Here is a 114,114-nt window from a genome sequence, read left to right on the forward strand (position 1 = left end):
CCAGCGTGGACCGCGACCGCATCACCGGGCCGCCGGGCTGCTCCCGGCTGGAGATCACGTCGTCGCTGGACGGCACCTTCGCCGAGTTCGTCGGCCTGACCCAGCTCTCCGGCGAGGATGCCGGTGAACCCCAACGCACCGGCTTCCCCGACCCCAACCTGCGGCCCGCCATCGTCGGTGTGTTCACCGACCTGACCGGTCCGGCGCCCGCCGGTATGCAGTTCGAGGCCAGCATCGACACCCGCTTCACCACGCACCCGACGGCGCTGAAGCTGATCGCGATGCTGCTGGCGGTGGTCTCGACCGTCGTCGCGCTGCTGGCCCTGTGGCGACTGGACCGGCTCGACGGGCGGCGGATGCGCCGCCTCATCCCGTCGCGGTGGCGGACCGCCGGACCTGTCGACGGGGTCGTGGTCGGCGGGTTCGCGCTCTGGTACGTCATCGGCGCCAACTCGTCGGACGACGGTTACATCCTCGGCATGGCCCGGGTGGCCGACCACGCCGGCTACATGTCGAACTACTTCCGCTGGTTCGGCAGCCCGGAGGACCCGTTCGGCTGGTACTACAACGTGCTGGCGCTGATGACCCGGGTCAGCGATGCCAGCATCTGGATCCGGCTGCCGGATCTGATCTGTGCGCTGGTGTGCTGGTTGCTGCTGTCGCGGGAGGTGCTGCCCCGGCTGGGACCCGCGGTCTCGGGAAGCAAGGCGGCGATGTGGGCCGCCGGGCTGGTGCTGCTTGCGGCGTGGATGCCGTTCAACAACGGGTTGCGGCCCGAGGGCCAGATCGCCACCGGAGCACTGGTCACCTACGTGCTGATCGAGCGGGCCATCAGCTCGGGCCGGCTGACGCCCGCGGCGCTGGCGATCACCACCGCCGCGTTCACGCTCGGCATCCAGCCGACCGGTCTGATCGCGGTGGCGGCGCTGGTGGCCGGCGGCAGGCCGATCCTGCGGATCCTGGTGCGACGCCGCCGATCCGTCGGCACCTGGCCGCTGGTGGCGCCGCTGCTGGCCGCCGGCACGATCGTGCTGAGCGTGGTGTTCGCCGACCAGACGCTGGCGACGGTGTTGGAAGCCACCAGGATTCGCACCGCGATCGGCCCCAGCCAGGAGTGGTTCACCGAGATCCTGCGGTATTACTACCTGATCCTGCCGACGACCGATGCCGCGATCTCCCGGCGGTTCGCGTTCCTGTTCACCGCGCTGTGTCTGTTCCCCGCACTGTTCATGATGTTGCGGCGCAAGCGCATTGCCGGGGTGGCACGCGGTCCGGCCTGGCGCTTGATGGGCGTCATCTTCGCCACGATCTTCTTCCTGATGTTCACCCCCACCAAGTGGATCCACCACTTCGGTCTGTTCGCCGCCGTCGGTGGCGCGATGGCGGCGCTGGCGACGGTGCTGGTGTCGCCGGTGGTGTTGCGCTCGGCGCGCAACCGGATGGCGTTCCTGTCGCTGGTGTTCTTCGTGTTGGCGTTGTGTTTCGCGTCGACGAACGGCTGGTGGTATGTCTCCAACTTCGGTGCCCCGTTCAACAACTCGGTGCCGCAACTCGGCGGGGTGACGGTCAGCACCATGTTCATGGTGCTGTTCGTGATCGCCGCACTGTGGGCGTTCTGGCTGCATCTGACGTCGCGGCACGAGTCGCGGGTCGTCGACAAGCTCACTGCCGCACCGATACCGATCGCCGCCGGTTTGATGGTGGTCGTGTTCGTGGCCTCGATGGTCATCGGCGTGGTCCGCCAGTACCCGACCTACTCCAACGGGTGGGCCAATGTGCGCGCCTTCGTCGGGGGCTGCGGCATGGCCGACGACGTGCTCGTCGAACCTGACTCCAACGACGGGTTCCTGCAGCCCGCCGCCGGCGACGCAGGCCGGCTCTCCTGGGGCCCGCTGGGCCCACTCGGCGGGACCGACCCGGAGGGCTTCTCGCCCAACGGCGTTCCCGACCGGATCATCGCCGAAGCGATCCGGCTCAACACTCCGCAGCCCGGCACCGATTACGACTGGAACCAGCCGTCGGAACTCTCCGAGCCCGGGGTCAACGGCTCGACCGTGCCGCTGCCCTACGGACTCGACCCCGAGCAGGTCCCGGTTGCGGGAACGTATTCCACTGGCGCCCAAGAGGAGAGCCGGCTGGCTTCGGCGTGGTACGACCTGCCCGCCGCCGACGACGCGCACCCACTCGTGGTGATCACCGCGGCCGGCACCATCTCCGGGCGCAGCGTCACCGAGGGTGTCAGCTCCGGTGAGACGGTGGAACTCGAGTACGCCCGGCGCGGACCCGACGGAACCCTCGAGCCGGCCGGCCGGGTCAGCCCGTTCGATATCGGCCCCACGCCGTCGTGGCGCAATCTGCGTTACCCGCGCGACCAGATCCCCGGCGACGCCGTCGCGGTCCGGGTTATCGCCGAGGATCTCTCGCTGAGCCAGGGCGACTGGGTGGCCGTCACGCCGCCACGGGTGCCAGAGGTGCGCTCGGTGCAGGAGTTCATCGGTTCCGAGCAGCCGGTCCTGCTGGACTGGGCGGTCGGCCTCGCGTTCCCCTGCCAGCAACCGATGCTGCACGCCAACGGCGTCACCGAGGTGCCGAAGTTCCGCATCTCGCCCGACTACCTCGCCAAGCTGCAGAGCACCGACACCTGGCAGGACGGCGTCAACGGTGGCCTGCTGGGGATCACCGACCTGCTGCTGCGAGCCTCGGTGATGTCGACCTACCTGTCGCAGGACTGGGGTCAGGACTGGGGGTCGCTGCGCCGGTTCGACACCATCGTCGACGCCGAACCCGCCGAGATCGCATTGGGTTCGACCACCCATTCGGGGCTGTGGTCTCCGGGGCCGATCCGGATCGGCCCCTGAGTTCAGGACGCGGCGTCGTTGGCGCCGGGGTCGGTGTTCTCCTGCAGGATGTCGTCGTGGCAGTCCACCTGGGTCTTGCCCGTCTGCTCCATGCACACCAGGACCGGCGCGGCGGTGCCGGGCGCACCGGTCGGGTGGGTGATCTCGCCGGGGTACAGCGACCAGAGCGGGGCGCCCGACGACGACAGGCGCGCGCAGTACGCCGGGTCGCCGGCCTCGGTGACCCCGGCGGCGCCCAGGGTCGCGCAGTCGGCGCCGACGACGATCACCGGTAGCGTCGTGCTGCCGGCGCCGGTCGGGGTTGCGGTGGGCGGCGCCGCGGTGGTCGCCGGGCGGCGCTCGTGACGCTCGTAGAGTGCCAGAAACGCCGCTGCGGCCACCGCGAGGGCCGACAACCCAAGGGCCAGCACCACCGGCGTCCGGCGGCGGGTCCGCGGCACGGCCGCGCTCTTGGCATGGCGAGGGCCTGTCGGAGCGACGGCGGCCAAGGTCGCGTCGGCGTCGGTTGCGCCGACCCCGGTCCGGTTGCCCAGCGCCCGGGCGAAGTCCACACAGCGCTCGAAGCGGTCGGCAGGCGACTTCGCCAACGCCTTCTCGAAAACGCCTCCCATGAATGACAGTTCGGGTCTGGACACCCCGATCTGCGGCGGCTTGGCGGTCAGATGCTGGCTGATGACGATCGCCGGGTTCGAGTGTTGGAACGGCGGCGATCCGGTCAACAGCTGGTACGCCGTGGCCGCCAGCGCGTACTGGTCGGCGCGACCGTCGATCCGCTTGTCGGCGGTGAGCTGCTCCGGCGCGGAGTACGCGACCGTCCCCACGGTCATGTTCGTGCCGGTGAGGTTGCTGATCTCACCGACCCTGCGGGCGATCCCGAAGTCCGCCAACATGATCCGCTCATCAGCGGTCCCGGGCTCGGCGATCAGGATGTTGGCCGGTTTCACATCGCGGTGCAGCAGGCCGCGCTGGTGGGCGTAGTCGAGCGCCTCCCCCACCGCGGTCACGATGCGCACCACCAGATCCGGCGGCATGCCCCGCGGGTACCGCTCGGTGAGCAGGCGCGCGGCGTCGGTGCCCTCGACATGATCCATCGAGATCCACAGCCGGCCCTCGTGGTCACCGCAGTCGTGCACCGCGACGATGTGCGGATGCCACAGCGTGGCCGCGATGTCGGCCTCCCGGTTGAACCGCTCCCGGTACTCGCTGTCGGCACAGACCGTCGCCGACAGCACCTTCAGCGCATCCTGACGCGGCAGCCTCGGGTGCTCGGCCAGGTACACCTCGCCCATGCCCCCGGAACCCAGCATCCGCAGGATCGTGTAACCCGCGATCACGTCGCCGTCGGTCAGCATGGGCGGACGCCGGCCTGATCACCGGTGGCGGTCACGGAATCCCTGCCTGCGGCCCCGCACCCGGCCGACGAATCCTGGATCCGGGACCTCCGCGGTCACCGTCTTGGTGGATTCGCGGATGATGGCTGGCAGATTCACCCCGTCGATCACCTCGTTGGCCAGGCCCACGAGATCGATACGGGCGATCACCGCGTCGATCGCCTCGGCGTGCAGGCGGTCACGCACGATGGCGGTGAGGTCGAGTTCGTCGATCGCGGCTGCCACGATGAGCGAGAGTACGGCTTGCGCCTCGTGTCTGCCGCGCGTGAACAACCCACCCACCACCGGCAACCCCTCACAGGTCCGGTAGGCCTCCAGCAACACAGACGACGGCGGCGGCTCAGTCACGGTGCATCCTCAGTGCGGCGCCCCGAGGTACGGGACCTCGGGCAGGATGTCGGTGTGCGGGCTCAGCCCCGGCGACGGCCTGGCCTTCTTGGTGAGGAACGCGATGCGGTACCCGGCGACGTCGTCGGTCAGGGTTCTGCCGTTCGGGTACTTCGCCGGCTGGTTCGGGTTGTAGGTGAGGACGTCGGGCAGCGTGCCCTCGGCGTTTATCGCCGAGATCGCCTCGTCCCTGGTGTAACCGCCGGTGCGGGCCATCAACTCGATGAGATGCCCGATCCAGCGTTCCCTGTCCCGGTTGGGCTCACCTGCGTTGTAGTCGTCTCTGGTGTCCGCGGTGGTGATCAGGTTGCCTATCCACGGATGGCCGATCCGGTCCGCGTGCACCCACTCGTCGTCGGAGAGCAGGCTGCAGCGCGCCCAGATCCGGACGTCGGGATCGGCGCTCAGGTAGCTGTTGGGCAGCTCGATCATCATCGCGATGACGTTGGCCTGCGCGCGGGAATCCCGGCCGCTGCCGTCGAGGTCGACGAATGCCGGGTCACTGCGCGCGCCCGCGAAGAAGGTGAACCCGCCCGATCCGACGGTCTTGGGCGGTGTCGCGTCGAACGACACCTCGATGTCGCCGAAGATCCTGGATCCGACCGCGGCGATCGCCGAGGCCTGGTTGCCGACGGCGAGGTAGACGTCCACCGTCTGGCGACCCTCCACCGGAGCGGAGAACACGAAGCTGAACGCGATGTCGTTGCGCAGGTCGCCGTTGTGGTCGATGGCCAGCCGGTAGACCGCGCCCGGGTGCAGCGCCTCGCCCTCGGGATTGGCTGTCAGGATGAGCGCGGTCCGGGACGGGTCGGCCGGCGACTGGAACACGTACAGGTCCAGCAGGTCCAGCCGGGGGTCGTCCATCGGGGCGCCGGGGCTCAGTCCCGGTATGTGATTCACAGCTCCATCCAACCGCACCCGATCCTCAGATCGGGGTCAGGCCGTGCTTTCGCTGCACCCGGTTGATCTGCTTGTCACGAAGCAGGTGCATGGATTTACGGAGCAGCAGCCGGGTCTGGTGCGGCTCGATGACACCGTCGATGAAGCCTCGCTCGGCAGCCACCCACGGCACCGCCATGGTGGCGTTGTAGCCCTCGATGAAGTCGGCCTTGATCTTCTGCACCTCAGGGGCGGTCGGGTCAGGGAACCGCTTCACCAGCAGTTGCGCGGCGCCCTCGGCGCCGATCACCGCGATGCGGGCCGTCGGCCAGGCGAAGTTCAGGTCGGCGGTCAGCTGCTTGGAACCCATCACCGCGTAGGCGCCGCCATAGGACTTGCGCACGGTGATGGTGACCTTCGGGACGTCGGCCTCCACCACGGCGTTGAGGAACCGGCCGCCGCGCTTGATGATGCCGCCCTTCTCCTGTTCGACGCCGGGCATGAAGCCGGGGGTGTCCACGACGAACACCAGGGGCGTGTTGAACGAGTCGCAGAACCGGACGAACCGGGTGGCCTTGTCGGACGCCTCGTTGTCGATCGCACCCGACATGTACATCGGCTGGTTGGCGATCACTCCGACGGGTCGCCCGTCCACTCGGGCGAACGCGGTGATGATCGCCGGGCCCGACTGCTCCCCGACCGAGAACACGTCACCGTCGTCGAAGATCCGCAGCAGGATCTCGTGCATGTCGTAGGCGGTGTTGTCCGCATCCGGCACGATCGAGTCCAGTTCGAGGTCGTGCGGGGTGATCTCCGGTTCCAGGCCCGGGTTGATGATCGGCGCGTCGTCGAAGGTGTTGGCGGGCAGGAAGCTCAGGTAGTCCCGCACGTACTGGAACGCCGCGGCCTCGGACTCCACGACCTGGTGGATGTTGCCGTAGCGGGCTTGGGCGTCGGCGCCGCCCAGTTCGTCGAGCGTGACGTCCTCTCCGGTGACGTCCTTGATCACGTCGGGGCCGGTGACGAACATGTAGCCCTGGTCGCGCACCGCGACCACCAGGTCGGTCTGGATCGGCGAGTACACCGCGCCGCCCGCGCACTTGCCGAAGATCAGCGAGATCTCCGGCACCAGCCCGCGCAGCAGCTCGTGCCGGCGGCCGAGTTCGGCGTACCAGGCCAGCGACGTCGCGGCGTCCTGGATGCGGGCGCCGCCGGAGTCGTTGATCCCGATGATCGGGCAGCCGACCATCGCCACCCACTCCATCAAGCGGGCGACCTTGCGGCCGAACATCTCCCCGACCGAACCCTGGAAGACGGTCTGGTCATGGCTGAAGACCCCGACGGGGCGGCCGTCGATGGTGCCGTGACCGGTGACGACGCCGTCCCCGAAGAGCGCGTCGGGATCCCCCGGCGTCTTGGCCAGCGCACCGATCTCCAGGAAGCTACCGGGATCCAGAAGGGAGTAGACGCGCGCCCGCGCGCTCGGGATCCCCTTCTTGTTCCGCTTGGCGACCGCCTTCTCGCCGCCTGGCTCCTTGGCGAGTTCGAGCTTCTCGCGCAGCTCGGCGAGCTTTTCCGCGGTCGTCGTCGGGGCTTTGGGGAGAGGTTCTGCCGTCACTTGGGTGTGTCCTCCTCGTCGGTTCCGGCCTCGACGCTGCCCTCGATCGCAGTGATCGCTTCGCTCATGTGGGCGCCGACCTTTGCAATGTACGGCTCGTCGATGGCCTGGATGTGCTCGCCCCCGATGGGCACCACCTCGAGGTCGGCGACGTATTCACCCCAGCCACCGTCGGGCTGGCGGATCGCGTAGCGGGGCTCGAAGAAGATCGCGTCATCGTGATAGCGGTCGGCCATGTACAGCGTGACGTGACCGTTGTAGGGCTGGATCTCTGCCGTTTCGAGCAGGCGGTTGTCCAGGTAGGACGTCCGCTGGTGCTCGATGATGCCGCCGGGGATGTCCACGCCGCTGTCCTTGACGGCGTCCAGGATGTACTGCACCTGGCCCGCGTCGTCGAGACCCTCGAGTTCCTCGTAGGGGATCGGCGGGACCTCGACGTTGAAGGTGCGCTGGGCGAACAGGGCGTAGCGGTCCCAGCGCGCCCGGGTCTCCTCCTTGGTCTGCGGCACCTCCTCGCCGGGCCGCACCATGTCGATCAGGCCGACGAAGCGGACGTCGGCGCCCTCGCGCTCGAGGCCGATCGCGCAGGCGTAGGCCAGCGCGCCGCCCAGCGACCAGCCGACCAGGATGTACGGGCCGTTGCCCTGGATCTCGCGCAGCTTCGGCAGGTACTCCGCCGCCCGCTCCTCGATGGATCCCTCGACCCGCTCGATGCCGTACATCGGAGTGCCCGCCGGCAGTCGCTTGAGCAACGGCTCGTAGACGACGGTGCTGCCGCCGGCCGGATGGAACACGAACACGGGCACCCGGTTCGACCCCTCCGGCCTGGCCCGGATGGTGCGCACGAACCCGTCGAGCTCGCCCGCGTCCATCTCGTCACGGACCACCGTGGACAGGTCCTGGATGGTGCGGGCCGCGGCGACCTGCTCGGCGGTGATGGTGCCCTCGGCACGTTCGGAGAGCCGCACGGCGATCTTCTCGGCGACGTCGTCGCCGATGGAGGGCAGCTCGTTGAACACGCCACCTGGGGACTTGCCGGTGACGATCGCCCAGGTGGCGAACGTGACGCGTTCGGCCGCGTCGCGCGGCGGGACGTCGGCACCGAGCGCCTCGGTGACCGCCTCCTGGGTGAGCACCTTCGCGGCCATGCCTGCGGCTGACGAGCGCTCGCGCGAGGAAACATCAGATCCTGACGAGCGCTCGCGCGAGGAACCATCAGACCCTGACGAAGGCTTTTCGGCTGCCGGTCCCTCGGGATTAGTGGGCGGCGCCGGGATCGACGGTCCGCTCGGGTCCGTCGGGGGAGCCGGGATGTCCGGCGACGCTTCGGTTTCCGCGGCGATCGGGTGGCCGGCTTCGGCGAGCTTGGCCTCCAGTTCGGCGACCGTGGTGGCGCCGCCCATCAGCTCGGCCTGCGCCGCGGCGATCTCCTCGGCGGTCTGGCCCTTCTGCTGTTCGGCGAGCTCGTCGACCTCGTCGCGGTGCTCGATCGCGTAGGCGATGAGCTTCTCCACGGCGTAGAGGTTGGCATCGCGCACCGCGGTCAGCTGAATCGGCGGCAGATCGAAGTCGTACTCGACCCGGTTCTTGATCCGCACCGCCATCAGCGAATCCAGACCCAGTTCGATCAGCGGCACCTCCCACGGCAGGTCCTCGGTTTCGTAACCCATCGCGGCGCCGACGATGGTCCCCAGCCGCTCACCGATGGTCTCACCGGAGTCCGGTGACCACTTCGCGAAGCCCGCCGCGATGCCTGCGCCGGCGGTGAGGTTGTCGTGGAGAATTTCGGCGTCGTCCTCGGGTGTCTCTTCTGTCGGGGTCGCGATGTTTTCGGCAACGGTGCCCACACCGACCGCGGTGGGCAGCGCCACCTGCGCATCGCCGCGAGCCACGATCGCGTCGTAGACCAGGGTGAACGATTCGTCGATCCTGGCGTGCACCTGCACACTCGCCCCGCCGGGGTGCCTGGTCAGCGTGGTGACCAGCCGCGCTCCGTCGGCCGGAACGGCGCGCTGCTCGGAGGCGACCAGCTTGGCGTCCGGAAGCACCGCAGCCGCAGCGGCTTTCACCAGCGCAGCCAGGTCGGTCTGGCCTCGCGAACTGTACTCGAAGACATGCCTGCCGTCGGGCGTCGCGACGTGGTTGCCCGGGATGACCGCCGAGCTGTCGCCGGTGAAGTGCGCGTCGAGCCAGTGCGGCTTGCGCCGGAACCTGGTCGGCGGGATGTCGGCGAAGTCCAGCGCGCCGGCCAGCCCGCGCGAGCGCCGCGGGAACAGCGTGCGGAAGTCGAGGTCATGGCCGTACACGAACAGGTGCGCCATCGCGGTGGTCATCGAGTCCACCTCGTCCTGCTTGCGCGCCAGCGTCGCGATCAGCTGGGCATCGTGCAACCCGGCCGACGCCGTCGTCAGCCCGACCTGCATGAGCGCCACCGGGTTCGGGGCCAGCTCGAGGAAGGTGGTGTGCCCGTTGTCGACCGCGTTGCGGACGCCGTGGGTGAAGTAGACGCTGTGCCGCAGCCCCTTCTTCCAGTAGTCCACGTCGTGGATCGGGTCGGCACCCGCGCGCATCAGGTTGCCCTCGTGCACTGTCGAGTAGTAAGGGATCTGCAGCGGATGCGCTTCGATGCCCTGCAACTCGGCGGCGAGCTCACCCAGCAGCGGGTCCATCTGGGAGGTGTGGCTGGCCCCCTTGGTCTGGAACTTGCGGGCGAACCTGCCCTCCGACTCCGCCCGGGCGATGATGGCGTCGACCTGGTCGGGCGGGCCACCGATGACGGTCTGGGTGGGCGCGGCGTACACGCACACCTCGAGGTCCTTGAAGTCGGAAAACACCGTCTCGATCTCCTCGGCGGAGTACTCCACCAGCGCCATCAGCCTGATGTACTCGCCGAACAGCATCGCCTCGCCCTCACCCATCAGATGCGAACGGGCGCAGATGGTCCGGGTGGCGTCGGCCAGCGACAGCCCGCCGGCGAAGTACGCCGCGGCCGCCTCCCCCAGCGACTGGCCCACCAGCGCACCGGGGGTCGCGCCGTGGGCCTTGAGCACCTCACCGAGGGCGATCTGGATCGCGAAGATGGTGACCTGCGTGGTCTCGATGCCGTAGTCCTGCGAGTCGTCGAGGATCAACTCGACGACGGAGTAACCGAGTTCGTCCTGGACCAGCGCATCGACCTTGTTGATCCACTCGGCGAACGTCTCGTCGCGCAGATACAGGCTCTTGCCCATCTTGCGGTGCTGGGCGCCGAAGCCGGCGAGCACCCACACGGGGCCGTTGGTGACCGGTCCGTCGGCGCTGAGCACGATCGGGTTCGGCTTGCCCTCGGCGAGCGCACGCAGTCCCTTGATCGCCTCGTCGTGGTCGTGGGCGAGCACCACCGCGCGTGAGCGGCCGTGGTTGCGCCTCGACAGCGAGCGCCCGATCGACTCCAGCGAAGATTCCCGGCCCGCCGGGCTGTCCATCCAGTCTGCGAGCTCACCGGCGGTGGCCCGCTTGCGCGACGTCAGGAATCCCGAAACTGCAAGGGGAACAAGCTTGGCTGTGGGCTCTGCCGCCTCAGCGGCCTCGAGCTCCTCACGGGCGATCTCCAGCAGCCGCAGCGCCTCGTCGGTCAGCCCGGGGAGCTCGGGTTCGTCCTCGATGACCGCGGCGGGGGCGTCCAGAGCATCGTCGTCATCATCGTCGGCGCCGCCCTGAGTGACGAACTCGCCGTACTCGTCCATCCGGACCCCGCCGACGTACACGGCCGTCGCGTCGTCGTTGGCCGGGGTGACGACCGCGACGTCGGGTTCGGGGATCGGTTCGACCAGGTCGCTGGGCAGCACCTCGCGCAACACCAGGTGCGCGTTGGCGCCGCCGAAGCCGAAGCCGGACACCCCGGCGATCGCCGTGCCGCCGTAGCGCGGCCAGTCGGTGACGGTCTCGGCGACCTTGAGGTGTTCCTTGTCGAAGTCGATGTACGGGTTGGGCCCGGTGTAGTTGATCGACGGCGGGATCTTGTCGTTGCGCAGCGCCAGCGCCACCTTCGCCAGGCTCGCCGCACCCGCAGCCGACTCAAGATGTCCCACATTGGATTTCACCGCACCGAGCAGTGCGGGACGGTCGGCGGCACGACCCCGGCCGATGACCCGGCCGAGCGCGTCGGCCTCGATCGGGTCACCGAGGATGGTGCCCGTGCCGTGCGCCTCGACGTAGTCGACCGTCCGCGGGTCGATACCTGCGTCCTTGTACGCCTTGCGCAGCACCGCCTCCTGCGCATCGGGATTGGGGGCGAGCAGACCGTTGGAGCGTCCGTCGTGGTTGACCGCACCGCCGGCGACAACCGCCAGGATGTCGTCACCGTCGCGGCGGGCGTCTTCGAGACGCTTGAACACCAGCATGCCGCCGCCCTCGGAGCGGGCGTAACCGTCGGCGTCGGCGGAGAACGACTTGATCCGGCCGTCCGGCGCGAGCACCCCGCCCACCTCGTCGAAACCGACGGTCACCATCGGGGTGACCAGAGCGTTGACGCCGCCGGCGACCACCACGTCGGCATCGCCGGAACGCAGCGCCTTGATGCCCTCGTGCACGGCGACCAGCGACGATGAACAGGCGGTGTCGATGGACATCGACGGCCCGCGGAAATCGAAGAAGTACGACACCCGGTTGGCGATGATCGCACTGGAGTTACCGGTGATCGCGTACGGGTGCGCGACGGACGGATCCGACAGCGCCATGATCATGTAGTCGTTGGTCGAGCTGCCGACGAACACGCCGACGTTCTCGCCACGCAGGCTGGACGCCGGAATCCTGGCGTACTCCAACGCTTCCCACGTCAGTTCCAGTGCCATCCGCTGTTGCGGATCGATGTTGTCGGCCTCCATCTTCGACAGCGCGAAGAACTCGGAGTCGAAGCCCTTGATGTCGGACAGGTAGCCGCCGCGGGTGTGCGCCTTGGCGACCCGCTCGGCGACCCGCGGCTCGGAGAGGAACTCCGACCACCGCCCCTCCGGCAGGTCGGTGATCGCGTCGCGGCCTTCCAGCAGCGCGGCCCACATCTCGTCGGGGGTGTTCATGTCGCCCGGGAAACGGGTGGCCACACCGACGATCGCGATGTTGGCCACGCCCTCGTCGACCTCGCGCGACCAGTCCTCGGTGTCGAGCGCGGACATGTCGATCTCGGGTTCGCCCTCGACGATCACCGTGGCCAGCGATTCGATGGTGGGATGGCGGAACGCGACCGTCGCGGTCAGCGTCACCCCGGTGAGATCCTCGATGTCGCTGGCCATCGCGACAGCGTCGCGGGACGACAAGCCCAGTTCGACCATCGGTGTCGACTCGTTGATCGAGTCGGGCGACTGCCCGGTGGCGTTGCCGATCCAGTTGCGCAGCCACTCGCGCATCTCGTTGACGGTCATGTCGGCGCCGTCGCCGGTAGCCGGCACGTTGCCCGAATCATCTTGTGGTTGCGCCATGTTCACATAACCTCACGATCGACACGCGGCCGTGGGCCGCCGTTGCCGTTGCTGTAGTTGAGCCTCAGTCCGACTCGTCGGGGAAAGCATTGGCGACCTTGCCGCTGCGCAGGCTGCCGTCCAGGTAGGCCGAGCGGCAGGCGCGTCGGCCGATCTTGCCGCTCGATGTCCTCGGGATCGCGCCGGCCGGGGTCAGCAGCACGTCACGCACCGTCACCCCGTGGCGCACCGCGATCGCCGCGCGGATGTCGTCGGCGATCGGGGCCATGTCCAGTTTGTGTGCACCCGGTGCCCGTTCCCCGACGATGACCAGTTGTTCGGAGGTGTCGTCGGGGTCGCGCTTGAGGCCGGCGTGGGAATTGTCGAAGACCTCGTCGGGAAGCTGGTTGGCCGGCACCGAGAACGCTGCCACGAATCCGGTCCGCAGCGCCTTGGTCGACTCCTGCGCCGAGTACTCCAGGTCCTGGGGGTAGTGGTTGCGGCCGTCGATGATGACCAGATCCTTCACCCGGCCGGTGATGTAGAGGTGGCCTTCGTGATAGGCGCCGTAGTCACCGGTGCGCACCCAAGTGGCGTCGTCGGTGGCGCCGGTGGCGTGCGACGGGTCGGTGCGCGACTTGAGGATGTTCTGGAAGGTCTCGCGGGTCTCCTCCGGCTTGTTCCAGTAGCCGGTGCCCATGTTCTGGCCGCTGATCCAGATCTCGCCGATCTGACCGTCGGGCAGTTCAGACGCCGACTCGGCGTCGACGATGACCGCCCACTCGGCGACCCCGACCTGACCGGCCGAGGCCTGCGAGACTGCGCTCGGTGAGTCCGGCGCCACCTCGACGAACCGGTGGTTGTTGAGCTGCTCGCGATCGACGGTGATGATCTTCGGCGACTCGTTGAAGTGCGTCGAGGACACGAACAGCGTCGCCTCCGCCAGACCGTAGGACGGCTTGATCGCCTGCGGGCGGAAACCGTACGGACCGAACGCCTCGTTGAAGTTGCGCACGGTGGCCGCCGAGATCGGCTCGCTGCCGTTGAGCAGCGCCTTGACGTTGGACAGGTCCAGCGGCGGCTCGCCCTCCTTGGGCAGACCGCGCGCCGCGGCGTGGTCGAACGCGAAGTTGGGGGCCACCGAGATGACACCGCCGGTGTCGTCGGGCTTGCGCGCCATCTCGCGGATCCAGCGGCCCGGCCGGCGGACGAACGCCGCAGGGGTCATGAACGAGATGTAGTGGCCGATCATCGGCGACAGCAGCACGGTGATCAGACCCATGTCGTGGAAGAACGGCAGCCACGACACCCCGCGGTCGCCTTCTTCCCCCTGCAGCGCCTCGATCACCTGCACGACGTTGGTCGCGAGGTTCAGGTGGGTGATCTGCACACCGGTCGGGATCCGGGTGGAGCCGGAGGTGTACTGCAGGTAGGCGACGGTGTCGTGCTTCACCTCGACCGGTTCCCAGGTGGCGCCGACCTCGTCGGGCACCGCATCCACGGCGATCACCCGTGGCCTCTCCTTGGCCGGACGGCTGCGGAAGAACTTGCGCACCCCCTCGGCGGCTTCCGTGGTGGTCAGGATCGCCGACGGGCTGCAGTCGTCGAGCACGGCGTGCAGGCGGCCCACATGGCCCGGCTCGGAGGGATCGAACAGCGGCACCGCGATGCGGCCCGAGTAGAGAGTGCCGAAGAACGCGATCAGGTACTCGAGGTTCTGGGGGCAGAGGATGGCCACCCGGTCGCCGGGCTGGGTGACCTGCTGCAGCCGGGCGCCGACCGCGCGGTTGCGCTTGCCGAACACCGCCCAGCTCAGATCACGCTCGACCCCGTCACGTTCGGTCGAGAAGTCCACGAAGCGGTAGGCCATCTTGTCGCCACGAACCTTCGCCCATCGTTCGACGTGCTTGACCAGGCTCCCGTTGTCGGGGAACTTGATCAATCCGTCCTTGATGAACGGGTTATGGAAGGCCATTTCACACTCCAATCGAACGGGATCGGTGACCCCACTACAGTTGTAACGGGATTGCACCAGCCCGGAGATCGTACCGGGGAGAAGCCTCCCCCAACCCTCAGCCGCCGGTCACGCTCTTAGATTTTCCTTAATGTTAGGCCATGTTAGGTCTACGCCCGCCATCAGGCCAAATCAACGCGGTCACGTGTCAGCCATGTTTTGGCTGCGGAGCGTTATCGATCAGCCCCTGTGCCCAGTTCAGTGTCCACTGCGTCGCCGACAGACCGTCGATGTTCCAGAACTCCGGCGTGGCGTACATCGCGTGCACGGGCTGACCCGCCCCGCCGCTGAGCACCTCCAGGGTCTTCGGCAGCGCGGTGATGTTGAACGCCGACTCCGGTGCCGCACAGATCAGGTCACCACGCGCACAGATCTCGTTGGTCCGGTTCTCCAGCATCCCGAAGCCGCCCGGCCGGGGCCCCGACATCGTCAGCCCGAGCGCCGAGAGCGTCGGCACCTCGTGCAGCGTGATCTCCGCGCCCTGCCCCTGGGCGTTGGGGCCGACGTCCTGCCCGACGCCGGCCTGCCGGCGGCCGTCGGCGATCAGCGTCACACCCAGCACCAGGTCCTCGGCAACGGGTCCGCGGCCGTTGCCGATATCGCTGGCGATATCGCCGGCGATCACCGCGCCCTGGGAGAAGCCGACGAGGACGTAGCTGGTCAGCGGGCAGCGGTTGTTCATGTCCGTCATCGCCTTCACCGTGGCGCGAGTGCCCTCGGCGCGGCTGTCGTTGTAGGACATCTGGCGGTCGGCCGACAACGGATTGTGGAACTGGGCGGTGTACGGAACGGTGAACACCTCGAGGCGGTCCGAGCTGAACTGGGCACGGATCGGGTTGGTGACGTTGAGCAGCAGCGCGGCCGGGAACTGCACCGGATTGAACGGGTCCATCTGCACCGATGACTCCCACGTGCCGGGGATCGAGATCAGCTGGACGTCCGGGCAGCTGGCGTCCTGGAACTCGGGGCGCGGGGCCGTGGTCGGAGGCACCGCCGTGGGCGGCACCGCGCTGGGCGGCACGGCGGTCGGTGGGGCGTCGGGCCGACGCAGCACGACCACCACGATCGCGACGATCAGCACCACGACAAGGCCCACCGCTCCGGCTGCGAACAGCGCGAGAAGGCGGTGGCGTTTCCGCCGGTTGGACTTGGCCATTGAGTTCTAAGCTCCTGCTAGCAGAGTCGTTCTGTCGCGATCCGGATGTAATCGGCGGTCACGGCGTTGATCTCGCCCGCCGAGGGCGCCATCGCCCTGACGCCGTCACCGTTGGAATCGGCGACCTCGTTGCGTACCAGCGGCGCCACGAAGTCCCATACCGCTTGGTCTGTGTGGTTTGCCGCGTGCGCCTGGCACACGTAGGAGCCGATGCTCAGCGCCGCCAGGTCGCTGGACGGGCTCACGCCGGCCTCCTGCAGCGCGTCGAGATAGGCCTGCTGCCTCGGGGTGACGACCAGGGCGTTCGATTGGGCGCCGGGCTGGCCGGGGCCGGGCTGGGCGCTGGACTGACCGTGCGGAGGCGCGGTCTGGATCTCCGACCCGAGGCCCGCCATCATGTCCTCGCTCAACGAACATCCCGTCAACCAGCAGGTCGAGGACGCGAGCAGCAACGACAACCCTGCCATTCCTGTCCTCACCGACCTCACAGCGTGTTGCACGACTCCAAGGTACCGGCTGCCCACCGACCGACCGGACCAGCACAACACGGCGGCGCGGCTACTTGATGGAGGCGACCAGTTCGCCCGACATGGCGGCCAGCTGCCCGCTCCAGGAACCCCAGTCGTGGTTGCCGGACGTTGGGAAGTCGAAGTGCGCGTTGCTGCCACCGATGGCGCGATAGTGCTGGTAGAAGGAGCGGTTGCTGCCCTGCGCAATAGCGCAGTAGTCGATCATGGCGGCCGGGTCACTGCAGGTGGTGGTGGCCGGGCTGAACACCCACAGCCGGGTGTTGTTGTTCACCAGCAACTGCGCGTGCACATCGGGGTCGTGCCATTTCCAGCGGCCCAACTGTGCCGCACCCCACATCGCTTGGGTGTTCACGCCGCCGAACCGTGCCATGCCTGCGGTGATGGCACCGTTCGTGTACGTGTTCGACGGGTTCAGAAAGCCCGACATCGATCCCGCGAACCGGTAGCGGTCCGGGTGGAAGGTCGCCATCGTCAGCGCACCGGTACCGCCTTGGGCGGCTCCGACGATCCCGTGCCCGCCGGGGGCAAGTCCCTTGTTGGCGGCCAGCCAGTTGGGCAGCTCGTCGGCGAGGAACGTCTCCCACTGCTTGCTGCCGTCCTGCTCCCAGTTGGTGTACATGCTCCATGCGCCACCGGCGGGGGCGGCCACGGAGATGCCCTGGCCGGCGAGGGTGTTCATGGCGTTGCCTGCGGTCACCCAGTTACTGACGTCGGGTGCGGCATTGAACGCGTCCAGGAGCACGACCGCGTGCGGGCCGCCGCCCTGGAATGCGACCGGGATGTCGCGGCCCATCGCCGGTGAGGGCACCATCAGGAACTCGACACCCTGGGCATGGGCGGTGGGCGACCCGGTGCCCCAGTGCGTCGGCAGCACCATGCTCACCGACATCGCCACCACGGCCAGCACCGCGACCGTGATCCTTCGCGTCAACGCCCGCATCTGCCCCACCTCATGTCTCGCATACCTGGCGACACCCGGCGCATCACCAGTCGGCCCTACCGCAAGGTAGTGAATCACACCACCGCGACGGGGCGGGGCCAAAGCGACTGACGGCAGTGACCCTCGGAGAGGATCACCGCCGTCATTCACGTGCTTGGCGTCGAAGTGCCTAGCCGCCCATCGCCGGGGCGTCTACCGGCGCTTCGACCGGCGCCGGGGGTGCCGACGGCTGCGGCACCGCACCGAGTGCCCGCTGGATGTCGGGCTTCATCTGCTGGAGCTGCTGGCCCCAGTAGCCCCAGCTGTGCGTTCCGTTGGACGGGAAGTTGAACACACCGTTGCGACCGCCCGCGGCCAGGTACTCCTCCTGGAAGGTCTTGTTGGTGCGCAGCGTGAAGCCCTCGAGGAACTTGGCGTTGAACAGGTTGCCCGAGCTGGAGCCGGCGTCGAGTTCGGACGGCTTGCCGTTGCCGCAGAACACCCAGAGGCGGGTGTTGTTGGCGACGAGCCTGTCGATGTTGACCATCGGATCGTTGCGCTTCCACGCCGGATCACTGGACGGCCCCCACATGTCCTCGGCTTCGTAGCCGCCCGCGTCACCCATCGAGATGCCGACCAGCATGGGCCACCAGCCCTCGGAGAGGTTCAGGAAGCCCGACAGCGAGCCCGCGTACTGGAACTGATTCGGGTGGTAGATCGCCAGCGTCATCGCCGCAGAACCGGCCATCGAGAGGCCCACTGCCGCGTTGCGGCCCGGATCGACACCCTTGTTGGCGGCCAGGTAGGCCGGCAGCTCGCTGGTGAGGAAGGTCTCCCACTTGTAGGTGCTGCAGCCGGAGTTGCCGCACGCCGGCTCGTACCAGTCGCTGTAGAAGCTGGACTGACCACCGACCGGCATGACGACCGCCAGACCGGAGTCGACGTACCACTCGAACGCCGCGGTGTTGATGTCCCACCCGTTGAAGTCGTCCTGCGCACGCAGACCGTCGAGCAGGTAGACGCCGGGGGCGTTGGGGCCACCGCTCTGGAACTGGATCTTGATGTCGCGGCCCATTCCGGCCGAGGGCACCATCAGGTACTCCACCGGCAGGCCGGGACGTGAAAAAGCTCCCGCCGTCGCCGTGCCGCCGACAGCGCTGATCAGGCCTGGCACCACGGCTGCCGCAAGGGCCGCCACCGTGAGCCTGCGCCCGAGGGTCTTCGCTGCGCCACGCAGCCCCGAAACGAGCTTCATCCTTGTGTTTTTCCAATCTGTCGTGAGCAGCGCTGGCGGGCTGGACTCGAAGTCCCCGCACCGGCCACGTCGCCCGTGTAGTCAACCACACCTTTGTGGCGTTCTCTCCTCACCGCGAAGCCGCTCACGGTGCCCTCACATGCCTTATCCGACCGACATGGCTGTCGCGTTACGAAAGCAGAAAACCTGCTCTGCCAGCAAATCGCCCTCCGTTCACGGACCTGTTGCGGGCAGCCCGGTGTAGGGCGGATTCACCGGCTCCGGTATCGGAATACCGCACCTCGCAAGCTCGTAGCGCGGCACCCTGTCGATGCGGTACGACGTCAACTCCGCGGCGTTGAGCAGGTTCGACAGGAATCGCCTCGGCCCCATCGGGGCGCGGATCGCGGCCAGGGCGGCCTCGGTGTCGGGGCACTTCAGCGCCGCTTCGGCCTGCCTGATCCAGTCCTCGTCGAGATAAACCGGGATGTACGGCGGCTCCTTGAGGAAAGGACCCTCGGCGACAGCCCAATCGGGGAACAGGTTCTTGTCGTGACCGATCCGGCCGTCCTCGATACGGGCGGTGCGCGCCGCCAGCGGGTTCGCCAGACCGATCTGATCGATCACCCGGACGTCGAGACCGACATTCATCCCCAGCATGCCGAGATTGGTGAAGAACACGGTGTGGGGCCCGGTTTGATCCGCCGACTCCGGTGGAGCGTCCGGCGGTGGCGGTATCGCCGGCACCACATCCCAGGTGTCGTAGCTGCCGGCGGGCAGCAGCAGTGCGCCGTCGGGGGTGTTCTCGATCGCGGTCAGCACGGCGCGCATCCGTGGGTAGTCGAGGTAGTCCGCGGCGGTCAACGGGTGCGGGTTGCCGGTCGCCTGCGCGTAGAAGCGACGCTCGTCGACGATTCCGGTATAGGTCACCCGGGTGGCGTCGGCTCCCATGCCCGGCGAGTTGGCCGCCCACAGCGCCCACCCCGCAACCGCCAGCCAGAGCACGCTGGTGGCGCCGGCATACAGATAGCCCGCCCCGCGGGCCATCCGCGAGCGGTCGGGCAGCATCAACGGAATCACGGCGACGGGCGCCAACAGGCAGAACAACGGTGTCAGCAGCACCCGGCCATGCATGAAGTCGCCGCCTTGGCGGATCCAGTAGACCGCCTGCAGGAGTCCGCTGACCACCATGAAGATCACCACCGCCTGTGGGGTCTGCACCGTGCGCGCCAGCCAGCGGGCGCCCGCAGGCGCCCGGCGGTTCACCCACGACGGCCGGCCGCGCAGCAGCATCACCATCAACGCCAGCCCCACCAGCAGCACCGCGGGCGCCCACAACAGGTAGGGCTGGTTGAAGTTGGCGAGGTAGACGAAACCCTGCTGCCACTTCGCCCCGGTGGCGTCCTTGGCCACCGCGGTGCCGGGGACCAGCAGCCCGTAGTACCCCATCCGGAAGATCTGATAGGCCACCGGTAGCAGCCCGCCCGCGGCGACGATCAGCGCGCGTCGCCGCCAGTCGGGTGCCGCGATCAGCATCATGATCAGTGCGACGCCGCCGATGAGAGCGAGTTCGGGACGCACCAGCACGCTGAGCCCGGCCACGAACGCCAGCGAACCGTCGAACACGGGCGAGGTCTGTGAGGTCTGTGAGGTCCGTGAGGCCTGAAGCCCGCGCAGTGCCTGCGACCAGCAGACCATCATCCACCACAGCAGCCCCAGATAGGCCAGCACCAAACCGTTCTCGAGCCCGGAGGTGGCGAAGTCACGGGCCGGCGGCACCGCGATGTAGACCAGTGCGCCCGCCGGTAGCAGCAGTGCGCGCCGCCCCCGTAGGCTCGGCGCATACAACCTGGCGGTGCCCAGCATGACCAGTACCATCCCGAGCACGCTGAACACCAGCGCCAGCGTCAGCGCCACGTACTCCAGCCGCGCCGGCCCGGAGACCAGCCCACCCGCGTACATCAGATACGACCACACCGTCGAGGTGTTGGCCTCCACCCGCTCCCCGGCGTTGAAGACGGGACCGTTGCCCGCCAACAGGTTTCGCACGGTGCGCAGCACGATCAGCCCGTCGTCGGCGATCCACCGGCGCTGCCAGGCGCCCCAGCCGAACAGCGCGGCCACCACCGTCACGCTGACCCAGAGACTGATGCGGACCGAGACGTCGTAAGGATAGGCCGGCCAGCGGGTCAACCGGCCCGCCATCGCTGCGGTCAGCGGATCAGCTGAGGAAGATTGCGCCACCGATGGTTCCGATCCAGGCCAGCGCCAACACCTGAAGCACTCGGTCCTTGAGCGCGATCTCCTCCGGCTCGCCTGCCATCCCGCCGTCGACGTCGACGGCGTACCGCAGGATCGCGACCGTGAACGGGACCATCGAGACCACGAACCAGGAGGTGTCTCCCGTCGCGTCGCGCTCGAACGCCCACAGCCCGTAACACAGCACCAGAGACGTCGCCGACAGCGTCCACACGAAGCGCAGATAGGAACTGGTGTAGCTCTCCAGCGATTTACGGATCTTGGCGCCGGTCCGCTCGGCCAACTGCAGTTCGGCGTAGCGCTTCCCGGCCGCCATGAACAGCGAGCCGAACGCCATCATCAACAGGAACCACTGCGACAGGGGGACATCCGCCGCGACGCCGCCGGCGATCGCCCGGATGAGGAAGCCCGAGGACACGATGCAGATGTCGATGACGGGCTGGTGCTTGAGGCCGAAGCAATAGGCCAGCTGGATGCCGATGTAGATGGCCATCACCAGCGCCAGATCCGGTGTCACCAACCACGAGATCGCCAGCGACGCAGCACCCAGCACCGCCGCCAGCGTGTAGGCCAGCCACTCGGGCACCACCCCTGCGGCGATCGGCCGGAACCTCTTGGTCGGATGTGCCCGGTCTGCGTCGACATCACGGGCGTCGTTGATCAGGTACACACACGACGCGGCCAAGCTGAAGACGACGAACGCCAACAGCACCTTGACCAGCACTTCGCGGTAGTCGTACGCGTAGCGGTCGTCACCCAGCGCGGCCACCGGGGCGGCGAAGACAAGGACGTTCTTCACCCACTGACGGGGCCGAAGCGCCTTGACTATTCCCGCGGCCAGGCTCTTCGGGGGACCTGCGGCCGAACCTGTCTCCTGGCCGAGCTGGGATGCGCTCATTGTCGCCGACCCCTTTCTTCCACCGTGCCCACCACCTTCGCCACCGCCGCCCCTACCGCGACGCCGGCGAGGACGTCGCTGGGGTAGTGCACACCGAGGACCAAGCGGGACAGCGCCATCGGCGGGATCAGCAAGGCGGGCAATGGGAGCCGGGTGGGACGGGCCAGCAGCATCGATGCCGCGGTTGTCGAGGTGGCATGTGCGGACGGAAAGCTCAGTCTGCTCGGGGTGCCGACGTTGACCGCGATCGCCGGGTGGTGCGGACGTTCGCGGCGGACGATCCGTTTGACGACCACGGCACTGGCGTGCGCCAGGAATGCGCCCGCACCCGCGGCCAGGAACTCCCGGCGGCGGCCCGGACTCACCAGCGCGCCGAGGGCGGCCACGCCGAGCCAGCCCAGGCTGTGTTCCCCGAAGTGCGAAAGACCGCGGGCGGCGGCCAGTACGCCGGGCCGGCCTGCAACCGCCGACTGCACGGCCACCAGTGCGAGGTCCTCGCCCGTGGGCGGTACGACTGGATCAGCGATCACGGGATGCCACGACCCCCTGCTGTCCGGAGTTCAGCACGGTCTCCCAGCGTTGTTTGCTCGTCAACATCGGCAGGGCGTCGCGGTACACCCTGCGCATCCGGTTGAACTTGCGCGCCAACAGCAGGTGCTGGCGCAACGATGTCCGCAGCAACTCGATCATCTTCTCGCGGTCTCGCTGCCGGAAGACCACCCCACGGCCGTCCGCGGTCGTCACGGTGACACCGTCGACCCTGCAGAGCAGAAACCAGCGGGCGTCCTGGGTGGCGACGTTGAGCTGGGGCCGCTGGTGATGGGCCGGATCGTGCTCGGTGAGCTGATGCGCCACGCCGCGAAGCAGCCGAAGTGCGATGGCCGGCTTCGAGGTCGGGATCTTCACCTTCTTGCGGCGCTTGTCCGACGGAGCCGGAAGTGCGGTGGCTCCCGGCAGCACGACGGCATCGGGGTACCCGCTGCGCATCGCCCGTACATCCGGCAGCGCGGACTCCAGGATGGAGAAGATGTGCTCGGGACCGGCCAGGAAGTCGGCCATCGCCCGGTTCTGAATCGCGACTGTCGAATACTCAAGGCACAGAAGATGTTTCAGTGTGGCCTTGATCGACGAGGCGAGAAGGCCGCCGACGCCGCCGTCCCAGTGCAGGGCGGCCACGGCCAGTCGGTTGCGCAGGTGGAAATACGCCTGCCAGTCGATCGCGTCGTCCTTGTCGCTCCACGCCATGTGCCAGATTGCCGCCCCCGGGAGGGTGACCGTGCCGTAGCCGTGCTCAGCTGCGCGCAGCCCGTACTCGGCGTCGTCCCACTTGATGAACAGCGGCAACGGCTGGCCCAGTTCCTCGGCCACCTGCCGCGGGATCATGCACATCCACCAGCCGTTGTAGTCCACGTCGATCCGGCGGTGCAGCAGCTTGCTGCGGTCCTCCTCGTCGACCAACGGATACTTGGCGAAGTCGTGGTCGTATTCGGTGTTGGGGGCGTTGGTCCACATGAAGTTCGCCCGGTCGACGACCTCGCCCATGACGTGCAGGTGCGACGGCTCCTGCAGGTTGAGCATGTGCCCGCCGACCAGCGTGGGCGACTTGGCGAACCTGTTCATCGCCAGCGCGCGCAACACCGAGTCCGGCTCGATCCGGATGTCGTCGTCCATGAACAGGATCTGCTCGCAGTCGGTGTTCTTCAACGCCTCGTACATCACCCGGCTGTAGCCGCCCGAGCCGCCGAGGTTGGGCTGGTGGTGCACCGACAGCCGGGAACCCAGCCCCGCCGCCGCGGCGGCGAAGCCCGGGTGGTCCTGGGCTTTGTCGGTTCCCTGATCGGAGACGATGACCGCACCGATCACCTTGTCCACCAGCGGATCCGACGTCAGTGCGGCCAGCGCGTTGACACAGTCGGACGGTCGGTTGAATGTCGGGATGCCGACCGTGACATCGGCCCGTCCCGGTGCGGGCATCGGCGCGTACCAGCCGGCGCTGCGCAGCGTGACCGCGGAGTTGGTGGTGATGTCGAACCAGATCCACCCGCCGTCCTCGAACGGGTCGAGCCCGATCTCGAACTCCACCACCGCGGTGTCTGCGTCACCGCTGGCGAACGAGTCGCCGCTGACGGTGATGCGGGCGCCGGTGGCCTTGGTGCGGTAGACGTCGACGCGGCCGCTTCCGGTCAGCTCGACCCGCAGCACGACCGAGTCCAGCGTCGACCAACGGCGCCAGTAGCTGGCCGGGAACGCGTTGAAGTACGTCGCGAAGGACACCTCGGACTCGGCACCGATCTCCAGTTCGGTGCGCGTCGGCGGATGAGCGCGCCGCGCGTTGGTGACCGACTCCTCGATGTAGAGCTTTCGGACGTCGAGCGGCTCGCCGGGTCGCGGCAGGATGACGCGGGCCAGCAGGCTGACAGCCCTTGACTGTCCGGCCTCGAGCGCGCCGGACGGGATGTCACTCAACGGTGCCTCTTTTCATGGGGTGTTGCTTTCTGTTTCGGAGTCGACCAACGGCGCGCCGTCGCGCAGGTGGGGCGCGAGGGTGTTGTCGTACATGTTCAGCGCGCTGGCGATGGCCATGTGCATGTCCAGATATTGGTAGGTGCCGAGGCGGCCACCGAAGAGCACCTTCGATGAGGCGGTCTCGGCCCGTGCCCGCTCACGGTAGGCACCCAGCACCGCACGGTCCGCGTCGGTGTTGATCGGGTAGTACGGCTCGTCGTCGTCGGCCGCGAACCGGGAGAACTCCCGCATGATGACGGTCTTGTCGGCCGGGTACGACCGTTCGGGGTGGAAATGACGGAACTCGTGGATCCGGGTGTAGGGCACGTCGATGTCGTTGTAGTTCATCACCGGCGTGCCCTGGAAATCCCCGCAGTCGCGCAGCACTTCGAGCTCGAAATCCAGCGTGCGCCAGCCCAGCCGGCCGTCGACGTAGTCGAAGTAGCGGTCCAGCGGACCGGTGTAAACAACGGGAGCCCCCGGGTTCGAACTGCGCAACGTGTCACGGACGTCGAACCAGTCGGTGTCGAGCCGGACTTCGATACGGTCGTCGGCGGCCATGTTCTGCAACCAGGCCGTGTAGCCGTCGACGGGCAGGCCCTCGTAGGTGTCGTTGAAGTAGCGGTTGTCGAAGGTGTAGCGCACCGGCAACCGGTTGATGACCGACGCCGGCAGATCAGAGGGGTCGGTCTGCCATTGTTTGGCGGTGTAGCCCTTGACGAACGCCTCGTACAGCGGCCGGCCGATCAGCGAGATCGCCTTCTCCTCGAGGTTCTGCGCGTCGGCGGAGTCGATCTCGCTGGCCTGCTCCCTGATCAGCGCCCGTGCCTGGTCGGGGGTGAAGTACCGGCCGAAGAACTGGCTGACAAGGCCCAGACCCATCGGGAACTGGTAGGCCTGCCCGTCGTGCAGCGCGAACACCCGGTGCTGATAGCCGGTGAACTCGGTGAACTGCCTGACGTAGTCCCACACCCGCTGGTTGCTCGTGTGGAACAGGTGCGCCCCGTAGCGGTGCACCTCGATGCCGGTCTCCGGTTCGGGCTCGGAGTAGGCGTTGCCACCGATGTGGGGGCGCCTGTCGACGACGAGGACGCGCTTGCCCAGCTGCGTCGCGGCGCGCTCGGCGATCGTCAGACCGAAGAACCCGGAACCGACGACAAAGAGATCGAAGTCCTCGCTGGGCGGGAGCTCGACGGCGCGGGGATCAGGAGAGATCATCGGCAGCAAGGGTATCCGACCACCGTCGGCAGTCCCGACTTGGCCGAGCCGGGCAGGTCGCAATTAGCTCACGATTCCGCATCGTCACTCTAGTCCCAGTAGTCACATCAGTAACATCGACGGCGTACGAAGAATCACGCACAGGTAGCCGATTCAGGCAGCCGATTTTCTACGTCCATGTATTGAGGAGACTTCCGTGCCGAACCGACGTCGACGCCGGCTCTCGACAGCCTTGAGCACAGTCGCCGCTCTGGCAGTCGCAAGTCCAGTTGCAGTTGTTGCCGTAACCGAAATGTCCGCAGCGCCCGAGCGGGCGCCGGAACACCGCGAGTTCGTCCAGGCCGCCACCATCACAGATCTACCCGGCGAGCTGATGACCGCGCTCTCACAGGGCCTCTCACAATTCGGCATCAACCTGCCGCCGTTGCCGACGGGCCTGCTCACCGGGTCGGCGCCGACGGCATCCACCACGCTGAGTCCCGGGCTGGGGACCACCGGCCTGATGCCGGGCCTGACCGGAGCTCCGTCACTGACCGACCCCGGCCTCGCCAACCCGGCGCTCACCAGCCCCACCCTGACGACTCCGGGCTCGACGACTCCGGGCCTGACGACACCGGATTCGACGACACCGGGCCTGACGACACCGTCGCTGACCGACCCCGCACTGGCCTCCCCCGGCCTCACCGTGCCCGGTGTCACCCCCGACGGTCAGACCACACCCTCGCTGACCGACCCCGCACTGACGACACCGGGCCTGAGCACCCCGCCGGCCCTGACCGACCCCGCCCTGGGGGCGGCCCCGATCTCCACCTCCGGCCTGCCCGCGACCGGGGAGATCCCGATCTCGGCTCCGATCGGCCTGGATCCGGCGCTGGGCGGCTACCCGGTCATGGGGGATCCGTCGCTCGCCATGCCGGCGGCCTCCAGCAGCGGGGGCCTGCTCGGCGATCTGACCAGCGCCGCCAACCAGTTGGGCGCCGGTGAGGCGATCGACCTGCTCAAGGGCGTCCTGATGCCCGCGATCATGTCGGCGGCCAAACCCCCAGGCGCTCCCGCGGCAGCCGCCGCGCCCATCGAGACCGCGGCCGGCACCGTCGGCGCCGAGGAAGCACTGGCAGCAGAAGCACCGCTCGAGCCTGGCGCGTGAGAATCGCGGCAGTCCAGTAGTCCTGCCACCGAACGGCACCGCAGAAGCACCCCATGCTCTGCGGTGCCGTTGCAGGTGCGTGCACACTTTCTTCGGATTGAGTCCCCGAACGGCCGTGTCGCAACACAAGTAACAACTGGCACATACGTAACATCAGCCCGTGCCGTGTCGTCGTCCCGCGCCATCGATACTGTTCACCGCGCTCGCGGCGACAGTGGTGCTGCTGCCCTGGGCGATCTCCGGCGCGCCCGGTGACGACCCGACGCCGCAGGTCGCCGCGCCCGAGGTGGCGCAGCAACCGCTGACCGATCTCGGCGGCGGCGAGACGATTCGCGAGATCCACCAGGAGACCCCGTTCTCGATGGTCGCGCTGACCGCAGAGGACCTGACCGGCACCACCGCCCGGGTGCGCGCCGAGAAGCCGGACGGCACCTGGGGTCCGTGGTACGAAGCCGAACAACTCGGCGGCGTCGGTGCCGACCTGCCCGGCCCCCGCGGCACCGAAGCCGTGTTCGTCGGCCGAACCACCACCGTGCAGATCGCCGTCACCCGCCCGGCCGACGCCCCGGCCACCGCACCCGCACCGCCGGGCGACGACGACCGGCCGCCCCTGGGCTACGTCCCGGCCAATGTGGAACAACCGTTCGGACAGAACCTCAACGCGGTCCTCATCAGTCCTCCCGAGACGCCGGCCGACCTGCTGCCGCTGCCGAACGCCGCCACTCCGCCGGGCCAACCGCCGAACATCATCAACCGCACCCAGTGGGGCGCCGACGAAGCGATGCGTTGCGGAGATCCGCGGTACGACAGCAGGCTCCAGGCCGGGGTCGTGCACCACACGGCGGGCAGCAACGACTACCTGCCGGGAGATTCGGCCGGGATCGTCCGGTCGATCTACGAGTACCACACCCGCACCCTTGGCTGGTGCGACATCGCCTACAACGCGATGGTGGACAAGTACGGGCAGGTCTTCGAAGGCCGCGCGGGCGGCATGACCCGCCCCGTCGAGGGCGCACACACCGGCGGCTTCAACCACAACACGTGGGGGGTCGCGATGCTCGGCAACTTCGAGGTGGTGCCGCCGACACCGATTCAGCTGCGCACCACCGCACGGCTCCTGGGTTGGGTTCTCGGCCAGGCCGGTGTCGACCCGCTGGGCGCCGTGGTGCTGCCGTCCGAGGGCGGCGCGTTCACCAAGTTCCCCTTCGGCGCCTCACCGACGTTGCCGGCGATCTTCACCCACCGCGACGTCGGCAACACCGAGTGCCCGGGCAACGCGGCCTACGCGCTGATGGGACAGATCCGCGACAGCGCGGCGCGGTTCAACGATCCGCCGGGTCCCGACCAGCTGGCCGAGATGCTGCGCGGCGGCGCGATCCACGCCAAGTGGGAAGCGCTGGGCGGCATGAACAGCTACCTGGGTCGCCCGACGTCACCCGAATCCGCCGGCGAGGGCTCGGCGCGGTACGTGAGGTTCGAACGCGGGGCAATGTACTGGTCTCCCGAGAGTGGAGCCGAACCCGTCACCGGCGAGCTCTACAAGGCGTGGGGTGCGCTCGGGTTCGAGCGGGGCGCGTTGGGCCTGCCGACCAGCGCCGAGATCGCCGCACCGCTGTGGATCGTGCAGAACTTCCAGCACGGCACGCTCAACTTCGACCGGGAGAACGGCCGGGTGATCCGCGTCATCGACGGCGTCCCCGTCGAGCTACCGCCGCCCCCGGCCGACCTGGCGCCGATACAGCTGGAGCGGTTCACGCCGCCCAGCAACCCCGTCTGACCCGGCTTCACAGCCACCGGCCCGCAGAGTCAGTTCAGGTCACCGGCAGTGGTGGCCACGTCGTCGCCGAACCACTTCTCTTTGATGAGGTTGTAGGTTCCGTCTTCGCGCATTCGGAACAGTGTCTGGTTGGTCGGCTTGCGAAGTGGGCTGTTGACGTCGAACACGAAGCCTTGATCTTCTTCTTGGAACACCGGCCCGGCCATGACTGCGACTCCTTCACCGCGGTGGGCGACGTAGTAACGCAGCACAGGCGCATCGAAGACCACCGCGTCGTAGCCCTCTTCGCGCAGCAGTTGATAGGACTCCTCGATGGTTTCGGTCTCGGTGGCATCGATACCCATCCCGCGCAGGAACGCGGCCGACGTGGTGTCGCCGACGGTGGCGATCGACTTCTCGTACAGGTCGGCCGGGCCGCTGATCTTGGCATCCAGCTTCGCCACGGTCAGGGTGGCACTGAGGTTGGCAGAGTAGAACGCGACGAAGACGATGCCGGCGAAGCCCCAGAGGATCGCCAGCGCCTGGGTGAAAGCTCTTGTTGCCGTGGTGCTGTTCTTGCCCACCAGCGATCCGATACCCCAGCCGAACGACTGGACGATGCCCGGGATGTAGGACCGCGACACGACGGGATTGGTGCTGCGGCGCTCGATGAGCCAGAAGATGTGCGCGGGAAATACGCTGACCACCACGGCGGCGCTGAGCCAGATCAGCATGGTCCTGGAGAGAAGTAGGTCGAGGTAGCCGCCGAGCCCGGGCACCGAGGGCCGGGTGTGCTGCACGGGAACCATGATTTGGAGGCCGGCGTCGGCTGTGGGATGGGAGAAGTCGAAGGACTGCTCCCGCTCAGCGGTCAGAGAGATTCCTCCGACCGCCACGTCAGCCCGACCCTCGGCGACAGCCGCCAATTGTCCTCGCACGTCCCCGGTGTCGATGTACTCGGTGGTCCAGCCGAGCCGGTCAGCGACTTCGTCCCACAGGTCGATGCTGAACCCCGTCAGCTCACCGCTGCTGGTCTGCATCACAAACGGCTCGAGAGGGTGCACCGCCACGGTGACCGACTGTGTGTCGGTTTGCGGCTGAGCAGCCGCCTGGGGAACGCCTGCCGGTGACGCGCCCAGCAGGACGAGCAGAGCGATCACCGCGGCCAGCGCATAGCACCGTAATCCCACCAGCACCCAATCCTTAGCGTCTGTTCATGTGCTCTGGCACCCTACCGGGCGTGCGCGGGGATCGAGACCCGTCTACGGCGAAAGCGTCAGGAACGGCAACGGATCGCTCGCGACGAACTTGGCGGTCACGTTGCCGACGAGACCTCCTTCGAGCGCGGTGTCGGCGGTCAACTCGAGTTTGCGCGCCGGCGCATTGACGTCGAAGTCCAATTGGCCGAGGTCGGCCCACACGATGTTGGGCCTGGTCGTCGACGCGAACACATAGCGGCGGTTGGTCAGATCTGCGACGATTTGCCAAATTGTCTGTGACGCTTCGGGTTTACCCGGGTCAGGAATTCGAAATGGTTGAGCTGCGTTCCGGATCACGCTGAGCATCCCAGCGATCGCGGCTGTCTGATCGCTGGGCTGCGGGAGTCGACTCACGTAATAGCAGGCTCGGGCAAATCGGTCGGGCGCCATCGTCGTACCGGGCAATACTCCTGTGCCGCCGAAACCTTCGATTCGCGCGAGTAGATCGAGCTGCTCTCCAAAAGGAGGGGAATTGGTCATGACACGGTAGCTACGGTCGTGCCAGACAGTTGGCACGCCGTTGAGGTACTCGATGATCGCGGAGTCACCGGTCGAATCGTCAAGCGCGAGGTGCACCGCCGGGACCTCACCGGTACCGGGATCAGCCAGCGGCACGACCTGAACGTTGGTCTCGGTGATCCAGGCGGCGGCTTCGGCGACCGTAGCGAAATTGTCGAGGAAATACTGCAACCACACGGCCATACTCAGTGCTGGCCGTGACGGGTCATAGGTGCCGTAGTCAGATTCGGTCAGCCACAGAACATGACCGGCCAACCCGGACTCGTTGAGGCCATCCACCGACATCAGATCGTAAGCCCCGGCAACGAGGCTGCCGTACCTGGCGGTCCAGCTCAACGAACCGCCTACCCCATCGTGGCGGGTGATTCCGCGCGGGAGAACCCACAGATTGGTGGCGGTGTCTCGGTGGTAGTCCATGTTGCGGCCAACAAGCACCGGTCCGTCGGACGTGGTCCAAAGCGCCCGCGTACACATGATTCATCCTTCTTCTGCGTTTCGGTGGTGACGAAAGGCTCGCCTGGCGGTCGACATGCCAAGTCGAGTGTCCTAGCCGTTTGTGAACAGCGCAGCCACAAACGGTGTGGTATCCGGCAGGGACGCCAGCACGGTGCCACTGTGATCCTCGTCGGGGTAGATTTTGAGCACCACGTCCTGGTTGTGGGCCTGCAACTGGTCATAGAGCACCAGCGACGACTTGGCCGGCACGTCACGGTCCAACAGGCCGGCGCCCAGGAATATCGGTCGGTCATAGCCGGTCACGGGTGTACCCATGTAGTCGTCGAGCGCTTCAGCCACACCGGGCAAAGAGGCCAGCGGCTCGCTGAAGAATCGCGTCGGCGTCATGCCGGACAACTCCTCATCCAACTGGGGCTTGCACATGGTCTGGGCCTTGTCGACGGCTTCGACACCTTCCAAGGTGAGCACACTGTTGACGTCGAGGTCGGGACGCGCCTCACGGAAACCGGCCAGAATGTAGGCGGTGTAGCTGTTGGCAGCTGGTCCGAGCTCTGCGGGCAGTTGGAGGTCGGGCCCACCGAGCTTGACGACGCTTTCGATGTTGGCCGGGGTGCCGGTAGCCACCACGCCGCGGTAGTCCAGTCCACTGCCTGCACTGAACTCTGTGGCCCAGCGCGCGCTGTTGACAGCGGCGCCTCCTCCCTGAGACTGCCCGACAATGGCCCACTGCGGGGACAGCGGAAGTCCCATCTGGTGCGCGGCGATCACCGAGTCGACTACCGCACGCGCGGTGGACACGCTGTTGAGATAGCTCATCAACCCTGGAGTGCCCAGCCCCACATAGTCGGTACCGACGACCGCATATCCCTGGTCCAGCCAATGACTGAGGTACTCGTTGTCGCGGGCGCTTCGCGGCCGCGCCGAAGGTGTGCAGTCGTTCCCGAGACCGACTGTGCCGTGCGCCCAGGCGATCACGGGCCAACCACTCTGCGGGGGCGCACTCTTCGGGGTGAACACCACAGCGGTGCTGACTGCGGGCTGGTCATGCTGGTTGCGCGTGGAATAGAGGATTCGGTACGCCGCACCCGCGCCGGTCACCGACAGTTCAGGATTCAACGGGGCCTGGGCGATCAGCACCCCACCTTCAGGGGGGACAGGCGCCTCATAGAAGCGGACGTCCAGGGTCGACCAGTCGGGATCAGCGGCCACCGCGGGCGGGGCAATCCCGACGACAAGCGCGACAGCACCAACCGTTGCCATCGCCACCGTGAGCACCATTCTCACCAATCCGATCCGCATCACGCCAGACAAGATAGCCGAGCGCCGGGATCGACGGTGCGGGACTCGCGACCACACCCGTGACTCCTACGGACGCGTCGTACATGTGTTGTCGAGGACCTGCTCGTCCCGGCGACCATCCCCTTCAGCCGGATTCATGGTTGCGGCAGTCGAATTGGTTCTGGAACGGCAGGCGGGTGGCGTCCCCACCGGTCATCTTCCGGGTCGAGAAGAAGTCCTTCGGCAGCTAGTCTGACGCGACGTGACCGACATCGACGAGTCCGTGCCCGAATCCACCGTCAAAGCCATCGAACGAGCTGTCGATCAGGGCTCCTTCCCCGAGCTCGCCGCCGTCCTCGACGGGTTGCCCACAGGGCAGCTCGTCGAGATCCTCGAGCGGCTCGACCGAAGCCGACGAGCGATCGCCTACCGAATACTGCCCAAACACCGGGCACTGGAGGCGTTCGAGATCCTCGACGCGACCCTGCAACGCGATCTCGTAAGCGGCCTGCAGGACGAGCAGACCACCGAGCTGTTCGCCGCGCTGGACCCCGACGATCGCGTCGAACTGCTCGATGAACTCCCGGCCAGCGTGGCCCGCCGGCTGCTACAGGGCCTGCCCGCCGGTGAACGGGAGATGACTGCAGAGATCCTGGGCTACCCACACGGTTCGATCGGGCGCAGGATGAGTCCAGAGTTCGTCAGGGTTCTCCCCGAGACGACCACCGCCACGGCGCTGACCCGCCTGGCCGACCATCTCGACGACGCCGAGACCATCTACACCCTGCCAGTCACCGACGACGACCGGGCACTCATCGGCGTGGTCAGCCTGCGCGACCTGCTGAAGGCACCCCCGGGGACGACGATCGCGGAGGTGCAGCAACCCGCGCAGTGGGTTCACGCCACCGACGACGCCGAGACCGCCGCACGGCGCTGTGCCGATCTGAAACTGCTTGCCCTACCGGTCGTCGACAATGAAACACGGATCGTGGGGATCCTCACGGTGGACGACGCGCTGTCGATCCTGGAAACCGCCGACTCAGAGGACCAGGCTCGCATCAGCGGCGTCGAACCGCTGCGAAGGCCCTACCTGAGCGCCCCGGTGTTGGACCTGATGCGGTCGCGCATCGTGTGGCTGTTGGTTCTCGCCGTGGGTGCGACGCTGACCGTGCAGGTCCTTGAAGTATTCGAAGAGACCCTCGCCGAGGTGGTCACACTGGCGCTGTTCATCCCGCTGCTGATCGGAACCGGCGGCAACACCGGCAATCAGGCAGCGACCACCGTCACCCGGGCGCTCGCACTCGGCGATGTCAAACCCCGCGATGTGGGCAAGGTGCTGTTCCGGGAGTTCCGCGTCGGCTTGTCTCTGGGCCTGGCGCTCGGCGCTCTGGCGTTTTTGCTGACCTCAGCCATTTACAGCACCTCCATCGGCACCGTGATCGGCTTGACCTTCGTGGCCCTGTGCACGATAGCCGCCACAGTCGGGGGAGTAATGCCGTTGGTGGCGCGCGCGGTGCGCGCCGATCCCGCCGTGTTCGCCAACCCGTTCATCTCGACATTTATCGATGCCAGCGGTCTGCTCATCTACTTCTTCATCGCCAAGGCGGTGCTCGGCATCTGACGGCTTCACAGCCACCAGCGCTCGAGCACCCGGGCCACGCCGTCCTTGACGTTGGTGGTGGTGACCTCGTCGGCGGCGGCGAGCGCGTCGGGGTGCGCATTGCCCATCGCCACGCCCAGACCCGCCCAGCTCAGCATCGGCACGTCGTTGGGCATGTCGCCGAAGGTGACCACATCGGCGGCGGTGATCTCCAGCGGGCGGGTCAACTCCTCGATCCCGGTCGCCTTGCTCACCCCCAGCGGCATGATCTCCACCAGGCCGTTGTTGGTGGAATAGGTGATGTCACCCTGGAGCCCGATGTGCTTGGCCAGTTCGGCAGCCATGTCAGCGCTGGTGGCGCCCGCTTTGCGGATGAGCAACTTGATCGCCGGGGCGCTGAGCAGGTCCTGGATCGACACCTCGGTGTTGTCGGGATTGAGCCACGCGTGTTCGTAACCCGGTGAGCTGACGAACTGCGGGGTGGCGGCGTCATGCGCGCTGCGGCCCACCCGCTCGACGGCCAGACCTGCGCCCGGGATCACCCGGGTGGCGATCTCGGCGAGTTCACCGAGAAGGTCGGCCGACAGAGAGCGGGCCGACACGATGCGGTCTGTCGAGGGGTCGTAGATCACCGCACCGTTGGCGCACACCGCCATCGGGGCGAAACCGAGTTGGTCGACGATGGGCCGGACCCAGCGCGGGGGACGGCCGGTGGCGAGGACGAACGTCGCGCCGCCGTCGACGACGGCGCGGACCGCGGCCCGGGTTCTCGGGCTGACGTTTTCGTCGTCGTCGAGGAGCGTGCCGTCCACATCGGTGGCGATCACCTCCGGTCTCTGTGCACGTCCCCGCTCGGGGGACGTCATGAGCGCCGAGCCCGCCTGCGGGCCCGCTCCGCCAGTTCCGCCACATCGAGGCCTTCGGCCTCGGCCGGAGTCGGGGCGCTACCGCCGAGGCGTCGTGGCAGCCAGAAAGCACCTGGCGGCTGCGGGTAGGCCGATTGTGAGGTGTGCAGCAACTGGGTCATCTCCGAACGCATGGTGGTGGCGAGCTCCTGGGCGGTGCCTTTGGGCGCAATGGGCCGTCCGATCGTCACGTTGACCGGAAACTGTTTGCGCCCCAACGCTTTCGGATGGTCTTTGGTCCAGATGCGGTGCGCTCCCCAGACGATCAGCGGCACGATCGGCACCCGCGCCTCCTGCGCCATCCGCACTGCACCGGTCTTGAAATCCTTGAGCTCGAAGCTGCGGCTGATGGTGGCCTCCGGATAGACGCCGACCAGTTCACCGCCGCGCAGCGCCTGGACCGCCGCCGCGTACGCCCCCGCGCCGGCCTGGCGATCCACCGTGATCGTGCCGGTGTGCCGGATCAACCACCCGACCACCGTCACCTCGCTCATCTCGGCCTTGATCATGAACCGCAACCGGCGCTTGCGGTTCATCACCGCCAGTGCGGCGGGCAGGAAGTCGACGTAGCCGGTGTGGTTGATGGCGACGACGCCGCCGCCGGTGGCGGGGATGTGTTCGAGTCCCTGAAAGGTGATCCGCGTCCCGGTAGCCCTGACTGCCAGCTGCGCCGCGATTTCCAGCGTGCGGAAAACCGGTTCCATCCGGCTACCCCGGCGCCTCGGTGGATCCGTTGTCGGGTCCGGGCGTGCCAGACCGCCGGGCCGCCTTGTGAGCCGCTTCTTCGGCGTCCATCCGGTTGGCCTCCGCCAGCGTCGGCGCTCCTCCGCCGAGGCGATGCGGCACCCAGAACTCGCCGGGTGGATGCGGCCCATAAGCGTCCTGCACCTGCTCGAGCAGGTGCTGCATGCGGGAGTGCAGCAGCGAGGTCAGCTCGGCAGCGGGCAGTGTCGGTTCGATCGGCTTGCCCACCGCGATCGAGATCGGGACCCTGGGCCGGCCCAGCTTCTTGGGGTGCCCTTTGGTCCAGATGCGCTGGGCGCCCCACACGATGTGCGGCACGATCGGCACGCCGGCTGCGATGGCCATCCTGGCAGCACCCGACTTGAACTGTTTGATCTCGAAGCTGCGGCTGATCGTGGCCTCCGGGTAGACGCCGACGAACTCACCTTCCTGAAGCTTGCGGCAAGCCTCCTCGAACGAGGCCGCACCGCTGTGCCGGTCGACCTCGATATGGCGCAGGCTGCGCATGATCGGTCCGGTGACCTTGTGGTCGAAGACCTCTTTCTTCGCCATGAACCGCACCTTGCGACCGAGGCGCTGCTGGTAGGCGGGAAGCCCGGCGAACGTGAAGTCGAAGTAGCTGGTGTGGTTGATCGCGATCACCGCGCCGCCGGTGCGCGGCAGGTTCTCCACGCCGGTGACGGTGAACTTCAGGCCCTGCACCCGCCACGCCAGCCGGGCGAGCTGGATGACAGTGCCATATACCGGTTCCACAGCGGCAAGCGTAGTGCGCTCGGGCACACAGTCCCAGACCGGTGCGAACACAGGGCGCCCGGCTAAGCTGCAGGGCAAGACGAACAGCTCCGGAATCGGCCATGGAAAGGATCTTTGTGCAGGTCACCAGCGTCGGGCACGCCGGCTTCCGCATCGACACCACGGCCGGAAGCATCCTGTGCGACCCGTGGGTGAACCCAGCGTACTTCGCCTCCTGGTTCCCCTTCCCCGACAACAGCGGGCTGGACTGGGCCGCACTGGGCGACGTGGATTATCTGTACGTGTCCCACCTGCACAAGGATCATTTCGACCCGCGCAATCTGAGCGAGCACGTCAACAAGGACGCCGTCGTCCTGTTGCCGGACTTTCCCGTCCCCGACCTGCGCCGGGAACTGGAGAAGTTGGGATTTCACCGCTTCTTCGAGACCACCGACTCCGTCAAGCACCGGGTCAGCGGCCCCAAGGGCGACCTGGACGTGATGGTCATCGCCCTGCGGGCGCCCGCCGACGGGCCCATCGGCGACTCCGGACTGGTCGTCGACGACGGCGTCACCACCGTTTTCAACATGAACGACGCCCGCCCGGTGGATCTCGACGTCCTGCACGCCGATTTCGGCCAGATCGACGTGCACATGCTCCAGTACTCGGGGGCGATCTGGTACCCGATGGTCTACGACATGCCCGAGCGGGCCAAGGAGGCCTTCGGCAGCCAGAAGCGGCAACGCCAGATGGACCGCTGCCGGCAGTACATCGCCCAGGTCGGTGCCACGTGGGTGATCCCGTCCGCAGGCCCGCCCTGCTTCCTGGACCCCGACCTCCGCGACCTCAACGACGACCATGGTGACCCGGCGAACATTTTTCCCGACCAGGTAGTCTTCCTCGAGCAGATGCGTTCCCACGGCCACGACGGCGGACTGCTCATGATCCCCGGATCCACCGCCGATTTGACCGGCACACAGCTGAACTCGCTGCAGCACCCGATCCCCGAAGACGACGTGACGGCCATCTTCACCACCGGCAAGGCCGAGTACATCTCCGCGTACGCCGAGAGGATGGCACCGGTGCTGGCCGCGGAGAAGGCCGCCTGGGCGCCTGCCACAGGCGAACCGCTGCTCGAGCCGCTACGTACGCTGTTCGAGCCGATCATGCTGGCCAGCGACCAGATCTGCGACGGCATCGGCTATCCCGTGGAGCTGCGGCTGGGGCCCGAGAGCGTCGTGCTGGACTTCCCGAAACGAGCTGTCCGGGAAGCGATCCCGGACGAGAAGTTCCGCTACGGCTTCGAGATCGCGCCGGAGCTGGTACGCACCGTGATCCGTGACGGCGAGCCCGACTGGGTGAACACGATCTTCCTGTCGACCCGGTTCCGGGCCTGGCGCGTCGGAGGTTACAACGAGTACCTGTACACGTTCTTCAAGTGCCTCACCGACGAGCGGATCGCCTATGCCGACGGCTGGTTCGCCGAGGCACACGACGACACGGCGTCGATCACGTTGGACGGGTGGGAGATTCAGCGTAGATGCCCGCACCTGAAGGCCGACCTATCCAAGTTCGGTGTGGTGGAAGGGTCCACGCTGACCTGCAATCTGCACGGCTGGCAATGGAATCTCGACAACGGCAGATGCCTGACCTCGAAGGGCCACGAGCTACGATCGGCGAAGCTGTGAGCGCACCACCGCAGTACTACGACGACGGCCTGATCCAACTGGACCGGGAGGCGCTCACGTTGCGCCGCTACCACTTTCCCTCCGGCACCTCGAAGATCATCCCGCTGCGCAACATCCGCGGTTACCGCAGCACCCCACTGGGGTTGTTCATGCAACGGTTCCGGATCTGGGGCAGTTCCGACCTGAAGCGGTGGCTGCCACTCGATGTCCGCAGACCCCTGAAATCGACGCTGATCACCCTCGATGTTCCCGGGACCTACCCGGATCCGGCGTGCACGCCGGTGCGCCCGGGGCAGTTCGTCGCACTGCTCGAGGAACTACTGCAACGCGCCCGCTGAGACGGCGTCACCGCTCGCGCAGGACGGTGGCCTCCAGTATCCGCTGAACCTGACGCATCGCGGTGCGGCCGGCCGCGGCGGCCGCTTGCTGGACCGCGCCGGGAGGCGCGGGCATCCGGACCCGCACCGGGTCCCCGACGCGCACCACTCCCGGGGCGGCGACATCGGCGTAGACGCCGAGGAAGCGGTCGGTGGACTCGGCCAGCCGGCGGGTCAGGGCGCGGTCGAGTTCGAGGCCGGGTTGGGGACGTGTCGGCACCACACACCGGATGGTCGGGTTGGTGATCCGCAACGACACCGAGCCGAACTCGACGTCACCGCCCACCCAGCCGGCCTCGGGGTAGCCGCCGCCCGCGTCGTCGAGAGCCACCAGCACGTTGGGACGGAAACGGCGGACATCGTAGGTCGCGCCGGAGTCCGCTCCGGCAGACAGCGTCGCCAGGCTGGTCGTGCTGAGCACATGAACCGGACTCAGATCCACGAACGTTCCCGGGGGGGTGGCGTAGCGGGCCAGAGTCAGCATCTGTTTGGTCGAGAAGACCGATGTGTCGGGCAGCGCTTCGGAGTCGGACAGCCCGAAGTCGCGCCGCACCTCAGTGGGCGAATAGTTGGCGCGGGTCTGCCGGACCGACAATCGGTGCAGGCTGGTGTCTGCGCGTGCGGGCAGCGCCGTCAGCCGCACCTCGCGGCCGAGGAATGCCGACAGCGTGCGGTCGAGTTCGGGGTCGGCGCTGGACAGTTCGGCGCCGTCGGGCATGGTGACGATCACCTCGGGTACGTTGCCCGGCCCGACGTCCGGACCCGGCTCGACGGCGTAGCGCGCCGAACACCCCAACAACGCGGGCACCTTCCGGGCCGACGCGGTCATGTCACGCTCGAGGTCGCGGACCGCCCAGAGCCGGTCGGCGTGCACGCCGTGACGGTCGACGCGCACTTCGTCGACGGCGGTGCCGCCCATCGACTTGACGGGAAAGCGCCACAGTTGCTCCACCCTGCCACCCATGTCGATGCCTAGCCCGAAACCGTCTGGCGCAGTTCGGATTGCGCTTCGCTCGCGGTGTCGTAGACCCGCACCACCGCCTCATCGCCGGGCTGCAGGTAGGTCGACTCCCCCAGCGGCGTGTACCTGGTGGCACCGATCCCGATCAGCACTTTCGTCGGATGACCGCTGGCGACCATCAGTGCGCCGACGTCCTCCAACGGTGTCCCCGGCGCCCCCTTCTGGTTGGCGAGCCGGTCGACCACCCAGTCCAGCAGCACCTCGCCGTAGTACGAGTAGCCCAGCAGCGGGCTGTCGACCCCGTACTCGTGTTCCTGGCCGTCGGCGGTGCGCAGGTGGCACAACAGCCGCAACGTGGCGGTGGGGCCGTCGGGTGTGAGATCGCTGATGTCGAAGAACTGCGGTGCAACGCCTTTCGACGCCGGGCCCCAATTCTTCTTGTGGCTGATCTTCGGCGCGTTCGGCCGCCGGATCGAGCAGTCGTTGAACGCCCCGAGCGCCACCGGTTGCAACGACGCCACGGTGTCACCGGCCCACGCGACCTCGCACACCAACCCGACCTCCGGCTCGATCTGCAGGTTGAGCGGGGTGTCACTTCGCGGCAACTTGATGGCGTCGTGCGACAGGGGGAACTCACCGAGGAAGGTGTCGTGACCCGGTGCGTACCAGGGGAAGATGCCCTTGGGTGCGCCTCCCTCAGAGGTGACGTTGACGAAGTCGTCGGCCTCGCCGGCCTGTTCCAGGTGCCCCGCGAAGTTGCCCGCGACACCGAATCCGAACCACGTCTTCAGTTCGTCGAGCTCGAGGTCGATCATTTTTTCCTCCCGGGTTCGAGGACCGACGTTCCGACGTAGGGCACCAGCGCCTCCGGAACCCGCACGCTGCCGTCGGCCTGCTGATGGTTCTCCAGGATCGCCACCAGCCAGCGGGTGGTGGCCAGCGTGCCGTTGAGCGTAGCGGCGGTCTGCGGTCGGCCGTTCTCGTCGCGGTAGCGCACCGAGAGCCGGCGAGCCTGGAACGTCGTGCAGTTCGACGTCGAGGTCAGCTCCCGGTAGGTCTGCTGGGTCGGCACCCACGCCTCACAGTCGAACTTGCGCGCCGCCGAAGAGCCGAGGTCACCGGCGGCGATGTCGATGACCCGGTAGGGAACCTCGATGTGGGCCAGCATCTGGCGCTGCCACCCGAGCAACCGCTCGTGCTCGGCCTCGGCGTCCTCGGGTCGGCAGTAGACGAAGCCCTCGACCTTGTCGAACTGGTGCACGCGGATGATGCCCCGGGTGTCCTTACCGTAACTGCCCGCCTCCCGCCGGAAGCAGGACGACCAACCGGCATACCGCTTGGGCCCGTCGGCCAGGTCGATGATCTCGTCGGCGTGGAATCCGGCCAACGGCACCTCGGAGGTGCCGACGAGGTACATGTCGTCCTCGGCGAGGTGGTAGATCTCCTCTGCGTGGGCGCCGAGGAACCCGGTGCCCGCCATGATCTCCGGCCGTACCAGCACCGGCGGGATCATCAGCGTGAAACCGTTGTCGACGGCCACCCGTACCGCGAGCTGGAACAGGCCGAGCTGGAGCAACGCCCCGGCGCCGGTGAGGAAGTAGAAGCGGGAACCGGCCACCTTCGCGCCGCGTTCCATGTCGATCAGCCCCAGCGACTCCCCCAACTCGAGGTGATCCTTCGGATCGTCGATCGCCGGTGGCACGCCCACGGTCTCGAGCACCCGGAAATCGTCCTCGCCGCCGGCGGGGACACCGTCGATGATGACGTTGGAGATCGCCATGTGCGCGGCGGTGAAGCGGTTCTCCGCCTCGGTCTGGGCGGCCTCGGCGGCCTTGACCTTCTCCGCGAACTCCTTGGCCGAGGCCAGCAGTCCGGGACGCTCGTCGGGCGCGGCCTTGCCCACCAGCTTGCTGGCGGCCTTCTGCTCGGCGCGCAGGTTGTCGGCGGTCGAGATGGCCGCGCGCCTCGCGGCGTCCGCCTCGGCGAGCGCGTCGACGAGCGCAGGGTCCTCGCCCCGGGCCTGTTGTGATGCCCGGACCGCCTCGGGATCTTCGCGTAGCACCTTCAGGTCGATCACGGGCAAAACCCTACGGGGTCGCGGCAACGACCGGCACAACCACATAACGTTACAACTGCATCAGTTGCCCCCGCACCTGACACGCCTGTCACAATGGAGCGGATGGCCCAGGCACCCGAACACGCAGAGGGAAGCTCGACGCCCACCAAACAGGCTTGGTGGCGCAGCTTCCAGGCTGAGTCGACCCGTCGCGCCCTGCTGCTCACCGCGCTCGGCGGCCTGCTGATCGCCGGGGTGATCACTGCTCTGCCCCAGTCGGACCGGAGCGGCAACCTGACCGCGAACTCGATCTCGCTGGGTCCCCGCGGCAACGACACCTTCGACCACGCCAAGAGCGGGGACTGCCTGAACTGGCCCGATCGCACCCCCGATGCAGCCGAGATCGTCGACTGCAGCACCGAGCACCGGTTCGAGGTGGCCGAGTCGGTGGACATGCGCACCTTCCCGGGCAGTGAGTACGGGCCCGACGCCGCACCTCCGTCGGCCGCCCGGATCCAGCAGATCAGCCAGGAGCAGTGCTCGGCCGCCGTGAAGCGTTATCTGGGCGCGCGTTTCGACCCGCACAGCCGCTTCACTATCAGCATGCTGTGGTCCGGAGACAAGGCGTGGCGGCAGTCGGGTGAGCGCAGGATGCTGTGTGGTCTGCAGCTGCCCGGCCCCAACAACCAGCAGCTGACTTTCACCGGCAGGGTCGCCGAGATCGACCAGTCGAAGGTCTGGGCCGCAGGCACCTGCCTGGGCATCGACCCGACCACCAATCAGCCCACCGACATCCCCGTCGACTGTGCTGCGCCGCACGCGATGGAGGTGACCGGTTCGGTCAACCTCGCCGAGCGGTTCCCGGACGGGCTTCCCCCCGAGCCGGAGCAGGACGCGTTCATCAAGGACGCCTGCACCAAGCTGACGGATGCCTACCTGGAGCCGATCGAGCTGCGGAACACCACGCTGACGTTGATCTACAGCACCATTTCGCTGCCGAGTTGGGCGGCGGGCAGCCATCAGGTGTCGTGCAGTATCGGCGCCACCCTGGGCAATGGCGGCTGGTCGACGCTGCTGAACAGCGCCAAGGGACCGTTGATGATCAACGGCCAGCCCCCGGTCCCGCCGCCGGACATCCCCGAGGAGCGGCTGAACCTGCCGCCGATCCCGATGCCCGACATCCCCGCAGGCAGTTCGGCGGGAGCGACCGGGTCCAGCGGGTCCAGCAGCTCGACTTACGAAGAGAGCCAGAGCGACCAGACCCAGCACATGCCGCAGATCGCGACCGAAACCGCACCCGCGCCGGCCGAGTCGGCCCCACCGGCGGACGCACCGGGAACGGGCAACACGTTCCTCAACGGTCCACCGCCACCGCCACCCGCCCCGCCCGGCGCACCTGCGCCACCACCGCCGGGTGCTCCCGCGCCACCACCGCCGGGCGCTCCCGCGCCACCTCCCCCACCGGGCGCGCCGGCCGCGCCGCTGCCGCCCGCGCCGCCACCCCCGGGGATCTAGCCCGTGACCGTGCGGATGACCCCGCAACGGTTCGACGAGTTGGTCGGTGACGCCCTCGACCTCGTTCCGCCCGACCTCGCCTCGGCGATCGACAACGTGGTGATCCTGGTCGCCGACCGGAACCCCGAGGAACCAGAGCTGCTCGGCCTCTACGAAGGCGTCGCGCTCACCGAACGTGACTCGTGGTACAGCGGTTCGCTGCCCGACACCATCACGATCTATCGCGAGGCACTGCTGGACATCTGCCGAAGCGACGCCGAGGTGGTCGACGAGGTGGCGATCACGGTGATCCACGAGATCGCGCATCACTTCGGCATCGACGACGACCGGCTGCACGAGCTGGGCTGGGCGTGATCAGCACTGCTGATCCGCAGCGCGCGGCAACCCGACTTCGTCGGCCCGCAGTGCTATGAACGGGTCATGACCAGTGAATGCCGCGACTGCCGGGCAGGCCTGGAGCACTGCCACGGGGCACTGATCCACCACGCCTACCTGCGTGCGGAATGCACCGAGGTCGACTGTCACCTGCCCGATGGTGCACACGTCATGCACCTGGACTGCGCCGCTGTCGGTTGCGCGTGCGACGAAGCCGTCTCGGGTGCGGTGTCAGCCCATCGGTTCGGCTGACCGCGAGGCGTCCTCGACGGTCGTCACCGCGGCGGCACCCGACTCGAACGGCGGGGTCAGCAGACCCCACTGCACGCAGTTCCAGCGGCCCTCGGCGGCCGGGGCCAGCACGACCGACTCGGTGTTGGCCAGATGGTGATCGAGGGCGAACTGACTGTCGATGCCCGCCAGCACCGCCGCGACGAACCGGATCGCTGCGCCGTGGCTGACCACCACGATGTCGCCCGGGAACGTGTGGTCCTCGAGATAGCTGTTCCTGAGTTGTTCGACGACGGGCAGGTAGCGGTCGAGTACCTGTTGCGCCGTCTCGCCGCCAGGAAGGGCGAGCGCGTGCTCTCCGGCGTGCCAGCGGCGGTAGACGGCGTTGAACTCGTCGTGGGCGTCGGCATCGCTGCGGTTCTCCAGTTCGCCGACCTGGACTTCGTGGATGCCCTCGAACTCGTGCATGCCGGCTGCGAGCGCCCTTCCGCCTCCCGCGCTGAGCCCTGTGGAGATCACTTCGGAGATCACTGTGGATATCTCGGAGGCGGTCTGCACGGCGCGGGTGGCGATCGAGTGGGCGATCATCGCCGGCGGCCGGGGCAGCCCACGGGCGAAGGATCGGGCCTGCTCGCGGCCGAGGTCGGTCAGTTCGGCACCCGGCGGCCGGGTGTCGAGGCGCCGGTCCACATTGCCGTGTGTCTGCCCGTGCCTCACCAGCACCAGCCGGCCACTCATGGTCTGCCCTCCCGCAGCCCGTCCAGCCAGGCCACCGCCTCGGCCATCTGCGGCGGGGCCGCGCCCACCGGCTCCCCGGTCGGCCACGACCCCAGGTAACGCACATCGGCGCAGCGCCGGTGCAACGCGCGCAGCGCCTCGGCCACGGAGCTGTCGTCCAGGTGACCTACGAAGTCGAGGAAGAAGATGTAGGTGCCGAGCTCGGTACGGGTGGGTCGGGACTCGATCCGGGTGAGGTCGATGTCGCGGATGGCCAGCTCGGTGAGGGCCGAGACCAGTGCTCCGGGCACGTTCTCCAGCCGCAACACCACCGACGTCCGGTCGGTGCCGGTGCATGCCGGCGGCGGGCCTGGCTGACCGACGAGGACGAACCTTGTGCGGGCGTTGCGTTCGTCGACCACTCCCGCCGCCAACGCCTGCAGCCCGTAGCGCTGGGTGGCCAGTGCGGTGCTCACCGCAGCGTCCGCCCGCCCGGCTGCGACGTCCTGGGCGGAGGCGGCGTTCGAATTGGCCGGTACGAGTTGGGCTTCCGGCAGGTGCTCGGCGAGCCAATGCCTGACCTGTGCGGCGGCGATAGGGAACGCCGCCACGGTCCGCACCTGCGAATCCGCGGTTCCGGGACGCACGGCGATGGTGAACGACACGTCCAGCGTCAGTTCCGCGAAGATCTGCAGCGGCGTTCCCTCGGCCAGGCTGTCCAGGGTCGGCAGCACCGATCCCTCGATCGAGTTCTCGATCGGGACGCATGCGAACTCGGCTTCGCCGGAACGGACGGCCGCCAGCGCCGCCGCGGTGCTGTCGGTGGTGATCGGGGTGACGGACTCCGGGCCACCGGGCGCACCGGCAGCTGCGGGTGGAATCAGCCCGTTCTTCGTGATGGCGCGCAGCGCGGCCTCGGTGAATGTCCCCTCGGGGCCGAGATACGCGATGCCAGGCACCGCTTCAGCGTATCGGGTCACCACGGTAACCCCATTCCGCTGCACGAAAGCCTTGCGCCGATCCGCGATCAATAGTTAAGTTAGGCTCACCTTACCAAGAAAGGTGGCGCAATGGCCTCTCCTGCACCGACCGCGGCCCCCACGACGGCTGAGCGGATCCGCAGCGCGTGCGCACGGGCCGGCGGCGCCATGCTGGCCGTCGAGGGCCTTGAGCCGGCCCCCACTCCCGTGCACCACTTGCTCGGTGACGGTTCGTTCGCGACGACCGTGCCGGTCGACTCGGCGCTCGCCGCGACGGCGGGATCGGCGGGGACCGCCGGAGTGCAGGCGGTGCTGGAGCTGACCGACTACGCACCGCTCCCGCTGCGGGAGCCGGTGCGTTCACTTGTCTGGATCCAGGGCAGACTGCGCGACGTCCCGATGAGCGACGTACCGGCACTACTCGACCTTGTCGCCGCCGCGGAACCCAATCCTGCACTGCTGCAGGTCAATTCCGGGATCGACAGTTCCGACTGCACCGCAGAGCCAGAAATCCGCTACGCGCTGCTGCGCCTGGAGATCGAATCGATCGTGGTGGCCGATTCCACCGGCGCCGAGTCCGTCCCGCTCAGCGCACTGCTCGGTGCCGACCCGGATCCGTTCTGCGCCATGGAGTCCTGCTGGCTGCAGCACATGGAGTCCGCACACCGCGACGTGGTCGAACGGCTCGCGAGCCGGCTGCCCCCCACACTGCGCCGGGGCCGGGTCCGTCCGTTGGGCCTGGACCGCTACGGCGTGCAGCTGCGGGTCGAAGGTGACGACGGCGACCACGATGTACGGCTGGCGTTCGCCAAACCCGTGGACGACGTCACCGGGCTGAGCCAGGCGATTCGAGTCCTGATGGGCTGCCCCTTCCTCAACGGGCTACGCGCGCGCGGCGTCTGAGCGGCCCGGGCCGCCGCGCCCGGCTACCGTGGCTGCGGTGAGCGACCCCGACGACGAACCGACCGATGTGCAGCGGCGTGCGCTGCGTATCGAGATCGCCATCGTGCTGGCGGTCACGTTCGCCCTCAGCGCCTATACCGCGCTGCTGAGGCTGATCGAAGGCGTGCTGCTCGGCCTGTCGGGGCAGACGGTGGCCCTCAATCCGCGGCGCTCCTCCTTCGACCTCATCGACCTCGGGCTGAGCCTGGCCGGCCTGTTCCAGCTGCTGGCGTGGGGAGCGCTGGCGGTATACCTGCTGTGGCGCAGCGGCTACGGTCCCGCACGGTTCGGGTTGGGGCGCATCCGGTGGCGACCGGACGTCCTCGGCGGCATCGGACTGGCCACCCTCATCGGCGTCCCGGGACTGGCGCTCTATCAGATCGCCCGGATCCTCGGGGCCAACGCGTCGGTGGAACCTGCCGAGCTGAACGACACCTGGTGGCGCATCCCCATGCTGGTGTTGCTGTCCTTCGGCAACGGATGGGCCGAAGAAGTGGTCGTCGTCGGCTTCCTGCTCACCCGGCTGCGGCAGCTGCGGGTCAACCCGTGGGTGGCCCTGGTGATCTCGAGCCTGCTGCGCGGCGCATACCACCTGTACCAGGGGTTCGGCGCGGGCTTGGGGAACCTCGCGATGGGGCTGGTGTTCGGGTACGTCTGGCAGCGCACCGGCCGGCTGTGGCCGCTGATCATCGCGCACACGCTGATCGACGTCGCGGCTTTCGTCGGGTATTCGCTGCTCGCCGGTCACCTCGGCTGGCTGCAGTAGGACGTACATTTCTTGCTGTGACCGACAAGCGGCCGCCTTTCCCGGGGCCGACGCCACCGCCACCTCCCCCCTCGCGAGGGGCGCCGGGTCGCCGTGAGCCACCACCGGCGCTGCGGCGCGACCCCAACTACCGGCCTGCCTGGCCGCCCAATCCGGCGACCCCACCGCGCCGACCCCCACCCTCGCCGACTGGACGGAGACCGCCGCCGCCCCCAACCCGCCAGTCCCCGCCTCCCCCACCCAGCAAGTTCCCGCCTCCTCGGTCGTCCGGGCGAGCGGTGCCGCCACCCGCCGCCCCTGCACGTCCCAGCAGAAAACCCGGGCGGGTGCGACGCTGGCTGCGCGTCTTGGTGGCCTGCGTCGTGGTACTCGGCGCCGCGACGGTCGGGGCCGGGATCTGGGTGCAGACGTCACTGACCCGCATCGCCGCCCTGACCGACTATCCGGAACGGCCGGCCCAGGGCGCGGGCACCACCTGGCTACTCGTCGGCTCGGACAGCCGTGCCGGCCTGACCCCCGAACAGCAGGCCGAACTGGCCACCGGCGGGGACCTGGACTTCTCCGGCTCCGCGCGTACCGACACGATCCTGTTGGTGCATCTGCCCGGCCTCGGCTCCTCGACCCCGGCGACCATGGTGTCGATACCCCGCGATTCGTACGTGCCGATTCCGGGCTACGGCTCCGACAAGGTCAATGCGGCGTTCACCCTGGGCGGACCCGCGCTACTGACCCAGACCGTCGAGCAAGCCACCGGACTGCGCATCGACCACTACGCCGAGATCGGTTTCGGCGGGTTCGCCGGTCTGGTCGACGCCGTCGGCGGCGTCACGATGTGCCCGGCCGAGCCGATCAGCGACCCGCTGGCCGGCATCGAGCTCCCCGCCGGATGTCAGGAACTCGACGGCCGCTCGGCGCTCGGGTTCGTCCGCACCCGCGCGACACCACGCGCCGACCTGGACCGGATGGCCAATCAGCGTCAGTTCATGTCCGCACTCGTCGACCGCGCCACCAGCCCAGCCGTGCTGCTGAACCCCCTGCGCTGGTACCCGATGGCACGCGCGGCGGTCGACACCGTCACCGTCGACGACGGCGACAACCTCTGGGATCTGATCCGGCTGGCGTGGGCGTTGCACGGGGACCCGTCCTCGATCACCACCATCACCGTGCCGATCGGCGAGTTCGCCGACAACGGCTCCGGCTCGATCGTGGTGTGGAACAGCGAGGCCGCACAGCGACTGTTCTCCGCCCTGGCGTCGGACGCGGCAATTCCGCAGGACGTGCTCGACGCGGCAAACCCTTGAGCCCGGCAAACCATTAGGCCTGGCAAACTTATCGACGCGCTGTAACTTTCGTCACAACGGCGGTTCAGACTAAGGATATGCTGGCCTGCGTTAGGTCCGCCTTCGCTGACAATAGCGTCTGACCTGCTATATCTTGAGGCCATGCTCAACACGGAATCTTCTGACGCGACCGAAACCAAGTTCCACGGCTTGCTCGACGAACAGGTCCGCAGCGAACTCGGCGCATCGCAGCAGTACCTGGCCATCGCGGTGTACTTCGACGGTGCCGACCTACCGCAGTTGGCCAACCTCTTCTACCGGCAGTCGGTCGAAGAGCGCAATCACGCGATGATGCTGGTGCAGTACTTCATCGATCGCGGCGTGCCCGTGGAGATCCCGGCGATCGAGCCCGTCCGCAATGCGTTCGAGACACCGCGCGACGCGCTCGGTCTGGCGCTCGACCTGGAGCGGGCGGTCACCGAGCAGTTCAGCCGGTTGGCAGGCACGGCCCGCGACGAAGGTGACTATCTGGGCGAGCAGTTCGTCCAGTGGTTCCTCAAGGAACAGGTCGAGGAGGTCGCGCTGATGACGACGCTCGTGCGCATCGCCGAACGTGCCGGCGCCGACCTGTTTCACCTCGAGGACTTCGTCGCCCGCGAGATCGCCACGTCCACGGGTGATCCCGCTGCCCCCAAGGCTGCGGGCGGCGCTCTCTAGTCCCGACCGGCACCGGTCAGGCCATCCTGCAGCCACGCCTTCGTGCGGCCCGGATGATTGGTCGCGATCCAGGCCACACCGATGTCGCGGCAGTACTGCACGTCCTCGTAATGATCCACGGTCCAGCAGTAGAGGGCGCGTCCCTGGGCGGCCGCCCGGTCCACCAACTCCGGATGGTCGCGCAGTGTCGCGATCGACGGCCCGACCGCCGTGGCCCCGACCGTGGTGGCCGCGCCACCCCCCAGGTAGCGCGACGTCTCCCCGAGCAGGACCGTCGGCAGCATCGGCGCGGCACGCCGGACCCGCCACACGGCTGCGGCCGAGAACGACATCACCACGGCCCGTGACAGCGCCGCCGACGCCGGAGACGCGATCCCGTACCGATGCAGCAGCGCCAGCACCTTGCTCTCGACCAGCGCGCCGTAGCGCACCGGGTGCTTCGTCTCGATGAACATCTTGACCGGCCGGTTCCAGTCGAGCACCAGGGTGACCAGATCCTCCAGTGTCAACAGCCCGGTGTCGCCGCGGCTGCCGTCGGCACGCCTGCTCGGATGCCACGCGCCGTAGTCCAGCTCGCGTAGTTCCGCCAGCGTCATCTCGCTGACCAGCCCCGTTCCGGTGGAAGTCCGGTCGAGGCTGCGGTCGTGCACACAGACCAGGTGGCCGTCCCTGGTCAGCCGCACATCACATTCGACACCGTCGGCGCCCTCCTCGAGAGCCAGCTGATAGGCGGCGAGGGTGTGCTCGGGACGGTCCGCCGAGGCGCCGCGGTGGGCCACCACGAACGGGTGACTGCCGAACGTCTCGCCGGAGCTCATATCGCTATGCTGCCGGGTTCTGCCCTTCGGGCTCAACCGCTGGGTCGCCTTTGTCCTTCTCCGGCGCGGCGTCCCGGTCCGCGGCGGGCTCGGGTTCGTCGGTCGCGACCATCACCCAACGCCTCGACGGCCGCTCCACGGGCTGCCGCTCGAAACCGAGGAGGACCTGGAGCGCCAGCAGCAGCGCCGCAAGTGCCAGCAGGTAGGCGACGATCGTGGTCACGGTGTTGTCGGCGATGCGTTGCGGGTCGGTGCTGAAGCTCGTGACGAAGGAGAAGATCGACACCACCGTGCTGAGCCCCCAGACGGCCCACCAGGCCACGATGGGCCGGCGCAGCCACCTCTGGCGCGACTCCACCTCGGCCAACTCGATGACGTAGACGGGCGCCCAGGCCAGGTTCACCACCGGGATCAGACAGCCCGCCCGCAGTGCCCACACCGATCGCGGCTCCTGGCGCCCCTGGTGGGCGAACGCAGCCGATCGTCTTGCTATCAGCCAGTTGGTCAGCAGCAGCGCGCTCGCGACGACCATGAACATCGCGACCACACTGACCGCGACACCACCCCAGGTGGCCGCGGCCGCAACCCATGGGTGGAGAAGCGTGGTGCGGTTGACGATCAGCAGGGCGTAGCGGACCAAGTGGACCAACGCCGCGGCGCCGAGCACCGCCATGGCCGCCACCAGGGTGACCCGCACCGCGGTCACCGACGGGCCGCCGCGCTGGGCTTGCTGCTCGGCGGGAGCGTCGAAGTGTTCCACCAGACCCCAGCGCGGAATGACCGGGTAACGCGGTGTCGGCCCGAGTTCGCGCCGCGCGCGACGCGGTGGGGGCGGCGTGCCGGGGCGCACCGCGACCCAGCGGTATCCCGACGGGAGCGCCGGTCCGGGAGGTCGGGCGGCGTTGCGGGCCGGCGCCTGGCCGGGTCCCCACTCCTGCGCACCGGAGGGGCCCGACGGTGCAAGCAGCGTGCCGTTGCAGCGTGGACACCAGACCCGCTGCCGGTCGCGTACGTTCCACCGCGTCCCGCACTGGGAACACACCTGGATCATCTGATCAGCCTAATGGGGCGGCCCGCTCACACCGTGCCCGCGCCGCCCCCGTCGCGCACCACGGGACGGCCGGCACCCGCCCAGGCCGACATCCCGCCGCTGACGTTGACCGGCTGGTAGCCGCGGTGTGCCAGATACTGTGCGACCCGCTGTGACCGGCCGCCGGAGTGGCAGATCACGTACAGCCGGGCCGCGGGGTCGACCTCGGCCATCCGCGCGGGGACGTCCCCCATCGGTATGTGCTGCGCGCCCGGCGCGTGGCCCTGCTGCCACTCGTCGTCTTCGCGTACGTCGAGCAGGACCACCCCGTCGCCGAAGGTCGCAGGCACGTCGCCGATTGCTGCCTGGGGCACCGCCGTGTCATCCATGACCACATGCTGGCACGACTGCGGGGCCGGGCACCACCTGCTCCACCCGGCAGCTATCTGAGAGCTATCCACAGTTTCCACAGGTCTATCCACAGGCCAGAAACACCATTCACCGTCCTGAGCGCCCCGGCGGGGCCGACCGACCCCTCTTGCTGTGGACAACCCACCGCCGCCACGCCCGAGCGATCAACAGGCCCGGCACCGCGCGAGCGAAATGGCTCGCACTGCTAAGTAATTGGGTCGTGGGGCGGCAGCCCGGTCCCGATTTCTCAACAGCGAACAAGAGAGGTTATGATCGACGTCACACAGTCGTTTTGTGTGACTGATCTCACTGGGGGAGGTACTTGCACGTGTTGGTGAGGAGCATCTGATGGCGTCGTCGTCGATGGACTCAGGGCCTGCCTTCCCACCGTCGGAGTGGCACGCCTCATCGCGTGTCTACAACCGCAGCCAGCTCATGGCATTCCTGCGGGCCGGGCTCATCGCTCTCGTGCTGCTGGGTTTCCTGGCCCTGATCGTCCTCTTCTGATCTTCCACACCACCCGGTAGGAACCAGCGGCCGGCACCCAGCCGAAATCGTGGGAATCAGCGGCGCCGGCGGCGTCCGGGTTGTCCGAGCGGGCTTCGAAGGTCACGCTATTCTGCCCGCGATACACCTCGCCGACACGTTTGACGAGCCACTGCGACGACTTCTCCGGATGGCGAAAGACACGCAACTGGCCGTGCCGCGGATCGCCGTCGCGCAGCGCCAGCAGTCCGTCACCGGGGCGCAGCGCCGGGCGCATCGAGTCCTCGACGACCACGAAACGCCGGATCGGCCAGCGTCGGGAATCAGGTCGCGGCCCATGGTTACGGCGCATCGCCTAAGGGTAAGTTAGGACCATGCTGCATCGACTTTTCTCCAACGCCACCCCCGCCCACGCCCACTGCGACCTGTACTGCGGCGTCTACGACCCCGCGCAGGCAAAGATCGAAGCGCTGTCCTGCCTCAAGACGCTGCAGAAGTACCACGACTCGGACGACGAACACTTCAAGGTCCGCGCGATCCTGATCAAGGAGCAGCGCGCCGAAGAGGTCAAGCATCACCTGATGGTGTTGTGGGCCGATTTCTTCACTAAGGACCACTTCGAGCAGTTCCCCAACCTGCACCAGCTGTTCTGGGACGGCGTGCACGGCGCGGGCGATGTGAAGAAGTCGCTCGACATCGCCGTGGCCGAGAAGCTGCTGAAGACCATCGACGAGATCGCCGACATCTTCTGGCAGACCGAGAAGGCCAAGGGCATGGGGGTCTACCCGCCCGCCTGACGTCACCCTGGCACACCACCACTGACATCAAACCCGGCTCGGTCCCGTACCGAGCCGGGTTTCGTTTTGCCGGTTGGCACTCGTGTCCACTTGCGTGCCAGTGGGTGTTTGCCGCATTCTGAGCGGATCGACCCACAGTCGTGTCGGGCATTTCTGCGAGGGTGCCAGGAGGCGTAATGGATCTAGGGTCCGGCCGGGCGATCGAGATCGCCCCGTTTCATTCACGTGGGTCACTCAAAGGTTTTGTGGTCTCCGGTCGCTGGCCGGATTCGACGAAGGAGTGGGCGCAGCTTCTCATGGTCGCGGTCCGCGTCGCATCGCTGCCGGGATTGCTCTCCACCACAACCGTTTTCGGGGCCAGAGAAGAACTCCCGGACGAACCGGAACCCGGCACCGTCGGCCTGGTCCTCGCCGAGGGCACTGTTGTCGGCGAATCCGCCATGGCCCCTGGTCATTTCGCGCATCGCCAGCCGCCGGCGCTGTTGATGCTGCACCCTCCTTCGGAAACCACTCCGTCGCTGCCCGAGTGCAACGGTGCGGCGTCAGGATGCGTGTTGCTGCCCGGCCTGCCGCATCTCGGTCTGGAACACCGTGCGGCCTGGGTCGAAGCCGAGTCGGACGGCACCGTGACGTCGATGGTCAGCCGTGTCGGCGTCGACCCGATCAGCCACCCGGACACCGCCATCCTCGCCATGCTCCTTGCCGCGTAAGGACTTTCGAACCCAGACATTCGTGTGCGGGGAACACTGGATTCGGCTTCCCGAAATCCCGCCCCGCGGTGGCGCTCTCGGCGATCGGCGACTAACGTCGGTGAAGTCAGCGAAGGGGAGTAGCCCCCAATCGTGGTGTCGACATACTGGCGTGAGCCCGGCACCCGAACCGCGTCCGTAGCGGTGGGCGAGACCTTCGACCGAAGCCTGGCAGGTCGAGAACACTGACCTGTCGGCGGAGCGTCGAGAGGTCGTGTCCATGCTCACCGCCATCCTGGTAAGCCTCGCAGTGGTGTTCGTCGCCGAACTCGGCGACAAGTCCCAATTGATCACCATGACGTATTCGCTGCGTCACCGCTGGTGGGTGGTGCTGTCCGGGGTGGCGGTCGCGGCCGTTCTCGTGCACGGCCTGTCGGTGGCCATCGGCCATTTCCTCGGGATGTCACTGCCCGAACGTCCCATTGCGTTCGCCGCGTCCATCGCCTTCCTGCTGTTCGCGGTGTGGACCTGGCGGGCCCGCGGCGAGGGCGACGAGGACGGCGAGGACGGCGTCCGGCTCGCCGAGCCCCGCTTCGTGCTGTTCGCGATCGTGTCGTCGTTCGTGCTCGCCGAACTCGGCGACAAGACGATGCTGGCGACCGTCGCACTGGCCAGTGAGCACAGCTGGGCCGGCGTGTGGATCGGCGCGACGATCGGCATGGTGCTGGCGGACGGAGTGGCCATCGCGGTCGGCACGCTCATGCACAAGCGCCTGCCCGAACGCTTCCTGCATGGGCTGGCCAGCGTGCTGTTCCTGCTCTTCGGACTCTTCCTGTTCTTCGACGGCGGCCTGGGCCTGCCGTGGATGGCGGTCGCGGTGACCACTGTGGTGGCGGCAGTGGCCATCGGCGCCGCCGTGGCAGCGTGGGTTCGCGAGCGCCGCCAGGCCGCGAAGCTCAATGCCCAGGAAACGTCGGCGGACCCCCACCGAACTGCCACTGGCTACTGACACTTGTCCCGGCCGCCCGTTGCGCGTTCGCAGCCCAACTGTGGGCCGCCACATGGCGTGGAGCGGCATCCCCGGCTGCCGGCCGGAGATATCCCGGAAACCGGCCAGCAAACGACGGAAACCGTGTGTGCCAGAAAAGTGAAGGTTGCCGTGAAAGATTGAGGAAACTTTTCTGATGGGCCGATCCAGGTGCCGGGAGTATGCTGGCTACGATGCCGTTATTATTTGCTTAGCCGCACCGTACTGTGGCGGTATCAGCCGCTACCAGCGACGCCGTTGACGGCAGCAGCGGCGGACCTCATCCGGGAACCGGGTTAACTTTTACTCGGTTTGCACTTGGTTGTGGACTTAACTGTCGCTACGATGAGCAGCAAATACGCCGCCCTGAAATCACCGCTTGTCTGCATGTGGAGGTCAACCCGATGAGCAATACGTTTGCCGCTCGCCTGAACCGGCTGTTCGACGTCGTCTACCCGCCGGGACGCGGCCCGCACACCTCGGCCGAGGTGATCGCCGCCCTGAAGGCCGAGGGCGTGACCATGTCCGCGCCCTACCTGTCGCAGCTGCGGTCCGGCAACCGAACCAACCCGTCCCAGGCAACGATGGCGGCGCTTGCCAACTTCTTCCGGATCAAGCCCGCGTACTTCACCGACGACGAGTACTACGAGAAGCTCGACAAGGAGCTGACCTGGCTGGCCGGGATGCGCGACGAGGGTGTTCGCCGGATTGCGGCGCGCACGGTCGGGTTGTCCGCCGAAGCCAAACAGGATATCTCGCAGAAGGTCGACGAACTGCGTCGTCGCGAGAATCTCGATAGTTAGCCCGGCTCAGCGCTCGGCCCGTCGGCCGGCGAATCGGCCTCGGCCCGAGCGCTCCCGGTGATGCCAGCGGATTCAGGCGCAAGGCGGCGAAACTGGCGAGCGATCTCGAGGATCCACTCCCGGTCGGAATAGGTAGCCGGTTGGCGGAGCCAGGCCAGACCCGGGAACGCCGCCTGAGCGGTGCGTGTCTTCCCGCCGCTACCTGCGTGCAACCATCTGGCGATGGCCTCCGCCTGCTCGACCGGCGGGACCTCCGGCGGGTCCAGGTCGGCGAGACCGCCGGAACCGCCGTGCCCGGCCGTGGCCGCGTCGACGCGGCGTAGCGCACCATCGGCCGCGGTGGCCTCCAGGAACAGCGCGTCGGAGATCAGCGACATCCGCTCGGCCACCCGGAAGGCCAGCGGCCCCCGCGGCCGGACCCCGATCCCGACGTCGGGGTGGCGATGGCCGAGCTCGTCGAGAAGCGGCTGGATCATCCGCAGCTCCCGCCGCGCCCCGAACCAGTCCTCCAGGCTGGGCAGCAGCGATCCGGCGGCGACGACGAGCATCGCGCACCCCAGCAGCGTCGCTGCCGCGCCGATCCCGACGAGCCCGCTGGTGCCGACGGCGCGCAGCATGACAAACGCCAGCGCAAGAACGATCAGCACGATCCCGACCGTGAACACGAACAGGGCACGCCCACGCCGGGTCCGGTTGGAGTGCCGAAGCCCGGCCCACGCCACCAGGCTCAGCGCCAGGAGCACGTACAGCATCGGCAGCAGCCAAGGTAGCGACGTGCCACCGGAGCCGAGATTGCGCCTGAGGTACTCCTCCGGCGACATCTCCGGTTGTCGTCCGTCGGCGAAGAAGAGGGCCAGGCTCGCCCCCGCGATCACGGCCGCCACGCTGTACTGCGCGATGGCGATCTTCTTGGCCGTCGCCGGAGTCCGCACCGACGACACCGTGGTGATCATCACGCAGCTGCCTGCGGCACAGCCGATCAGCGCCACCTGACTGAGCCCGATCGAGATGTTCGGCCACTTCAGCAATGTGTCGATCAGCAGCGTCAGCGGCTGCCAGTTGAGGGCCGCCACCACGCCCAGGCTGCCCAGTGCCAGGATCATCGCGGTACTCACCAGCGACTGCTTGTTGACCAGCGCCCACCCGATGCGCAGGCCGGTGGCCAGTCCCAGAAGACCGGCGATCACCCAGATGATCAACCAAACGCCTCTCCGAGACGAACCTGGACGATCGAGGCGCGGTCGGAGGGAAGCCGGCCGAGTCGGTAGATCAGCAGCGCGGCGAAGTCCTCGGCTTCCTGCTCCGCGTCCTCCCCGCTCGGGCCCATGCAACCGGTGCGTTGGTTGAGCATGTAACCGATGAGCTCGGAGCTGGCCATCTCGGTCTGGTCCCTGGCCGCCTGGACCACCGGGATTCCCTCGTGTCCCAGCACCAGGTGGCCGAGTTCGTGCGCCAGCGTGCGATCCCACGCGGGCAGCCCCTTCTGGATCAGGAACACGTCGTGGTCGGTGTACTGCCGCCACTGGCCGCACACACCGGCCGGTAGGTCGGCCATCGTGATCTCGATCGGCCGCCCGCGGTCGGTGCTGACCGCGTCGACCAACCGGGTCAGCGACACCTCCCCCTCCTTCGGGGCGAGGTCGAGAACCTCATTGACCGCGCGGGTGACGCGCCGGCTCGCAGACATATGACCCCCTCTCCGTATCGTTCACTATCCGCTGCTGCGTGCTGCGAAGCGACCGTTCTTGCTAGTTCATGTACCGGGCGATGCCGCTGGTGCGCACCGCGTGGCCGGCTTTGGCCTGGCGGTAACCGAGCAATCCACCGGCGCCGGTGAGCACCAGGATTCCCGCCAGACCCGGCACTGCGAGCACTGCGATCTGCGAGAGACCGGCTGCACGCAGATACTCGCCGTAGCCCACCCGGTAGGACGACGCTCCCACGGCGACGTTGCTGCCGGCGGTGGCGGGCGGCGGCTGCCGGGCGGGCAGCGGCTCGGCAGTCCCCTGGCGCGGACCGTTCGACAGCGGCGAGCCCGCCCCACCCGTCCCGGGTCCCGACCGCGGACCGGCACCGCTCGGTGCCGGTACGAGAACGGGCATGCTCACCGGGCTCCCCGGCGTCCCGCTCGCTGCCAGCCCGCCGACCGGCACCACGTCCACGACGTCGGGGTCTATCGGGTCGCCGACCGGCGGGGAGAACTCCGGGGTCACTGCCCTCGGGGGGGTGAACGGGAGACCGGCGGGCAGGTCCACCTCGGGGCGGCCACCGCTACCGCTCTCGGATGTCGGTGGTTCGTCGGTGTCTGGGTCCGGCCGGGGCCACCAGGGCGGGCAGTCCCCCTCCTGCTCCGGGTTCTCACAACACGGCGGCCACAGCTTCCTGTCCGCTGCCTGCTGGCCGTCACGGGCGACAACGTCGAGAGCGTCGTCAGCGGGCACCTCGGGATCCAGCTCGTTCGCCGGCTCGTCAGTCTGGCCTTCCTCGCCAACCGGCGATTCGCGGTCCTCGCGGTCCTCGCGGTCTGGCAGGTCCCGGTCGGGTCGGTCGGGTCGGTCGGCTCCATCGGCACGTTTCTCACGGACGGGGCCACTGCCGTTCCCCGGAGTGGCGGTGTCGTGCCGGCGGGTGCCCGACGACGTGTCGGTACTGCGGCCGGCCGGGTCGGACTTGCGGCTCGAGGTCCCGTCGCCGGTGGATTGTCCCGGGTCGGCGAACGCACTGGCCGCGCCGACGCCGCCCGTCAGCAGCCCGGAGGCCAAGAGGCAGGCCGCCGCAGCCATCCGCGCACGCGAACCCACGTCGTCACCCCCCCTCGACGTACATGGCCCTCGACGTCCATGGCCGTCGACGTCGCCGGCGCCGTTTGACCAGATGATGGGTCCGATTCTCGCACAATCGTGATGCGCGGTTTGCTGAGAAGCCCAAACGCCTTGGTCGTCGGGCCGCGGCCACCGTGGAGTGTGCCGAACGCTAGGGTTTGGTCAGCGTGACCGCCGGACATCCGGCGGGAGGTGTCGACGACAAGATCTGGGAGGCCGCAGGGATGAGCCTGTTCAAGCGACGCAAATCCCGTGCTACCCGCAGGGCCGAAGCCCGCGCCATCAAGGCGAAGGCGAAGCTCGAAGCCAAGCTGTCGGCCAAGAACGATGTCCGCAGGTTCAAGGCGGAGCAGAAGGCACAGGCCCGCGCCCTCAAGGCGCAGCTCAAAGCACAGCGTGACAGTGACAGGACCGCTCTCAAGGTTGCTGAAACCGAGCTGAAGGCAGTCCGGGAGGGCAAGTTGTTCTCCCCCACGAAGGTTCGCAGGGCGCTGACCGTGTCGCGTTTGCTCGCGCCGGTGGTGGTGCCGCTGGTGTACCGCGCCTCGATCGCTGCTCGCGGGCTGATCGACGAACGTCGCGCCGACAAGCTGGGCGTTCCGCTGAGCCAGCTCGGACAGTTCTCCGGGCATGGCGCGCAGTTCTCGGCTCGAATCGCCGGCGCCGAGCACTCGCTGCGTCAGTTGTCGGCGAAGAAGCCCAAGGATGCGGAGACCAAGCAGTTCGTCAGCGCCATCACCGAGCGCCTCAGTGATCTGGCGGCCGCGGTCACCGCGGCCGAGAACATGCCGACGGCACGTCGGCGCGCTGCCCATGCCGCGATCGCCGAACAGCTCGACGGAATCGACGCCGACCTGATGGCGCGCCTGGGCGTGGCCTGACCCTCGATCAGATGAGAGCACCCCAGCGCGGGCTACCCGCCGTCGTGACCCGGCTCATCGCCGTGGCCGCGTTGTCCGTCGCGCTCGTCACCGGTGCGCTGGCTGCCGCCGGTGTGGCGGCCGCCCACGCCGCGAGGATCGCTGAGGATCCCGCCGAGAATTCCGAGCTGACCGAGGCGCCTGCCCGGGTCAGCGCGACGTTCAACGAAGCCATGCAGGCCCAGTTCGCGGCGATGACCGTGATCGGTCCCGACGGTGTCGGCTGGTCCGACGGAGAGCCCTCCGTCGACGGCGCGGTGATCAGCGTCGGAGTGCGCCCCGGGGCGCCGGCCGGGGACTACACCGTGAACTACCGGGCCACTTCGGCCGACGGGCACGTCGTGTCGGGCTCGTGGTCGTACCGGCTGCTGCCGGCCGCCGGCACGGCCCCGGAGCCGACGACGTCGCCCTCACCGGGTCCGGACGCTCCACCGGCATCGGACACCGACGCCGACGGGCTGCCGATCTGGCCGTTCGTCGCGGGGGTGACGGTGCTTGTGGCCGCCGGCGCGGTATGGGCGGTTCGGCGCAATTCGTGACCCGTCGCCGGGCGGTGGCCGGCGGTGTGCTCGTCACCGCTGCGGCGTGCGTGACAGCCTGGGCGCTGGCCTATCCCGCCGCTGCGCTGGCCCCGTCGCTGGCCCGGGCGGCGGCCGACGGTGCCGCGGTCCTCACGCTCGGCCTGGCCGTGGCACCCGTCCTGGACGCCGGCCGCCACCGTGACGAGCTCATCCGGACCGCGAGGGCGCCACTGGTCGTCGCCTCGGCGGTCTGGCTGGTCACCGAGCTGATCCGGCTGGTGATCGCGAGCGCCGAGTTGACCGGGACCGACGTCACCCGCGTCGGGGCGCGCACCGCCGTCGCGTTCACGCTGGACACCGCCCCGGGCCGGGCGGGCCTGCTCACGGTCGTCACCGCGGCGGCGGCGTGTCTGATCGCGGCACTGGCGCCGCGGTCGGGCCCGGTGTGTGTCGTCGCTGCCGGCCTCGCGGGGATCGGCATCGTCGGTCATCCTCTGACCGGGCACTTGTCGCTGAGCCCGTGGGGCGGCGCCGCGATCGCGGTGCACGCACTGGCCGCGGCACTGTGGTGCGGGGTGCTCGCCGCACTGGTGCTCACCGTCGAACACCGCGGGCAGTGGGCGCGGGTGTTGCCTCGGTTCTCCCAGCTCTCCCTGGGGTGCGTGGCGGTGCTGCTCGCCGCGGGCGGCCTCGGCGCGGCGGTGGTGCTCCGTTCGCCCGCCGAGCTGTACACGAGTGGGTACGGCAGGGTGCTGAGCGCCAAGATCGCGCTCACCGTTGCGCTCGTCGCGCTGGCATGGCGCAACCGGTCGAGCTGGCTTCCCGCCGCCCGCACCCACCGGACCACGTCGGTCGTCTCGAGAACCCGCGCGTACACCGAACTGGGGCTGATGGCCGTGACACTGGCCGCGGCCGCGACACTGGCGCTCACCGGATGACACCGGCCTGCGGCCGATATGCGACCTGGCATGATGGGGAACACTGCCGGGTGCAGACCACTCAAAAGGAGCAGCGACATGGCAGACCAGCCGGATCGGCCCGACGAAAGTCCCGATGCCGCAACCCCTGCAAATGAGCCGCCGCCGCCGCCGGCGCAGAAGGCCCCCGCCGCGAAGAAGGCCGCGCCCGCCAAGAAGGCCAAGCCGGTGAAGAAGGCGCCCGCGAAGAAAGCGGCAGCCGCCAAGAAGTCGGTGCCTGCGAAGAAGGCCACACCGGCCAAGAAGGCGCCCCCCAAGAAGGCCCAACCGGCTGCCACGCAACTCGCTGAAACCAACGGTGATCTGAGCTCGGCCGCCAACGAGGCTGCAGCCCAAGCGAAGTCGGCGGTCGCCACCGCAAGCAACGCTGTCTCCGGCCCCCCGCCGGCCCAGCGTGAGGACTACGACTCGTCCCGTCTGCCCATTGCGGCGGCGCTGCTCACCGCGCTGCTGGCGATCGCCGCGGTGGTGTACGTGGCCCGGCGCGGTAACGGCGACTGACCCGACAACAGCTCGACCCTGCGGGCAGATGCCGAACCGCGGCTCGCACAGTTCGTGCACGCCGTCATAATGGCGCGGTGACCGTTACGCCGCGCCCCACTGCCGACCTCGTCGACGAGATCGGCCCCGATGTCCGCAGTTGCGATCTACAGCTCACCCAGTACGGTGGCCGTTCGCAATTCGCGGGGCCGATCACCACGGTGCGATGCTTCGAGGACAACGCACTGCTCAAGTCGGTGCTCGGCGAGCCGGGCGACGGTGGGGTGCTGGTGATCGACGGCGACGGCTCCCTGCACACCGCACTGGTCGGCGACGTGATCGCCGAGCTGGGCCGGTCCAACGGGTGGTCCGGTCTGATCATCAACGGCGCGGTGCGGGATGCGGCGACACTGCGCACCCTCGACATCGGCATCAAGGCGCTGGGCACCAATCCGCGCAAGAGCACCAAGACCGGTGACGGGGTGCGCGACGCGGCTGTGGAGTTCGGCGGCGTGCTGTTCGTGCCCGGCGAGATCGCCTACAGCGACGACGACGGCATTGTCATCGTCGCCGGAGGCGACGCACGGTGATCGTCGCCGGAGGCGACGCACGGTGATCGTCGCCGGAGGCGACGCACGATGATCGTCGCCGGAGGCTGAATCGCTGCTACGCCGTGCTGGCCGCGGGCACCCGGTGCCTGGAGAACTCCAGTGCCGCGTCGTCGACCTTGCCCCTGCGGATCAACTGCAGGTCGAGCAGGTAGTTCTGCTTGAGGCGCCAGGGTGCGCGAGAGCCGGCCTTGGGCAGATAGTCCAGCGCGCGCAGGACGTAGCCCGGCGTGAAGTCCATCAGCGGCCGTTCGTCGACGGCGCTGCCGGGATGCTTCGGTTCGACCTTGTCGTATCCGTTGTCGTCCATGTAGTTGATGATCCGGCAGAAGAACTCGGACACCAGGTCGGCCTTCAGCGTCCACGACGCGTTGGTGTATCCGATCGTGAACGCCATGTTCGGCATGTCGGTGAGCATCGTGCCCTTGTAGGCCATGGTGTCGTTGAGTTCGATCGCCTTGCCGTTGCGGGAGATCGTCGCCCCGCCGAACAGTTGCAAGTTCAAACCCGTTGCCGTGACGATGATGTCGACATCGAGATGCTGCCCGGAGGACAGTTGGATCCCGGTCTCGGTGAACCGCTCGATGGTGTCGGTGACGACGTCGGCCTTGCCGGCGCGGATGGTCTTGAACAGATCCCCGTTGGGCGCCAGGCACACTCGCTCGTCCCACGGGTTGTACCGCGGGTTGAAGTGCTTGTCGACGTCGAAACCCTCGGGCAGCCGGCGGCGGGCCATCGTCAGCAACTGTTTGCGGAACGTGTCCGGGAACCGGCGCGCGATCTGGTACTGGCCCGACTGCGCCAGGATGCTCTTCCACCGGTTCAGCACGTAGGCAACCTTCTCCGGCAGACGCTTGTTGGTCTGCACCGTGAACGGGTCGACGTCGGGCAGTGCGGCGATGAAGGTCGGCGAGCGCTGCAGCATCGTCACATGTCCGGAACCCGAATTGACAAGTGCCGGAATGAGAGTGACAGCGGTGGCACCACTTCCGATCACGACGATCCGCTTGCCCGCGTAGTCGAGGTCCTCGGGCCAGTGTTGCGGATGGACGATGGTGCCCTCGAAGTCTTCCGACCCCGCGAACTCGGGCGAGTAGCCCTGGTCGTAGTTGTAGTAGCCGCTGCATGCCATCAGGTAGCGCGCGGAGATCTCCACCTGCTCACCGTCACGGTCGACGGTGACCGTCCAGCGGTTGTCGGCGTCGGACCAGTCGGCGGTCTTGACGTTCTGCCCGTAGCGGATGTGCTTGTCGATGCCGTATTCGGCGACGGTGTCTTTGAGGTAGGACATGATGTCCGGACCGTCGGCGATGGCCTTCTCGGACGTCCACGGTTTGAACCGGAAGCCCAGCGTGAACATGTCGGAGTCCGAGCGGATGCCGGGGTACTTGAACAGATCCCAGGTACCGCCGAGGTTGGCACGGCGTTCCAGGATCACATAGCTCTTGCCGGGACAGCGGTCTTGCAGATGCCAGGCGGCGCTGATGCCGGAGATACCGGCGCCCACGATCACTACGTCGACAAATTCGGTCATGGTGTCAAGCTATCAACGCCATGTTGAATGAGTCAACATCCTGTTGAGAAATTCGACATGCTGTAAAGTCGGCGTGGTGAGCACTGCCGAATTGTCACTACCGTGACCCTGGCCAGATTGTCACCGCCGTGACCCCGGTCGAATGGTCACTGCCGTGACGGCCGCCAGCCAGGCGCGCCCCGGTCGGGGCAGACGCGCCGCACGCCCTTCCGGCGACGACCGGGAACTGGCCATCCTGGAGACCGCCGAGCGCCTGCTCGAGGACCGGTCGTTGGCCGAGATCTCGGTGGACGACCTCGCCAGGGGTGCCGGGCTCTCCCGGCCGACGTTCTACTTCTATTTCCCTTCCAAGGACGCCGTGCTGCTGACGCTGCTCGAGCGGGTGATCGACGAGGCCGATACCGCCCTGCAGGGGCTGATCGCGAATCGTTCCGCCGACCGCCGCGGCATCTGGCGCGACGGCATCAACGCGTTCTTCCAGACCTTCGGCGCCCATCGCGCGGTCTGCGCCGCGACGGTCGCGGTCAAGTCCGCCAACTCCGAGGCCCGCGCCCTGTGGGCAACCTCGATGCAGCGCTGGATCGATCACATCGCAGTGGTGATCGAGGCCGAACGGGCCGCAGGGGCCGCGCCCGTGACGCTGCCTGCCCTCGAGTTGTCGACGTCGCTCAACCTGCTCAACGAAGCGGTGATGACGGCGTCGTTCGCCGACCACCAGCCTGCACTGCCCGACCATCGCGTGCTCGACAACCTCGTGCACATGTGGACCACCAGCATCTACGGAGATGCCACCTAGCCTGTCGGTCCCGGATGCGAACATGTGTTCGTGTCCGAAGCGGTGGCGAGCATCCTGCACGCCGACCTCGACTCGTTCTATGCCTCGGTCGAGCAGCGCGACGACCCGGCGCTGCGCGGGCGGCCGGTGATCGTCGGCGGTGGCGTGGTCCTGGCCGCGAGCTACGAGGCGAAGGCCTATGGGGTGCGTACCGCGATGGGGGGTCGCCAGGCCCGGGCGCTGTGCCCGCACGCCCTGGTCGTCCCGCCCCGGATGGCGGCGTACTCACAGGCCAGCGCCGCGGTGTTCGAGGTCTTCCACGACACCTCCCCGGTGGTCGAGCCGCTGTCCGTGGACGAGGCGTTTCTCGACGTGTCGGGGTTGCGCCGGGTGGCCGGCACCCCGGTGCAGATCGCCGCCCGGCTACGCGAACAGGTGCGCGAACGTGTCGGCCTGCCGATCACCGTCGGCATCGCCCGCACCAAGTTCCTGGCCAAGGTCGCCAGTCAGGAAGCCAAGCCCGACGGGTTGCTGCTGGTGCCGCCGGACCGCGAGTTGGCGTTCCTGCATCCGCTACCAGTGCGGCGACTGTGGGGAGTCGGCGCAAAAACCGCCGACAAACTCCACGCCCACGGCATCGAGACCGTCGCCGACGTGGCCGAACTCGGTGAGTCGATGTTGAGCTCGATGGTCGGCCCGGCGATGGGCCGTCAGCTGTTCGCGTTGTCCCACAACGTCGATCGCCGCCGGGTGGTGACAGGACACCGGCGCCACTCGGTCGGGGCCCAACGAGCGCTGGGCCGGGCGGGCAACACGATGACGCCGGCCGAGGTGGACGCGGTCGTCGTCAATCTGATCGACCGGATCACCCGGCGGATGCGCAAGGCGCAACGCAGCGGGCGCACCGTGGTGCTGCGGCTTCGGTTCGACGATTTCGGCCGGGCCACCCGGTCTCACACGATGCCGCGGGCCACGGCTTCGACCGAGGTGGTCCTGGGCGCCGCACGCGCGCTGGTCGCTGCCGCCGGCCCGCTGATCGCCGCGCGCGGGCTGACGCTGGTCGGCTTCGCGGTGTGCAACATCGACCGCGACGGGGCCCAGCAGCTGGAACTTCCGTTCGGTTGCCCCTCCATGGTTGCCGACCTGACCAGCGTCGACGCCGCGATCGACCGGGTGCGGGGCCGCTACGGCAACGCCGCGCTGACCCGTGGTGTGTTGGTGGGCCGCGACCCGGGTCTGGAGATGCCGCTGCTGCCGGACTGACTCAAGACCCGGACCGACTCAGGACGACGTCCAACCCAGCAGCTTCTCAGCGGGCCAGCTGTTGACGATCCGGTCGGCGGTCAGTCCGGCGTCCACAGCGCGGGCGGCACCGTAGCCGAGAAACTCCAACTGGCCGGGAGCGTGGGAGTCGGTGTCGATGGAGAACACACAGCCGATGTCCATCGCCAGCTTGAGCAGCCGTGTCGGTGGATCGCGCCGCTCCGGGCGGGAGTTGATCTCGACGGCAGTGCCGCTGTCCCGGCAGGCGGTGAACACCTTCTCGGCGTCGAACTTCGATTCGGGACGCTGGCCCCGACCGCCGGTCACGAGCCGGCCGGTGCAGTGGCCGAGAACGTCGGTGTGCGGATTGGCCACGGCCTTGAGCATCCGGCGGGTCATCGACGGGGCGTCCATCGCCAGCTTCGAGTGCACACTGGCGACGACGACGTCGAGCCGCTCGAGCAGCTCGGGTTCCTGATCGAGAGAGCCGTCCTCGAGGATGTCGACCTCGATACCGGTGAGAATCCGCATCGGAGAAACCTTTTCGCGAAGCTCGTCGATGACGTCGAGCTGGTGGCGCAGCCGCTCCGGGGACAAGCCGTTGGCGATCCGCAGCCGTGGCGAATGATCGGTCAGCGCGCAGTACTCATGGCCGAGATCGCGGGCGGCCATCATCATCTCTTCGATCGGGGCTGATCCGTCGGACCAGTTGGAGTGCACATGCAGGTCACCGCGCAATGCTGCGCGGATACCACCACCCCCGAGATCGACGGCGGTGTCGCGCAGCTCGGTGAGCACGTCGGGTTCCCGCCCGGCCCACGCCTGTGCGATGACCTTGGCGGTCTTCGGTCCGATCTTGGGCAGTGACTGCCAGCTGTTGGCCGCGCCGTGCCTGTCGCGCTGCTCGTCGGTGAGGGCCTCGACGACGTCGGCGGCGTTACGGTAGGCCATCACCCGTCGGGGATCCTCGCGCGCGCGGTCCTTGTAGTACGCGATCTGGCGCAGCGCGGTCACCGGGTCCATGGATCCAGTGTGCCCAATTTCGGCGACCGGTTACTCGCACCACAGTTGACGGATTCGCCCGCAGTGGCAGCTACAGTGAATTGAGTATTCGTTCAATCCATCAATCCGTAAGGTGCCCTAGTGCCTGATCGTGTCCCCGACGCCGCCGACCGGCCGCTCTATGAGATCAAGGCCAACCTGTTCAAGGCGCTCGCCCACCCGGCGCGGATCCGTGTCCTGGAGATCCTGTCCGCCGCCGGCGGGCCGACTCCGGTGAGCGAGATCCTGGCCGACACGGATCTCGAGGCGACGCTGCTCTCCCAGCACCTCGCGGTGCTCAAGCGCCACCACGTCGTGAGCGGCCACCGCGTCGGCAACGCGGTCTTCTATCAACTCGCCCACCCCAAGGTCTCCGAGCTGCTCGTGATCGCCCGCACATTTCTCGCCGACACCCTCGGCGCCCAGCGCGATCAGCTCGAGGCGATCAAGGCGCTGCCGCCGGTGCAGCCGCCCCGATGATCGTGTCCGCGGCGAGCAACCTGGCCCGCCTGCTGCCCAGTCGTCGCGACTACTCCGAGCTCCCCCGGTCGTGGCGCCGCGACATCCTCGCCGGCGTCACCGTCGGCGTGGTCGCGCTACCCCTGGCTCTGGCGTTCGGCATCAGCTCCGGAGTCGGTGCGGCCGCCGGGCTGATCACCGCGGTCATCGCCGGACTGGTGGCCGCGGTGTTCGGCGGCTCACACGTTCAGGTGTCAGGACCCACGGGCGCGATGGCGGTGGTGCTCGCCCCGATCGTCGTCCTGCACGGGGTCGGCAGTGTCGCCCTGGTCACCGTGCTGGGCGGGCTGATCGTGCTGGCCGCCGGTGTCACCGGATTGGGTCGCGCGGTGACGTTCATCCCGTGGCCGGTGATCGAGGGATTCACCCTCGGGATCGCCGCCATCATCTTCCTGCAGCAGCTGCCCGCGGCCTTCGCGACGACAGGCACACCCGGCGAGCGCACCCTGGTGGCCGCCTGGCACGTTGTCAGCCAGGCCGACTGGGGCCACGCCTGGAAAAGCCTCGGGGTGGTGGCATTCATCGCGCTGCTGATGACCGTGCTGCCTCGTCTGCACCGCAGCATCCCGGAATCGCTGAGCGCGGTGGTCGCCGCGACCGTGCTGGTCGTCGTGCTGGGCATACCGGTCGCCCGTATCGGCGAGCTGCCCTCCCATCTGCCCGCGCCGGTGCTCCCGCACGCCGACCTCGGCGCACTGCGCGACCTGGTGGGCGCCGCGCTGGCGATCGCGGCGCTGGCCGCGATCGAATCGCTCCTGTCCGCACGGGTTGCCGCGACGATGGCGTCCACCGGACCCTACGACCCCGATCGCGAGCTCGTGGGCCAGGGACTCGCCTCGGTGGCCTCCGGGGTCTTCGGCGGCATGCCCGCCACCGGCGCGATAGCCCGCACCGCGGTCAACGTCAGGTCCGGGGCCCGTACCCGCGTGTCGGCGATCGTGCACTCGCTGGTCCTGCTCGGTGTGGTCTACCTGGCGACAGGGCCGGTGTCGGCGATCCCGCTCGCGGCCCTGGCAGGTGTGCTGATGGCGACCTCGTTCCGGATGATCTCGGCGTCCACAGTGCGAAAGATCCTGCGTTCCACCCGTTCTGATGCGTTGACCTTCGTGCTGACGGCCGTGATCACGGTGTGCTTCGACCTGATAGAGGCCGTGGAGATCGGCGTGGTCGTCGCTGCGTTCTTCGCGCTGCGCAGCGTCGCCCGGCGCAGCAGCGTGGTCAGGGAGCAGCTCCCCGGGCCACGCCGCCCCGGGGACGAGGAGATCGCCCTGCTGCGCCTGGACGGCGCGATGTTCTTCGGTGTCGCCGAACGGATCTCGACGGCGATCACGGATGCCGAGGGACCCCGGACTTCGGTGGTGATCATCCGGATGTCACAGCTGGGCATGCTCGATGCCACCGGCGCGCACACCTTGGCGCAGATCTGCACCGAACTTGAAGGCCGTGGCATCACCGTCATCATCAAGGGGGTGCGCCCCGAGCACAACGCGCTGCTGGCCAACGTCGGCGTCTTCGAATCGCTGCGGCACGAACGCCATCTCGTCGACACCCTCGACGATGCCATCGAGCACGCCCGCGCCCATGTGAGCCGTCAGCCCCACTGAGATCAGCCGCCGGCCGAGCCGGTCGCCTTCCGGTGAGCTGCTGCCACTTCGAGAAGCCGCAGATAGCCGGGTAGGTGCCACGCGGCCCGGCCGATGAACAGCCCGGTGACATGGTCGATGCCCAGCAGATCCTCGGCATTGTCCAGGCTCACCGAGCCACCGTAGAGCAATCCTCTTGTCCGGCCGCCGTATTCGCGTCCGAGGTCGGCGAACGGCTCGCGCAGTTCCTCGACCGTCGCAGGGCGACCGTTCTCACCGATTGCCCAGATGGGTTCGTAGGCTATGAGAACACGGCCCAATTGGTCCGCGGGAAGACCGTCGAGCGCGCCGGCGGCCTGCTCGAGGATGAACCCCGACGAATCGCCGGCACGTTTGACCTCGGCGCTCTCGCCGACGCACAACAACGGCACGAGACCGTGTGCCAGCACGGCGGCGACCTTGAGCCGAGTTGTCGCCACGGTCTCGCCGAAGTGTTCGCGACGCTCGGAGTGGCCGATCTCGACGAGCTGGGCTCCGGCGTCCTTCGCCTGCATGACGGAGACCTCGCCCGTCCATGCTCCGTGGTCCTCCCAGTGCGCATTCTGCACACCGAGCAGCACCGGTGAACCGGCTCCCAGCTCGTCACGGGCGGCGGCGACCGCCGTGAACGACGGGATGATGAAGGGCTGCACCCCGGACAGGTCAGTGCGGCTGGTGTACTCGGACAGGCCGCGCGCGTACAGCCGGGCCTCGGTGACCCCCTTGTTCATCTTCCAGCTGGTGCCGACCCACAACGGGCCGACGCCGACTGCCGCCGGGTCAGTCACTCTCGTACGAGCTGATGGCATCAACCTTGGCTGCCGACGAGGACTGCGGGTCGAATTCCAGGCCGAGCCATTCCTTGACCAGCACCCGCGCCAGCTCCAGTCCCACCACTCGCTCACCCATGCACAGCACCTGCGCGTTGTTCGACAGCACAGAGCGTTGCACCGAGTAGAGATCGTGCGCGGTGACCGCGCGGATCCCCTTGACCTTGTTCGCGGAGATGGCGACGCCCAGGCCGGTACCGCAGACCAGCAGAGCCCGGTCCGCCTCACCGCTGGCGATCTTCTCGGCGGCCGCGACGGCGACGTTGGGGTAGGCCGTGTCGTCTTCGGAGCCCATGACACCGACGTCCTCGACGGTGGCCACCCGCTCGTCGGACTCCAGGTCCTTGCGCAGTGCCTCCTTGTAGCTGAATCCGGCGTTGTCGCCGCCGACCACAATCCTCAAAGCCATGATTCGATCCTTTTCATTGATTTGGTTCAACGGGTCAGGTGCTCGCCGAGGGCGGCCATCAACATCGAGAACGACAGCGCGCCGGGGTCCGGGGTGCCGACGCTCTTCTCGCCGAGCACCCTCGCGCGGCCCAGCCGGGCCGGGATGTCCGCTGTCTTGTCAGCCGCTTCGCGGGCCACGCCGGCCGCGGTTGTGATTGCGGAACCCGCCTCCTTGTCGATGGCCTCCGCCAGCGCATCGCGGAACGGTGCAGCGGCGTCGACCATCGTCTTGTCACCCGGCTCGGCACCACCGAGACGGATGACGGCGTCGATCCCGGCGCTGACCGCGTCGACGATGTCCTGGTCGCTGACGTCGCCGGTGTCGGAGAAGACGCCCCCGGCGCTGGTCAGTGCAGCGCCCCACAGCGCACCCGAGGTGCCCCCGGCCGAGTCCGCCCACGCCTGACCAGCCAGCAGCAGGGTGGTCCGTGCGCCGGCGCCCTGTTCGGCGGCGGTGCGGGCCGCCTGTGCCGCGCCGCGGGAGCCGAAGGCCATGCCCTGGCCGTGATCACCGTCGCCGGCGACCGCGTCGAGACGACCGAGCTCGGCCTCGTTCTCTGCACACACCTTCTGCCATGTCTCGAGTACCGCGACGATGTTCTGCGCGCGGGCTCGGGACTCCTCGCTCGCCTCCGGAATCTCCGCCTCGGCGGCGTCCCAGATGCTGGTGCGCGGGGCCCGGTCCGCAGCCGGCATCGCGCCGCGACGGAACGCCGGCGTCTCCACTGGCGCCAGCCACAGCTTTTCGAGTTCGGCGTCGAGGAACACCAACGTCAACGACAGGCCGGCCATGTCGAGGCTGGTGACGAACTCACCGACCTCCGGCCGAACCGCGGTGAGCCCCTTGTCCTTCAGGCGTTCGGCGATGCGGCCGTAGACGACGAAGAGCTCCTCGTACTTCACGGTGCCGAGCCCGTTGAGGATCACCGCCACCCGGCCGTCGTAACCGTGCTCGCCGCGTGCGGGCTCTTCGGACAGCAGTTCGTCGAGCAGTAGGTCGGCGATCTCGGTGGCGCTGCCGATCGGGGTGTCGCGGACACCTGGTTCGCCGTGGATGCCCAGGCCCACTCCCATCTGGCCGTCCTCGATGTGGAAGAGCGGCTCACCGGCGCCGGGCAGGGTGCACCCGTCGAAGGCCAACCCGAACGAGCGCGTGGCATCGTTGGCCTTCCAGGCCACACGCTCGGCCTCGTCGAGATCCGCGCCGGCTTCGATGGCCGCGCCTGCGATCTTGAAGACCGGCAGGTCGCCTGCGACGCCTCGGCGGTCGCGGTGGTTGTCCGGACCGTTGGACGCGATGTCGTCGCTGACGGTGACGATGCGCACGTCGATCCCCTCGTGTCGCAACTTCTCCGCAGCCAGGCCGAAGTGCAGGACGTCGCCGGCGTAGTTGCCGAACCCGAGGATCACGCCGCCACCGTTCTCGGCGTTGCGCACCACCGAATACACCTCCGAGGCGGACGGCGAGGAGAAGATGTTGCCGCACGGCGCACCGTGGCCCATGCCGGGCCCGACCCACCCGGCGAAGGCGGGGTAATGGCCGGAGCCGCCGCCGATGACGAGTGCGGGCTGGCCCTGCGGAGTCTGCGTCGAGCGAGCCACGCCGCCGGGGACCTCGGCGAGGAGGTCCGAGTGGCAGGCGACGAGGCCGCGAACGGCCTCGTCGGCGAAGTCGTCCGGGGAGTTGAGGAGGTACGTCATTGTTCCGTCCTTGGGATGCGCCGGCGAGACCGCGGAGACGCTGTCCCGCGGCTCGGTGTCCGAATTCTAATCGTATAGGATAATCGACGCCAGCTCAGCGAAGTGGGTTTTCGCCGTTCCCCCGGGGGACGTCTGCGTCGGTGATCCCTGCCGTGCGTGTGATGCGGGCATGTTCGGACAGCGCCCGCTCCTTCACGCTCCTGATGTGCGAGTGCATGATGCGGTAGACCTCGGGCCCGTAACCTCGCCGCAGCGCGGCCAGGATCTCGCGGTGCTCGGCGATCGCGCAGGCGGAATCCGTGACGCCCACCCCGATGAAGAGCCGGAAGCGCTGCCCGTGGCCGCCGAGTGCGTCATAGGCCCGCAACAGCGCGTTGTTGTCGGCGTGTTCGGCGATCAGCCGGTGAAACCGTTCGTCCGCGCGGCGGTACGCCCGGATCGCCGCGGCATCGGGAGTGTGCGGCGCCTGTTCCTGCTGGTCGACCGCCTCCTCCAGAGCGCCCAGAAAACCGGCGTCTACCTGGGCACAAGCCAGCTCGGCCAGCTGCGACTCAATCAGCAGCCGGGCGTCCATGATGTCGGCCATCTCCTTGGCGTCCGGCATCTCCGGCACACGGTAGCCGCGCATGGCCACCCGGACGACGTTGCCCGTGGACTCCAGGCGGGCCAACGCCTCGCGCACCGGAGTGGGCGAGACACCCAGGTACCTGGCCGTGCCGTCGATGCTTATCGGGTCTCCGGAGCGCAGCGTGCCGTCGAGGAGCAGCTCCATCAGCCGCTCGTACACCTGATCGACGAGCGTGCTGCGCACAGGCATCGCGTTGTCGTCGGCTCCCACTCCAGGCCTTTCCGCATCCCGGCGGCATCACCGCCCGACGGGGACACGTCGGGCTGGTGGTCCATCGTCGCTGCACACGGCGCACCGATCCAGCGAGGCGAGCTTACCCGGCATTGACATAGGACACCGATAGCCCTATATCCTATTTGATTTAGACGACCATTTTGTGACTCAAACCACGATGGAGCTCTGAATGTACTCAGCTCACACCTGGCCGATCTCGGCCAACATGCTCGGGTTCGGCAACCGCGGACCCGACGGTGGCCACATCAAGGACGCACCGGCAGCGGTGTGGGCGTCGCAGCTGCGCCAGGTCCGCGAGCTGGGGTTCGACTACATCGACCCCACCGACGCCTGGGTCCCGCTGGCTGCTCTGACCGACGGTCGTGTCGAGGAGTTCCGCACCGTGCTGCGCGACGAGGGGCTGGCGATCTCGTCGATCTCCATGACACGCAGCTCGGTGGTCGACGCCGCGAACGGACCGCAGAACCTCGCCGATGCACACCGGCTGATCGACCTGGCTCCGTCCTTCGGCGCCACCATCGTGAACACCGGCTTCATGCAAGCGGTGACCGCCGAACAGAGCGAGCAGGTCTGGTTCTGGCTGGTGGAGGGACACGTCGACGACCCGGCGCTGCGTGACCTGGCGGTGGAACGCATCCGCGAGCTCGGCGACCACGCCCGGACCAACGGGATCCAACTCAGCCTCGAGATGTACGAGGACACCTACATCGGGACACCGGACGAGGCCGTCGGCTTCATCCGCGATGTGGACCACGACGCGGTGGGTCTCAACCCGGATCTGGGCAACCTGATCAGACTGCACCGGCCGATGCCGCATTTCAGCGAGATGTTCGCCAAAGTCCTTCCGTACGCGAACTTCTGGCACATCAAGAACTACTCGCGCGACTACGACCCGGCAACCGGCGCATACAGCTCGGCACCGCTGCCGCTGAAGTACGGATACATCAACTACCGCCAGATGATCCGCCTCGCACTCGAACTCGGCTACTCCGGGCCGTTCTGCTGCGAGCACTACGGCTCCGATTCCCTGGGCGTGTGCGCCGAGAACCGGGAGTACATCCAGCAGGTTCTCTCCTCCGCACTCGCCTGACCTCCAACCCGAAGGGCACATCGTCATGCGCAAGATCAACACCGTCACAGTCGTCGGCGCCGGTTACATGGGAGGCGGGATCGCTCAGGTTCTCGCCCTCAACGGCTTCGAGGTCCAGATCGCCGACGTCAGCGTCGAGGCCACCCACGAGGCCCTCACCCGCCTGGAGAAGGAAGCCAGGGAGTTCGAGGAACAGGGGCTGTTCGAATCGGGCAGCGCCAAGACCATCATGAGCAACCTCAGGGCCGGCGACAGCCTCGAGGACGCCGTCTCCGATGTCGACTTCGTGATGGAGGCCGTTTTCGAGGACCCCGACGTGAAAAAGGAAGTCCTCGCCCGGATCTGCGAGAGCGCCCGTCCCGACGCGATCATCGGCACCAACACCTCCACCATCCCGGTCAAGGTGCTGGTGGAGGCGGTCACCAACCCCGAGCGGTTCCTCACGGTGCACTTCTCCAACCCCGCACCGTTCATCCCCGGCGTCGAACTCGTCGCCGGCGAGGCCACCACCCAGGAAGTTATCGACTCGGTCAAGGATCTTCTGGTGCGCGCCGGACGCGAGGGCGCCCAGGTCGCCGACACACCCGGCATGGCACTGAACCGCCTGCAGTATGCACTGCTCAAGGAGGCGACCCTGATCGTCGAGCAGGGCGTGGCGTCGGTGGAGGACGTCGACACCATCGTCCGCACCACCTTCGGCTTCCGGCTCGGCTTCTTCGGTCCGTTCGCCATCGCCGACCAGGCCGGCCTGCCGGTGTACGCCAAGGGCTACACCACCCTGGAGAACGAGTTCGGTGAGCGGATGGCCACCCCCAAGCTGCTCACCGACGCCGTCGCTGCGGGGCGCGAAGGGACCAAGAACGGCAAGGGACTCACCGGAGACTTCGACGACGACACCAAGGCGAAGCTGATCGCCTACCGGAACAAGGCGTACTCCCGCATGGGGGATCTGCTCCGTGAACTCGGGCCCGCACCGAAGGGATCCTGACCGCCTTCCGCGCCTGCCAAACCCTTAAGGAAACCCCATGGACGAAGTAGTTCTCGCGGAGCGGCCCGCCGCCCTGCTCGTCGCCATCGCCGTCGTCGCCATCGCGGTACTGCTGTTCCTGATCATCAAGGTCAGGCTGCACGCCTTCTTCTCTCTGATCGTGGTCAGCGTGCTGACCGGCCTGGCCGCCGGCATCAGCATGGGCGACGTCGTCAGCGTGGTCATCGACGGGTTCAGTACCACCGTCGGCGCGGTGGCGTTGCTCGTCGGCTTCGGTGCCGTGCTCGGCCGCCTCGTCGAAATGACCGGTGGCGCACAGGTTCTCGCCGACAAGATGCTGCGCAGGTTCGGTGAGGACAGAGCGCCGCTCGCACTGGCCGTGGCCTCGCTGTTCTACGCCTTCCCGATCTTCCTCGACGCCGGCTTCATCGTCATGCTGCCGATCATCTACACCGTGGCCCGGCGCCTGGGCGGCTCGTTCATGCTCTACGTGCTGCCGTCCATCGGCGCCTTCCTGATGATGCATGCGCTGACACCACCGCACCCCGGCCCCACGGCCGCAGCGACGGTGATGGGTGCCGACGTCGGGATGGTGGTCGTTGTTGCCCTGCTCGTCGGCCTGCCGACCTGGTACCTCGCCGGCTACCGCCTCGCTCTGCTCATCGCCAAGCGCTACCCGAACATGCCGGTGCCGAACCTGCTCGGCGACCCGAAGGACTATCCCGAAGACGAGCTTCCCGGATTCTGGACCATCATCTTCGTGCTGCTACTGCCGCTGGGGCTGATCTTCTTCAACACGATCTTCTCGACGCTGGAGGCAGACGGCGTCGTCGCCGACGACAGCATCGGCTACCAGCTCTCCCGCTTGATCGGAACCACCTCGATGGCGCTGCTGATCACCGTCTTGCTGGCCATGGTGCTGCTGTACGTCCTGCCACGACGGCGGCGCCGCGAGCCCATCGGTGCGGTGTTGGAGAACCTCGTCGACGACGCGCTGGCACCGGTCTGCTCGATCATCCTGATCACCGGGGCCGGTGGCGCTTTCGGCGGGATCCTCACCGAGACCGGAATCGGGCAGACCCTGGCCGATGGTCTGGACGCCGTAGGCCTGCCGGTCATGCTCGCCGGCTTCCTGATCGCGATCATCTTCCGGGTCGCGCAGGGTTCGGCCACCGTCGCGGCGACCACCGCCGGCTCCATCATGGCCCCCGCCGTGGCCGAGATGAACCTCGGTGCGATCCCCCTGGCGGCTGTCGTCGTCGGCATCTGCGCCGGCTCGATCACGTTCTCGCACGTGAACGACTCCGGCTTCTGGTTGATCGGGCGATTCTGCGGTTTCGACACGGTGACCACCTTGAAGACGTGGACGGTCGTCGCCACCGCCATCGGCTTCATGGCATTCGTGCTGGCTTCCGGGGTCTACTTGGTCAGCAGCTGACGCTCCAGGCCGGGTCCCGGCCACTGCGCCCGGCGATGCGGTCGATCGCGGGTGCGTCCTGCGGCACGGCGACCGCCGGACCGAACAGCCCCTCGGTGCCCGAGGCCTGGAACTGGGTGAGATGGGTCAGGCAGGCCTCGGCGGTGGCCGCATCGACGTCGTAGGGCTGGCCGGTGGCCCTGGCCAGATCCCAGCCGTGGATGACCACCTCGGCCAGCGCCACCGAGCCCGCCACGTCACCGGGCAGGTCGACGCCGCCCGCCCGGGTCATCCCCGTCCAGGCATCGGGTTCCCGCCACGCCTGCGCCAGCTCCGCGAGGTTCGCGGGATAGGCGGAGCGCCACTCCGGGTCCAGGTCGCCACCTTCCTCCGGCGGAGTGTCGGTCAACGGGCCCAGATCTTTTCGTGCGGCGGCGGTGAACGCGACGGCCAGTCCCCCGACGTGGGCCACCAGCTCGCGCAACGACATCTCGGCACACGGGGTCGCCGCATCGAGTTGGTCATCCCGGACGTTGTTCAACACCGCGGTCGTGCGGCGGCATGCCTCGCTCAAATCGATCACGGCATTACGACCCACCGGCGAGGCAGAACTCATCGCCGGCCCATGTCGAACCAGGACTAGCCTCGGAAGGCGTGCGCTTCGCTTTCAAGACATCCCCACAGAACACCACCTGGTCCGACATGCTCGCAGTCTGGAAGGCCGCCGACGACATCGACGTCTTCGAATCCGGGTGGACGTTCGACCACTTCTACCCGATCTTCTCCGACCCGACCGGCCCGTGCCTGGAGGGTTGGGTGACGCTGACCGCGCTCGCCCAGGCCACCAGGCGGTTGCGGGTCGGCGTCCTCGTCACCGGCATTCACTACCGCCATCCCGCTGTCCTGGCCAACATGGCGTCCACCCTGGACATCGTGTCCGGTGGCCGTCTGGAACTCGGCATCGGCGCAGGCTGGAACGAGGAAGAGTCCGGGGCCTACGGCATCGAACTCGGCAGCATCACCGAGCGGTTCGACCGCTTCGAGGAAGCCTGTCAGATCCTGAAGGGACTGCTGTCGCAGGAGACGACCACCTTCGACGGAAAGTTCTATCAACTCACCGACGCCCGCAACGAACCCAAAGGCCCCCAACAGCCACACCCGCCGATCTGCATCGGCGGCAGCGGCGAGAAGCGCACCCTGCGGATCACCGCGCAGTACGCCGATCATTGGAACTTCGTCGGTGGCACACCCGAGGAGTTCGCCCGCAAGCGCGACGTGCTCGCCGCGCACTGCGCCGATGTCGGCCGGGACCCGAAAGAGATAACGCTGTCGGCGCACATCCGATTGGGCGAGGACCGCAATTTCCGCAAGGTGGTCGAGGACTCCATCGCGCTCGGGGCGGAAGGCCTGGATCTGGCCATCATCTACCTGCCGCCGCCATACGACCCCGGCGTGCTCGAGCCGCTGGCAGAGACGATCGCCGCGTCCGGCTTGCTCAGCAAAGAATAGCTTCGGTCACGAAGCGATAACGGTCAAGCAAACCTGAGGTCACATCCGTGCAGATGCGACGTCCCGCCGGACTCGTTGTTCGCTAGATGCCGTAACGAACGAGCTCGTCGGCGGTGATCAACCGTTCGGCCTTTTCGGGGAACCCGCGGCTCTTGACCGGGTGACGGAACAATGACCAGGCAATTCGCCCCACTCGGTACCGGGAAATCGGGTTGATGTACACGGTGATTCTCCTGCGGTGTTCCAATAGCTGGACCGGGGAGCCACCTTACCGCAGCGCCCTCACCAAGTCATTAGATACCTACCCTCTGGCAAACTGCCGGAGGCACGCCGATCAAAGATCGGATGTTTTTGGAGTGACTGAAGTGACGGATGTGACTAAGTCGCGGTCGCTACACCCGCGCCGCGCACTACCGCTGCGGTGCCGCGGTGGGCTCGATCGGCATCGGCAACGCAGTCCGACCCATCAGGTACTCGTCCACCGCCGAGGCGGCGGCCCGCCCTTCGGCGATCGCCCACACGATCAGCGACTGACCGCGTCCCATGTCACCGGCGACATAGACGCCGGGCACCGACGTCGCGAAGTCGTCGTCGCGGGATACGTTGCCGCGTTCGGTCATCTCGACGCTCAGGTCGGTGAGCAGGCCCTCGCGCTCAGGGCCGGTGAAACCCATGGCCAGCAGCACCAGGTCGGCGGGCAACTCGAAGTCGGTGCCGTCGATCTTCTCGAACTTGCCGGCCTTCATCTCGACCTCGTGGCCGCGCAGCGCGGTCACGTGCCCGTTCTCGCCGAGGAACTCCTCGGTGTTGACCGAGTAGACGCGCTCACCGCCCTCCTCGTGTGCGGAGGACACCCGGAACATCAACGGGTACGTCGGCCACGGCGTCGAGTCGGCACGCGTCTCCGGCGGCCGCGGCATGATCTCGAACTGGTGCACACTGGCTGCGCCCTGCCGGTGAGCGGTGCCCAGGCAGTCCGCTCCGGTGTCGCCGCCGCCGATGATGATGACGTGCTTGCCGTGGGCTGTGATCGGCGGCTGTTCGTCCTCGTCGACGACCGGGTCACCCAGCTGGACGCGGTTGGCCCAGGGTAGGTATTCCATGGCCTGGTGGATGCCGTCGAGCTCCCGCCCGGGGATCGGCAGGTCGCGCCGCGCGGTCGCCCCGCCGGCGAGAACCACGGCATCGAAGTCCTTGCGCAGTTGCGCCGCCGTGATGTCGACACCGACGTTGACCGAGGTACGGAACTCGGTGCCCTCGGCACGCATCTGGTCGAGGCGCCGGTCGATGTGGCGCTTCTCCATCTTGAACTCCGGGATGCCGTAGCGCAGCAGCCCGCCGATGCGGTCGTCGCGCTCGAAAAGCGTCACCGTGTGGCCTGCCCGGGTCAGCTGCTGGGCTGCCGCGAGACCCGCGGGGCCGGAGCCGACGACGGCGACGGTCTTACCGGTCAGCCGGTCCGGCGGCAGCGGCACCACCCAGCCCTGTTCGAAGGCGTTGTCGATGATCTCGACCTCGACCTGCTTGATGGTCACCGGATCCTGGTTGATGCCCAGCACACACGAGCCCTCACAGGGGGCCGGGCAAAGCCGCCCGGTGAACTCCGGGAAGTTGTTGGTCGCGTGCAGCCGTTCGATGGCATCGTGCCAGCGTCCGGTGCGCACCAGGTCGTTCCACTCCGGGATGAGGTTCCCCAGTGGGCAACCCTCATGGCAGAACGGGATACCGCAGTCCATGCAGCGGCTCGCCTGTTCCTTGAGCACGTCGTGGGAGAAGTCCTGATAGACCTCTTTCCAGTCGCGCAGGCGCAGGTCGACCGGCCGCCGGGGCGGGGTCTCGCGATGGGTGACCTTCAGGAAGCCGCGCGGATCAGGCACTGGCGGCCGCCATGATCGCCTCGTCTACGTCCTGGCCGGTGCGCTCGGCCTCCGCGATCGCCTGCAGCACGCGCTTGAAGTCGCGCGGCATCACCTTCTTGAAGTTCACCAGTTCACCGTCCCAATCCGCCAGGATCCGTTGTCCCACTGCCGAATCGGTAGCGTCAACGTGAGCCTGGACAATGCCCTGCAGCCATTCGGTGTCTTCGGGGTTCGTCTCGTCGAGCAACTCGAGCTCCACCATTTCGGCATTGAGGTTGTCTGCCAGCACATCGTCGGGGTCGTAGACGAAGCTGATGCCGCCGGACATGCCCGCCGCGAAGTTACGCCCGGTCGGGCCGAGGATCACGACCCGGCCGCCGGTCATGTACTCGCATCCGTGGTCACCGACACCTTCGACGACGGCGTGCGCACCGGAGTTGCGCACCGCGAACCGTTCACCCACCTGGCCCCGCAGGAACATCTGACCGCTGGTGGCACCGAACAGGATCACGTTGCCGGCGATGATGTTGTCCTCGGCGACATAGTCTTCGGGCGCACCGTCTGGCGGTCGGACCACCACCCGGCCGCCGGACAGTCCCTTGCCGACATAGTCGTTGGCGTCGCCGTAGACCCGCAGCGTGATGCCCGGGGGCACAAAGGCCCCGAAGCTGTTGCCCGCCGAACCCTCGAAGGTGATGTCGATGGTGCCGTCCGGAAGGCCCTGGCCACCATAGGCTTTGGTCACCTCGTGGCCGAGCATGGTGCCGACGGTGCGGTTGACGTTGGTGATGGTCGTAGAGAACCGGACCGGGGTCTCCGAATCCAGCGCTTCCCGGCACTGGGCGATCAGCTGTTGATCGAGTGCCTTGTCCAAGCCGTGGTCCTGGCGTGAGCTGCAGTACAGGTCCTGGTTCATGAACGCCGACTCGGGCTCGTGCAGTACCGAGCTGAGGTCCAGCTTGTGCGCCTTCCAGTGGGCCGCGGCCTGCACAGTGTCGAGCGCACCGACCTGTCCGACCATCTCGTTGACGGTGCGGAAGCCCAGCTTCGCCATCAACTCCCGGACTTCCTCGGCGATGAACATGAAGAAGTTCTCCACGAACTCGGGCTTGGCGTTGAACCGCTTGCGCAGCACCGGGTTCTGCGTGGCCACACCGACAGGGCAGGTGTCGAGGTGGCAGACGCGCATCATGATGCAGCCGGCGACCACCAGCGGCGCGGTGGCGAAGCCGAACTCCTCGGCGCCCAGCAACGCGGCGACCACGACGTCGCGGCCGGTCTTGAGCTGGCCGTCGACCTGCACCACGATCCGGTCACGTAACCCGTTGAGCAGCAACGTCTGCTGCGTTTCGGCCAAGCCGAGCTCCCAGGGGGCACCTGCATGCTTCTGCGACGTGAGCGGGGTGGCCCCGGTGCCGCCGTCATGGCCGGAGATCAGCACGACGTCGGCGTGGGCCTTCGACACGCCGGCCGCCACCGTGCCGACCCCGTTCTCGCTGACGAGCTTCACATGCACCCGCGCCTGCGGGTTGGCGTTCTTCAGATCGTGGATCAGCTGGGCGAGATCCTCGATCGAGTAGATGTCATGGTGCGGTGGCGGCGAGATCAGACCGACACCGGGCGTCGAGTGGCGCACCTCGGCCACCCACGGGTACACCTTGTGGCCTGGGAGCTGGCCGCCCTCACCGGGTTTGGCGCCCTGGGCCATCTTGATCTGGATGTCGGTGCAGTTGGACAGGTAGTGGCTGGTCACGCCGAACCGGCCCGACGCCACCTGCTTGATGGCGCTGCGGCGCCAGTCGCCGTTCTCGTCGCGGTCGAACCGCGAGACGGCCTCGCCACCCTCACCCGAATTGGAGCGGCCGCCGAGGCGGTTCATCGCGATCGCGAGGGTCTCGTGGGCTTCGGCGGAGATCGAGCCGTAGCTCATCGCCCCGGTGGAGAACCTCTTGACGATCTCGCTGGCCGGCTCGACCTCTTCGATCGGCACCGCCGAGCGCTCTCCTTCGCGGAACTTGAGCAGTCCGCGCAGCGACGCCATCCGCTCGCTCTGGTCGTCGACCAGCGAGGTGTACTCCTTGAAGATCGAGTACTGCCCGGTGCGCGTCGAATGCTGCAGCTTGAACACGGTGTCCGGGTTGAACAGGTGGTATTCGCCCTCACGGCGCCACTGGTACTCGCCGCCGACCTCGAGCTCGCGGTGCGCCCTCTCGTCGGGCCGGTCCAGGTAGGCCAATGCGTGCCGGGCGGCGACGTCGTTGGCGATGTCTTCCAGCTCGATGCCGCCGACCGGGCAGGACAGACCGGTGAAGTACTCGTCGAGCACCTGCTGGCTGATGCCGACCGCCTGGAACAACTGGGCGCCGGTGTAGGACGCCAGCGTGGAGATACCCATCTTGGACATCACCTTCAGCACGCCCTTGCCCGCCGCCTTGACGTAGTTCGCCTTGGCCTGGTCGCTGGAGATCCCGGTGATCACACCGCGGTCGACCATGTCCTCGATGGACTCGAACGCCATGTACGGGTTGATCGCCGCGGCACCGAATCCGACGAGGCACGCCATGTGGTGCACCTCGCGGGCGTCGCCGGCCTCGACGAGCAGGCCGACCTGGGTGCGGGTGCGTTCCCGCACCAGGTGGTGGTGCACGGCCGACACGCTCAACAGCGAAGGGATCGGGGCGAGCTGTTCGTTGGACTCGCGGTCGGACAGCACGATCAGCCGGGCACCGTCACGGATCGCCGCAGACACCTTCGCGCGGACGTTGTCCAGCGCCTCCTTGAGGCCCTGGCCGCCGCGGTTCACCGGGTACAGGCAGCGGATGACCGCGGCACGCAGCCCGTGCTTGTGACCCCGGATCTCGTGGTCCGGGTCGACGCAGATCAGCTTCGACAGTTCGGCATTGCGCAGGATCGGCTGCGGCAACACGATCTGCCTGCACGAATCGGCGCCCGGATTGAGCAGGTCTCCCTCGGGACCGACAGCGCCCGACAGGCTGGTGACCACTTCTTCGCGGATCGCGTCCAGCGGCGGGTTGGTGACCTGGGCGAACATCTGCTGGAAGTAGTCGTAGAACATCCGCGGGCGCGCCGACAGCACCGCGATCGGGGTGTCGGTGCCCATCGAACCCAGCGCTTCGGCGCCGGTCCGCGCCATCGGCGCGACCAGCAGGTTCAGTTCTTCGTAGGTGTAGCCGAACGCCTGCTGGCGCAGCACCACCCGGTGATGCGGCATCCGCACGTAATCACCTGCGGGCAGCTCGTCGACGTGGAACAGCCCGGCATCGAGCCACTCGCGGTACGGCTGCTCGGCTGCCAGCTCGGCCTTGATCTCCTCGTCGGCGACGATGCGGCCCTGCGCGGTGTCGACGAGGAACATCCGGCCCGGCTGCAGACGCATCTTCTTGACGACGGTCGCGGGGTCGAGGTCGAGGACACCGGCCTCCGATGCCATCACCACCAGCCCGTCGCTGGTCACCCAGATCCGCGACGGTCGCAGACCGTTACGGTCGAGCACCGCGCCGATGACAGTGCCGTCGGTGAAGCAGACCGAGGCCGGTCCGTCCCAGGGCTCCATCAGCGAGGCGTGGTACTGGTAGAACGCCCGGCGGGCCGGGTCCATCGATTCGTGGCGCTCCCAGGCCTCCGGGATCATCATCAGCACGGCGTGGGGCAGGCTGCGGCCACCGAGGTGCAGCAACTCGAGCACCTCGTCGAAGCGGGCGGTGTCCGACGCGCCCGGCGTGCAGACCGGGACGATCTGCTCGAGGTTCTGGCCTTCGCCGAAGACATCGGTCCTGATCAGGGCTTCCCGGGCCCGCATCCAGTTCTCGTTGCCGGTGACGGTGTTGATCTCACCGTTGTGGGCGACCCGGCGGAACGGGTGCGCCAACGGCCAGGACGGGAACGTGTTGGTGGAGAACCGCGAGTGCACGATCCCCAGCGCGCTGGTGAGCCGTTCGTCCTGCAGGTCGAGGTAGAACGCCCGCAGCTGCGGCGTCGTCAGCATCCCCTTGTAGACGAACGTCTGACCGGAAAGACTTGGGAAGTAGACCGTTTCGCGGCCAGGCCCGTCCTGACCGGGCCCCTTGGTGCCGAGTTCGTGTTCGGCGCGTTTGCGCACCACATAGGCGCGGCGTTCGAGCTCCATCCCCTCCGCACCGCCGATGAACAGCTGGCGGAAGGTCGGCATGGCGTCACGGGCGAGCGCGCCGAGCGACGAATCGTCGGTGGGCACATCGCGCCACCCCAGCACCTGCAGCCCCTCTGCCTCGGCGATCTTGCCGACCGACTCGCACGCGATCGCGGCGTCCTTGGAGGACTGAGGCAGGAACGCGATGCCGGTGGCGTAACTGCCAGGCTCAGGCAGCTCGAAGCCCTCGTTCTTGCAAACGGCCCGAAAATACTCGTCGGGCACCTGCAACAGGATGCCCGCCCCGTCGCCGGTGTTCGGCTCAGCACCCTGGGCACCGCGATGTTCGAGGTTCAACAGGGCCGTGATGGCCTTGTCGACGATGTCGCGGCTGCGGCGACCGTGCATGTCGGCCACCATCGCCACACCGCACGCGTCGTGCTCGAACGCGGGGTTGTAGAGCCCTTGCGGATGTGAGGAGCCAGTCCCACCCCTGCTATTGGGCGCCATTCCCACCTACCTTTTTCCTTGCACACGCCGCCGCGGAGCTGAACGGAACGGCAACCGTCGACGAGAGCGTTAGCCGGCCTGGCGGTGGAGGTGCCTTCGTGCAGCACTGAACGACGGCCCTTTTCCCACTCGCCACAAGTGTTGAAAACGATATGACAAAGGGCACCTGACATGCCAACTTAGTCCAGCCTAACCAGATTCGCCGGGCACCGGGGACACGTATGCCGCCCCAGCGCTGATCGCTACCGAATACTGTTGCTACGGTTGCCGTTTCACGGTCCTCACGATCCGGCAGCCCTGGTGAGGGATAGATCACACCCTGTGGAGCGGTTCAAATTCTGTTTGCTGCCGAAGAATTTTTCAATCCTGTAGTGCGGCGACAATCCGCCAACGTATTTGCACAAAAGCTTAGTCGGATTCTTAGAATAGATATGGATCGGACCTCTGCGCCCCGGGGAGCCGGAAGGTCGCGCCACCACACCGGCGACCACGTGTAATCCACTGGCCGACAGCGGGTTTGCCGGGTATTGCAGAAGGCGGTCGGGCCCGGCGATGCGCTCGCCGGAGGGGCCGGCCGGCCGCAGGGTCTGTAGGTACCCACCAGGGGTATACCTCGCCGGGCGGCTGAGTCAGGCTGCGGAGATGCCTTACCCGCTGAGCACGCCGCTGGGCCGCTTCGGCATCGAATCACTGGAGGAGAGCCCGCAGCGCTGCGCCGCGTCCATTCCGGCCGGTGGGATGCTCAACCCTCTCACCGGCGCACCGACGGTCGCCCCGCTGGCGATGCTGGTGGACCACGTCGGAGGAGTGATCAACCACCACCGCCGGGGTGACCGAGAGTGGACGGTGTCCAGTGAGCTGTCCCTGGAGCTGTCACCGGACGCCGCCGAGGTGCTCGCGGCGCGCCCCGGCGTCCCGGTGGTGGGCGTGTCGCGGCCGCTCGGCCGCAAGGACAACGCGGCCCTGGGGCTGTGCGAGCTGAGCGTCGATGCAGACGTGGTCGCCACCGCGACGGTGCGCTCGTTCTACATCACCGCTCCCGACGGCCTCGCCGCGTGGCCGGACGAACCCTCAGGGTCGCTTCCCGGCTCCACGCTGGCCGAGTTGATGGCGGTGCATGTCGGCGAAACCGGTGGTGCGGCAACGGTCTTGATGCAGCGTGCGGACCCGGTGCTGAACAACAGCGTCGGCGTCGTGCACGGCGGGGTGGCCTCGATGGGACTGGAACTGGTCGGTTCGGCCGCCATCGACGACGGCAGCGCCGCCGGCTTCCGCACCGCCTCGCTGCGGGTGAACTTCCTGCGGCCGTTTCACGGCGGCAGCGAGGCGCACTACGTCGCCAAGCCGCTGCACGTCGGTCGCAGTAGCGGCGTCGCGGAGACACAGGCAGTCGGGCGGGACGGCAGGATCGCCATCCTCGCCCGACTGACCGCTTACCGCTGAACGGCGGCCGTCGCCGCCGGTGTCTACTTCTTGGCCTTGCTGGCCGCCGACTTCTCGGTGGTGGCACCCTCGGTCACGAGCTGACCGCCCGAGTTCTCCAGATGGGCGCGGACGAACCACTGGAACTTCTCCAGCTCGCCGGCGTGGCCGATCAGCATGTCCTCGGACACCGGGTCGAGGTCGCCGAGCCGTTCGATGCTCTTACGGGTGTCCTCGACCACGCCGTTGTACACCAGGTTCACCGCCGCGAGATGCGCCTGCACGGTGTCGCGATTGACCGAGTAGTCGTCCCAGGTGCGGTCGTTGATGATGGCGCCAGGCGTACCCAACGGCGAATTGCCGAGGGCAGCGATGCGCTCGGCGACCTCGTCGGCGTATCCGCGGACCAGCTCGACCTGCGGGTCGATCATCTCGTGCACGCCGATGAAGTTCGGGCCCACGACGTTCCAGTGCACATGCTTGAGCGTCAGGTGCAGGTCGTTGTAGCGGCTGAGCGCCTTCTGCAGCAGCTCGGCGACTTCGGCGCCGTCTTTATCGGACATTCCTGGCACGGTGAATGACGTCATTGATAGCTCCTTCGCTTGTCTCCGCCCAGGTGTACCCGGGCGCGCGGCGCGATAACCACTTCAAGATCACGTCACATTTCGGCAAGATTCGGGATCGGCGCCCGCGGTCCGAACCGCGGGTTCACCGCGAGCCCGCTGGCTTCGAGCAGCCGCACCGCCCGGTGCCGGTGCGGACGCACCGGTTCGAGCAGCTCGACCATCGCCGGGTCGTCGATCGGGTGTCCCAGCAGGCTCCAGCCCACCATCTTCGCCAGATGGTAGTCCCCGACCGACAGCGCGTCGGCGTCGCCGAACGCCCGCTGCGCCGTCTCGGCAGCCGTCCACTCCCCGACGCCCGGCAGCGACATCATCGCGGCACGCGCGCTGTCGGGCGGGCGGTTGACCAGCCGCTCGAGCGCGTCGGCGCGTTGGGCGCAGCCCACCATGGTGCGGGCCCGCGCTGGATCGACGTTGGCGAGGTGGAACTCCCACGACGGGATGCGCCGCCAGGCGTCCGCCGACGGCGGCACCCGCAGATGCTCGGGCGCCGGACCGGGAGCCGGTGCGCCGTACCGGTTCACCAGCCTGCGCCAGGCCCGCCGGGCATCGGTGCCGTAGACCCGTTGTTCGAGCACCGCAGGCATCAGCGCCTCGAGGACCCGGCCGGTGCGGCCGAGCCGCAGGTGCGGTACGCGGCGCCACGCCGCGGCGAGCGTCGGCTCGGCCGGCTGGAACCCGGTCGTATCGTCGTCGGCGCCAAGCAGCGCGGGCAGCATCTCGATGAACTCGCCGGCGCCCGGACCCCAGGCCTCGCAGTCGACCGTGTCCGGCGCTCCCCGGCAGATGCGCGCGGTGACGGGCCCGGTCCGCATCAGGCTGGTCCGCCAGATGGCGCCGTCGGGGGCGTCGTGGTGGCACGGATCTCCCCTGCCCCGGCGCAGTGGGGCCAGCGTCAGGCCCGGACTTGCGGGACCGGCAAAAACCACGCTGGCCGAGCAGCTGGGCACCTCGCCAGCCTAGGCGCCGACGGTGACGTCCGCCTTGTCCGGGTAGAACGCGACGTGGCCTGCGATCGGCGCCACCGCGGCGAAGGGTTCCCGGTAGGTCCAGAGCGCGTCCTCGACCGTCTGGCCGCCTTCGGTGCGCAGGTGGTAGTAGCCGGCGTCGCCCTTGAACGGGCAGTACGTTGTGGTGTCGCTGGGGAGCAGTTCGGCGACCACATCCTCGAGCGGGATGTAGTACACGGGTGGATAGCTTCCCTCCTGCAGTGTCAGGGCGGCGCCGGTGACCGCGACGAGGTCTGTGTCGACGCGCACCGTGACGCGGTCGCGGGTCGGTTCGATCGTGATGGGGTGGGTCTTCGACGGCTGCAGTACTGGTCGGTCGGTCATGTTCTGATTCAACGCCGGACTCGGGCCGATACCATCCCCCGCTATGACAACCCCGACGCCCGACGCCCACGGATCGGTCGCGATCGCCGCCGATCCCGCAGCGGTGTACGCGCTACTCACCGACCTGCCCACGTTGGCTTCGCTGGCGGAGGAGGCCGAATCGATGCGGTGGCGTAAGGGAACCGGCGCCGCCCCCGGCGCGGTGTTCTCGGGTGAGAACCGCAACGGTTCCCGCACCTGGACCACGAAGTGCACGGTGACAGCCGCCGATCCGGGCAGGGCCTTCGCCTTCGATGTCCACAGTGCCGGGATCGTGCCGATCGCGCACTGGCGCTACGACATCGAGCCGACAGCGGAAGGCTGCACGGTCACCGAATCGACGTGGGACCGCCGCCCCCGCTGGATTCTCAAGCCGGCCGCGATGACCACCGGGATCAGCGACCGCACCGCTGCGAACTTCGAGCACATCCGGCTCACGCTGCAACGTCTCAAGCAACGCGCCGAAACCGGCTAGACGACACCGGTCAGTGCGGGCGACCCGCGATCTTGTCCGCCACCACCGCGATCGGGGACGTGCGTGGCCCGCCCCGCGCCTCGTGCCAGTCAGCGGCCTTGTAGGCCAGATACATGCCGCGCACGCCCAACCACCGCAACGGCTCGGGTTCCCACCCGCGCGAGCGGTGGCCAACCCACGGCAGTGCGGTCAACGGCGTCGCACGGTCGAGCACCAGGTCGGTGAGCGTGCGTGCGGCGAGATTGGTGGCGGTGACGCCGTGGCCGACGTATCCGCCCGCCCAGCCCAGCCCGGTCGTCCGGTCGAAGTCGACGGTCGCCTCCCAGTCGCGCGGCACAGCGAGCACGCCGCACCAGCCGTGGGCGATCGGCACGTCGGCAACCTGCGGCAGCAGGGCGTGCAGGGTGGCCCGCAGGTGCGTGACGGTGCGTTCGGGCACTCGCCCGTCGCGGTCGATCCTGGATCCGAACCGGTAGGGAACACTGCGCCCGCCGATCGCGATCCGGTCGTCGACGGTGCGTTGGGCGTAGAAGAAGCCGTGCGCGGTGTCGCCCAGGGTCTGCCTGCCCTCCCAGCCGATCGTCTCCCAGAGCCGCGCGGGGATCGGATCCGTGGCGATCATCGAGCTGTTCATCGGCAACCAGCGCCGTTTCAGACCGGGCAGGGACGCCGTGAAGCCCTCGGTGGCGCGCAACACCACCGGGGCGGTGACGACGCCGCGGCCGGTGGTGGCGCGGCCGGTGGCGATCTCGGTGACTGGGCTGCGCTCGTAGATGTCCACGCCGAGTCGTTCGACGGTCTCGGCCAGACCGCGGACCAGCCGGGCGGGCTGGATGCGCGCGCAGTGCGGGTTGAGATAAGCCGCGACGACACGGTCGATCCGGATGCGGCTGCGCGCCTCCTCTGCGGTCAGCGGCTCGATTCCGTCGACCTGCCAACGTCGTTCGGCGTCGATGGCGGCGGCCAGGCGCGACGCCTGGGCCGGATTGCGGGCGACCTCGAGGGTGCCGCCCTTGACGATGCCCGCGTCGATGTTCTCGCGCGCGGCCACGTCGATGACCTCGTCGACGGTGTCGTTGAGCGCCCGTTGCCACGCCACCACGCGATCGTGTCCGTACTGCCGGGCCATCCGCTCGCGGTCGCCGGGGACCAGACCGGACAGCCAGCCCCCGTTGCGACCGGACGCGCCGAATCCGGCGAAGCGGGCTTCGAGCACCACGATGCGCAGCGAGGGGTCGGCGCGTTTGAGGTAATAGGCGGTCCACAGGCCGGTGTACCCGGCGCCGACTATGCAGACATCGGCGTCCCGGCTGCCGGGCAGTGGCGCGCGGGTCCGCGGCGGACCGTCGAACCAGTGCGACACGTGGCCGTTGACCGGGGCATGGGTGGACACCGACAGATTCTGACACCTGACCGTCAGGGTGCGGACCTGCCGGCGCGTTTGGCCTCGCGCAGACCGACCCAGAACTTCGCGGCCTCTCTGATAGATTCCTCCACAGGCCTTGGCTGCCAACCCAATTCGCGTTTGGCCTTGCCGCAGTCCACCGGCGCCTCGGCACGCATCAAGCGCAGCGAGCCCAGTGACAGCCGTTCGTCGGTACCCGTCAACCGGGCTTTGGCGCTGCCAACGGCCGCCATCGCGTAGGACAGCACCAGCGGCATCTTCCTCGTCGGCGCGGCGACGCCGGCAGCGTCGGCGGCGATCCGCACCACCTCGGCATTGGAGATCATCTTCTCCGAGATCAGATAGCGTTCGCCGACGCGTCCCTTCACCGCGGCGAGCAGCATCGCGTGCGCGGCGTCGTCCACACCGACGGCCTCCAGTTCGATTCCGCTCATCACGAACGGCAACTTCCCGAAAGCGGCGCCGGCGATGATCGCGCCGTGCGGGGTGCGGCCCCAGTCCGCGCCGCCGTAGGTCGTGGACACACACATCGCCACGGCGGGCAGGCCGCGGTGGTGCGCGTAGTCCAGCACCAGGTTCTCGGCCTGCACCCGCGATCGCACGTAGGGCGTCAGGCCGCGGTCGACGATGACGGAGGACTCCGTGGCGACCCGCCCCCGCTCGCGGCCCACAGTGACGTAGCTGCTGGTGAACACGAACTTGCGGAGACCTTCGGCGACGCCGGGTTCCACGGCGATGTCGAGAACGTTGCGAGTGCCCTCGACGTTGGTGTGGAACAGCGGTGCAGGATCCCGCAACCAGCCGCGGGTGTCGACGACGCAGTAGTAGACGACGTCGCAGCCGGTCATCGCCTCGCGCAGCACGTCGTCGTTCCAGATGTCCCCGACGAAACGCGTGACCTCGAGGTCGTCGATGCCGATCGTATTGGCGCCGTCGCGCACCATCACCCGGACGTCCTCGCCTGCGGCGACGAGCTGGCGGGTGACGTGGCTGCCGAGATACCCGTTGGCGCCGATGACGAGTGACGTCACGAGCCGCTCCGGCCGTACTGGGCCATCCACTCGGCCGCGACGTCGGGCAGGGTGCCGAGTTCCTCGGCCTTCCTGCACCACTTCACCGTCGCTTTGACGAACCGCAACGGGTTGTAGATGTCCTCCTGGCGACACCATTTGCCGTCGCCGGCGTAGGTGACGATGGAGATGTTGGTGGCGCTGACGATGGTGCCGTCGCCGGGGTCACGCATCGGGTTGTCGAGTTCGCAGATGACGCGCCCGGTCGTCTCGTCGTAGACCTTCCACCGCGACGGGAACGACGTCATGTAGCTGCCCGGGAAGGTCTCCATGGTGTTCCAGATCCAGGGCCGCACCTCGTCTCGGCCGTGCATGGTGCCAGCTGCGTGTTCGATGTAGAGAACGTCGTCGGTGTACTGGTCAACCCATGGATCCCAGTCCCGGGTGCGCGCCGCTCGGTCGACCGTCTGCTCGAAACCCGCGAACGCTTCGGTGAGCTCTTCTCGGGTGAAAGTGTTGCCCGTCACATCAGAAATAGAACACGTTCTACTGTCGGTTGTCGAGGCGGGGTCAGGTCGCGCTCAGCACCCGACGGTCACCGAGTGGCTGCTGCAGCGGCACATCCAGACCGCCGGACACCGCGATCGCGATGCAGGCCCGGCCGGCCGCCTGCGGCATCGTCCCGGTGCGCAGGTCGACCACCACGTCGTCGTCCGTCTCACGGACGTCCGCGGTCACCCCGTAGCACTCCGGGATGCCGCTGGTGAAGTGCAGCCTGACGGCGTGCTCGTCGGCGGTACGGCTCCATGCCTGCGGTGACATCGGGCGCACGTCGAGGATCGCCGGCTCGTCGACGAACATCAGGGCGGGGGTATCCGGCGAGGTCTCGGGCACCGGTACCGGCGGCGGACCGGGGGGCGGCTGCGCGGCCGCCGGGGGCGCGAAGCCGCCGACCGTGCCTGCCAGCACGGCGCACGCCACCACGACCGCTGCCAGCATGCGCATGCCCCCAGCCTACCGACGTCCGGGGCTGCCGCGGATTAAAACCGCAGCACAGCGGGTTATATGAGCACTATGCCGCAGCAATACAACAAGAACCCCGCCGCCGTCGAGGCGCTGTCACCCGAGCAGTACCGCGTCACTCAGCGCAACGGCACCGAGCGGCCCTTCACCGGCGAGTACTGGGACAACCACGAGCCGGGAATTTATGTCGACGTCGTGTCGGGTGAACCGCTGTTCGCGTCGACGGACAAGTTCGAGAGTGGGTCGGGGTGGCCGAGCTTCACCCGGCCGATCCAGCGCGCCAACGTCGTGGAGAAGCGTGACTTCAAGCTCCTGATGCCCCGCACCGAGGTGCGCTCGGCGCACGGCGACAGCCACCTGGGACACGTCTTCAAAGACGGTCCGCCCGCCGAGGGCGGTCTGCGCTACTGCATCAACTCGGCGGCCCTGCGCTTCATCCACCTCGACGACCTCGACGCACAGGGGTATGCAGAGTACAAGGGACTTTTTTCGAAGGAGGATGCTCGATGAGCGATCACAAGCGGGCCGTACTGGCCGGTGGCTGTTTCTGGGGAATGCAGGACCTGATCCGCAAGCAGCCCGGTGTGGTGTCGACCCGGGTGGGTTACACGGGCGGCAAGAACGACAACCCGACCTACCGCAATCACCCCGGTCATGCCGAGGCCATCGAGATCGTCTACGACCCGGAGCAGACGGACTACCGGGCGCTGCTGGAGTTCTTCTTCCAGATCCACGATCCGACCACCAGGGATCGCCAGGGCAACGACGTCGGAACCAGCTACCGCTCCGAGATCTTCTATGTCGATGACGAACAGCGGCAGGTTGCGCAGGACACCATCGCCGATGTGGACGCCTCGGGCCTGTGGCCCGGCAAGGTGGTCACAGCGGTGAGCCCGGCGCCGGAATTCTGGGAGGCCGAGCCAGAGCACCAGGACTACCTGGAGCGTTACCCCAGCGGCTACACGTGCCACTTCCCGCGCCCGGGCTGGAAGCTGCCGAAACGCGCGGAGGTCTGAAACTAGTCGCGCCGCGTGCGGCGGTGCATCACGACGCGGCCACCGTCCTTGGGGGTGTAGGCCACTCCACGCGAGTGCGGCTTCTCTCCCGGGGCGGTGGTGGTCTCGATAGTGAAGTGCCGCAACACTGTTCGTAGCACGACGTCCATCTCCACGGTGGCGAACGCCGCGCCCACGCAGCGGCGGGTGCCCCCTCCGAACGGAATGTGGGAGAACGTGTTCGGCCGCTGGCCGACGAAGCGCTGCGGGTCGAACCGCTCGGGGTCGGTGAACTCCTGCGTGCGATGGTGCACCCGGTCGATCGCGACGACGATCGAATACCCCTGCGGGATCACCCATTCCCCGAGCTGGAAGGTAGGGGCGTAGACGTGTCTGCCGGCGAAGTCGATGACGGTGCGCGACCGCTGGATCTCCAGGATGGTGGCCTGCCGGTACTCGTTGCCGTCGGTGTCGGCCTCGGCAGCCAGCCGGGCCAGCACGGCCGGGTGCCGGCTGATCCGTTCGAACGCCCAACCCAGTGTGGCAGCGGTGGTTTCGTGGCCGGCGGCCAGCAGCGTCAGCAGTTCGTCCCCGATGTCCTGACGCGACATCGTTGAGCCGTCCTCGTAGGTACTGCGAAGAAGTAGGGAAAGGACGTCGTCGCGGTCTTCGAGGTTCGGGTCGGCCTGAACCGCGTCGATGAGCCGGCCGATCACCTCGTCGTAGCGCCGCCGGTAAGCAGCCAGGCGGCCCCACGGACTGAACCGTCCGTAGGTGCGCCTCGGGGTCGGCAGCACGGCCAGGCGGGAACCGAGGGTGACCCACGGCGGGATGATGCGCCGCAGTTCGTCCAGGTGTGCGCCGTCGGCGCCGAAAACCGCACGCAGGATGACGTTCAGCGTGATGCGCATCATCGGCTCGAGGGTCTCGAACGCCTGCCCCTCGGGCCAGGCGGCGGCTTCGCGCAGCGTCTCCTCTTCGAAGATCGTCTCGTAGTTCTTGATGCTCTTGCCGTGGAACGGCGGTGTGAGCAGCTTGCGCCGGCGGCGATGATCCGTCCCATCGAGGGCGAACACCGAACCCGACCCCAGCACCCGGGAGAGGTTGGGCTGGATGTTGCCGACGTCGTCGGTGTTGGCCATGAACAACTGTTTGGCCAGCGCAGGATCGGTGACGATCACGGTCCGCCCGAAGACGGGCAGCGTGAGGGTGAAGACGTCGCCGCACCGGCGGACGATCTGGGCGACCGTCCATTTGCGGGAGGCCGAGAAGCCGGCTCCCTGAAGGAACTTGGGGATCGGCGGCGTGGGCGGCAGGCGCACGGGCAGCGGTGAAGCAGCCTCCGAAGCAGGCGGGCGGGGCGTGGTGATGGTCGCTTCGCTCATCGGGTTCTCCCGCTCGATCGGTTTGGTACTGCGGTGTACCGCGGTCATGTCCGGTACGGTACCGCTTGGTACCAAGGTGGCGCAAGGGTGACGGGAGGGCGGATGCGATGACTTCTCCCGTGCTCGCCTCCACCGCCGAACGGCTGCTCGACGGGCTGGCCGCCTCGATCGGGGAGCGCGGCTACCGCGACACCACGGTCGCCGACATCGTGCGCCACGCCCGAACCTCGAAGCGCACGTTCTACGAGCAGTTCGCCGGCAAGGAAGAGTGCCTGATCGAGTTGCTCCGCAGGAACAACGCGGACCTGATCGCCACCATCGAGGCCGCGGTGGACCCCGAGGAGCACTGGCGGGTGCAGATCCGACAGGCGGTGAGCGCCTACGTCTCACACATCGAAGCCCGGCCCGCGGTCACGTTGAGCTGGATCCGGGAAGCCCCGGCGCTGGGCGCCGCGGCGCGCCCGCTGCACCGGCAGGCGATGGACAACCTCACCGACATGCTGGTCACCCTCACCGGCAGCCCGGGGTTCCGCCGGGCCGGGCTGTCCCCGGTCTCCGGACCGATGGCCCTGATCCTGCTCGGCGGACTACGGGAGCTCACCGCGCTTCACGTCGAGGACGGCGGCGATGTGCGCAGCATCGCCGAACCCGCCGTTGCCGCCGCATCGGCGATGCTCGGAACACACTGAGCCGGACGTCAGCCCAGCATCAGGCGCGCCGACTTCTCCAACCTGCGGGCGATCTCCTGATAGGACGCGTAACCCATGCCCGCCCGCACCAGGGCGCCGGAGTAGAGCATCTCCAGGGAGTCGATGACGTCGGGATCGGTGTCGGGACCCAGCGCCGCGGTCAGCCGGTCGCGGATGTCACGCCCGATGCGCAGCCGCAGGACCTCGACGTCGGGGTCCTTGCCGAGCAGTGCAGTCGTCACCGCACCGGCGAACTCCGGCTCGTCGGCCACCAGCATCGAGATGTGGCCGAGGACGTCGATCACCTTGGCGGCGCGATCACCGCCCTGGCGTTCGGTGCACGGTGAACTCGCCAGCCGACGCCAGAAGACCTCGGCCACCAGATGCTCTTTGGATGAGAAGTAGGTGTACGCGGTGGCGGCCCCCACACCGGCCTCGGCGGCCACCCGCCGCACGGTCAACCCGGCGAACCCCTCGCGACTGAGTAGTTCGACTGCGGCGCGGCCCAACCGGTCCACGGTGTCGGCCTGCCTGGCCGTCAGTCGGCGCCGAGTCGACTCCAGAGCCGGATCGGACACATGTCCGGACGCTACTACAACTACCTTGGCCTTGCCAGGCGCCGGATCCGCTCCCGATGCCGGCAGCGGTAGGTTGAACACCGATGAACCACTCCGACACCGCGCTCCCAGCCGACGCCGCCGCCCTGTTCGACCTGGCCGACCGGGTCACCGGATTCATGCCCGCCGACGAGGGCCGCGCGCTCTACGACACCGCCGTGGCCTACCTCGGGGACGGCATCGGTGTCGAGATCGGTACCTACTGCGGCAGGTCGACGGTACTGCTCGGCGCTGCCGCCAAGCAGACCGGCGGGCTGGTGTACACCGTCGACCACCACCACGGCTCGGAAGAGCACCAGCCCGGTTGGGAGTACCACGACACGACGATGGTCGACCCGGTCACCGGGCTGTTCGACACGCTGCCGACACTGCGCCACACCCTCGACGCCGCCGAGCTCGACGAGCACATCGTCGCGATCGTCGGACGGTCGCCTGTGGTGGCCCGGGGCTGGCGAACTCCGTTGCGGCTGTTGTTCATCGACGGTGGCCACACCGAGGAGGCGGCGCGTCGCGACTTCGATGGCTGGGCCCACTGGGTCGACGCGGGCGGCGCGCTGGTCATCCACGACGTCTTCCCCGATCCGGCGGAAGGGGGTCAGGCGCCGTTTCACATCTACCGCCGCGCCCTGGACACCGGAGATTTCAGGGAGGTCCGGGCGATCGGTTCGATGCGGGTGCTCGAGCGGGTGTCCGGGTCGGCTGGCGCCCTCGGAGAGGGCTAGAACTCGCCGGCCTTCGGCGAGGGTTAGCGCTCGCTGGTCGCGCACTCGCAGTCGTATTCGCCCTCGAGGCCGGTCGGCAGATCCGTGCCGCGGAAGATGCCGCTGCCGGGTGTGGCCGACGACAGGGCGTCGGCGGCGAGGATGACCGCTGCGCCCGTCCAGGTGGTGCGCTCCACCGGCCAGCGCTTGCCGTCGGCATAGACCAGTCCGGTCCAGTAGGACCCGTCCCCCTCGCGCAGGTGATGCATGGCCGCGAACTGTTCGTGCGCCCGCGCGTGTTCGCCGATCGCCTCCAGAGCCAGCACCAGTTCACAGGTCTCGGCGCCGGTGACCCACGGACGGTCGTCGACACAGCGGATCCCCAGGCCCGGCACGACGAAATCGTCCCAGCGCTCGTTGATGCGGGCCAGTGCCCGCGCCCCACGCAACGCCCCGCCGAGTACCGGGTAGTACCACTCCATCGACCAGCGGTCCTTGGCGACGAACCCTCCGGGATGCTCGGCGATCGCATGACCGAGGCGGCCGACCGCGACCTCCCACTCCGGCTGCGGAGCACGCAGGTAGTCGGCGAGCGCCAACGCACACCGGATGCTGTGGTGGATGCTGGCACAACCGGTCAGCAGCGCCTCCTCGGTGGCGCCGGAAGGGCCTCGGCCCCAGGCGATCTCACCGGTGCTGAACTGAAGTTCGAGGACGAAGTCGATGGCCTTGGCCACCACCGGCCACATCGCCTCGGCGAACCGCCGATCATCGGTGACCAGCACGTGGTGCCAGACCCCGGTCGCGATGTAGGCGCAGAAGTTGCTGTCGCTGTTGGGATCCTCGACGACACCATCGCGGAGTTGGATGGGCCAGCTACCGTCGGGCCGCTGCGTCCGGCGCGACCATTCGAAGGCCGCGCGGGCGGGTTCGAGCAGACCGGCCACCGTCAGCGCCATCGCGTTCTCGATGTGGTCCCACGGGTCGGTGTGGCCGCCCACCGACCACGGGATGGCCCCGCTCGACTCCTGCGTCGCGGCTATCGACTGGGCGGTCTGCCGGCACTGGTCCGGCGTGAGAACGCCTGCTACACCCGGTATCTCAAGCATCGACTACGTCGGGTTTACGGAAATACAGCGCGACGCTCTTTCCGATCAGCGGGTTCAGCGCCGACTCGGCGGCGCGGGTCAGCCAGGGCCGGCTCATCATGTCCCACACCAGCAGCTTGTGATAGGCGCCGACGACCGGATTGCCGGTCTTCTCGGTGCCCACCAGACACTTGAGCCACCAGTACGGCGCATGCAGAGCGTGGGCGTGATGGGTGTGGGTCAGCCGCAGACCGTGCGCAAGGACCTTGTCGCGCAGTTCATCGGCCCGGTAGATGCGGATGTGCCCGCCCTCGTTGGCGTGGTAGGAATCCGACAACGCCCAGCAGATCCGTTCGGGCAGATAACGAGGCACCGTGATCGCCAAGGAGCCGCCGGGCCGAAGGACGCGCACGAGTTGCGCGATCGCCTGATCATCGTTGGGGACGTGTTCGAGTATCTCCGAGGCGATGACGCAGTCGAAAGTACCGTCGTCGTAGGGAAGCTCGAGCGCGTCACCCTTGACCGCCTCGCCCTTGGCCGAAGCCGGCGCCTCACCCTGTTCCTTCATCGCCTGCAGGATCTCGTCGACGTCGTTGAGATCGGAGGCGCTCTGGTCGAATCCGATCACATCCGCACCGCGGCGGAATGCCTCGAAGGTGTGGCGGCCCGCGCCGCAACCGACATCGATCACCTTGGTTCCGGCGCCGACCCCCAGACGGTCGAAGTTCACGGTCAGCACGTCGTCACCCTTTCGCATGCCCGCTCGTAGACCGCGACGGTCTGCGCAGCAACAGATTCCCAGCTGAAGACCTCGAGCGCGCGGCGTCGCCCGCTGTCACCGAGCCTGCGTAGCTCCAACGGCGAGTCCAGCAGCTCGCCGAGCACGTTGGTCAGTTCGTCGACGTCGGCCGGCCTGACCAGCCGGGCGCACTCGCCGTCGGAGCCGACCACCTCGGGCAGGGCGCCAGCCCGGCTGGCGACGATCGGCGTGCCGCTGGCCATCGCCTCCACCGCCGGAAGCGAAAAACCTTCGTAGAGCGAAGGGATGCAAGCGACTTCGGCGGAGGCCAACAGGCTCGCCAACTCGGAATCGCTGAGGCCGCTGGAGCTGTGCACGATGTCGGAGATGCCCAGTTCGGCGATGAGTTTCTCGGTCGGGCCGTTGGGCTCGAGCTTCGCCACGAGCTGGAGTTCGAGATCCCGCTCGATGCGCAGCCGCGCGACGGCATGCAGCAGGTGGCTGACCCCCTTGAGCGGCACATCGGCGCTGGCGATCGCGATGATGCGGTTACGGACCCGCTCCTGCGCCGGCTTGAACAACTCGGTGTCCACACCCAGCGGCACGACGTGCAGCTGGTCGGCGTCGACCGCGAAGTCCTCGGCGATGTCGGCGGCCGAGGTCGTCGACACGGTCAGCAGTTCCGGGATCTGACGGGCCACGGTCTTCTGCATCTCCGCGAAGCCGTACCACCGGCGCACCAGCGGTTTGCGCCACCATTTCGCCGCGGCGACGTCGAGCACCCGGTCCCGGGTGATGGGGTGGTGAACCGTGGCGACCACGGGAAGCCCCGATGCCGCGACCTGCAACAGACCGGTGCCCAGGCACTGGTTGTCGTGCACGACGTCGAAGTCGTCGAGACGCTCGGCCAGCAGTCTCGCGGCGCGCAGGCTGAACGTCTTGGGCTCCGGGAATCCGGCGGTCCAGGTTGTGAGCAACTCCTGCAGGTCGATCCGGGTCTTGATCTCATTGGGCATCGGCACGCGGAACGGGTCCGGCTCCCGGTAGAGGTCGAGACTGGGCACCTTGGTCAGACGCACCCGCGGATCGAGAATCTCGGGGTAGGGCTGGCCGGAGAAGACTTCGACGTCGTGGCCGAGCTCGACCAGACCGCGGCTCAGATGCCGGACGTAGACGCCCTGACCGCCACAGTGGGTCTTGCTCCGGTAAGACAGTAAGGCAATGCGCATGCTCAGCTCACATGCCCTGCACGGCGCGCACGCGCACTGATGGTCGAGGTGCTATAGCCGCGCTGAGCTGGCCGAATCGTATGCAGCAAGAAACCCCAACCCTCCTGGACATGTGTCCAGACTATAGTTTGACGTGCTAGCTGACGCAACGCGACCGCTAGCTCTGACTACCACAGACGCCGCCGGGCGTCCTGTCCCGCCTCCCCGCCGTCCCTCCGTCACCCCGGCGGGAACCCGCCCGTCGCGACCGGTCCCCATCGCTGCGGGGTGACCCTGATCAGGCACTTGTGTTGATCGATCATGGCCTGGCGATACTCCTCCCAGTCCGGGTGCTCGCCGGCCACCGAGCGGAAGTACTCCACGAGCCCTTCCACGGCCTCCGGGACATCGATCACCTCGGCGCGGCCGTCGACCTGGACGTAGGGCCCGTCGAATTCGTCGGACAGCACCACCACACTGGCCCGGGGACGGCGCCGGATGTTGGCCGCCTTCGCGCGCTGCGGATAGGACGCGACGACGATGCGCCCCTGGGCGTCCACACCACCGGTCACCGGCGAACTCTGCAACGATTCCCCGGCCCGGAACGTCGTCAGCACCATCCGGTGCCTGGGCCTGATGAACTCCAGCAGTTCAGGCAGCGTGACCTCGTCGGCGGTGGCGAACTTCCTGGCCATGGTCCCAACTGTATCGACGTGTCCCAGCCTGTCCGATCCTGTCGGAGCCCTTGGATATCGTTGCGAACATGAGTTCGAAGAACGAGATACTGACTGCCCTCGACGCCGCGGATGACGCCTGGCAGGCGCTGTCCACCGAGCCGATCACCGCCCTGCGTCCCGCCGATCAGCGCGCCGTGCTGATCCGGCTGGAGGCGATGGACAAGAAGCTGGCCGCCCTGCGGCGCAAACTGCTCGGCGCGATGGTGGTCGGCCCGGCGCCGGTCGAGTTCGCCGGAGCGCCGTGGGCCGAGGTGCTGGCCCGCCGGTTACGGATCTCCGTCGGGGAGGCGCAGCGGCGTATCGACGACGCGTCTGAACCGAAGTCGGCCTGACAACCCCGCCGAATGGTGGGGACTGTCTTTACAATCTTGCTCACCACTGTCAAGGGAGCGAGATGGCCGGGTTCGACAGCGCAGGCGTTGCCGAATGGCGGCGCTACGGCAAGGTGCCGTTCGCCGCCGGTCTGGGCTATTCGATGGGCGTCATCCACGTCTACTGCCTCGGTGTGTTCATGGAGCCGCTGCAGAACGAGTTCGGCTGGAGTCGCGCCGAGGCTTCGGTGGGACTGACGATCGTCGGCATCGCTGCCGCCGTCGCCGCCTTGCCGATCGGCCTGACCGTCGATCGGTTGGGTCCTCGGCGGGTCGGCCTGGTCGGCGTGACGCTCATGGCCGCAGCGTTCGCACTCCTGGGCAGCGCGACCGGGTCGATGACCAACTGGCTGCTGCTGTGGGGGGTCCTGGCGTTCGCCTCGTTCTGGGTGCAGACCACCGTCTGGACCTCTGCGGTAGCCAGTCGTTTCGAGACATCCCGCGGCTTGGCGCTGGCCGTGACGCTCTCCGGGGGATCGCTGGCAGCAGCGGTGTTCCCCCCGTTGGCCACCGTTTTCATCGGCGTATGGGGTTGGCGCGGAGCGTTCCTCGGCCTCGGTGCGCTGTGGGGGTTGCTGGTCGCCACCGTCGTGTGGCTGTTCTTCCGCGGCGCGCAGGATGACAAGACCCGGGCGTCCGCCCGCGGCGAGGGACCCCCCGCACCCGCGGCGGCCGACCTGCCCGGGCTGACGCTGGCCGAGGGCCTGCGCTCGGCAACGTTCTACAAGCTGCTGACAGCGGCCGGCCTGTTCGCCTTCACCACCCTGGGTGTGGTGGTGCACCTCGTCCCGATCCTGCGGGATGCGGGCGCCGACCCGCTGGGGGCCGCCGGCGCCGCCTCGCTGGTGGGCGTCTTCTCGATCGTCGGTCGGTTGGGCATCGGTGTGCTCTTGGACCGGTTCTCGGGCCGAGTCGTCGGCGCGTGCGCCTATCTGGTGCCCATCGTGGGCGCCGCCCTGCTGCTGTTCGACGGCGCCAACCCGGTGAGTCAGACCGTCGCCGCGGCGCTGTTCGGTCTCACCCTCGGTGCCGAGGTCGATGTCATCGCCTATCTCGCCTCACGGCACTTCGGGCTCAAGAACTTCGGCGGGCTCTTCGGCGGTCTGGTCGCGGCGCTGTCATTGGGCACCGCGTTCGGCCCGTTGGCGTCCGGCGCGACTTCAGATCATTTCGGCGGATATTCGAACTTCCTGATCCTCACCATGATCCTGATGGGGGTGAGCAGCCTTCTGCTGGCCAGCCTCAAGGCGCCACCCACCTGGACGGTGAACGTGTCGGCGTCGGACGGGACCGACAAATCGAGCAGCGTGGATGGCTCTACGCTCGGGTGACCATGTACATCCCGCCGAGGTTCGCGTTGTCGGAGGCGGACGCCCGTGCAGCGCTGGCCCGGGCAGGCTTCGCCCATCTGGTCACCCACACAGGCGACGGGATGCTGGTCACCCCGTTGCCGCTGCTCTACGACCGCGGCCGGCACTCGTTGATCGGACACGTCGCACGCGCCAACCCGCACTGGCAGGCAGTCGGAGCCGACTCCGTCGCCATCTTCTCGGGTCCGCAGGCCTATGTCTCGCCCAGCTTCTACGCCACCAAGCAGGAGACCGGCAAGGTGGTGCCGACGTGGAACTACGAACTCCTCACAGTCCACGGTCGGCTGGTCGCGCATGACGACCCGGCGTGGCTACGCGACCTGGTGACCCGGCTGACCGACCGCCACGAACAGGGCCGCGCCGAACCCTGGCAGGTCACCGATGCCCCTGAGACCTACTTCCGCAGTCAACTCCGGGGCATCGTCGGGGTCGAGTTGACGATCACGTCGGTGGAAGCCAAGCGCAAGATGTCGCAGAACCAACCCGAACGCAACCGCGCAGGCGTCGTCGCCGGCCTGAAGAGTTCCGCCAGTTCTGCGGATCACGAAGTGGCAGAACGAGTCTCAGATTTGGGCAGCACGAAGGCGAACGGCCTCGGATAACCCAGGCCCTCGAGGTGCGCGTGCCGCAGCGCGTCGAGGCCGATCGGGCGCATCTCACCCGAGGACGGTTCGTAGCAGCGCAACACCCCGGCGGTGGCCTCGACGACCAGCACCCAGTGCCGCGGGATCCATCGACCGATCAGCATCGGCACCGGTAAGTCGGACCGGACCGCGTCGAGGACGTCGCTTACCCCGTCGCGCCTGCCCCACCACAGCCGCCATCCGTATCGCACCCCGCGACCGCGGGAGTAGCCCGTCAGTGCCCGTGCCATCGCCATGGGGGTGGTCCCCAGCGCCCGCGGCCACACCCGGTTGACCAGGGCGTGTACCCGCAGCTGTTCCTGCGCGAACCACGCTCGGTCGGCCCCGGCGCCCGACAGCTGTGAGCGGTACGCGGGGTCCAGCAACGCCCCGGCGACGACGGCCACGGTGGGTCCACACGTCCTGCCGTCGCGCTGCCGCAACCGCAACGCGGCGATCCTCACCCGGCACCGCCGAGCAGTTCCTCTCCGCGGGACCGCAGATCGACCTTGCGCACCTTGCCCGTCACGGTCATCGGGAACTCGTCGACGACCTGTACGTAGCGCGGAATCTTCTGGTGGGCGATCTGTCCGGCGCAGAAGGCCCTCAGACTCTCGGCACTGGGCGGCTGCGCACCCTCGACCACTCGGATCCAGGCCATCAGTTCTTCGCCGTACTTCTCGTCGGGCACTCCCACGACCTGGGCGTCGACGATGTCGGGATGGGTGTAGAGGAACTCCTCGACCTCGCGGGGGTAGATGTTCTCCCCGCCCCGGATGACCATGTCCTTGATCCGGCCGGTCACGCTGAGGTAGCCGTCGTCGTCCATCACCGCGATGTCACCGGTGTGCATCCATCCGTCGGAATCGATGACCTCCGCGGTCTTGGCGGGATCGTTCCAGTACCCGGCCATCACGCTGTAGCCCCGGGTGCAGAGTTCGCCCGGGGTGCCCCGGGGCACCTGGGCGCCGGCTTCGTCGACGATCTGGATCTCCAGATGCGGGCCGACCCGGCCGACGGTGCCGACCCGGCGCTCCAGCGAGTCGGTCGGCAGCGTCTGGGTGGACACCGGCGAGGTCTCGGTCATGCCGTAGCAGATCGCGACCTCGTTCATGTGCATCCGGTTGATGACGTTGCGCATCACGTGCTCCGGACACGGCGAACCCGCCATGATCCCGGTCCGCAGGCTGGAGAGGTCGAACTGGTCGAACTCCGGCAGCGAGAGCTCGGCGATGAACATCGTCGGAACGCCGTACAGCGACGTACACCCGTGCGCGGCAACGGCTTCCAGGCTCGCCTGCGGATCGAATCCCGGGGCGGGTATCACCATAGCGGCGCCATGAGAGGTACACGCCAGGTTTCCCATCACCATGCCGAAGCAGTGGTAGAACGGCACCGGGATGGCGACCCGGTCGGCCTCGGTGTACCCGAGGCCCTCACCGACCAGGTAGCCGTTGTTGAGGATGTTCGTGTGTGTCAGCGTCGCGCCCTTGGGAAAGCCGGTGGTGCCCGAGGTGTACTGGATATTGATCGGATCCGACGACCGCAGGCCGGCCTGCACGCGATCCAGCGCGTCGCTGTCGACGTCGGTCCCGGCAATCGCGGACCACTCCGGTGATCCGACGGTGATGACGTCTTCGAGGTGCGGGCACCGACCGCGCACCGTGTCGAGCATCGCGACGTAGTCCGACGTCTTGAACGACGTTGCCGACAGCACCATCACGACCGACGACTGGTTGAGCACGTACTCCAGTTCCTCGGTCCGGTAGGCCGGATTGATGGTGACGAGAATGGCGCCGAGTTGCGCGGTGGCGTACTGGATCATCGTCCACTCCGCGGTATTGGGCGACCAGATGCCGACGCGATCACCCGGGCCGATGCCGCGCGCCAGCAACCCGGTCGCGATCCGCCGGGTGGCCTCGTGGAACTGCGAGTAGGTCCACCGGCGGCCGGTGGCGCATTCGATCAGCGCATCGCGGTCACCGAACCGCTCGGCGGTCCGGGCCAAGTTGTCGCTGATCGTGTCGTCCAACAGGGGTGGCTCGGCGACTCCGGACGAGTGCGACAACATCGGCTGCTTCCCTCCACCGTGGATTTCTCACCCGGGCTGGGTACTGGACCCAGCGTAGGCCGGATGAAAGTGGGGTTCGTCACAATGTGTTGTTCACTTCGCGGGGGTGTCCATGAGCTTTGATCTCACGCCGACGGCGGCGCAGCACGACCTGGCCCGACGGACGCACGAGTTCGCCGAGCAGGTGGTTCGTCCGGTGGCCGCCGATTACGACCAGCGCCAGGAGTTCCCCTGGCCTGTCCTGGAGGAAGCGGCGGCGCAGGGCTTCTACAGCCCGCTGTTCTACCGCGATCTGATCGGCGACCCGACCGGGCTGTCACTGCCGATGTTCATGGAGGAGTTGTTCTGGGGGTGCGCCGGCATCGGGCTGGCCGTTGTGATGCCGGCCCTGGCCCTCTCCGCCATCGGCCAGGCCGCCTCGCCCGAGCAGATGCTGCAGTGGGCACCGGAATGCTTCGGCACGCCCGGCGACCTGAAGCTGGCGGCGCTGGCGATCTCAGAACCCGAGGGGGGCAGCGACGTCCGCAACCTGCGCACGACGGCCCGCCGCGACGGTGAGGACTGGATCATCGACGGGCACAAGATGTGGATCGGCAACGGCGGCATCGCCGACGTCCACGTGGTCAACGCCGTCGTCGATCAGGAGCTGGGCCACCGCGGCCAGGCGTTGTTCATCGTCCCGGGCGGCACCCCCGGCCTGGATATGGTCCGCAAGCTGGACAAAGTGGGCTGTCGCGCCTCGCACACCGCGGAGTTGCGATTCAACAGCGTCCGGGTGCCCGGGGACCATCTGCTCGGCGGCCAGGAGAAGCTCGACCGCAAACTCGCCCGCGCCCGCGAAGCCGTCGAGGGCGCCAAACACTCCGGTTCGGCCACGATGGGAACCTTCGAGCAGACCCGGCCGATGGTCGCCGCGCAGGCTCTCGGCATCGCCCGGGCGGCGCTGGAGTACGCCACCGAGTACGCCAACCGGCGGGAGGCGTTCGGCGCACCGATCATCGACAACCAGGGGATCTCGTTCCCGCTGGCCGATCTCGCGACCACCATCGACGCGGCGCGCTTGCTGACGTGGCGGGCGTCGTGGATGGCCGCCACCGGGGTGCCGTTCGAGCGGGGTGAGGGTTCGATGGCCAAGCTCGCCGCCAGCGAGGTGGCGGTCCGCACCACCGAGCGGGCCATCCAGACCATGGGCGGCTGGGGCTACATCAAGGACCACCCGGTGGAGAAGTGGTATCGGGACGCCAAGCTCTACACGATCTTCGAGGGCACCAGCGAGATCCAGCGCATCGTGATCTCCAACGCGCTGGGGGCCGCTGATGGGAAGCCGCCGATGCACTTCGAGCTGGAGCCGACCGGCGGTCCGTTGAACAGGGCCTTCGGCAGGGGGACGCCGATGCGCACCCAGGTCGCCAACTCCGCACTGTCGATGAAGGACCGAATCCCGGCGCCCGTCATGAACGCGGCGATGAAGGTGTTGCGTCCACCGCGCAAATAGGAGATACCCGGTACCCCTGGTTTCACCCTGGCCGGTTCTGGCTACATTACTCGCGAGTCATATAGGTGTCGGAGACAGCAGGTGGGGATGACGATGGAGTTCTCTCGAGGGGCGGCAACGGTGCTGGCGCAAGGTGACGAGGGCGGCGGTACCGCGCTCAACGAGATCATCGGGTTGTCGGTGGCCGGGGCTGTGGTCACCGCCGTGCTGCTGTGGATCGGCTATCTGCACCGCAATCACAAGATCACCTGGCTGACGTCGCTGGCCGACTGGTCGGGACACCGCTTCAAGCGCCCGTCCTGGGTGGCGTTGCCGATCGCGATGTTCATCTCGTCGATCATCTGCGCGCTGTTCGGGTTCATCTGGGACGTCAGCCTGCACATCGGCAACGGCCGCGACGACGGTGCCTTGGCAAACCCGGCGCACTACTTCATCCTGATCGGCCTGTTCGGGATCTTCGTCGCGGGCTGTACCGCGATGGTGCTGCCGTACGACAAGCCCGGTCCGTCCGCGGTGCGCATCACCGACGACTGGCACGCCCCGGTCGGCGGCATCGTGATGGCCGGGTGCGGGCTGTACGCGCTGATGGGCTTCCCGCTCGACGACATCTGGCACCGCATCTTCGGCCAGGACGTCACGCTGTGGGGACCGACCCACCTGATGATGATCGGCGGGGCGGGGTTCTCGACGCTGGCCGCGCTGTACCTGGAACACGAAGGGCGGCGGGATAGGCCGGAGGACGCCCCGCGTGACGGGGTAGGGCTGAAATTCGTCCAGTACCTCGCGTTCGCCGGCGTACTGATCGGGGCGTCGGTCTACCAGATCGAGTTCGACTTCGGCGTGCCGCAGTTCCGCCAGGTCTTCCAGCCGATGCTGATCGCCGCGGCGGCGGCGTTGGCGCTGGTGGCCGCCCGGATCTTCATGGGCCGCGGTGCAGCGCTGATCGCGGCGCTGCTGGCCATCGGGCTGCGGGGGCTGGTCGCGCTGGCGGTGGCCCCGGTGCTGGACGCGCCGGTCAACTGGTTCCCGCTCTACCTCGGCGGCGCCGTCGTCGTCGAACTCCTGGCGCTGACCCCGCTTCTCAAACGTCCGGTCGTGTTCGGCCTGGTGGCCGGTCTGGGCATCGCGACGGTGGGCCTGTGGCTGGAATCGCTGTGGGTCAACGCCGTGTACCCGCTGCCGTGGCCGTCGAGCATCTGGCCGGAGGCGCTGGCGATGTCGGTGCCGGTGGCTGTCCTCGTCGGTGCCTGCGGCGCCATGGTCGGCATGGTGCTGTGCGGTCAGCGCCTGCCACGCCGGGCGGTCGGTGTGGGTCTGGTGGCCCTGACCGTCGTCGCCATCGGTGCGGCGACCGCCAACGGCCTGCGGTACGACATGCCGCAGAACGCGACCGCCCAGGTGACGCTGACCGAGGCGCCCGCCGTCGACGGTCAGCGCTACGTGACCGCCGACGTGCGGCTCACGCCCCCTGATGTCGTAGGCGAGGCCCCCAACTGGGTGACCGTGCTGGGCTGGCAGGGCGGCCTGCAGAATCAGCGCGGTCAGTTCGTCGACAACCTCGAGCAGGTCGGCCCCGGGCACTACGTCTCCACCGAGCCGATGCCGGTGTCGGGAACGTGGAAGACGCTGCTGCGGGTGCACGACGGCCGGACGCTGGCGGCGGTGCCGATCTTCCTCGCCGGCGATCCCGGGATCGGCGCCGAGGAGGTGCCCGCCGAAGCGCAGTTCACCCGGCCGTTCGTCTCGGAGATCACCATCCTGCAGCGGGAACGCAGCCCCGACATCCCCGAGTCGCTGTGGCTGATCGGATGCCTGATCGTGCTGGTCTGCACGCTGGCCATGGTCGCGGGAGTGACCTGGGGCGGCGGCCGGATCAACAACACCGAGCCCAGCGGCAGTGACGCGGAACTACAGCCCTCAGCGCAGTCATGACCGCCGGCCCCGACATCGAGATCCTGGCCGACCATCCGATCTGGATCGCGGTGCCGGCGTTCGCACCCGCGATCGTGGTCGCCGGGGTGGTCGTCTACATCGCCGTGAAGAACCGGAAGAAGGCCGTGAAGAACCAAGAGGACGAACCAAAAGGACAAGGCCGACCGTGACAGTGCGTGATCGGGCCCTGGTGGTGACGGCCGCGGCCGTGGTGGTGCTCTCGGGCTGTGGCGGCAGCGGTGAGGGCGGCACGGCGGCCCCGAGTACGACGCCGGGCAATCCGGAGGCCGCCGCCGCCGCCAGCGCGGCCGAGACCTCCCAGGAGGCCCAGCCGGCGCCGCTGGTCATCGACATCACGATCGAGGGCGGCGAGGTCACCCCCACGAACGTGGCGCGCGACGCCGGTGTGGGACAGCCGATCGAGTTGCGGGTCGACAGCGACAGCGCCGACGAATTGCACGTGCACTCGACGCCGGAGCACACCTTCGACGTCGGCGTCGGCCCCGGCCAGACGTACCGGTTCACCGTGGATATGCCCGGCCGGGTCGACGTCGAACTGCATGAGCTGCACAAGACGGTCGCGACCATCCAGGTGCGATGACCGCGGAGTCGTCAGTCGCCGTGCTCGCGCACGGCCTCGGCGGTTCCGCCGACCTGCCGATCCCGTACACCTATGCGCTCGTCGGTGCGGCCTGGGCGTTGACCTTCACGTTCGCCGTGGTTGCGGTGGCGTGGAAAAAACCGCGTTTCGACCCCGGCAAGCCGGGCAGGACACTGCCGGGCTGGGTCACCACCGCGGTGGACGCGCCGGCCACCCGCTGGGTGATCGCCGGGGTGGCGCTGGTGCTGACCGGCTGGGTGGCGATGGCGGCGTTCTTCGGCCCGGGCGGCGCCGAGAACCCGCTTCCGGGGGTGTTCTATGTGCTCCTCTGGGTGGGGCTGCCCGCGCTGTCGCTGCTGATCGGCCCGGTGTGGCGGGTGGTCTCGCCGGTGCGTGCCGTCGTCAAGCTCACCGGTGGCCGCACGCTGGGAGGCGCCTACCCGCCGGCGCTGGGGTACTGGCCCGCGGCGGTCGGTCTGTTCGCATTCGTCTGGCTCGAGCTGGCCAGCCCCGACCCCGGGTCGGTGGGCGCGATCCGCACCTGGCTGTTGATCTATCTCGGGGTGACGCTGGCCGGGACCCTGTGGTGCGGAGCCCCATGGAGCGCCCGCGCCGATCCGTTCGAGGTCTACAGCGTGGCCGCGTCGCGACTGTCGCCGCTGCGCCGCGACGGCGCGGGCCGCATCGTGGTCGGCAACCCTTTTGATCATCTGCTGACGATGCCGGTGCGGCCCGGGACCGTGGCCGTGCTGTCGATTCTGCTGGGTTCGACGGCGTTCGACAGCTTCTCGGCGATGCCCCAGTGGCGCGCGTTCGTGGACTCCGCCACCTCGTCGGCGCTGACGGCGACGCTGTTGCGCACCGGTGGCCTGCTGTTGTTCGCCGGCGTCGTCGCCGCCACGTTCTGCCTCGCGGCGCGCTGCACCGGCGGGGTGGACGCGCAGCGGCGTCGCGAGCTTCCCGGCCTGATGGCGCATTCGCTCATCCCGATCGTGCTCGGCTACGTGTTCGCCCACTACCTGACCTATCTGGTGGAACGCGGCCAGCAGACGATCATCCGCCTCGCGGACCCGCTGGACCGGGGGTGGAACGTGCTGTGGCTGGCGCAGGCCGAGGTCAGCTACGTGTTGTCGATGCATCCGGCGGTGCTGGCCACCCTCAAGGTCGGGTTCGTGGTGGCCGGCCACATCGCGGGGGTCATCGCCGCGCACGACAGGGCGTTGGCGCTGCTCCCCGAGCGCCACCGGTTGACCGGGCAGCTGGCGATGATGCTGGTGATGGTGGGATACACGTTCACCGGCCTGTATCTGTTGTTCGGCGGGTGACGCCCGGAGGCGACGGACGTAGCGTGGACGACATGGCGAAGTCACGGAAAGCGCTGATCATCGTCGACGTGCAGAACGACTTCTGCGAGGGCGGCTCCCTTGCGGTCAGCGGCGGCGCCGCGGTGGCACGCGGCATCAACGAGCTGCTGGCCGGCGACCCCGGATACGACCACGTGGTGGCCACCAAGGACTTCCACATCGACCCGGGGGACCACTTCTCCGAAACCCCGGATTTTGTCTCGTCCTGGCCACGGCACTGCGTGGTCGGGACCCCGGGGGTGGAGTTCCATCCCGACCTCGACGTCGCCCCGGTGGAGGCGGTGTTCCGGAAGGGCCGGTACTCGGCGGCCTACAGCGGTTTCGAGGGTGCCGACGAGGACGACACGGCTCTGGCCGACTGGCTGAGGCGCCGTGACGTCGACGCCGTCGACGTGGTCGGCATCGCCACCGACCACTGCGTCAAAGCCACCGCCGCCGACGCGGTCGCCGCGGGGTTCGCGACCCGGGTGCTGCTGGACCTGACCGCAGGGGTTTCGCCGGCGACCACCGCGCAGGCCGTCGATGTCCTGGACTCCGCAGGAGTCGATATCGTCGGCCGACCAGCGGGGTGACAGTGCCCACACCGCCGTCGACCCGAGTTTGCGAAGTAGGGTAAACGGGCAGTTCAGCGGGTGCAGAGAAACGCTGCACCCCCGGTGCACACGGCTCGCCCGGCGATCCCGGACGTCCGGCACACCGTATCGTCGCCTTGATCGTTCCCCCGTCAGCCAGAAGAAGAGTCTCCCTTGACCCAAGTCTCGAATCCCAACGCCGTCCCCCAGGAGATATGGCGCGGCAAGGCCTACCCGCTCGGGGCGACCTACGACGGTTCCGGCACCAACTTCGCGTTGTTCAGCGAGGTCGCCGAGCGCGTCGAGCTGTGCCTTTTCAGTGTCAATGAAGCGGGACGGCTCGAGGAGACCAGGATGACCCTGCCCGAGGTGGACGCGTTCGTCTGGCACGGTTTCCTGCCCAACATCGAACCCGGCCAGCGCTACGGGTACCGGGTGCACGGTCCGTACGATCCCGAGTCCGGCCACCGGTGCAACCCGAACAAGCTCCTGCTCGACCCGTACGCGAAGGCGATCGACGGCAACTTCGACTGGAACCAGTCGCTGTTCGGCTACAACTTCGGCGATCCCGACAGCCGCAACGACGACGACTCCGCGGCCAGCATGCCGAAGTCGGTGGTGATCAACCCGTACTTTGACTGGGGGGTGGACCGCCCGCCTAAACACGAGTACGCCGACACCGTCATCTACGAGGCCCACGTCAAGGGGCTCACCGAGACCCATCCCGACATTCCGGAGCAGATGCGCGGCACGTACGCCGCCGTCGCCCACCCGGCGATCATCGAGCACCTGCAGTCACTGGGCGTCACCGCCATCGAGCTGATGCCCGTGCACCACTTCGCCAACGACTCCACGCTGATCGACAAGGGACTGTCGAACTACTGGGGCTACAACACCATCGGGTTCTTGGCCCCGGACCCGAAGTACAGCAGCAGCGGCACCCCCGGCGGCCAGGTGCAGGAGTTCAAGGCGATGGTGCGCAGCCTGCATGAAGCGGGGATCGAGGTGATCCTCGACGTGGTCTACAACCACACCGCAGAGGGCAACCACCTGGGCCCGACGCTGTCGATGCGCGGTATCGACAACGCCGCCTACTACCGGCTGGTCGAAGACGACAACCGCTATTACATGGACTACACCGGCACCGGGAACAGCCTCAACGTCGGCCATCCGCACTCGCTGCAGCTGATCATGGACTCGCTGCGGTACTGGGTGACCGAGATGCACGTCGACGGTTTCCGCTTCGACCTGGCCTCGACGCTGGCCAGGGAGTTCTACGACGTGGACAAGCTGTCGACGTTCTTCGAACTCGTGCAGCAGGATCCGACGGTCAGCCAGGTCAAGTTGATCGCCGAGCCGTGGGACGTCGGCCCCGGCGGCTACCAGGTCGGCAACTTCCCGCCGCAGTGGACGGAGTGGAACGGCAAGTACCGCGACACCGTTCGGGACTTCTGGCGCGGTGAGCCCGCCACTCTCGACGAATTCGCGTACCGGTTGACGGGTTCGGCGGATCTCTACGAGAACACCGCGCGCCGTCCGGTGGCGTCGATCAACTTCGTCATCGCCCATGACGGGTTCACGCTGCGGGACCTGGTGTCCTACAACGAGAAACACAACGAGGCCAACGGCGAGGACAACAACGACGGCGAGAGCCACAACCGGTCGTGGAACTGCGGTGTCGAGGGCCCCACCGATGACCCCGAGATCAATGCGCTGCGGTCGCGGCAGGAACGCAACTTCCTGACCACGCTGCTGTTGTCTCAAGGCGTCCCGATGATCTGTCACGGCGACGAACTCGGCCGCACCCAGGGCGGCAACAACAACGGCTACTGCCAGGACAACGAGATCACCTGGATCGACTGGGCCAACGCGGACAGCGAGCTGCTCGAGTTCACCCGGTCGGTGTCGGCGCTGCGCGCCGCGCACCCGGTCTTCCGGCGGCGCCGTTTCTTCAGCGGCAAGCCTGTGGGCCGACGCGGGCAGGCGGGCCTGCCTGACATCGCCTGGTTCACCCCCGACGGGACGGAGATGACCGGCGAGGACTGGGGATCGGGATTCGCCAAGTCGTTGACGGTCTACCTCAACGGTCACGGCATACCCGACCCGGACGCCCGCGGACGGCGGATCATCGACGACTCGTTCGTGCTGTGTTTCAACGCGCACTACGAGCCGATCGAGTTCAAGTTGCCACCGAAGAAGTTCGCGAAGGCGTGGGAAGTCGTCGTCGACACCGCGGCCGCTCCCGACGCCGAACCCGGACCGGTCGGCAAGACGGTGTCGGTCGAGGCCAGAGCGGTGTTGGTGCTGCGCGCCGCCCAGGACTGACCGGGCCTTCTTCGGACAGACCCGAAGACCTGTGAAACCTGTTGCGCGCCATGCCGCTTACCAGGTGAGTTCAGCGGTTTCACCGATGTGGTGTGTTAGCTTGAAGATGCTGTTGCAACCGTGGCCGCCGAGTTGGCACCGGTAGTTTCGAACGTGCCACCGGCCGGGCGGGCCGGGTGTAGGAGCCGAAGAGCGGCGGCGTCCTACCCGGCGGCCACGGTTGCCAGCTTTCACGGCCCGCCGTGGTTGCCAGCCTGCGGTGGTCGCGGTGGTTTCCGGCCTGCACGCCCCGCCGTGGTGTCCCACACTGGAGGCCATGTTCTCCGTAGCTGACAAATCAGTCGTCGTCACCGGTGGTAGCAAGGGAATCGGCCTGGGAATCGCATCGGTGTTCGCCTCGGCGGATGCGCACGTAGCCATCGCGGCGCGCTCACGCGCCGACCTCGATACCGCTGTCGCAGAACTCGACGAGCTCGGCACCGGCCGGGTGATCGGTGTCGAGACCGACGTGTCCGACCCCGGCTCCTGCACCGCGATGGCGGCGGCGGTGGTGGACGCCTTCGGCGGGATCGACGTGCTGTGCGCCAACGCCGGCATCTTCCCCGAGGCGCCGCTGAAGACGATGACCCCCGCTCAGCTGTCGGAGGTTCTCGACGTCAACGTGAAGGGCAACGTGTACAGCGTGCAGGCGTGCCTGGACGCGCTGATCGCCTCCGGTCGCGGCCGTATCGTGCTGACTTCGTCGATCACCGGTCCGATCACCGGATTCCCCGGCTGGACGCATTACGGCGCCTCCAAGGCGGCGCAACTGGGGTTCATGAGGACCGCCGCGATCGAGTTGGCGCCGCACAAGATCACAGTCAACGCCGTGCTGCCCGGCAACATCCTGACCGAGGGCCTGCAGGACATGGGCGAGGACTACCTGGCCGGGATGGCGAAGGCGATACCTGCGGGGGCACTGGGCACTCCGGCCGACATCGGTTACACGGCGGTGTTCCTGGCCAGCGATGAGGCCGGTTACCTCACCGGCCAGTCGATCGCGGTCGACGGCGGGCAGGTGCTGCCCGAGTCGCCGGACGCGGTCACGCCTTGAGAATGCGTTCGATCGACCGCATCGGGATGGGGAGCCAGGACGGCCGGAAGCGCGCCTCGTAGGCCGCCTCGTACACGGCCTTGTCCAGTTCGTAGGCGGCGAGCACCCGGCCTGAATCCCGCGGATCCGTCCCGGCCACCGCGGCGTAGCCGTCACAGAACGCGGCACTGTTGCGCGCCACCCAGTCCTGTGCCCGGTGGTGGTCGACAGCCATGTCGGCCAGATTCTGGTGGGCGGCGTACTCGAAGGACCGCAGCACCCCGGCGACGTCGCGCAACGCTGAATCCGGCCGTCGGCGTTCATCGAGCGGCTGGCCCGGTTCGCCTTCGAAGTCGATCAACAGCCACCGCTGCGGCGTGCGCAGCACCTGGCCGAGGTGCAGGTCACCGTGCACCCGCTGGACCGGGATCGTCTCGTCGGCGAGCTCGCGATAGCGCGCTTCGATCTGCGGCACATGGTCCTGCAGGGCAGGCGCCGCCAGCGCCGCGGAGCGCAGCCGCTGCAGCGACGTCTCGACGGGGAAAGGCGCCGAGGACGCACCCAGCTGCTCGGCGAGCGTCGCGTGCACCGACGCGACGGCTTCGCCGAGCGCCCGGGACTCGACAGTGAAGTCGGCCGCCTCCCCGTCTGCGTACAGGCTGCGGGTGTTGGCCGTGGCCATGTCCCAGCCCTCGGTGCTGTTCGCCGCGAACTCGGTCACCATGCCGAGGGCACACGGCTCGGATCCGGTTGCATCCCAGGATGTCTCGTATGATCCGAGCAACCGCGCGACATGCGGGTTGCCCGCCCGCGCCAGCACCCGGTTCAGCTCGATGTCGGGGTTGATCCCGGGAGTGATCCGGCGGAACAGCTTGAGCACCGCCCGGTCTCCGAAGATGACGCTGGTGTTGCTCTGCTCGGCCCCCGACACCCGCGGTGTCGCGTCCAGCGGCAGGCTGACATCAGGCTCCTTGCCGAAACGCAGATCCGCCACCGCGGCCGACGAGTCGATCAGCGCCAGCAGTCGGTGCGCGGCGTCGGGGTCGTAGAGCGCGTCGTAGCCGGTGCGGCCGCCGTCCGGACCCGAGTCCGTTCCGATGGTGGCGATCTCCCGGTACCTGTCGTCAGGGGCACTGTCCCACCGCACCAGCACCTGATAGCGCTCGGCGGAGCCGTCGGTGTAGGTGGCGTCGAGGAGCACGAGCTCGAGGTCGTCGCCCAGCGGGGCGACCGTCGCCGGACGGGCCGACGCCAGTTTCCGGCTGCGGCCCGCATACCAGCGCTGGTGCCGCATCCAATCGCCGAACGGCAGTGTCATCTCGGTGTCATCTCCGGTCCTGTCCGATCTCCTACCTGCATGTCGGCAGGGCGTACTGAGCGGGCGCGCGGGGCACTTCGATTAGTTGTCCATCAGTCCTCCAACCTACCCAGGACGGCGGGGGATGAATCACCCGAGCGCACGCGCTATCGTGCCGACGTGACCTCCGGCGGTGCGACACGCGATCATGGCGACCCGGGAGATGCGCCGACCGTGCCTCCCCCGCTGACCGATCCGGTCAACACGATCCGACCGTCGGCAGCCGAGGAGGCCCGCACCATCGCCGCCTCGACGAACACCGGCACGCTGGCGTCATTGACCGCGGACGGTGATCCGTGGGCGTCGTTCGTCACCTACGGCCTGCTCGGCGGCGCGCCGGTGCTGTGTGTGTCCAACCTCGCCGAGCACGGCCGCAACCTGGCCGGGGACCCGCGGGCCAGCATCGCCATCGTCGCTCCCGGCACCCAGTCCGACCCGCTGGCCACCGGCCGGATCACGCTGGCCGGCCATGTCACCGAGCCCGAAGGCGACGAACGGGCCGCCGCGCGGGAGGCACACCTGGCTGCCGTGGACGCGGCCAGGTACTACATCGACTACACCGACTTCTCGCTGTGGGTGTTGCGGGTGGCCCGGGTGCGGTGGGTCGGCGGCTACGGCCGCATGGACTCGACCAGCGGCCGGGATTACGCCGACGCTCGACCCGACCCGGTGACACCGCTG

106 protein-coding genes (2 of these 106 only partly in view) are annotated in these 114,114 nt (G+C 68.0%); 48 read left to right on the top strand and 58 right to left on the bottom strand.

Features of this window, described 5'->3' with window-relative positions; translation table 11 throughout:
- On the top strand, positions 1–2,858 hold the 3' portion of the coding sequence (locus G6N53_RS02620) for an arabinosyltransferase domain-containing protein (RefSeq protein WP_163886860.1). Its footprint begins 352 nt before the window's first position; the window shows 2,858 of its 3,210 coding nt (coding positions 353–3,210); its start codon lies off the left edge, out of view; its stop codon occupies positions 2,856–2,858.
- Positions 2,859–2,860: 2 nt separating this feature from the next.
- Here G6N53_RS02620 and G6N53_RS02625 read toward each other — a convergent pair whose 3' ends face one another.
- The 15 genes from G6N53_RS02625 to glf all read right to left on the bottom strand — a co-directional run bounded on the left by G6N53_RS02625 (position 2,861) and on the right by glf (position 25,301).
- Positions 2,861–4,210: a serine/threonine-protein kinase gene (locus G6N53_RS02625; protein WP_163886862.1), complete on the bottom strand. Its 1,350-nt coding sequence runs from the start codon at positions 4,208–4,210 to the stop codon at positions 2,861–2,863.
- 18 nt (positions 4,211–4,228) lie between these two features.
- Positions 4,229–4,597: a hypothetical protein gene (locus tag G6N53_RS02630; protein WP_237166343.1), complete on the bottom strand. Its 369-nt coding sequence runs from the start codon at positions 4,595–4,597 to the stop codon at positions 4,229–4,231.
- Between the two features lie 9 nt (positions 4,598–4,606).
- Positions 4,607–5,500, bottom strand: coding sequence for a DUF4331 family protein (locus G6N53_RS02635; RefSeq protein ID WP_163895359.1), 894 nt, complete (start codon positions 5,498–5,500; stop codon positions 4,607–4,609).
- A gap of 61 nt (positions 5,501–5,561) precedes the next feature.
- Entirely contained in the window at positions 5,562–7,133 is a 1,572-nt protein-coding gene (locus tag G6N53_RS02640) for an acyl-CoA carboxylase subunit beta (RefSeq protein WP_163886864.1), read from the bottom strand.
- Complete coding sequence (pks13, locus tag G6N53_RS02645; protein WP_163886866.1) at positions 7,130–12,589, bottom strand: polyketide synthase Pks13; 5,460 nt, start codon at positions 12,587–12,589, stop codon at positions 7,130–7,132. Before pks13 ends, G6N53_RS02640 begins: the two co-directional genes overlap by 4 nt.
- A gap of 64 nt (positions 12,590–12,653) precedes the next feature.
- Positions 12,654–14,543, bottom strand: coding sequence for a long-chain-fatty-acid--AMP ligase FadD32 (gene fadD32 / locus G6N53_RS02650; protein WP_163886868.1), 1,890 nt, complete (start codon positions 14,541–14,543; stop codon positions 12,654–12,656).
- A 187-nt stretch (positions 14,544–14,730) separates the two neighbouring features.
- Positions 14,731–15,738: a carboxylesterase Culp6 gene (gene culp6, locus G6N53_RS02655; protein WP_163886870.1), complete on the bottom strand. Its 1,008-nt coding sequence runs from the start codon at positions 15,736–15,738 to the stop codon at positions 14,731–14,733.
- A 17-nt stretch (positions 15,739–15,755) separates the two neighbouring features.
- The gene (locus G6N53_RS02660; RefSeq protein WP_205390261.1) at positions 15,756–16,205 is read right to left on the bottom strand and encodes a DUF732 domain-containing protein; all 450 of its coding nucleotides are present in this window, start codon (positions 16,203–16,205) and stop codon (positions 15,756–15,758) included.
- A 91-nt stretch (positions 16,206–16,296) separates the two neighbouring features.
- The gene (locus G6N53_RS02665; RefSeq protein WP_205390262.1) at positions 16,297–17,208 is read right to left on the bottom strand and encodes an esterase family protein; all 912 of its coding nucleotides are present in this window, start codon (positions 17,206–17,208) and stop codon (positions 16,297–16,299) included.
- 169 nt (positions 17,209–17,377) lie between these two features.
- Positions 17,378–18,442 (bottom strand): esterase family protein, encoded by a 1,065-nt coding sequence (locus G6N53_RS02670; protein ID WP_163886872.1) that lies wholly within the window; start codon positions 18,440–18,442, stop codon positions 17,378–17,380.
- A 213-nt stretch (positions 18,443–18,655) separates the two neighbouring features.
- Positions 18,656–20,665: a terminal beta-(1->2)-arabinofuranosyltransferase gene (gene aftB / locus G6N53_RS02675; RefSeq protein ID WP_371870794.1), complete on the bottom strand. Its 2,010-nt coding sequence runs from the start codon at positions 20,663–20,665 to the stop codon at positions 18,656–18,658.
- A complete protein-coding gene (locus G6N53_RS02680; RefSeq protein WP_163886874.1) occupies positions 20,643–21,578 on the bottom strand; it encodes a decaprenyl-phosphate phosphoribosyltransferase in 936 nt (311 codons plus the stop codon). Before G6N53_RS02680 ends, aftB begins: the two co-directional genes overlap by 23 nt.
- Positions 21,575–22,108 (bottom strand): phosphatase PAP2 family protein, encoded by a 534-nt coding sequence (locus tag G6N53_RS02685; RefSeq protein ID WP_237166345.1) that lies wholly within the window; start codon positions 22,106–22,108, stop codon positions 21,575–21,577. The genes G6N53_RS02680 and G6N53_RS02685 overlap by 4 nt, the downstream gene beginning before the upstream one ends.
- Complete coding sequence (locus tag G6N53_RS02690; protein ID WP_163886876.1) at positions 22,098–24,044, bottom strand: glycosyltransferase; 1,947 nt, start codon at positions 24,042–24,044, stop codon at positions 22,098–22,100. The genes G6N53_RS02685 and G6N53_RS02690 overlap by 11 nt, the downstream gene beginning before the upstream one ends.
- 12 nt (positions 24,045–24,056) lie before the next feature.
- The gene (gene glf, locus G6N53_RS02695) at positions 24,057–25,301 is read right to left on the bottom strand and encodes a UDP-galactopyranose mutase (protein WP_163886878.1); all 1,245 of its coding nucleotides are present in this window, start codon (positions 25,299–25,301) and stop codon (positions 24,057–24,059) included.
- 196 nt (positions 25,302–25,497) lie between these two features.
- Here glf and G6N53_RS02700 point away from each other — a divergent pair, with 196 nt between their 5' ends.
- On the top strand, positions 25,498–26,448 hold the full coding sequence (locus tag G6N53_RS02700) for a hypothetical protein (RefSeq protein WP_163886879.1): 951 nt from the start codon (positions 25,498–25,500) through the stop codon (positions 26,446–26,448).
- A gap of 160 nt (positions 26,449–26,608) precedes the next feature.
- A complete protein-coding gene (locus tag G6N53_RS02705) occupies positions 26,609–28,225 on the top strand; it encodes an N-acetylmuramoyl-L-alanine amidase (protein ID WP_163886882.1) in 1,617 nt (538 codons plus the stop codon).
- A 29-nt stretch (positions 28,226–28,254) separates the two neighbouring features.
- Here G6N53_RS02705 and G6N53_RS02710 read toward each other — a convergent pair whose 3' ends face one another.
- The 3 genes from G6N53_RS02710 to G6N53_RS02720 all read right to left on the bottom strand — a co-directional run bounded on the left by G6N53_RS02710 (position 28,255) and on the right by G6N53_RS02720 (position 31,716).
- Positions 28,255–29,394: a transporter substrate-binding domain-containing protein gene (locus G6N53_RS02710; RefSeq protein WP_237166347.1), complete on the bottom strand. Its 1,140-nt coding sequence runs from the start codon at positions 29,392–29,394 to the stop codon at positions 28,255–28,257.
- 72 nt (positions 29,395–29,466) lie between these two features.
- Positions 29,467–30,456 (bottom strand): bile salt hydrolase, encoded by a 990-nt coding sequence (locus tag G6N53_RS02715; RefSeq protein ID WP_163886884.1) that lies wholly within the window; start codon positions 30,454–30,456, stop codon positions 29,467–29,469.
- Positions 30,457–30,528: 72 nt separating this feature from the next.
- Positions 30,529–31,716, bottom strand: coding sequence for an alpha/beta hydrolase family protein (locus tag G6N53_RS02720; RefSeq protein WP_163895372.1), 1,188 nt, complete (start codon positions 31,714–31,716; stop codon positions 30,529–30,531).
- Between the two features lie 262 nt (positions 31,717–31,978).
- Between G6N53_RS02720 and mgtE the strand changes: the two genes are divergently transcribed.
- On the top strand, positions 31,979–33,337 hold the full coding sequence (mgtE, locus tag G6N53_RS02725) for a magnesium transporter (protein WP_163886886.1): 1,359 nt from the start codon (positions 31,979–31,981) through the stop codon (positions 33,335–33,337).
- A 5-nt stretch (positions 33,338–33,342) separates the two neighbouring features.
- Here mgtE and G6N53_RS02730 read toward each other — a convergent pair whose 3' ends face one another.
- From G6N53_RS02730 to G6N53_RS02740, 3 genes are read right to left on the bottom strand one after another with little or no spacing between them, the layout of a single operon-like run.
- Complete coding sequence (locus G6N53_RS02730) at positions 33,343–34,182, bottom strand: HAD family hydrolase (RefSeq protein WP_163886888.1); 840 nt, start codon at positions 34,180–34,182, stop codon at positions 33,343–33,345.
- Positions 34,179–34,925, bottom strand: a complete 747-nt coding sequence (locus G6N53_RS02735; RefSeq protein ID WP_163886890.1) for a lysophospholipid acyltransferase family protein — start codon at positions 34,923–34,925, stop codon at positions 34,179–34,181. Before G6N53_RS02735 ends, G6N53_RS02730 begins: the two co-directional genes overlap by 4 nt.
- A gap of 4 nt (positions 34,926–34,929) precedes the next feature.
- Positions 34,930–35,718, bottom strand: coding sequence for a lysophospholipid acyltransferase family protein (locus G6N53_RS02740; protein WP_163886892.1), 789 nt, complete (start codon positions 35,716–35,718; stop codon positions 34,930–34,932).
- A gap of 116 nt (positions 35,719–35,834) precedes the next feature.
- Here G6N53_RS02740 and G6N53_RS02745 point away from each other — a divergent pair, with 116 nt between their 5' ends.
- Entirely contained in the window at positions 35,835–37,385 is a 1,551-nt protein-coding gene (locus G6N53_RS02745) for a Rieske 2Fe-2S domain-containing protein (RefSeq protein ID WP_163895374.1), read from the top strand.
- Positions 37,382–37,723, top strand: a complete 342-nt coding sequence (locus G6N53_RS02750; protein ID WP_163886894.1) for a hypothetical protein — start codon at positions 37,382–37,384, stop codon at positions 37,721–37,723. The genes G6N53_RS02745 and G6N53_RS02750 overlap by 4 nt, the downstream gene beginning before the upstream one ends.
- Positions 37,724–37,730: 7 nt before the next feature.
- Here G6N53_RS02750 and G6N53_RS02755 read toward each other — a convergent pair whose 3' ends face one another.
- Genes G6N53_RS02755 through serS form a run of 3 tightly spaced genes read right to left on the bottom strand, consistent with a single transcriptional unit; the run spans position 37,731 to position 40,800 of the window.
- Positions 37,731–38,726, bottom strand: a complete 996-nt coding sequence (locus G6N53_RS02755) for an MOSC domain-containing protein (protein ID WP_163886895.1) — start codon at positions 38,724–38,726, stop codon at positions 37,731–37,733.
- An 8-nt stretch (positions 38,727–38,734) separates the two neighbouring features.
- Complete coding sequence (locus G6N53_RS02760) at positions 38,735–39,538, bottom strand: DUF5718 family protein (RefSeq protein WP_163886897.1); 804 nt, start codon at positions 39,536–39,538, stop codon at positions 38,735–38,737.
- Entirely contained in the window at positions 39,535–40,800 is a 1,266-nt protein-coding gene (gene serS, locus G6N53_RS02765; RefSeq protein WP_163886899.1) for a serine--tRNA ligase, read from the bottom strand. Before serS ends, G6N53_RS02760 begins: the two co-directional genes overlap by 4 nt.
- 93 nt (positions 40,801–40,893) lie before the next feature.
- Between serS and G6N53_RS02770 the strand changes: the two genes are divergently transcribed.
- The 3 genes from G6N53_RS02770 (at position 40,894) to G6N53_RS02780 (ending at position 42,921) form a co-directional block, all read left to right on the top strand.
- Complete coding sequence (locus tag G6N53_RS02770) at positions 40,894–42,294, top strand: septum formation family protein (RefSeq protein ID WP_163886902.1); 1,401 nt, start codon at positions 40,894–40,896, stop codon at positions 42,292–42,294.
- Between the two features lie 3 nt (positions 42,295–42,297).
- Positions 42,298–42,648, top strand: a complete 351-nt coding sequence (locus G6N53_RS02775) for a metallopeptidase family protein (protein ID WP_163886904.1) — start codon at positions 42,298–42,300, stop codon at positions 42,646–42,648.
- A 66-nt stretch (positions 42,649–42,714) separates the two neighbouring features.
- On the top strand, positions 42,715–42,921 hold the full coding sequence (locus G6N53_RS02780) for a hypothetical protein (protein WP_163886907.1): 207 nt from the start codon (positions 42,715–42,717) through the stop codon (positions 42,919–42,921).
- Here G6N53_RS02780 and G6N53_RS02785 read toward each other — a convergent pair.
- Positions 42,901–43,638 carry a histidine phosphatase family protein gene (locus G6N53_RS02785; protein ID WP_163886909.1) on the bottom strand — a complete coding sequence of 246 codons (738 nt, stop codon included), beginning with the start codon at positions 43,636–43,638 and terminating at the stop codon, positions 42,901–42,903. The genes G6N53_RS02780 and G6N53_RS02785 overlap by 21 nt on opposite strands.
- The gene (gene pheA / locus G6N53_RS02790; protein WP_163886911.1) at positions 43,635–44,576 is read right to left on the bottom strand and encodes a prephenate dehydratase; all 942 of its coding nucleotides are present in this window, start codon (positions 44,574–44,576) and stop codon (positions 43,635–43,637) included. Before pheA ends, G6N53_RS02785 begins: the two co-directional genes overlap by 4 nt.
- A 111-nt stretch (positions 44,577–44,687) precedes the next feature.
- On the opposite strand from pheA, the gene G6N53_RS02795 reads away from it, so the two are divergent.
- From G6N53_RS02795 to G6N53_RS02810, 4 genes are all read left to right on the top strand, one after another.
- Positions 44,688–45,500, top strand: a complete 813-nt coding sequence (locus G6N53_RS02795; RefSeq protein WP_163886922.1) for a DUF2470 domain-containing protein — start codon at positions 44,688–44,690, stop codon at positions 45,498–45,500.
- A gap of 37 nt (positions 45,501–45,537) precedes the next feature.
- Complete coding sequence (locus G6N53_RS02800; RefSeq protein WP_163886924.1) at positions 45,538–46,305, top strand: CPBP family intramembrane glutamic endopeptidase; 768 nt, start codon at positions 45,538–45,540, stop codon at positions 46,303–46,305.
- 326 nt (positions 46,306–46,631) lie between these two features.
- A complete protein-coding gene (locus G6N53_RS02805; RefSeq protein ID WP_371870795.1) occupies positions 46,632–47,606 on the top strand; it encodes an LCP family protein in 975 nt (324 codons plus the stop codon).
- Positions 47,607–47,747: 141 nt separating this feature from the next.
- Positions 47,748–48,302 (top strand): ferritin, encoded by a 555-nt coding sequence (locus G6N53_RS02810; RefSeq protein ID WP_163886927.1) that lies wholly within the window; start codon positions 47,748–47,750, stop codon positions 48,300–48,302.
- Here the strand turns inward: G6N53_RS02810 and G6N53_RS02815 are convergent.
- The 4 genes from G6N53_RS02815 to G6N53_RS02830 all read right to left on the bottom strand — a co-directional run bounded on the left by G6N53_RS02815 (position 48,299) and on the right by G6N53_RS02830 (position 51,399).
- The gene (locus tag G6N53_RS02815; RefSeq protein WP_163886928.1) at positions 48,299–49,120 is read right to left on the bottom strand and encodes a glycerophosphodiester phosphodiesterase; all 822 of its coding nucleotides are present in this window, start codon (positions 49,118–49,120) and stop codon (positions 48,299–48,301) included. The genes G6N53_RS02810 and G6N53_RS02815 overlap by 4 nt on opposite strands.
- 4 nt (positions 49,121–49,124) lie before the next feature.
- Positions 49,125–50,171, bottom strand: coding sequence for a DUF4328 domain-containing protein (locus G6N53_RS02820; RefSeq protein WP_163886930.1), 1,047 nt, complete (start codon positions 50,169–50,171; stop codon positions 49,125–49,127).
- Between the two features lie 26 nt (positions 50,172–50,197).
- Positions 50,198–50,539: a rhodanese-like domain-containing protein gene (locus G6N53_RS02825; RefSeq protein ID WP_163886932.1), complete on the bottom strand. Its 342-nt coding sequence runs from the start codon at positions 50,537–50,539 to the stop codon at positions 50,198–50,200.
- 479 nt (positions 50,540–51,018) lie between these two features.
- Complete coding sequence (locus G6N53_RS02830; RefSeq protein WP_308206987.1) at positions 51,019–51,399, bottom strand: S24/S26 family peptidase; 381 nt, start codon at positions 51,397–51,399, stop codon at positions 51,019–51,021.
- Positions 51,400–51,421: 22 nt separating this feature from the next.
- Between G6N53_RS02830 and sodN the strand changes: the two genes are divergently transcribed.
- The 4 genes from sodN to G6N53_RS02850 all read left to right on the top strand — a co-directional run bounded on the left by sodN (position 51,422) and on the right by G6N53_RS02850 (position 54,363).
- Positions 51,422–51,844, top strand: a complete 423-nt coding sequence (sodN, locus tag G6N53_RS02835; protein ID WP_163886934.1) for a superoxide dismutase, Ni — start codon at positions 51,422–51,424, stop codon at positions 51,842–51,844.
- Positions 51,845–52,020: 176 nt separating this feature from the next.
- On the top strand, positions 52,021–52,554 hold the full coding sequence (locus tag G6N53_RS02840; RefSeq protein ID WP_163886936.1) for a peptidase: 534 nt from the start codon (positions 52,021–52,023) through the stop codon (positions 52,552–52,554).
- 259 nt (positions 52,555–52,813) lie between these two features.
- Positions 52,814–53,542 (top strand): TMEM165/GDT1 family protein, encoded by a 729-nt coding sequence (locus G6N53_RS02845; RefSeq protein ID WP_163886938.1) that lies wholly within the window; start codon positions 52,814–52,816, stop codon positions 53,540–53,542.
- A gap of 422 nt (positions 53,543–53,964) precedes the next feature.
- Entirely contained in the window at positions 53,965–54,363 is a 399-nt protein-coding gene (locus tag G6N53_RS02850) for a helix-turn-helix domain-containing protein (protein WP_163886940.1), read from the top strand.
- On the opposite strand, the gene G6N53_RS02855 is transcribed toward G6N53_RS02850, so the two are convergent.
- The 3 genes from G6N53_RS02855 to G6N53_RS02865 form a co-directional block, all read right to left on the bottom strand.
- Positions 54,360–55,562 (bottom strand): hypothetical protein, encoded by a 1,203-nt coding sequence (locus tag G6N53_RS02855; protein ID WP_163886942.1) that lies wholly within the window; start codon positions 55,560–55,562, stop codon positions 54,360–54,362. The genes G6N53_RS02850 and G6N53_RS02855 overlap by 4 nt on opposite strands.
- A complete protein-coding gene (locus G6N53_RS02860; protein WP_163886944.1) occupies positions 55,559–56,050 on the bottom strand; it encodes an ImmA/IrrE family metallo-endopeptidase in 492 nt (163 codons plus the stop codon). The genes G6N53_RS02855 and G6N53_RS02860 overlap by 4 nt, the downstream gene beginning before the upstream one ends.
- Positions 56,051–56,111: 61 nt before the next feature.
- Positions 56,112–57,164 carry a hypothetical protein gene (locus tag G6N53_RS02865; protein ID WP_163886946.1) on the bottom strand — a complete coding sequence of 351 codons (1,053 nt, stop codon included), beginning with the start codon at positions 57,162–57,164 and terminating at the stop codon, positions 56,112–56,114.
- Positions 57,165–57,409: 245 nt separating this feature from the next.
- Between G6N53_RS02865 and G6N53_RS02870 the strand changes: the two genes are divergently transcribed.
- The 5 genes from G6N53_RS02870 to rraA all read left to right on the top strand — a co-directional run bounded on the left by G6N53_RS02870 (position 57,410) and on the right by rraA (position 60,673).
- Complete coding sequence (locus G6N53_RS02870) at positions 57,410–58,066, top strand: DUF6474 family protein (protein WP_163895380.1); 657 nt, start codon at positions 57,410–57,412, stop codon at positions 58,064–58,066.
- A gap of 11 nt (positions 58,067–58,077) precedes the next feature.
- The gene (locus G6N53_RS02875) at positions 58,078–58,644 is read left to right on the top strand and encodes a copper resistance CopC family protein (protein WP_163886948.1); all 567 of its coding nucleotides are present in this window, start codon (positions 58,078–58,080) and stop codon (positions 58,642–58,644) included.
- Positions 58,620–59,564: a CopD family protein gene (locus G6N53_RS02880; protein WP_163886950.1), complete on the top strand. Its 945-nt coding sequence runs from the start codon at positions 58,620–58,622 to the stop codon at positions 59,562–59,564. Before G6N53_RS02875 ends, G6N53_RS02880 begins: the two co-directional genes overlap by 25 nt.
- 78 nt (positions 59,565–59,642) lie before the next feature.
- Complete coding sequence (locus G6N53_RS02885; protein WP_163886952.1) at positions 59,643–60,104, top strand: hypothetical protein; 462 nt, start codon at positions 59,643–59,645, stop codon at positions 60,102–60,104.
- A 77-nt stretch (positions 60,105–60,181) separates the two neighbouring features.
- On the top strand, positions 60,182–60,673 hold the full coding sequence (rraA, locus tag G6N53_RS02890; RefSeq protein ID WP_163886954.1) for a ribonuclease E activity regulator RraA: 492 nt from the start codon (positions 60,182–60,184) through the stop codon (positions 60,671–60,673).
- A gap of 76 nt (positions 60,674–60,749) precedes the next feature.
- On the opposite strand, the gene G6N53_RS02895 is transcribed toward rraA, so the two are convergent.
- Positions 60,750–62,225 (bottom strand): flavin-containing monooxygenase, encoded by a 1,476-nt coding sequence (locus tag G6N53_RS02895; protein WP_163886957.1) that lies wholly within the window; start codon positions 62,223–62,225, stop codon positions 60,750–60,752.
- A 142-nt stretch (positions 62,226–62,367) separates the two neighbouring features.
- Between G6N53_RS02895 and G6N53_RS02900 the strand changes: the two genes are divergently transcribed.
- Entirely contained in the window at positions 62,368–63,021 is a 654-nt protein-coding gene (locus G6N53_RS02900) for a TetR/AcrR family transcriptional regulator (protein WP_163886959.1), read from the top strand.
- 24 nt (positions 63,022–63,045) lie between these two features.
- Positions 63,046–64,263: a DNA polymerase IV gene (dinB, locus tag G6N53_RS02905; RefSeq protein ID WP_163886968.1), complete on the top strand. Its 1,218-nt coding sequence runs from the start codon at positions 63,046–63,048 to the stop codon at positions 64,261–64,263.
- A gap of 18 nt (positions 64,264–64,281) precedes the next feature.
- Here dinB and G6N53_RS02910 read toward each other — a convergent pair whose 3' ends face one another.
- Positions 64,282–65,286 (bottom strand): PHP domain-containing protein, encoded by a 1,005-nt coding sequence (locus tag G6N53_RS02910; protein WP_163886970.1) that lies wholly within the window; start codon positions 65,284–65,286, stop codon positions 64,282–64,284.
- A gap of 120 nt (positions 65,287–65,406) precedes the next feature.
- Between G6N53_RS02910 and G6N53_RS02915 the strand changes: the two genes are divergently transcribed.
- Together G6N53_RS02915 and G6N53_RS02920 are read left to right on the top strand one after the other, a co-directional pair.
- Entirely contained in the window at positions 65,407–65,784 is a 378-nt protein-coding gene (locus G6N53_RS02915; protein WP_163886972.1) for an ArsR/SmtB family transcription factor, read from the top strand.
- Complete coding sequence (locus tag G6N53_RS02920; RefSeq protein ID WP_163886974.1) at positions 65,781–67,427, top strand: SulP family inorganic anion transporter; 1,647 nt, start codon at positions 65,781–65,783, stop codon at positions 67,425–67,427. Before G6N53_RS02915 ends, G6N53_RS02920 begins: the two co-directional genes overlap by 4 nt.
- 2 nt (positions 67,428–67,429) lie before the next feature.
- Here G6N53_RS02920 and G6N53_RS02925 read toward each other — a convergent pair whose 3' ends face one another.
- The 4 genes from G6N53_RS02925 to G6N53_RS02940 all read right to left on the bottom strand — a co-directional run bounded on the left by G6N53_RS02925 (position 67,430) and on the right by G6N53_RS02940 (position 71,264).
- Positions 67,430–68,233, bottom strand: a complete 804-nt coding sequence (locus tag G6N53_RS02925; protein ID WP_163886976.1) for a triose-phosphate isomerase — start codon at positions 68,231–68,233, stop codon at positions 67,430–67,432.
- Complete coding sequence (locus G6N53_RS02930; protein WP_163886977.1) at positions 68,226–68,684, bottom strand: ribose-5-phosphate isomerase; 459 nt, start codon at positions 68,682–68,684, stop codon at positions 68,226–68,228. Before G6N53_RS02930 ends, G6N53_RS02925 begins: the two co-directional genes overlap by 8 nt.
- A gap of 26 nt (positions 68,685–68,710) precedes the next feature.
- Positions 68,711–70,426, bottom strand: coding sequence for an L-erythrulose 1-kinase (gene lerK, locus G6N53_RS02935; RefSeq protein ID WP_163886979.1), 1,716 nt, complete (start codon positions 70,424–70,426; stop codon positions 68,711–68,713).
- A gap of 94 nt (positions 70,427–70,520) precedes the next feature.
- Entirely contained in the window at positions 70,521–71,264 is a 744-nt protein-coding gene (locus G6N53_RS02940; RefSeq protein ID WP_237166351.1) for a GntR family transcriptional regulator, read from the bottom strand.
- Between the two features lie 193 nt (positions 71,265–71,457).
- Here G6N53_RS02940 and G6N53_RS02945 point away from each other — a divergent pair, with 193 nt between their 5' ends.
- Genes G6N53_RS02945 through G6N53_RS02955 form a run of 3 tightly spaced genes read left to right on the top strand, consistent with a single transcriptional unit; the run spans position 71,458 to position 74,804 of the window.
- Positions 71,458–72,378: a sugar phosphate isomerase/epimerase family protein gene (locus G6N53_RS02945; RefSeq protein ID WP_163886981.1), complete on the top strand. Its 921-nt coding sequence runs from the start codon at positions 71,458–71,460 to the stop codon at positions 72,376–72,378.
- A gap of 25 nt (positions 72,379–72,403) precedes the next feature.
- A complete protein-coding gene (locus G6N53_RS02950) occupies positions 72,404–73,366 on the top strand; it encodes a 3-hydroxyacyl-CoA dehydrogenase family protein (protein ID WP_163886983.1) in 963 nt (320 codons plus the stop codon).
- A 37-nt stretch (positions 73,367–73,403) separates the two neighbouring features.
- Entirely contained in the window at positions 73,404–74,804 is a 1,401-nt protein-coding gene (locus tag G6N53_RS02955) for a GntP family permease (RefSeq protein WP_163886985.1), read from the top strand.
- Here G6N53_RS02955 and G6N53_RS02960 read toward each other — a convergent pair.
- Positions 74,794–75,399 (bottom strand): TIGR03086 family metal-binding protein, encoded by a 606-nt coding sequence (locus G6N53_RS02960; protein WP_237166353.1) that lies wholly within the window; start codon positions 75,397–75,399, stop codon positions 74,794–74,796. The two genes, G6N53_RS02955 and G6N53_RS02960, sit on opposite strands and share 11 nt — an antisense overlap.
- A gap of 38 nt (positions 75,400–75,437) precedes the next feature.
- On the opposite strand from G6N53_RS02960, the gene G6N53_RS02965 reads away from it, so the two are divergent.
- Complete coding sequence (locus G6N53_RS02965; RefSeq protein ID WP_163886987.1) at positions 75,438–76,292, top strand: LLM class F420-dependent oxidoreductase; 855 nt, start codon at positions 75,438–75,440, stop codon at positions 76,290–76,292.
- 410 nt (positions 76,293–76,702) lie between these two features.
- Here G6N53_RS02965 and G6N53_RS02970 read toward each other — a convergent pair whose 3' ends face one another.
- Together G6N53_RS02970 and gltB are read right to left on the bottom strand one after the other, a co-directional pair.
- Complete coding sequence (locus G6N53_RS02970; protein WP_163886989.1) at positions 76,703–78,169, bottom strand: glutamate synthase subunit beta; 1,467 nt, start codon at positions 78,167–78,169, stop codon at positions 76,703–76,705.
- A complete protein-coding gene (gene gltB / locus G6N53_RS02975; RefSeq protein ID WP_163886991.1) occupies positions 78,162–82,790 on the bottom strand; it encodes a glutamate synthase large subunit in 4,629 nt (1,542 codons plus the stop codon). The genes G6N53_RS02970 and gltB overlap by 8 nt, the downstream gene beginning before the upstream one ends.
- A gap of 642 nt (positions 82,791–83,432) precedes the next feature.
- On the opposite strand from gltB, the gene G6N53_RS02980 reads away from it, so the two are divergent.
- The gene (locus G6N53_RS02980) at positions 83,433–84,233 is read left to right on the top strand and encodes a PaaI family thioesterase (RefSeq protein WP_163886993.1); all 801 of its coding nucleotides are present in this window, start codon (positions 83,433–83,435) and stop codon (positions 84,231–84,233) included.
- A 23-nt stretch (positions 84,234–84,256) separates the two neighbouring features.
- On the opposite strand, the gene G6N53_RS02985 is transcribed toward G6N53_RS02980, so the two are convergent.
- The 3 genes from G6N53_RS02985 to G6N53_RS02995 form a co-directional block, all read right to left on the bottom strand.
- Positions 84,257–84,799 carry a Dps family protein gene (locus tag G6N53_RS02985; protein ID WP_163886995.1) on the bottom strand — a complete coding sequence of 181 codons (543 nt, stop codon included), beginning with the start codon at positions 84,797–84,799 and terminating at the stop codon, positions 84,257–84,259.
- Between the two features lie 71 nt (positions 84,800–84,870).
- Complete coding sequence (locus G6N53_RS02990) at positions 84,871–85,785, bottom strand: DNA-3-methyladenine glycosylase family protein (protein ID WP_163886997.1); 915 nt, start codon at positions 85,783–85,785, stop codon at positions 84,871–84,873.
- A 9-nt stretch (positions 85,786–85,794) separates the two neighbouring features.
- Positions 85,795–86,169, bottom strand: a complete 375-nt coding sequence (locus tag G6N53_RS02995) for a DUF427 domain-containing protein (protein ID WP_163886999.1) — start codon at positions 86,167–86,169, stop codon at positions 85,795–85,797.
- A 43-nt stretch (positions 86,170–86,212) separates the two neighbouring features.
- On the opposite strand from G6N53_RS02995, the gene G6N53_RS03000 reads away from it, so the two are divergent.
- The gene (locus tag G6N53_RS03000) at positions 86,213–86,683 is read left to right on the top strand and encodes an SRPBCC family protein (RefSeq protein WP_163887001.1); all 471 of its coding nucleotides are present in this window, start codon (positions 86,213–86,215) and stop codon (positions 86,681–86,683) included.
- Positions 86,684–86,693: 10 nt separating this feature from the next.
- Here the strand turns inward: G6N53_RS03000 and G6N53_RS03005 are convergent, their stop codons facing one another.
- Genes G6N53_RS03005 through G6N53_RS03020 form a run of 4 tightly spaced genes read right to left on the bottom strand, consistent with a single transcriptional unit; the run spans position 86,694 to position 90,103 of the window.
- Positions 86,694–88,076 (bottom strand): NAD(P)/FAD-dependent oxidoreductase, encoded by a 1,383-nt coding sequence (locus G6N53_RS03005; protein WP_163887004.1) that lies wholly within the window; start codon positions 88,074–88,076, stop codon positions 86,694–86,696.
- Positions 88,077–88,099: 23 nt separating this feature from the next.
- Positions 88,100–89,119 (bottom strand): NAD-dependent epimerase/dehydratase family protein, encoded by a 1,020-nt coding sequence (locus G6N53_RS03010; protein WP_205390264.1) that lies wholly within the window; start codon positions 89,117–89,119, stop codon positions 88,100–88,102.
- Positions 89,116–89,625 carry a nuclear transport factor 2 family protein gene (locus tag G6N53_RS03015; RefSeq protein WP_163887008.1) on the bottom strand — a complete coding sequence of 170 codons (510 nt, stop codon included), beginning with the start codon at positions 89,623–89,625 and terminating at the stop codon, positions 89,116–89,118. Before G6N53_RS03015 ends, G6N53_RS03010 begins: the two co-directional genes overlap by 4 nt.
- A 43-nt stretch (positions 89,626–89,668) precedes the next feature.
- Positions 89,669–90,103 carry a hypothetical protein gene (locus G6N53_RS03020; protein WP_163887010.1) on the bottom strand — a complete coding sequence of 145 codons (435 nt, stop codon included), beginning with the start codon at positions 90,101–90,103 and terminating at the stop codon, positions 89,669–89,671.
- Between the two features lie 69 nt (positions 90,104–90,172).
- On the opposite strand from G6N53_RS03020, the gene msrB reads away from it, so the two are divergent.
- Together msrB and msrA are read left to right on the top strand one after the other, a co-directional pair.
- The gene (msrB, locus tag G6N53_RS03025; RefSeq protein WP_163895387.1) at positions 90,173–90,631 is read left to right on the top strand and encodes a peptide-methionine (R)-S-oxide reductase MsrB; all 459 of its coding nucleotides are present in this window, start codon (positions 90,173–90,175) and stop codon (positions 90,629–90,631) included.
- Positions 90,628–91,137 carry a peptide-methionine (S)-S-oxide reductase MsrA gene (msrA, locus tag G6N53_RS03030; RefSeq protein WP_163887012.1) on the top strand — a complete coding sequence of 170 codons (510 nt, stop codon included), beginning with the start codon at positions 90,628–90,630 and terminating at the stop codon, positions 91,135–91,137. The genes msrB and msrA overlap by 4 nt, the downstream gene beginning before the upstream one ends.
- 2 nt (positions 91,138–91,139) lie before the next feature.
- Here the strand turns inward: msrA and G6N53_RS03035 are convergent, their stop codons facing one another.
- Positions 91,140–92,501, bottom strand: coding sequence for a cytochrome P450 (locus G6N53_RS03035; RefSeq protein WP_163895390.1), 1,362 nt, complete (start codon positions 92,499–92,501; stop codon positions 91,140–91,142).
- 107 nt (positions 92,502–92,608) lie between these two features.
- Here G6N53_RS03035 and G6N53_RS03040 point away from each other — a divergent pair, with 107 nt between their 5' ends.
- Positions 92,609–93,190 carry a TetR/AcrR family transcriptional regulator gene (locus tag G6N53_RS03040; protein WP_163887013.1) on the top strand — a complete coding sequence of 194 codons (582 nt, stop codon included), beginning with the start codon at positions 92,609–92,611 and terminating at the stop codon, positions 93,188–93,190.
- A gap of 8 nt (positions 93,191–93,198) precedes the next feature.
- Here G6N53_RS03040 and G6N53_RS03045 read toward each other — a convergent pair whose 3' ends face one another.
- Positions 93,199–93,768, bottom strand: a complete 570-nt coding sequence (locus G6N53_RS03045) for a TetR/AcrR family transcriptional regulator (protein ID WP_163887015.1) — start codon at positions 93,766–93,768, stop codon at positions 93,199–93,201.
- 83 nt (positions 93,769–93,851) lie between these two features.
- On the opposite strand from G6N53_RS03045, the gene G6N53_RS03050 reads away from it, so the two are divergent.
- Positions 93,852–94,529, top strand: a complete 678-nt coding sequence (locus G6N53_RS03050) for a class I SAM-dependent methyltransferase (protein ID WP_163887017.1) — start codon at positions 93,852–93,854, stop codon at positions 94,527–94,529.
- A gap of 23 nt (positions 94,530–94,552) precedes the next feature.
- On the opposite strand, the gene mmpH is transcribed toward G6N53_RS03050, so the two are convergent.
- The 4 genes from mmpH to G6N53_RS03070 form a co-directional block, all read right to left on the bottom strand.
- Positions 94,553–95,617 carry an MMP endo-(1,4)-3-O-methyl-alpha-D-mannosidase gene (mmpH, locus tag G6N53_RS03055; protein WP_163887019.1) on the bottom strand — a complete coding sequence of 355 codons (1,065 nt, stop codon included), beginning with the start codon at positions 95,615–95,617 and terminating at the stop codon, positions 94,553–94,555.
- Positions 95,610–96,335, bottom strand: a complete 726-nt coding sequence (locus G6N53_RS03060; RefSeq protein WP_163895392.1) for a class I SAM-dependent methyltransferase — start codon at positions 96,333–96,335, stop codon at positions 95,610–95,612. The genes mmpH and G6N53_RS03060 overlap by 8 nt, the downstream gene beginning before the upstream one ends.
- Positions 96,329–97,564: an MMP alpha-(1->4)-mannosyltransferase gene (gene manT, locus G6N53_RS03065; RefSeq protein ID WP_163887021.1), complete on the bottom strand. Its 1,236-nt coding sequence runs from the start codon at positions 97,562–97,564 to the stop codon at positions 96,329–96,331. Before manT ends, G6N53_RS03060 begins: the two co-directional genes overlap by 7 nt.
- A 218-nt stretch (positions 97,565–97,782) precedes the next feature.
- A complete protein-coding gene (locus G6N53_RS03070; RefSeq protein WP_163887023.1) occupies positions 97,783–98,238 on the bottom strand; it encodes a PPOX class F420-dependent oxidoreductase in 456 nt (151 codons plus the stop codon).
- A gap of 68 nt (positions 98,239–98,306) precedes the next feature.
- On the opposite strand from G6N53_RS03070, the gene G6N53_RS03075 reads away from it, so the two are divergent.
- From G6N53_RS03075 to G6N53_RS03085, 3 genes are all read left to right on the top strand, one after another.
- The gene (locus G6N53_RS03075; protein ID WP_163887025.1) at positions 98,307–98,612 is read left to right on the top strand and encodes a DUF222 domain-containing protein; all 306 of its coding nucleotides are present in this window, start codon (positions 98,307–98,309) and stop codon (positions 98,610–98,612) included.
- A gap of 62 nt (positions 98,613–98,674) precedes the next feature.
- The gene (locus G6N53_RS03080; RefSeq protein WP_163887027.1) at positions 98,675–99,982 is read left to right on the top strand and encodes an MFS transporter; all 1,308 of its coding nucleotides are present in this window, start codon (positions 98,675–98,677) and stop codon (positions 99,980–99,982) included.
- Between the two features lie 2 nt (positions 99,983–99,984).
- Positions 99,985–100,623, top strand: a complete 639-nt coding sequence (locus G6N53_RS03085; protein WP_163887030.1) for an FMN-binding negative transcriptional regulator — start codon at positions 99,985–99,987, stop codon at positions 100,621–100,623.
- Here the strand turns inward: G6N53_RS03085 and G6N53_RS03090 are convergent.
- On the bottom strand, positions 100,563–101,108 hold the full coding sequence (locus G6N53_RS03090) for a hypothetical protein (RefSeq protein WP_163887032.1): 546 nt from the start codon (positions 101,106–101,108) through the stop codon (positions 100,563–100,565). The two genes, G6N53_RS03085 and G6N53_RS03090, sit on opposite strands and share 61 nt — an antisense overlap.
- Positions 101,105–102,715 carry an AMP-binding protein gene (locus G6N53_RS03095; RefSeq protein ID WP_163887034.1) on the bottom strand — a complete coding sequence of 537 codons (1,611 nt, stop codon included), beginning with the start codon at positions 102,713–102,715 and terminating at the stop codon, positions 101,105–101,107. Before G6N53_RS03095 ends, G6N53_RS03090 begins: the two co-directional genes overlap by 4 nt.
- Before the next feature lie 112 nt (positions 102,716–102,827).
- On the opposite strand from G6N53_RS03095, the gene G6N53_RS03100 reads away from it, so the two are divergent.
- From G6N53_RS03100 to fabG, 8 genes are all read left to right on the top strand, one after another.
- The gene (locus G6N53_RS03100; RefSeq protein ID WP_163887036.1) at positions 102,828–104,210 is read left to right on the top strand and encodes an acyl-CoA dehydrogenase family protein; all 1,383 of its coding nucleotides are present in this window, start codon (positions 102,828–102,830) and stop codon (positions 104,208–104,210) included.
- Between the two features lie 87 nt (positions 104,211–104,297).
- Complete coding sequence (locus G6N53_RS03105) at positions 104,298–106,142, top strand: hypothetical protein (RefSeq protein WP_371870799.1); 1,845 nt, start codon at positions 104,298–104,300, stop codon at positions 106,140–106,142.
- Complete coding sequence (locus G6N53_RS29780) at positions 106,139–106,312, top strand: hypothetical protein (RefSeq protein ID WP_205390265.1); 174 nt, start codon at positions 106,139–106,141, stop codon at positions 106,310–106,312. Before G6N53_RS03105 ends, G6N53_RS29780 begins: the two co-directional genes overlap by 4 nt.
- The gene (locus G6N53_RS03110; protein WP_237166355.1) at positions 106,309–106,743 is read left to right on the top strand and encodes a hypothetical protein; all 435 of its coding nucleotides are present in this window, start codon (positions 106,309–106,311) and stop codon (positions 106,741–106,743) included. The genes G6N53_RS29780 and G6N53_RS03110 overlap by 4 nt, the downstream gene beginning before the upstream one ends.
- Positions 106,740–108,068 (top strand): hypothetical protein, encoded by a 1,329-nt coding sequence (locus G6N53_RS03115; protein ID WP_163887040.1) that lies wholly within the window; start codon positions 106,740–106,742, stop codon positions 108,066–108,068. Before G6N53_RS03110 ends, G6N53_RS03115 begins: the two co-directional genes overlap by 4 nt.
- A 32-nt stretch (positions 108,069–108,100) precedes the next feature.
- Positions 108,101–108,679: an isochorismatase family protein gene (locus G6N53_RS03120; RefSeq protein ID WP_163887043.1), complete on the top strand. Its 579-nt coding sequence runs from the start codon at positions 108,101–108,103 to the stop codon at positions 108,677–108,679.
- Between the two features lie 174 nt (positions 108,680–108,853).
- Positions 108,854–111,004, top strand: coding sequence for a glycogen debranching protein GlgX (gene glgX, locus G6N53_RS03125; RefSeq protein WP_163887045.1), 2,151 nt, complete (start codon positions 108,854–108,856; stop codon positions 111,002–111,004).
- A gap of 316 nt (positions 111,005–111,320) precedes the next feature.
- Positions 111,321–112,097 (top strand): 3-oxoacyl-ACP reductase FabG, encoded by a 777-nt coding sequence (fabG, locus tag G6N53_RS03130; protein ID WP_163887047.1) that lies wholly within the window; start codon positions 111,321–111,323, stop codon positions 112,095–112,097.
- Here the strand turns inward: fabG and G6N53_RS03135 are convergent.
- Positions 112,087–113,394, bottom strand: coding sequence for a maltokinase N-terminal cap-like domain-containing protein (locus G6N53_RS03135; protein WP_163887050.1), 1,308 nt, complete (start codon positions 113,392–113,394; stop codon positions 112,087–112,089). The two genes, fabG and G6N53_RS03135, sit on opposite strands and share 11 nt — an antisense overlap.
- 159 nt (positions 113,395–113,553) lie before the next feature.
- Here G6N53_RS03135 and G6N53_RS03140 point away from each other — a divergent pair, with 159 nt between their 5' ends.
- On the top strand, positions 113,554–114,114 hold the 5' portion of the coding sequence (locus G6N53_RS03140; RefSeq protein WP_163887052.1) for a HugZ family pyridoxamine 5'-phosphate oxidase. 252 nt of this gene lie beyond the right edge of the window; the window shows 561 of its 813 coding nt (coding positions 1–561); it begins with the start codon at positions 113,554–113,556; its stop codon lies beyond the right edge, outside the window.

Source organism: Mycolicibacterium hippocampi, from assembly GCF_010723735.1.
Classification (GTDB): Bacteria; Actinomycetota; Actinomycetes; order Mycobacteriales; family Mycobacteriaceae; genus Mycobacterium; species Mycobacterium hippocampi.

Excerpts from the sequence above, each read along its gene's own strand:
- G6N53_RS02825 (WP_163886932.1), bottom strand. The coding sequence starts at position 50,539 with ATGGATGACACGGCGGTGCCCCAGGCAGCAATCGGCGACGTGCCTGCG.
- G6N53_RS03020 (WP_163887010.1), bottom strand. The coding sequence starts at position 90,103 with ATGCGCATGCTGGCAGCGGTCGTGGTGGCGTGCGCCGTGCTGGCAGGC.
- lerK (WP_163886979.1), bottom strand. The coding sequence starts at position 70,426 with ATGACGTACCTCCTCAACTCCCCGGACGACTTCGCCGACGAGGCCGTT.
- G6N53_RS02665 (WP_205390262.1), bottom strand. The coding sequence starts at position 17,208 with ATGCGGGCGTTGACGCGAAGGATCACGGTCGCGGTGCTGGCCGTGGTG.
- G6N53_RS02910 (WP_163886970.1), bottom strand. The coding sequence starts at position 65,286 with ATGGACCCGGTGACCGCGCTGCGCCAGATCGCGTACTACAAGGACCGC.
- sodN (WP_163886934.1), top strand. The coding sequence starts at position 51,422 with ATGCTGCATCGACTTTTCTCCAACGCCACCCCCGCCCACGCCCACTGC.
- G6N53_RS03070 (WP_163887023.1), bottom strand. The coding sequence starts at position 98,238 with ATGGCCAGGAAGTTCGCCACCGCCGACGAGGTCACGCTGCCTGAACTG.
- G6N53_RS02860 (WP_163886944.1), bottom strand. The coding sequence starts at position 56,050 with ATGTCTGCGAGCCGGCGCGTCACCCGCGCGGTCAATGAGGTTCTCGAC.
- fadD32 (WP_163886868.1), bottom strand. The coding sequence starts at position 14,543 with ATGGCCTTCCATAACCCGTTCATCAAGGACGGATTGATCAAGTTCCCC.
- msrA (WP_163887012.1), top strand. The coding sequence starts at position 90,628 with ATGAGCGATCACAAGCGGGCCGTACTGGCCGGTGGCTGTTTCTGGGGA.
- G6N53_RS02760 (WP_163886897.1), bottom strand. The coding sequence starts at position 39,538 with ATGATCGACCTCGAGCTCGACGAACTGAAGACGTGGTTCGGATTCGGT.
- G6N53_RS03115 (WP_163887040.1), top strand. The coding sequence starts at position 106,740 with ATGACCGCGGAGTCGTCAGTCGCCGTGCTCGCGCACGGCCTCGGCGGT.
- G6N53_RS02625 (WP_163886862.1), bottom strand. The coding sequence starts at position 4,210 with ATGCTGACCGACGGCGACGTGATCGCGGGTTACACGATCCTGCGGATG.
- pks13 (WP_163886866.1), bottom strand. The coding sequence starts at position 12,589 with ATGGCGCAACCACAAGATGATTCGGGCAACGTGCCGGCTACCGGCGAC.
- G6N53_RS02785 (WP_163886909.1), bottom strand. The coding sequence starts at position 43,638 with ATGAGTGGCCGGCTGGTGCTGGTGAGGCACGGGCAGACACACGGCAAT.
- G6N53_RS02870 (WP_163895380.1), top strand. The coding sequence starts at position 57,410 with ATGAGCCTGTTCAAGCGACGCAAATCCCGTGCTACCCGCAGGGCCGAA.
- G6N53_RS02980 (WP_163886993.1), top strand. The coding sequence starts at position 83,433 with ATGCCTTACCCGCTGAGCACGCCGCTGGGCCGCTTCGGCATCGAATCA.
- G6N53_RS02885 (WP_163886952.1), top strand. The coding sequence starts at position 59,643 with ATGGCAGACCAGCCGGATCGGCCCGACGAAAGTCCCGATGCCGCAACC.
- G6N53_RS03085 (WP_163887030.1), top strand. The coding sequence starts at position 99,985 with ATGTACATCCCGCCGAGGTTCGCGTTGTCGGAGGCGGACGCCCGTGCA.
- G6N53_RS03000 (WP_163887001.1), top strand. The coding sequence starts at position 86,213 with ATGACAACCCCGACGCCCGACGCCCACGGATCGGTCGCGATCGCCGCC.
- G6N53_RS02920 (WP_163886974.1), top strand. The coding sequence starts at position 65,781 with ATGATCGTGTCCGCGGCGAGCAACCTGGCCCGCCTGCTGCCCAGTCGT.
- G6N53_RS02720 (WP_163895372.1), bottom strand. The coding sequence starts at position 31,716 with ATGGTGCTCACGGTGGCGATGGCAACGGTTGGTGCTGTCGCGCTTGTC.
- G6N53_RS02755 (WP_163886895.1), bottom strand. The coding sequence starts at position 38,726 with ATGGGTGGCAGGGTGGAGCAACTGTGGCGCTTTCCCGTCAAGTCGATG.
- G6N53_RS02880 (WP_163886950.1), top strand. The coding sequence starts at position 58,620 with ATGGGCGGTTCGGCGCAATTCGTGACCCGTCGCCGGGCGGTGGCCGGC.
- fabG (WP_163887047.1), top strand. The coding sequence starts at position 111,321 with ATGTTCTCCGTAGCTGACAAATCAGTCGTCGTCACCGGTGGTAGCAAG.
- G6N53_RS29780 (WP_205390265.1), top strand. The coding sequence starts at position 106,139 with ATGACCGCCGGCCCCGACATCGAGATCCTGGCCGACCATCCGATCTGG.
- G6N53_RS03120 (WP_163887043.1), top strand. The coding sequence starts at position 108,101 with ATGGCGAAGTCACGGAAAGCGCTGATCATCGTCGACGTGCAGAACGAC.
- G6N53_RS02660 (WP_205390261.1), bottom strand. The coding sequence starts at position 16,205 with ATGGCAGGGTTGTCGTTGCTGCTCGCGTCCTCGACCTGCTGGTTGACG.
- G6N53_RS02945 (WP_163886981.1), top strand. The coding sequence starts at position 71,458 with ATGTACTCAGCTCACACCTGGCCGATCTCGGCCAACATGCTCGGGTTC.
- G6N53_RS03105 (WP_371870799.1), top strand. The coding sequence starts at position 104,298 with ATGACGATGGAGTTCTCTCGAGGGGCGGCAACGGTGCTGGCGCAAGGT.
- G6N53_RS02960 (WP_237166353.1), bottom strand. The coding sequence starts at position 75,399 with ATGAGTTCTGCCTCGCCGGTGGGTCGTAATGCCGTGATCGATTTGAGC.
- glf (WP_163886878.1), bottom strand. The coding sequence starts at position 25,301 with ATGATCTCTCCTGATCCCCGCGCCGTCGAGCTCCCGCCCAGCGAGGAC.
- G6N53_RS02780 (WP_163886907.1), top strand. The coding sequence starts at position 42,715 with ATGACCAGTGAATGCCGCGACTGCCGGGCAGGCCTGGAGCACTGCCAC.
- G6N53_RS02795 (WP_163886922.1), top strand. The coding sequence starts at position 44,688 with ATGGCCTCTCCTGCACCGACCGCGGCCCCCACGACGGCTGAGCGGATC.
- G6N53_RS02770 (WP_163886902.1), top strand. The coding sequence starts at position 40,894 with ATGGAGCGGATGGCCCAGGCACCCGAACACGCAGAGGGAAGCTCGACG.
- G6N53_RS02830 (WP_308206987.1), bottom strand. The coding sequence starts at position 51,399 with ATGCGCCGTAACCATGGGCCGCGACCTGATTCCCGACGCTGGCCGATC.
- G6N53_RS02900 (WP_163886959.1), top strand. The coding sequence starts at position 62,368 with ATGGTCACTGCCGTGACGGCCGCCAGCCAGGCGCGCCCCGGTCGGGGC.
- G6N53_RS03080 (WP_163887027.1), top strand. The coding sequence starts at position 98,675 with ATGGCCGGGTTCGACAGCGCAGGCGTTGCCGAATGGCGGCGCTACGGC.
- G6N53_RS02930 (WP_163886977.1), bottom strand. The coding sequence starts at position 68,684 with ATGGCTTTGAGGATTGTGGTCGGCGGCGACAACGCCGGATTCAGCTAC.
- G6N53_RS02895 (WP_163886957.1), bottom strand. The coding sequence starts at position 62,225 with ATGACCGAATTTGTCGACGTAGTGATCGTGGGCGCCGGTATCTCCGGC.
- mmpH (WP_163887019.1), bottom strand. The coding sequence starts at position 95,617 with ATGCTTGAGATACCGGGTGTAGCAGGCGTTCTCACGCCGGACCAGTGC.
- G6N53_RS03075 (WP_163887025.1), top strand. The coding sequence starts at position 98,307 with ATGAGTTCGAAGAACGAGATACTGACTGCCCTCGACGCCGCGGATGAC.
- manT (WP_163887021.1), bottom strand. The coding sequence starts at position 97,564 with ATGCGCATTGCCTTACTGTCTTACCGGAGCAAGACCCACTGTGGCGGT.
- culp6 (WP_163886870.1), bottom strand. The coding sequence starts at position 15,738 with ATGGCCAAGTCCAACCGGCGGAAACGCCACCGCCTTCTCGCGCTGTTC.
- G6N53_RS03050 (WP_163887017.1), top strand. The coding sequence starts at position 93,852 with ATGAACCACTCCGACACCGCGCTCCCAGCCGACGCCGCCGCCCTGTTC.
- G6N53_RS03100 (WP_163887036.1), top strand. The coding sequence starts at position 102,828 with ATGAGCTTTGATCTCACGCCGACGGCGGCGCAGCACGACCTGGCCCGA.
- G6N53_RS03040 (WP_163887013.1), top strand. The coding sequence starts at position 92,609 with ATGACTTCTCCCGTGCTCGCCTCCACCGCCGAACGGCTGCTCGACGGG.
- G6N53_RS02735 (WP_163886890.1), bottom strand. The coding sequence starts at position 34,925 with ATGGAACCGGTTTTCCGCACGCTGGAAATCGCGGCGCAGCTGGCAGTC.
- G6N53_RS02680 (WP_163886874.1), bottom strand. The coding sequence starts at position 21,578 with ATGAGCGCATCCCAGCTCGGCCAGGAGACAGGTTCGGCCGCAGGTCCC.
- G6N53_RS03035 (WP_163895390.1), bottom strand. The coding sequence starts at position 92,501 with ATGAGCGAAGCGACCATCACCACGCCCCGCCCGCCTGCTTCGGAGGCT.
- G6N53_RS02840 (WP_163886936.1), top strand. The coding sequence starts at position 52,021 with ATGGATCTAGGGTCCGGCCGGGCGATCGAGATCGCCCCGTTTCATTCA.
- G6N53_RS03135 (WP_163887050.1), bottom strand. The coding sequence starts at position 113,394 with ATGACACTGCCGTTCGGCGATTGGATGCGGCACCAGCGCTGGTATGCG.
- G6N53_RS02670 (WP_163886872.1), bottom strand. The coding sequence starts at position 18,442 with ATGAAGCTCGTTTCGGGGCTGCGTGGCGCAGCGAAGACCCTCGGGCGC.
- G6N53_RS02730 (WP_163886888.1), bottom strand. The coding sequence starts at position 34,182 with ATGACGTCCCCCGAGCGGGGACGTGCACAGAGACCGGAGGTGATCGCC.
- G6N53_RS02875 (WP_163886948.1), top strand. The coding sequence starts at position 58,078 with ATGAGAGCACCCCAGCGCGGGCTACCCGCCGTCGTGACCCGGCTCATC.
- msrB (WP_163895387.1), top strand. The coding sequence starts at position 90,173 with ATGCCGCAGCAATACAACAAGAACCCCGCCGCCGTCGAGGCGCTGTCA.
- G6N53_RS02810 (WP_163886927.1), top strand. The coding sequence starts at position 47,748 with ATGCTCAACACGGAATCTTCTGACGCGACCGAAACCAAGTTCCACGGC.
- G6N53_RS02635 (WP_163895359.1), bottom strand. The coding sequence starts at position 5,500 with ATGGACGACCCCCGGCTGGACCTGCTGGACCTGTACGTGTTCCAGTCG.
- G6N53_RS02985 (WP_163886995.1), bottom strand. The coding sequence starts at position 84,799 with ATGACGTCATTCACCGTGCCAGGAATGTCCGATAAAGACGGCGCCGAA.
- G6N53_RS02715 (WP_163886884.1), bottom strand. The coding sequence starts at position 30,456 with ATGTGTACGCGGGCGCTTTGGACCACGTCCGACGGACCGGTGCTTGTT.
- G6N53_RS02845 (WP_163886938.1), top strand. The coding sequence starts at position 52,814 with ATGCTCACCGCCATCCTGGTAAGCCTCGCAGTGGTGTTCGTCGCCGAA.
- gltB (WP_163886991.1), bottom strand. The coding sequence starts at position 82,790 with ATGGCGCCCAATAGCAGGGGTGGGACTGGCTCCTCACATCCGCAAGGG.
- G6N53_RS03095 (WP_163887034.1), bottom strand. The coding sequence starts at position 102,715 with ATGTTGTCGCACTCGTCCGGAGTCGCCGAGCCACCCCTGTTGGACGAC.
- G6N53_RS02995 (WP_163886999.1), bottom strand. The coding sequence starts at position 86,169 with ATGACCGACCGACCAGTACTGCAGCCGTCGAAGACCCACCCCATCACG.
- G6N53_RS02820 (WP_163886930.1), bottom strand. The coding sequence starts at position 50,171 with ATGATCCAGGTGTGTTCCCAGTGCGGGACGCGGTGGAACGTACGCGAC.
- G6N53_RS02955 (WP_163886985.1), top strand. The coding sequence starts at position 73,404 with ATGGACGAAGTAGTTCTCGCGGAGCGGCCCGCCGCCCTGCTCGTCGCC.
- G6N53_RS02950 (WP_163886983.1), top strand. The coding sequence starts at position 72,404 with ATGCGCAAGATCAACACCGTCACAGTCGTCGGCGCCGGTTACATGGGA.
- G6N53_RS02850 (WP_163886940.1), top strand. The coding sequence starts at position 53,965 with ATGAGCAATACGTTTGCCGCTCGCCTGAACCGGCTGTTCGACGTCGTC.
- G6N53_RS02815 (WP_163886928.1), bottom strand. The coding sequence starts at position 49,120 with ATGAGCTCCGGCGAGACGTTCGGCAGTCACCCGTTCGTGGTGGCCCAC.